This is a genomic window from Magnetospirillum sp. XM-1 (genome assembly GCF_001511835.1).
Lineage (GTDB): Bacteria > Pseudomonadota > Alphaproteobacteria > Rhodospirillales > Magnetospirillaceae > Phaeospirillum.
The window spans coordinates 1,460,361-1,575,703 of the sequence record NZ_LN997848.1 but is presented as its reverse complement, the minus strand read 5'-3'; the positions used below and the strand labels follow the sequence as shown (position 1 = coordinate 1,575,703).

Sequence of the window (115,343 nt, the reverse complement as noted above, 5' to 3'; positions counted from 1 at the left end):
TCGACGATGCGCCGGCGGCCTTCCGGCTGACCGCCCCCGACGGTCGCATCCTTGCGCACAACCGCCGCTTCGAAATGCTTTTCGGCTATACGTCGGCGGAAATACCGACCATCGAGGCGTGGTGGTCGCTGGCCTATCCCGACCCGGCCTACCGCAGCAAAGTGATCGCCAGATGGGACGCCGCCCTGCACGCATCGGCCGAAACCAACGGCAGCATCGAAATCGGTGAATTTCGTGTCGTGTGCAAGGATGGGGGCGAGCGTCTGGTCGAGATCAATGGCATCATGGTGCCGGAAGGCGTGCTGACCGGCTTTCTCGACATCACCGCCCGTCACCGCGCGGAACAGGTCACGCGCCTCCTTCTCAACCAGCAGAAGGCCGCGCGGCTGGCGACGCTCAATCAGTTGGACGACGTCAACGCGGCGCGCCGCTCCGCCGAAAGGATGGCGGCGGCCTTGCAGGAAAGCCAGGAACGCCTGCAACTGCTCGTCGACCACGCACCGGCGGCTCTGGCCATGTTCGACCGCGACATGCGCTACATCGCCGTCAGCCATCGCTGGCTGAGCGATTACGGCCTCGGCGACCGGGAGGTTCTCGGCCATTCGCACTATGAGATATTCCCCGACACCCCCGACCGCTGGAAGGAGATATATCGGCGCGGCCTGTTCGGCGAGGTCGCGTCCGCGGCCGAGGACCGCTTCGAACGCGACGACGGCAGCGTGTTGTGGCTGCACTGGGAATTGCGGCCGTGGCGCACCACCGGCGGCGATGTCGGGGGTATCGTCATCTTCTCGGAAGACATCACACGGCGAAAAATCGCCGAGGATGCCTTGCGGACCGCCCTTGACGAGCAAAGGCACGCCCAACTGGCGGCGCTCAGCCTGATGGAAGACGCGCAGGCCGAACGGGCCCGCGCCGAATCCGCCCTTGAAACCGTGCGCAAGCTCTCCCTGGCGGTCGAGCAAAGCCCGGACAGCATCGTGATTACCGACCTGGACGGGACGATCGAATACGTCAACGACGCATTCCTGATAATCAGCGGCTATACGCGGGACGAGGTCATCGGCCAAAACCCGCGCCTCCTGCAGTCGGGCAAGACGGCGCCCGAGAATTTCGCGGCGCTCTGGCAGGCCCTGAGGCGGGGCGAGACCTGGAAGGGCGAGTTCCATAACCGGCGCAAGGATGGCGAAGAGTACATCGAGTTCGCGGTCGTCACCCCCATCCGGCAGCCGGACGGGACCATGACCCATTACGTCGCGGTCAAGGAGGACATCACCGAGCGCAAGCGCCTGGAGGCGGAAATCCAGCAGCATCGCCACCATCTGGAGCAGTTGGTCGACGAACGCACCGCCGAGCTGAAATCCGCCTACGGCAAGCTGCAAGACATCGAGTTCGCCATGGACAGCGTCGGCATCGGCGTTCACTGGATCGATTGCGAGACCGGGCGCTTTCTTTACAGCAACGAGGCCGCCGCCAAGATGCTGGGCTACAGCGTCGAGGAGATCAACCGCCTTGGCGTCCCCGACGTCACCCCCTCGGTTCCGATGGAGGAGTTCAGGCGTATCAACGAGCGCATTCGCCGGCAGGGAAGCCTGAGGTTCGAGACGGAACGCGCCACACGCGACGGCCGGAGCATCCCCGTCGAAGTGACCGCGTATTATTTTGCCGGCATGTCGGGTGGTTCGGGCAAGGTCATCGCCTTCGTCACAGACATCAGCGCACGCCGCGAGGCGCAACGGAAACTCGAAGAGGCCAAGGCGGCGGCCGAGGCGGCGACCCGCGCCAAAAGCTCGTTCCTCGCCAATATGAGCCACGAAATCCGCACGCCGCTGAACGCCGTGCTGGGGCTGGCCCAGCTCGGCATGCGGGATTCCCATGGCCGCAAGAACTGGCAGCAGTTCGAGCGCATCATGGAATCCGGCAAGGGCCTGCTGACGGTGCTCGACGACATCCTCGACATCTCCAAGCTCGAGGCCGGCCGGTTGACCATCGAGAGCATTCCCATGGTTCTGGGCGAAGTCATCGACCGCTCCGTACAGCTGGTGGCGTTGCGAGGCGACGCCAAGCACCAATCCTTCACCGTCGAGGAGGCCCCGGACCTGCCGGAATCCTGCCTGGGCGACCCGGCCCGCCTGCAGCAGGTGCTGGTCAACCTGCTGAGCAACGCCACCAAGTTCACGCCGGACGGCGGAGCCATCGCGCTGTCCGTCTCGCGGCAGGCCGACCAGCTGGTGTTCGACATCGGCGACACCGGCATCGGCATCGCCGCCGAGGCGGCAGACCGTTTGTTCCTGCCGTTCGAGCAGGCCGACCTGTCGACCACGCGCCGGTTCGGCGGCACCGGTCTCGGATTGGCGATCTCGCGGCAGCTGGTGGAGATGATGGGCGGCTCGGTGGCCGTGCGCAGCGTGGTCGGCCAGGGCAGCACATTCACGGTGCGCCTGCCGATCCACGATGCAACCGCCCGCGAGCCGAGGCCCCTGCCCGATCTGCTGCTGTTGGGGTTGCCGGCGGCCGAATCGGCCATCGTCGCCCGCGCCTTCCCCCACTGCCGGGTGGAGACGAAGCTCGACCATGTTTCCGCCGACGACTGTCTGGTGGTGGTCGACCGCGCGGTGCTGGACGATCCCCGCTCGGGGGACCAGGCCCAAGCGATACTCGCGCGCGGCGGCCGTCTGGTGGCGGTGGTTCCGCCGGCTCACGGCCCCCTGCCGGCACGGTTCGTCAACCATGTCGCCGTCACCGAGCGACCGGTGCGGACCCGCCACCTCCTGGCCGTCCTGGCCCAGCCCGAACCGGCCGCCTCGGTCCACCGGACGGACAAGCGCCTGAGCGGTCTGCGGGTGCTGGTGGCCGAGGACAATGAGATCAATCGCCTCGTGGTGGACGACATGCTGACGGGGGAAGGGGCCGGAGTCACCTTGTGCGAGAATGGCCGCCTCGCCCTCGACGAGGTGCTGCGGCAGGGGGAAGCGGCTTTCGATCTGGTCCTGACCGACGTCCAGATGCCGGAAATGGACGGCTACGGTTTGGCGCGCGCCATGGCGGCGGCGGCTCCGTCCCTGCCGGTGATCGGGTTGACGGCCCATGCCATGATCGAGGAACGGACACGCTGCCTGGAAGCCGGCATGGTCGAGCACGTGGCCAAGCCGGTGGAGCTGGAGGACCTGATCGCCGTGGTTCTGCGCCACGCCACGCCGCCAGAGGACAGTCCGCCGCCGCCGGCCTTCGATTGGTCCAAGCTGGAAGCACGCTATGGCGGGCGCAAGGATTTTGTCCGCAAACTGGTCGAGACTGTGCTTTCCGCCCATGGCGACCTGCCGGACAAGCTGCGCCGTGCCGCCGTCAATGGCGACCTGCCGGAATTGGCCATGCTGGCCCACACGGTCAAAGGCACGGCGGGCAATCTGGGAGCCGACCGCCTGCGGGAAAAAGCGGCCGCCACCGAGCATGCCGCGAGAGAAAACGATGCCGGCGCCGCCACTTTCGCACAAACCCTTGCCGATTCCTTCGCCACGCTGCTGGACAGCCTGGCCGACCGCTTGAATGGAGAATAAGCCGCCATGGTTCGTATTCTTGCCGTCGATGACGATCCCGTCAGCATGCTGGTGCTCACCGACACCCTGGCCGACGCGGGATACATGGTCGACCAGGCCGTGGACGGCGAGCAGGCATGGGAAATGCTGGCAGGCCAACCCTATGATCTGGTTCTGCTCGACCGGATGATGCCGCGCCTGGACGGCCTCAGCCTGCTCAAGCGCATGAAGGCGACGCCGAGCCTGGCCAGGACGCCGGTTATCATGGAAACCGCCGCGACGGCTCAGGACGATATCCGCCAGGGCCTGGAAGCAGGCGCCCACTATTATCTGTCCAAGCCGTTCTCGCCGGACGTGCTGCGGCTCCTTGTGGCAAGCGTGGTCTCCGACCGTGCCGAGAGCAACAGCCTGCGCCAGGCCGGTGACGCCCTGACCGCCACCGTAAGACTGATGACGGGAGGCGAGTTCACCTTTCGCACGCCGCAGGAGGCCCAGTCCCTCGCCGCCGGCCTGGCACAGCTTTGCGACAACCCCGACGACGCCGGCCTGGGCCTGTTCGAACTGATGATGAACGCCGTCGAGCACGGCAATCTCGGCATCAGCTACGACGAGAAGACGGCGTTGCGGCGAAGCTGGCGGTGGGAACAGGAGATCGAATCCCGCCTTGCGGCATCGCCGTGGTCGGAACGCGTCGCCCGAATCGGAATCAACCACCTGGGTGAAGACGTCGAGTTCACGATCGTCGACCAGGGAGCGGGCTTCGATTGGCAGCAATACCTGCAGTTCGACCCCAAGCGCGCCTTCGACGTGCACGGACGCGGCATCGCGCTCGCCAACACGCTCAGCTTCTCTCAGCTGGAATATCGCGGCAACGGCAACGAGGTCGTCGCCCGCACCCGCGCCCACGGGCGGGTTTCTGTGGAATAAGGGAGGATGCCTTGGATCAGCGCCCCATCGTCCTGGTCGTGGACGACCAGCCGGACAACATCCTCATTCTGGTCGATCTGCTGTCGAAGCTCTACCGGGTGGAAAGCGTCGGAGATGGATCGGAACTGTTCGAGCGACTGGCCGCCGGCCCCAATCCCGACCTGATTCTTCTCGACGTGGTGATGCCCCGGATGGACGGCTTCGAAACGTGCCGCCGCCTGAAGGAAGAGGCGGCGACCAGCGACATTCCCATCATCTTCCTCACCAGCCTGGACGGCACCGGCGACGAGGAACGCGGAATCGCCCTGGGCGCCGACGACTTCGTTCGCAAGCCCCTGATTCCCGGGGTGGTCCTGGCGCGGGTCGGCAACCTGCTGGGCCGGCGCGAAACCGAACGCCGCCGACGCGAAGTCGCCGTCCTCGAGGCCCGGGTGGCCGAGCACCAGCGCAACGCCGCCGCCTTGCAGTCCGCCATCGACCGCCTGACGGTCATGAACACGGAACTGGAACGTTTCACCATGGTCGCGGCCCATGACCTGCGCGAACCCATCCGCTCGGTCAGCATGTATGCCCAGATGCTGCAACGTCGCAGCGTAGCCAAGCTGGACGAGAACGAACGGCAGTACCTTGATTATCTGGTCGAGGGCGCGACGCGGATCTACGACATGATCGGCAGCCTGCTGACCTACGCCAATGTCTCCCTCAATGCCGGGCAACTGCATCCGGTGTCGGCCGCGTTCGCCTGCAAGGCGGCGCTGGAGAACCTTTCCGCGCTCGCCGAGGAATCCGGGGCCGAACTCGTTGTCGGCCCCCTCCCCGAGGTGGAGGCGGACGACGTGTTGCTGCTGCAGGTGTTCCAGAACCTGATCAGCAACGCGCTGAAATTCCGCCATCCGCTGCGCCGCGCCCGAATCGAGGTTTCGGCCCGGCCCATCGGGACGGAATGGCATTTCGCCGTCACCGACAACGGCATCGGATTCAATGCCGAGGGTGAAGACGTCTTCGAGTTGTTCCGTCAATTGAGCCCCAGCGACCGACGCATCGGCACGGGGAGCGGACTGGCGATCTGCAAACGGATCGTCCAGCGTCTCGGTGGGCGGATCTGGGCCGAATCAACACCGGATCAAGGCAGCGTCTTCCATTTCGCACTGCCCGTACCCGACTGATCTCGCCCGCAAATGGCAGCGGCTGGCCATCCGGGGCGTGGTGAGTGTCGGATTTGAGGATGGATCGGACGAAAACCCAGTGAGAGGCGGCAATTTGCACCTTTAATCCTGACTGCCCGGCGCCTTTAAGGCGGATATATCCGGAAACACAACCTATTGACCGGACAGACACAGCTCACACTGGAACGAGGACAATCCTTGCATCGGCCAGCAACGTAACGCCTGCATGAGGCAATTCAGAAGGAGGCTATCAATAGGTTGGATGATTATGCGATCGTCAATACGTGCGGATTTTAATCGGACAGGGCTGAGTATCATGTGCCCGTGGATGGCCTAACCGTGTGGATGTGACCGCCACCGACCAGGGCCAACCGGCGCCAGGGGCGGCTCCTTCAAACACCCGGCTTCGCAAAGCGGAGCCCCATTTATGCCTATCAGAATCGGATGTCTTGAAGAGCGCAGCTTGGTCTTAGCAGCTCCAATGAGCGATGGCTTTCGTGGTGATACGTAATGACCGCAGCGGTAGTCTTTCTGGACATTGATGACGTGCTGCTGCCGGCTGGCGCCGACCGCTTTGACCAGGCTGCCGTCGAATGGGTCAACAAGCTGGTCCGTGATGCACAAGCAGATATCGTGGTCCATTCGTCTTGGCGGCGGCATCTCGGTGCGGAAGAAACCATCCGCGAGCTTATCGCCCAAGGAATAACAAAGCCATTTTGCTGTCTGCCCGAGCAAAGTGAGTTCTCGATAAAAGCCGAGGACGTGGCCGCATGGCTCAAAGATCACGTCGATGTCAAAGCATGGGTGCTGCTGGACGACGACCCGGCAGTCTGCCGATCTATCAGGGCACTCAAGGATAGTCGGGGCTTGGCGATTCAGGTGTCGGCGACCAACCGGTTTGACGCCAGTGGCTATAAGCATGCACTCCGACATTTCGGAAAAGTGTTCTGCCTTTGACCTGTTCCCCGAAAATGTATCCGTCCTGAGGTAGAGTCCGTCGACGACAGGTGACGGCCGAATGAAGCGCAGCCGCAACAAGCTGTTGCGGCTGTACCGGGAGGAAAAACTGGCGCCGTTCGCCGCACGGGCAGCAAGCGTGCCCAGGGCACGTGGGCGCCGATGGCGCCCCCTATGGGGCCGAACCAACGCTGATCGTTGGATTTTGCCTCCCACGCGTTCAGCGACGGGCGACGGTTCCGCATCCTGGCCGTGGTCGATGACCATAAAGTTCTTCGCCTCGGTCACGGGCGACAGGCGCTTGGGCATTTTGCGCCCCTTTCGCCTCGGCGCGAGATCGCTGACCCGACGCCGCCCTTCGTACAGCCTGATCCAGTCATAGATCGTCGTTCGGCTGATTCCATTGGCCTCGGCGATTCCAAGGACGTCCTTCTCCCGCCGACGCTCGCAACGCACCAGTGGTTTGATGATAGCAAAGCGCCGTTTGGCCTCGGCCAGATCTTCGGGAACCAGTGCGTCAAGGCTGCGGTCGGCCTGAACGGCTTCGGCATCCCTGATTGGACGCAGCTTGGAGACGGGCACCACTTTCTTGTCCTGACCATCCCCGACGTCGAGCAGGACCGAGGAGGCCGTCACCGCCTCGACGATGGTGCAGCGCTTGCCGCGCCAGAGAACGGAGGCGCCGGGCTGAAAGCTGAAGCCATTGTTCATGACCGCTTCTCCTTTGCCAGTGCGACGAGACTGCTCATGGTCAGGGGACGATCCAGGTCGGTCATTACCTTGAACTCCGCCACCATGGTCCAAATGCCGGGCAGAACCTCCGGCCGGTTCAGGCCCAGCGCCACGGCCATCTCGTCGGCGAGCGACGCGACATTCTTCTGGCCACCATCCCGCAGGGCCGAGCGCAAGGCCTCCCGCAGATCAGGCGCAACGGGACGGCCTCGGAACGGCAGCAGGAAGGTGGCGTTCTCCAGCCGGGGTGTGCGGATTTCCAACTCGGTTACCACCTGGAAGCGCCAACCATGGCGGCGAGCATAGGCGCGGCCGTCCAGTTGCCCGGAGATCAGCATGGGATCTGTGGAATATTTGATCTCGACCAGACGGGGCACGGACCGAGCGCTGCGATAGGCCACCAGGAAGTCGGGCACGTAGGAGCGGGCACGGCCGTCGGCATCGTCGTATTCGATCCGTAACGGCTGTTCCTCGATGCCGGCGACGGACGGATCGAAGCGGCAGAGCAGCGCGAAATCCCGCTCAAGGGTCGATTCCACCTGGACGCCGGGGCCCCCCTGTCCCATGGGCACCCGCCCACTGACACTGCGATAGCAAAGACCGATTTTGCGCACGGGCATGGAGTGTCCCCCATCACTCTTCACAACCAACGTTACCGTCAGGCGTGATTGTGTCGGGATCATGACCATCAAAAGGTGTTTTGATGGCACCAAGACCAAGCGTCCGGCGAAGCAGGGCATCCAGCCATGGCCCCACGTCTTCGCCGGCACCATGCGCGGCCCGGCGGGCGGCGGCCTTCACCTCGGGGGAAACGCCATCCAGCTTCCAATAGCGACCCTTGCCCCAGGGCAGGCCAGAGGCTACGGGCTCGGCCACTCCGCCCATGGAGCCGAGCTTGGTTCCGCACAGGGCCACAAGATTGCGGTGGCTGGCCGACTGGCCGTGGTCGTGGAGCACCTGGGCCGCCACCATGATCTCTGCCGTGGCGTCGCCCTTGTGCGGCTGCTTCAGGTACCAGTCCACGGCATGGGCGTAGGCGAAGGGATACTCGCCCACGGGGCGCTTGCGCAGATCGGTGCTGGCCATGCCCGCCGCCTTGGCGGCCTCGACGAAGCGGTGCGGCCAGTCCGCCATCAGCCAATGCGCCATGGCGACCAGCACGCCTCGGGCGCGTGGAGTCAGTAGCGCACCGTCACGGGCACGGGGAACGGCCTCGGGCCTCACCGACAGGCCTGCCTCATGCTCGGCGATCCTGGTTCTGAGTGCGTAGGCGTGCTTGCCACCAGCGAGAAGGCGGGTGATCACTGCCAGCAGCTCGAACACCGCGAAGGAATAGACCGGCCCATATTCGCCGAGGTCCCGCCATCCCTCCCGGATCAAGTCCAGCAGGTCGCGCTGTACAGAGACGGTATCAAGGGCGGGCTCGTCCCCGGTCAAGTCGCGGAGATCAGCGCCACAGCCTGGGCAGCAGATGGCGCCGCGCCCGTCCTGGCGTAGAATACTGAACGGCTCGGCACAGGAGGGACAGCGGTCCAGCAGCAGGCGTCCGTGGATCGGACAAGTGGTGAAGAAGGAGAGCCGCCAGTTGAGGCGCAAATACGGCTGCGCATCCGCCCGCAGGCACCAGGGGCAGATCTGCTGGCCAAAGCAGCGCCTGCCACCCTCGCGCCCGGCCGGCGGCAGCCATGCCAGCTTGTTGAGGCCGTCGTCATGCTCGAACAACCGGCCGGACCAGCGGCGAAAGGTGGCGAGCTTCAGGCCTTCGACCGGGAGTCCCGTCTTGTCGGCCAACAGGTCCAGCAGGCAGTCGTCGGCATGGCGGTCGAAATCGCGGGGATTACGGTCTCCGCCGGGCTGGACAATGCGGTAAAGCTCGCCCGGCCGCAGACCGTTGGCGGCAGCGGTTCGGGTGAACCATGAAGATACAGACTCGTCGGGCAGCAATCTGGGGTGCCCTGGCCAGCGGTCATCGTCGCGCATCGGCCCTGCCTCCAACCGAAGTGGAGGCCGAAGATCATAGCACGATTGGCCCGAACCGGGGGCGGAGGAGAGGACTCAACGGCCTGCGCAGACGAGGGCGGGACTGCCTCCAACGGATAGCCCTTTAAGCCGGACCAATCCGAGAAAGCACGTTCGTCATCAATGATGTGCCTGCGGCACGATGCGAACGTCATCTGGACCGGATCGGCGGCCCTATCGTCTTGTCTTACAAGGATAATGCCTGGGAGGCGGGGCCAGAATCCGTCCGCGTTATGCCTGTCGCTGTCCGGACTATAGGTACAAAATCCGGTCTATAGATGAAACCGACAGTGAGCTTGCTACATAATGCCGGGTGAGTTGGCTGGGGGACTAGGATTCGAACCTAGACTGGCGGAGTCAGAGTCCGCTGTCCTACCGTTAGACGATCCCCCACCAGTCTGGCTGGTGGTCCGTGTTCCCGGCGAAGACCGGGGTGACCACGAGAGGCGCACCTTCTAACACAGGCCTTCGGCGGGATCAATGGCGAAAGAGCGAGGAGCGAAATTGGCCGCAAAGGGGCGGAAATCCGGGGAAATCCTGGCATTGGGACTGGATGCTTCCCAGCCGAGCCCGTTTGGGGGTAACATCCGCCGCCCCGAATTGCAGAGTTCCCCGTTTTGGCTTACGCCTCGTCGTCTTCCTCCCGCAGCGCGCCGGTTTACGCCGCCCTCGACCTCGGCACCAATAATTGCCGGATGCTGGTGGCGCGTCCCCAGGGCCGCGCCTTCAAGGTGATCGACGCCTTTTCCCGCGTCACCCGCCTGGGCGAGGGGTTGAGCGCCAGCGGCGTGCTGTCCGAGGCGGCCATGGCCCGCACCCTGGACGCGCTGGAAGCCTGCGCCGAGAAGATGGAGCGCAACCGGGTCGGCCGCGCCCGGCTGGTGGCCACCGAGGCCTGCCGCCGCGCCCGCAACGGCGCCGAGTTCACGGCGCGCATCACCGAGCGCACCGGCCTCAAGCCCGACATCATCAGCCCCAGCGAGGAGGCCGGACTGGCGCTGGGCGGCTGCGCCTCGCTGTTGGACCCGCACGTGCCCTGGGCGCTGGTCTTCGACATCGGCGGCGGCTCCACCGAGCTGGTCTGGGTGCAGAATTCGCCGCTCGGCCAGCATGTGGTCGGCATTCAATCCATTCCCACCGGCGTGGTCACCCTGGCAGAGCAATGGGCGCACGAGCTGGCCTCCAACACCGGCTACGCCAAGGTGGTGGAACACATCGGCGCCGCCTTCCGTCCGTTCGAGGCGCTGCACACCATCGGCGCCATGCTGGCCGGCAACATGGTGCAGATGCTGGGCACGTCGGGCACCGTCACCACGCTCGGTGCCCTGCATCTGGGGCTGGAGCGCTATGACCGCGCCCAGGTGGACGGGCTGGAGCTGGGCTTCGCCGACATCGCCGCCGTGACCCGCAAGCTGGCCTCCATGACCCACGACCAGCGCGCCGCCCATCCCTGCATCGGGCAGGAACGCGCCGACCTGGTGGTGGCGGGCTGCGCCATCCTGGAAGCGCTGTGCCGGCTGTGGCCGCTGGGCCGCCTCAAGGTCGCGGACCGCGGCGTGCGCGAAGGCGTGCTGCTGAACATGATGCGCGAAGACGGAACCCTGGGAGCGCGGAACTGATGACGACGGGTGGCGGCAAGAAGAGTTCGGGACGCACCACCGGATCAGGACCGGGCGGCGGCTCGCGCAATCTCACCGTCAAGGTGAAGACCGCCAAGAAGCGTAAGCTGTCGTCCACCCTGTGGCTGCAGCGCCAGCTCAACGACCCCTATGTCCACGAGGCCAAGCGCCTGGGCTTTCGCTCGCGCGCCGCCTTCAAGCTGATCCAGCTGGACGAGCGCTTCCACATCCTGAAACCCGGCCTGCGCGTCGTCGACCTGGGCGCCGCGCCCGGCGGCTGGACCCAGGTGGCGGTGGACAAGGTCGGCGCGCTTCGCCCCAAGGGCGGCGGCAAGGTGGTGGGCATGGACATCCTGGAATGGGACCCGCTGCCCGGCGCCATCACGCTGCAGGGCGACTTCCTGGCCGACGAAGCCCCCGACCGCCTGAAGGAGGCCCTGGACGGCCCCGCCGACGTGGTGCTGTCCGACATGGCGGCGCCCACCACCGGGCACCCCTCCACCGACCATCTGCGCATCATCGGCCTGGTGGAGGTGGCGCTGCATTTCGCCATGGAGGTGCTGGCGCCGGGCGGAACCTTCGTCGCCAAGGTGTTCCAGGGCGGCACCGAGAAGACCCTGCTGGACCAGTTGAAGAAGAACTTCACCACGGTCCGCCACGCCAAGCCCCCGGCGTCCCGCCAGGGCTCGGCCGAGACCTATGTGGTGGCCACGGGTTTTCGCGGTTCTACCGAATAGAGCGCCGGGCCCCGCATACGAGGCGCGGCGCTCATGCCAGCATTGAGCGAGCGGCCAAGGGCGCGGACGCGCCCGCCCGGCGAGGGCGAAAAAAAAAGAAGCGAAAGCGTGGAATGCATCACGCTTTCATGCCATCGGCTCAGTGCCGCAGCGCCTCGCTCAGATGGCTCTGCATCTCGCGCGGGGTGGCATGGGTCAGGTCCTTGACCACCTCCACCACCTCCATACGGTGCCGGATGCCGGTGAAGTGCTTGCGCAATTCGCCCATCATGGCCGGAGGAGCGACCACCACCAGCCGCTCGAACTGGTGATCGAGGGCGGCGCGGTCCAACTGGGCGGCCACCCGGCCGGCGAAGCGGCCCTTCTCCTCGTCCTGCCAGTCACCCTCGTCATAGGCGTGACGGCCCGCACCGGCGGAATCGAAGGTCCGTCCAGGGCGGTCGGCGGTCATGCTGATGTTGTGAGCCCGAGACGGCGCCGCCAGCATGTAGTTCAAGGCCGGCACGATATCCCGTCCGGGACCGTCGCAATGAAAGAACCGGGCACGGGTTCCATCGGCGACGCAAATCCAGATACAGGGCTTGGGCATTTGACCCTCCCTCGCGGATTGACGAACCATGCTTCCCACCGCCATCGATTATACCACCGGAAGCGGGCCGGACGGGAAAGGGCATGGCGGCCTTCCTTCCGGCACATGGCTCCCGGCGAGGCGATGCTTGAGCCATAGCCCCGAATGTGTATGATGGCGCGCCACTAACCGGACCCCACCACCGGAGGCGGCATGATTATCAAGGAAGCCCTCACATTCGACGACGTTCTGCTGGTCCCGGCGGAATCCTCGGTGCTGCCCGCGCAGGCGGACACCCGCACCCGGCTGACCAAGTCCATCGAACTGGGCATTCCCCTGCTGTCGGCGGCCATGGACACGGTGACCGAGAGCCGGCTGGCCATCGCGCTGGCCCAGGACGGCGGCATCGGCGTGATCCATAAGAACCTGGACGTGGACGCCCAGGCCGCCGAAGTGCGCAAGGTCAAGAAGTTCGAATCCGGCATGGTGGTCAACCCGCTGACCATCCACCCCGACCAGACCCTGGCCGACGCGCTGCGCCTGATGACCGATTACAAGATTTCCGGCATTCCCGTGGTGGAGCGGGGCTCGGGCAAGCTGGTAGGCATCCTCACCAACCGCGACGTGCGCTTCGCCAACGACGCCAACCAGCCGGTCTACGAGCTGATGACCAAGGACAAGCTGGTCACCGTGCGCGAGGGCGTGGATAAGGAAGAGGCCAAGCGCCTGCTGCACCAGCACCGCATCGAGAAGCTGCTGGTGGTCGACGGCGACTACCGCTGCATCGGGCTGGTCACCGTCAAGGACATGGAAAAGGCCCAGGCCCATCCCACCGCCGCCAAGGACGAGAAGGGCCGCCTGCGCGTCGCCGCCGCCACCGGCGTGGGCGCCGACGGCTTCTCGCGCGCCATGAAGCTGATCGAGGCCGAGGTGGACGTCATCGTGGTCGACACCGCCCACGGCCATTCCCGTGGCGTCATCGACACCATCGCCGAAATCAGGAAGGCCTCGCCCCATATCCAGCTGGTGGGCGGCAACATCGCCACCCCGGAAGCGGCGCTCGCCCTGATCAAGGCCGGCGCCGACGCGGTCAAGGTGGGCATCGGCCCGGGCACCATCTGCACCACCCGCATGGTGGCGGGCGTGGGCGTGCCCCAGCTGTCCGCCATCATGGAAGTGGCCGAGGTGGCCCACAAGCACGGCGTCTCGGTGATCGCCGACGGCGGCATCAAGTATTCCGGCGACATCGCCAAGGCCATCGCGGCGGGCGCCGATTGCGTGATGATCGGCTCCTTGTTCGCCGGCACCGAGGAAAGCCCCGGCGAGGTGTTCCTGTTCCAGGGCCGCTCGTACAAGTCCTATCGCGGCATGGGCTCCATCGGCGCCATGGCCCGCGGCTCGGCCGACCGCTACTTCCAGGCCGAGGTGGGCGACAAGCTGAAGCTGGTGCCCGAAGGCGTCGAGGGCCGCGTCCCCTACAAGGGCCCGGTCAGCACCGTCATCCACCAGATGATCGGCGGCTTGCGGGCCGGCATGGGCTATACCGGCAACGCCACCATCAAGGACATGCAGACCCGCTGCACCTTCCGCCGCATCACCTCGGCGGGCCTGCGGGAAAGCCACGTCCACGACGTGTCCATCACCAAGGAAGCGCCGAACTACAAGAGCGACTGAGGAGATGCGGGCGGGACGCCCGCGCTCCGAAACGTGTTGGGGCGCGGGCGTCCCGCCCGCATCCTCCTACTCCTCCGGCCTGAAGGCCTCGGCCGGATCGTCGCCGGGGAACTTGATCAGGCTGGCCAGCACCGGGCTCATGGGGAAGTTCAGCGCCGCGTTCATGGGCGGAATGGGTGAGAGGAACCACTTGGCGTACAGCCGCCCCACCTCGCCCGAGGCCATCATCGCCTTGACCGTCTGGTCCACCAGCGCCTTGAAGGCGGGATCACCCTTGCGCAGCATGATGGCGATGGGCTCGGTGTTCAGCGTCTGGGGCAGAATCTCGTAGTCCTTGGGCGCGGCCGAACTGGCGATCAGTCCGGCCAGCAGGTTGTCGTCCATGACGAAGGCGGCGGCCTGGTCGCTTTCCAGCATCTTGAACGATTCGGCGTGATCGTTGCCGAACGCCTCGGTCACCTTGATGTTGCGGCCCTGGACGCGGGCCTTGAGCAGCTGCACGCTGGTGCTGCCGGCGGTGGTGACCACCGCCTTGCCGTCCAGCTGGGCCAGCTTGGAGATGCCGGCCGACTTCTTCACCGCGATGCGCACCGAAGCCACATAGGTGGTCGGCGCGAAGGCCACCTGGGCCTGGCGGGCGGCGTTGTTGGTGGTCGAGCCGCATTCCAGGTCGATGGCGCCCTCCACCATGCGCGGAATGCGGGTCTTCGAGGTCACCACCTCGGTGCGCACATCGAGGGCGGCGAGGCCCAGACGGGTCTTCACCGCCTCGGCGATGCTGCGGCAGATGTCCACGTGATAGCCGATGGGCTGCTTCGCCCCATCGAGATAGGACAGCGGATACGAGGCCTCGCGCACGCCGAGAACCAGGGTTCCGCTCCGCTTGACCTTGTCCAGGGTGGCTTCCGGCCCGGCCTGGGCGGCGGCCGGGACCAGGGCGAGAGCCAGGAGCAGAAGGGTGCGGATCGCGTTCATCTCGATTTAGTCCAATGAGATTAATCGGCGAAAACTAGATACCCGCCCCAGCGATCCTGTCAACGCAGCCTCCCGTCCAGGGGGGCATGCGGGGCTTGCAGTGCGGGCGGAATTGCCGCATCTATCGGGCCTTGTGCTGGCGAGCCGAATCGGCTCGCCGTATTGCCCCTCGCCGGGCGCGCCCCTCCGGGCGCTTGGCCGCCGCCGCAATGGCGGCTGATACCGGCGATTCTCAGGACAAAGTTTCGCCGGTATGACTCCCGCCGCACGCCTTCAGGCCGCCATCGAGGTGCTTTCCGAAATCGAGAAGTCGGCCAAGCCGGCCGATTCGGTGGCATCGTTCTATTTCAAGCAGCGCCGCTATATCGGCGCCAAGGACCGCCGCGCCGTGGCCGAGACGGTGTGGCGGGTGCTGCGCCGCCGGGCCCGCCTGGACTGGTGGCTGGAGCATCTGGAGCATCCCGAGCGCCCCGATGCCGAGGGCAGGGGCGGGGCGCGGGCCCGCGTGCTGGCCGACATGGTGTTCGAAGGCATCCGGCCCGAGCCCGACCTGTTCAAGGGCCCCCACTCCGCCTACCCGCCCGAGCCGCCCGAGCGCCGGGTGCTGGACATGCTGGCGGGGCAAAAGAGCCTGTTCCACCGCGACATGCCGCCCCATGTGCGCGGCGAGTATCCCGAATGGATGACGCCGCGCCTCGCCGCCCTGTTCGGCGAGCGGCTGGAATCCGAGATGGGCGCCATGCGCGACGAGGCGCCGCTGGACCTGCGCGTCAACACCTTGAAGGCGACGCGCGAAGATGCCATCCGCGCCCTGGCCAAGGAAGGCATCAAGTCCGAGCCCACCGCCCTGTCGCCCATCGGCCTGCGCCTTTACGCCCGCGTGCCCCTGGTTCAGGTCCAGGCATGGCGCAACGGATTGATCGAGGTGCAGGACGAGGGTTCGCAGCTGGTGGCCCTGCTCACCGATCCCAAGCCGGGACAGGCGGTGGTGGATTACTGCGCCGGCGCCGGCGGCAAGACCCTGGCGCTCGCTGCGTCCATGCAGAACAAGGGGCGTCTGGTGGCCTGCGACGTGGCCGAGTGGCGGGTCGACCGTGCCCAGGACCGCCTGCGCCGCGCCGGCGTCCACAACGTCACCCGCCGGGTGATCGAGGGCGAGTCCGACAAGTGGATCAAGCGCTCGGCCGGGTCCTTCGACCGGGTGCTGGTGGACGCGCCGTGCACCGGCACCGGCACCTGGCGCCGCAACCCCGACGCCAAATGGCAGTTTGCCGAGACCGACCTGCTGGAACTGGTGGCCCGCCAGGGCGCCATCTTAGAAAGCGCGGCGCGCCTGACCAAGCCGGGCGGGCGGCTGATCTACGCCACCTGCTCCATCATGCGCGAAGAGAACGAGGAACGGGTCGAGGCCTTCCTGGCCGCCCATCCCGACTACCGCCCGGTTCCGGTACCCGAGATCTGGACCGAGCTGGCGGGCACGCCCTGCCCGGTGCCGGGGCCCTGGCTGCGGCTGTCGCCCCTGGCCCACGGCACCGACGGCTTCTTCGCCGCCGTGCTGGAAAAGGCGATCAGCTGAACCGTTCGGCCAGGGCGGTCTGGAGCCGGGCGACCACGCCCGGCCAGTCGCCCTGGACCTCCTGGCGGAACAGCCGCACGCTTTCGTACCATTCGCTGGTCTCGCCCCGGTCGGTCCAACGCCAGCAACACACCTTGTCCAGCATGATCCAGGTGGGAACCCCCTGGGACGCGGCCAGATGGGCGGTCGAGGTGTCCACCGTCACCACCAGGTCGAGATGGGCGCACAGGCCCGCCACCTGCTCCAACCCGTTGCCGCCCATGGTGTCGCGCAGCGCAGGGTTCCCCGGTTGCTCGCCATATTGCAGGCTGACCCATTCGACCCTGTCGTCGTCAAGCAGGGGCGCCAACGTGGCGAAGGGGATGGCGCGGGACACGCCCTTCCAGACCAGCCCCACCCGGGGGCGCCGCCCCTTTGGCCCCAGCAGGGCCGCCGCCCGCTCCACCAGGGCCTTGGGCGGCCGGTAATAGGGCGGCGAGGCGACGCCGACCCACTCGCCCAGGCGGTTCAGCAGCCAGGGCGCCGACATCAGCGGCGTGCAGGATATGGAGGTGGTGCCCGGCGGCTTGACGATGACGCTGGCGGGCTGGCCGCGCACGATCACCTGATCGGCCATCTCTTCCACCAGCGGGACCAGCGGCGCCTGCACGCGAAGCACCACCCGGCCCTCGAAGCGCCGCTTCAACGCCGGCAGATAGCGCAGGAACTGCAAGGTGTCGCCGAAGCCCTGCTCGTCATAGACCAGCAGGATGCCGGTGGGATCGGGCGCGCCGGTCCAGTCAGGCTGGAAGCGTTCGGCGCCCTCGGCCGCCCAGCGGTTCTCGTAAAGCTCGAACCCGCCCGCCCAGTCGCCGCTGCGCAGCACCAGATTGCCGAGATAATAGCGCAGCGCGGGATCGCCCGCCGGCCCGATGGCCACCATGCGCCGCACCGTGTCGTAATCGCCCAGCCTGATCGCCGCCGCCGCCACCCGCCGGACCACGTCGCTCATGCCCGGCTGGGCGGCCAGGGCCTCACGGCACAGGGCGATGGCCCGCGCCCCCTGCCCCGCCTCGGCGAGGTACTGCAGCAGCGTCGCCCAGACCCACTGGTCGCCGGGCGCGTCCCGCCCCAGTTCCAGCAGGGCCCCGGCCGCCTCCTCCGTCCGCCCCTGGCCAAAGCGCAGAAGGACGGCCAGACGGCGCAGGTTGGGCTCGTCGGGGTGGGCGGCGATCAGCGGCTCGAGCAGAAGCGCGGCGTCGGCGACGCGCTGCTCGTTGAGGGCCTGATAGCCCTGCTGCAGGACGGCTAGGAAATCCTGGTCGCTCATCAATCCCCGCGTGAAGCCGGCATACGGGGATTCTAACCCCGCATCGCGGCGGCGGGCAAAGAAAAGGCCGGCTCCCGTCGAGGGAACCGGCCTAAGGTCATCCTGGGGGGAGGATGAACGCGAAGGAAAAGTCCTAGCGGCGGTACGTCAGGTCGGCGATCTCGCGGTGGTCGAGCATGGCCAGCTCGCGCTCCAGGCGGCGGGCGGCGGCGAAATCCCGGAGCTTGGCGACGACGCGGCGCGCAATGTCGCCCAGGCGGAAGTCGAACTCGACGGTGGCAGAGTGGGTCAGCTGGTGCAGGGTCATGGCGGGGTCCTCGGTCTTGGTGTTTTTCGCTTGCCCCCACCTTACGGCGACCACCTTGGGCCGAGAATCGACCAATTCGCATGCGTCGATGCAAAATACGCATACCGGTACCGAATTACCATAATTCCCATATTTAAAATGGTATTATTCCAATCCCACCCGTCCCGCCCACTTAATGAAGTCTTATGGATTCCCGGGCGATAAAGGCGAGTTTCAACGATGGCCGGAAGAATGACCGGCCGGTTTCCAGAGCCTCCAGCATGAACCGGACAAGAATAGTCGTAACGGGTGGAGCGGGGTTCGTCGGCTCGAATATCGCCATGGCGCTGAAGCGCGACATGGGCGATGCCGAGGTGGTGGCCTTCGACAATCTCAAGCGCCGCGGCAGCGAACTGACCTTGACGCGCCTGCGCCAGGGCGGCGTCGGGTTCGAGCATGGCGACGTGCGCTGCGCCGAGGATCTGGCCGCCCTGGGTCCCGCCGACCTGGTGATCGAATGCTCGGCCGAGCCCAGCGTCCATGCCGGCTATGACGGCAACCCGGCCTATGTGGTCAACACCAACCTGCTGGGCACGGTGAACTGCCTGGAATACGCGCGGCGCTCGGGGGCCGCCATGGTGTTCCTGTCCACCAGCCGGGTCTATCCCATCGCCAGCCTGCGGGCCATTCCGCTCGAGGAACGGGGCGAGCGGCTGGTGATTCCGCCGGGCGCCCATGGACCGGGCTGGTCCGAAGCCGGCATCACGGCCGACTTCCCCCTGTCGGGCAGCCGCTCCATCTACGGCGCCACCAAGCTGGCCTCGGAACTGCTGATCGAGGAATACCGGGCGCTTTACGGCCTGAAGGCGGTGATCAACCGCTGCGGCGTGCTGACCGGCCCCTGGCAGATGGGCAAGGTGGACCAGGGCGTCATCGTGTTGTGGATGGCGCGGCACGTGTTCGGCGGCCCGCTGGGCTACATGGGTTTCGGCGGCCACGGCCGCCAGGTGCGCGACATCTTGCACGTGGACGATCTCTACGATCTCGTGCGCCTGCAGATGGCCGACATGGAGCGCTTTTCCCAGGGCGTCTTCAACGTGGGCGGCGGCCCGGGCGTCTCCGTCTCGCTGCGCGAGCTGACCGGTCATTGCCGCCGCATCTCGGGGCGCGAGGTGGCGCTGGGCTCGGCCCCCCAGACCCGCGACGCCGACGTCCCCTATTACGTCACCGACAACGCCGCCATCACCGAAGCCAGCGGCTGGACGCCGCGGCGCGACGTCGAAACCGTGCTGGGCGACATCCACGCCTGGCTGCTGGACCATCGGGCCATGCTGGCCCCGATGTTCGCCTGAGCCGCCGGGAGGAACCATGAGCGTCGTCATCATTACCGGTTCGGGAGGGCTGATCGGCGCCGAAGCGACCCGCTTCTTCGGCGCCCGCGGCTTCACCGTGGTCGGTATCGACAACGACATGCGCCGCTATTTCTTCGGCGAGACGGCCAGCACCGCCTGGGCGCGCGGCGAATTGCGCCGCACCGTCAAGGGCTATGTGGATTGCGAGGCCGACATCCGCGATTGTGCCGCCATCGACGCCATTTTCGCCCGCTACGGCAAGGCCATCCAGGCGGTGGTCCACACCGCGGCCCAGCCGTCCCACGACTGGGCGGCCCAGGAGCCGCAGGTGGATTTCACCGTCAACGCCAACGGCACCATGGTGATGCTGGAAGCGGTGCGCAAGCATTGCCCGGATGCCTGCTTCATCCATTGCAGCACCAACAAGGTCTATGGCGACACGCCCAACGCCCTGCCGCTGGTGGAGCGGGAAACCCGCTGGGAGCTGGACCCCGCCCATCCCTGGGCGAAGCACGGCATCGACGAGAGCATGCCCATCGACGCCTGCACCCACTCGCTGTTCGGAGTGTCCAAGGTGGCCGGCGACCTTCTGGTCCAGGAATACGGCCGCTATTTCGGCATGAAGACCGCCTGCTTCCGCGGCGGCTGCCTGACCGGGCCGGGCCATTCGGGGGCGCAGCTGCACGGCTTCCTGTCCTATCTGGTCAAATGCGCCGTCACCGGCGATCCCTATACGGTGCTCGGCTACAAGGGCAAGCAGGTCAGGGACAACATCCATTCCGCCGATCTGGTCAACGCCTTCTGGCACGTCTTCCAGTCGCCGAAATCGGGGGCGGTCTACAACATGGGGGGCTCGCGCCACTCCAACTGCTCCATGCTCGAAGCCATCGCCCTGTGCGAGGAACTGACCGGGCGGCCCATGAACTGGACCTATTCCGACACCAACCGCGTCGGCGACCACATCTGGTGGATCAGCAGCGTCGAGCGCTTCAAGGCCGATTACCCTGGCTGGAATTTCACCTACGACATCCGACGCATCCTGGCCGAGATCCACGACGCCATGGCGGAACGGCTGCCGCGCAACGGGACGGCCGGATGATGCTGGTCTACTTCGACACCGGACTGATGAACAACCTTGGCCACCACGCCAATTCGGCCCGCCATATTTCGGCCGAGGTGCGCGGGCGCGACATGGGCTGCGCGGTGTTCGGCCACGCCGAGATGGAATCCGCCTTGCGCGACGAGCTGGCGGCGGTTCCGTGGTTCCGCTTCCACACCTACGGGCTTTACGACACGGACCCGGTGTGCGGCTGGCTGACCAATTTCCAGATCGTCGCCCAGGGCCTGGCCGACGACCTGAACCGCATCGAGGGCATCGGGCCCGAGCACATGCTCTATTTCAACTCGGTGCAGCCGCCGCAGCTCATGGGAGTGGTCCGCTGGGCCCAGTCGCGCCCCGAGGACCAGCGCCCGACGGTGGTCGTGGAGTTCGGCACCGATCCCGGCCTTCTGGCTTCGGAAACCCCCGACGGCCTGCGCTTCGCCGCCATGGACCCCCGGATCGATTCCCGCGCCGTGCTGTACCGCTACACCGCCCGCACCCTGTCCGAGACCGACCGGAAATGGCTGCGGCTGGCCACCTTCGACGCCCAGTCCTCGTCCGTTTACCAGATGCTGCTGGATTTCCCCGTCGGCACGCTGCCGCTGCCGCAACAGGCGATCTGCCAACGCCTCGACCGCCGGGGGGCGGCGCGGCCGCTGACCGTGTCCTTCCTGGGGCACCAGCGGCCGGACAAGGGCTTCGACAAGGTGCCGGCCATCGTCGCCCGCCTGCTGGCCGAGCGCGACGACGTCCGGGTCCTGGTCCATAACGGCGAGCCCCAGGGCATGACCGCCCCGCAGGCAGAGCTGCGCGCCATGGCGGCGGCCGATTCCCGGCTGGTGCTGGACGAACGGGCCGCCGACAGCGCCCTGTGGGCAAGCCTGCTGGAGCAGTCCGACCTGATCGTCTGCCCCTACAACCGCAACCGCTTCATCGCGTCCTATTCCGCGGTGGTCAGCGAGGCCATGGCCAACGCCATCCCGGTGGTGGTTCCCGAGGGCACCACCATGCATTCGGTGATCCGTGAATTCGAAGAGCCCGGCACAATATTCAGGGAAGAGGGAGCCGACGGTGTTTTCGCCGCCATCGTCGCCGCCCTCGACGACTACGACCGACTGGCCGGCCTCGCCCGGCAGGCATCGATCCGATGGGGGGAGACCCGCGGCGCCAAATGCCTGGTGGACACCCTGCTGTCCTGGCAAACGGCCCCTTGAAGGAGGACGGCACCCATGAAGGTCCTGTTCAGCAATCCCCCGTGGTGGCAAGGCCAAGCCCTCTACCCCCTGCCCAACGGCGCCCAAGCCCTGGTGCACCGCGCCGGCGTGCGGGCCGGTTCGCGCTGGCCCTTCACCTTCTATCTGCCCCACGGCCCCGACGAGTGGCAGTTCGGCTCCTACCTGCCCTATCCGTTCTTCCTGGGCCACGCCGCCACCTGGTGCGCCAGGGAATCGGGAGCGCAGGTGGCGTTCCGCGATTCCATCGCCATGCGCGAATCCTACGATAAATACTATGAGTATCTGGAAGCCGAGCGCTTCCAATACATCGTCATGGAATCCGCCTCACCCAGCTGGGACCACGACAAGGGGGTGATCGCCGAGATCGCCCGGCGGCTGCCCCACACCCGCTTCATCGTCACCGGCCCCATCACCAGCCACGGCGAGGCCTTGCTGGACGAGGCCCCCAACATCCAGGCCACCGTGCGCGGCGAGTACGAGAAGGGGGTCATCAAGGCGCTGAACGGCGCCAACGGCGTGGTGGATTTCGACCTGCTGAGCGTCGCCGAGATGAATTCGGCCCCCTTCCCCTATTTCGACGACATCATCGCGCACCGCTATTGCGACACCAATCCGCACGGCCAGCAATTCCCCCAGGCCCAGGTGCTGTCCAGCCGAGGCTGCCCCTACAAGTGCATCTTCTGCGTCTGGCCCGCCACCATGACCTCCAACGATCCGGACGGCGGCGGCAAGCGCATCGTGCGCCAGTATTCGGCCGATTACATGGAAGCCTTCCTGACCGAGCTGGTCCAGAAGTACGGCTTCCGCTCCATTTACTTCGACGACGACACCTTCAACCTGGGTGATCGCCACGTCGAGAAGATGTGCAAGGTCATGCGCAAGCTGAACGTGCCGTGGTCGGCCATGTGCCGTGCCGACACCGTCAGCTTCGGCATGTGGCAGGAAATGAAGGACAGCGGCTGCTTCGGCGTCAAGATCGGCTTCGAGAGCGGCAACCAGGACGTGGTCGACAATATCGTCAACAAGAAGCTGAACCTGGAAGAAGCCCGCAAAGTCGCCTTCGAGATCAAGCGGGTGGGAATGACGCTGCACGGAACGTTCACCTTCGGCCTGCCCGGCGAAACGGCGGCGCAGATGCAGGACACGGAAGACTACATGGCCTCGCTGCCGCTGGATTCGTGCCAGAAATCGGGCTGCGCCGAGATCGAGGGCGCGCCGTTGCATACGCTGGGCCGGACATCGAACATGAAAGCCTATCCCGGCGCCAGGATGGACGAGAACTACAGCCGCGAGACCGATGGTCAGTTGAAAATCGAGAAGATGCGCGCCCTACAGGCTTGACCCGACATACCCAATTTCGGGCCTCGCGGGCGCTATGCAAAAAGTATCGTGTCTTATTGCGCCGTCGGCAGAAACCGGGAGATTCCAATGGGATTGCTCGACTCGAGCCCGGATAAATTCATTGCTTACGGGCCTGCGTTTTGGTAGTTAATTAACCTGAGTGCCAATATATTTTTTGCGAGCGGGCGTCCGAAGCGGCGCATAAATCTCCAGAAAGGGGGTAGCCGTGGTTTCTTCAGTCACATTCCTCGCTGCAACAGCGATTCCGGGGTTGTCGACTACGACAGTCGCGGGCTGGAACACCACAGACATCGCGGCTCTGGCTTCGACGCAGCTCACGCAGCTCACCGTCACCCAGATCCAGGCACTGGAAACCACCGACATTGCCGCACTCAGCACATCTCAGCTGAGTGTGCTCAGTTCGACCCAGGTCGCGGCATTCGACAACACGCAGATCGTGTTCGACGCGGCCCAGCTAGGGGTGCTCAACGCCACCCAGCTCGGCGTCTTCTCGACGTCGGACATGGCGGCGCTGTCGTCCACGGCCGTCGCCGGCCTGACCACCACCCAGCTCTCCTCGATCAGCACCACGCTCATCGGCTCGCTTGAAACCACCGACGTCGCCGTCCTCAGCACCACCCAGCTCGCCGCACTCAAGACCTCGCACGTCGCCACCCTCTCGACCACCAGCCTCAACTCGCTCACCACCACCGGCCTGTCCAGCCTGAGCGGCGCCCAGGTCGCCGGTCTTTCCACCACCCAGCTGTCCGGCCTGTCGACCACCAAGACGGCTGCGCTGTCGACCACCGAACTCAATGCCCTGACCGCTACCCAGATCGGCGGCCTGTCCACCACCCAATTTGCCAGCCTGTCCTCCTCGCAGGTCTCCGGCCTCAGCGCGACCCAGGTCGCGCGGCTGTCGAGCGCCGCGTTGAACGCGCTGAACACCACCAATCTGGCGGCCCTGACCACCACCCAGGCCCAGAGTCTGACCTCGACCCAGGTCGGCTCGCTGAACACCACCAACCTGAACGCCCTGGAATCCACCGATCTGGCGGCGCTGGCGACCTCGTCGCTGAGCAGCCTGACCACCACCCAGTCGGGGGCGCTGACCACCACCTCGCTCGGCGCCCTGACCAGCGCCGAGATCGGCGCGCTGAGCGTCACCCTGCTCAACGCCCTGTCGACCACCAATGTCGGCCAGCTGACCGCGACCCAGGTGGGCGGCCTCAATTCCGCCCTGCTGGCCGGATTCAACACCACCAATCTGGGACAGCTGTCCTCGACCGCCCTGGCGGCGCTGAACACGCTGCAGCTGCGCGGCCTGACCACCACCCAGTCGGCCTCGCTGACCTCGACCCAGGTGTCGTCGTTGAGCTCGACCCAGACCGGGGCGCTCTCCGCCGCGGTGATCAACTCCCTGAGCACCACCGCGCTGAACACGCTGACCACGTCTCAGCTGAGTTCGGTGGGCACCCTTCAGCTGGGCAGCCTGAACACCACCACGCTGAACGCGCTCAAGACCACCAGCATCGCCGGGCTGAGCCTGACGCAGGTGCGCGCCCTGACGGGCACCCAGCTGCAGGGCCTGACCACCACCCAGGTCAATGCGCTCGAGACCACCGACTTCGCCGGCCTGAGCACCGCGCAGGTCGCCCAGCTGACCACCACCCAGCTGGCCAATTTGAGCTCGACCCTGGCGGGCAGCCTCACCGCCACCGAGATCAAGGCGCTGAGCGGCACCCAGCTGGCCAATCTGTCCACCACCGCGGCGGCCGAGCTGTCCACCACCCAGGTCGGCGCCCTTCAGACCTCGCAGGTCGGCAGCCTGTCGACCTCGGCCCTGAACGCCCTATCGACCACCAGCGTCGCCGGCCTGAGCATCGCCCAGGTCGGAAGCCTGACCTCCACCCAGGTGGGCGGCCTGAACACCACCACGCTGGGCGCCCTGGAGACCACCGACGTCGCCAATCTGAAGGTGACGGCGCTGAACGCGCTGACCACCACCAATGTGGGCGAGCTGACCACGTCCCAGTCCAGCGCCCTGACCGCGGCGCAGGTTTCCGGCCTGAACACCACCACGCTGAACGCCCTGGCCGGCGCCAATGTGGGCGCGCTGTCCGTGACCCAGGTCCGTGCGCTGAACGCCACCCAGATTTCCGGGCTGAGCACCACCCAGCTGAACGCGTTCGAAACCACCGACATCGCGGCGCTGAACGCTGCCCAGATCAATGCGCTGTCCACCACCCAGATCTCCGCGCTGTCCACCACCAACGCCTCGTCGTTGACGGTCACCGAGCTGCGCGCCCTGACCACGGTGCAGCTGAACGCGCTGACCACCACCAATGCCGGCCAATTGTCCACCACCCAGGTGGCCGGGCTTAACACCACCCAGGTGGCGGCGCTCAGCACCACCAACCTGAACGCGCTGTCGACCACCGGCATCGGCGGCCTGACCGCCACCCAGGCCAAGACCCTGACCACCACCCAAGTGGGCGCGCTGACCACCACCCAGCTGAGCGGCGTGGAAACCACCGAGCTGGCCACCCTGACGGCGACCCAGCTGAACGCGCTGACCACCACCGGCGTCGCCGCCCTGTCCACCACCCAGGTGTCGGCGCTGAACGCCACCCAGATCGGCGGCCTGAGCAGCACCCAGCTGAACGCGCTGGAAACCACCGACGTCGCCGCCCTGAACACCGCCCAGTTGAAGGGCCTGACCGCCACCCAGGTCGGTCGCCTCAGCACCACCCAGTTGAATGCGCTGGAAACCTCTGACCTGGCCGGGCTGACCGCCACCCAGATCAGCGGATTGACCACCACCCAGGTGGCCGCGCTGACCACCACCCAGTTCACCAACCTGACGGCGACCGAAGCCAAGGCTTTGACCGCCACCCAGCTGAACGCGCTGACCACCACCAACGCGGCCGAGCTGTCCACCACCCAGTTGCGGGCCCTGACCGCCACCCAGGTGTCGGGCCTGTCGACCACCAACCTGAACTCGCTCACCACCACCACCGTGGCCGAGCTGACCGCCACCCAGGCCAAGGGTCTGACCACCACCCAGCTGGGCGGTCTGACCACCACCCAGGTGCAATCGCTCAGCACCACGGAAGTGGGGGCTCTCTCCGCCACCGTGATCAACGCGCTGTCGACCACCAACGTGGCCGCGCTGTCCACCACGCAGCAGGCCGTCCTGACCGCCACCCAGGTCGGCGGCCTCAGCACCACGACGCTCAACGCGATTGAAACCACCGATCTGGCCGCCCTGACCAGCACCCAGTTCCGCAACCTGACCGCCACCCAGGTCGGCGGCCTGACCACCACTCAGGTGAACGCGCTTGAAACCACCGATCTGGCGGCGCTGAACGCCACCCAGGTCGGCGGCCTGTCCACCACCCAGGTGGCGGCGCTGACCACCACCGCCGTCGGCAGCCTGACGGCCACCGAAGCCAAGGCGCTGTCCACCGCCCAGTTGAACGCGCTGACCACCACCGGCGCGGCGGCCCTGACCACCACCCAGGTCGGCCAGCTGAACGCGACCCAGGTGTCCGGCCTCAGCACCACCAACCTGAACGCCCTGTCGACCACGACCATCGCGGGCCTTTCCGTGACCCAGGCCCGGAATCTGTCCACCACCCAGGTGGCCGGCCTGAGCGCCGCCGCCCTCGGCGCGCTGGAAACCACAGACCTGTCCGGCCTGACCGCCACCACCCTGAATTCGCTCACCACCACCAACGTCGCCGGCCTGTCGACGACCCAGGCGGCCTCGCTGACCGCCACCCAGGTGTCCGGCCTGAGCAGCACCCAGCTGAACGCGCTGGAGACCACCGACGTCGCCGCCCTGTCCAGCCGACAGCTGAAGGGCCTGAGCGCCACCCAGGTCACCAACCTCAGCACCACCCAGCTGAACGCGCTGGAAACCACCGATCTTGCGGCGCTCAACGCCTCGCAGATCAATGGCCTGTCCACCACCCAGGTCGGCGGCCTGTCCACCACCCAGATCTCGGGCCTGTCGGCCACCCAGGCGAAGGCGCTGTCCACCGCCCAGCTGAACGCGCTGACCACCACCGGCGCCGGCCAGCTGTCCACCACCCAGGTGTCGGCTCTGACCGCCACCCAGGTGAGCAACCTCAGCACCACCAGCCTCAATGCGCTGTCGACCACCGGCGTCGCCGGCCTGACCGCCACCCAGGCCAAGAGCCTGACCACCACCCAGGTCGGCGGCCTGACCTCCACCCAGGCGGGGTCGCTGACCACCACGGAGCTGGGCGCTCTCAGCTCGGCCGTGTTCAACGCGCTGTCGACCACCAATATCGCCGAGCTGTCCACCACCCAGCAGACCACGCTGAGCGCCACGCAGCTGGCCGGCTTCGGCACCACCACGCTGAACGCGCTCGACACCACCGGCGTCGCCGCCCTGACCAGCGCCCAGCTGAAGGGCCTGACCGCCACCCAGGTGGCCGGTCTGACCACCACGGTGCTGAACGCGCTGGAAACTTCGGACATCGCGGCGCTGTCGGCCAGCCAGATCGCCGGCCTGACCACCACCCAGGTTTCCGGCCTGTCGACCACCAACGCCTCGGCGCTGACCGCCACCGAGATCAAGGCGCTGAACGTCACGCAGCTGAACGCGCTGACCACCACCGACGCGGCGGCCCTGACCAGCACCCAGGTGGGCGCCCTGACCACCGGCCAGGTGGCCGGCCTGTCCACCTCCAACCTGAACGCCCTGTCGACCACCAGTCTGGCAACCCTTAACGCCACCCAGACTCGGAGTCTGACCACCACCCAGGCGGCGGCGCTGTCCACCACCGCCGCGTCGGCGCTGGCCACCACCGGCCTGTCGGCCCTGGCCACCTCTCAGGTCAACGCGCTGACCACCACCAACGTGGCGGCGCTCACCACCACCCAGGTGAGCGCGCTGACCGCCACCCAGGTGTCGAACCTCAGCACCACCAACCTGAACGGCCTGGAAACCACCGACGCCGCGGCCCTGACCGTCACCCAGGTGCGCTCGCTGACCACCACCCAGGTCGGCGCCCTGACCACCACCTTGGTCAACGCGCTGGAAACCACCGACGTCGGCGTCCTGACCGCCACCCAGGCGGCGGCCCTGTCCACCACCCAGTTGGGCGCCCTCAACTCGACCTCGGCTGCCCAGCTCACCACCGTCGACCTGCGCGCCCTGAGCACGGCGCAGATCAACGCGCTGACCACCACCGCCTCGGCCTCGCTGAGCAGCACTCAGGTGTCCAGCCTGACCACCACCCAGGTCTCCGGCCTGTCGACCACCAACCTGAACGCGCTGACCACCACCGCGGTCGCCAATCTGACGGCGACCCAGCTGCGCGCGCTGACCAGCACCCAGAGTGCCGGCATCAGCACCACCCAGTTGGTCAACATCGAGACGACCGAGCTCACCTCGCTGACCACCACGGCGCTGAACGCCCTGTCCACCACCAACGTGGCGGCGCTGACCAGCACCCAGGTCGCGGCCCTGGCCACCGCTCAGGTGTCCGGCCTGACCTCGACCGTGCTGAACGCGCTCGACACCACCGATGTGGTCGCGCTGTCCACCACCCAGGTCCGCTCGCTGACCTCGGCCCAGGTCGGCGGCCTGAACACCACGCACTTCAACGCGCTGGAAACCACTGACCTGGCCGCCCTGACCTCGGTGCAGGTCACCGGCGTCAACACCACCCAGGTGGCGTCGCTGTCCACCACCTTCGTCAGCGAACTGAGCTCGGCCCAGGTGGGCTCGCTCTCCGCCACCAACCTGAACTCGCTCACCACCACCAACGTGGTGCTGCTGACCACCACCCAGGTGGAAGCCCTGAGTTCGGGCCAGGTCGGCGGCCTGTCGACCACCAACCTGAACCAGCTGACCACCACCGCGCTGTCCAGCCTGACCGGCACCCAGCTGCGCGGCCTGACCACCACCCAGACCGGCGGCCTGACCACCACGGCGGCTGTCGCCCTGAATTCGGCGGTGATCAACACCCTGACGGCCACCCAGCTGAACTCGCTGTCGACCACCAGCCTGGCGGCGCTGACCAGCACGCAGGTGAGCAACTTCTCCACCACCCAGGTGAGCGGCCTCAACACCACCACCCTGAATGCGCTCGAGACCACCGACGTCGCGGCCCTGTCGACTACCCAGGTCCGGGCCCTGACCACCGGCCAGATCGCCGGCCTGACCACCACCAACCTGAACGCCATCGAGACCACCGATCTGGCGGCGCTGACCACCACCCAGGTCAGCAACCTGACCACCACCCAGGCCACCGGCCTGACCACCACCGGCATCGGCAGCCTGACCTCGACAGAAATGTCGGCGCTGTCCACCACCCAGCTGAACGCGCTGACCACCACCGGCGCGGCGACCCTGTCGACCACCCAGCTGTCGGGTGTCGCGTCGTCCACCGTGGCCGGCCTGACCACCACCAGCCTGAACGCCCTGGCCACCACCACCCTGGCCGGCCTGAGCCAGACCCAGGTCTCGGCCCTGACCAGCACCCAGTCCGGCGGCCTGACCAGCACGGCTCTCGGCGCCATCGAGACCACCGATCTGCGTGCCCTGTCGGTCACCGCGCTGAACTCGCTCTCCACCACCAACGTGGCCGCCCTGTCGACCACCCAGGTGGATGGCCTGACCTCCGCCCAGGTGTCCGGCCTCAGCACCACCCAGCTGAACGCGCTCGAGACCACCGACGTCGCCGCGCTGAACACCACCCAGGTCCGGAGTCTGACCGCCGGCCAGATCTCGGCCCTGAACACCACCCAGGTGAACGCGCTCGAGACCACCGACGTCGCCGCGCTGACCAATACCCAGCTGACCAACCTGACCACCACCCAGGCCACCGGCCTGACCACCACCGCGCTGTCGGGCGTCACCTCGGCCCAGCTGGGCAGCCTGTCCACCACCCAGCTGAACGCGCTGACCACCACCGGCTCCGCCGCGATCAACGCGACCCAGGCGGATGGCCTGACCGCCACCCAGGTGGCCAACCTGACCACCACCAGCCTGAACGCGCTGAACACCACGACTCTGTCCAGCCTGACCGGCACCCAGGTCGCCAACCTGACCACCACCCAGACGGCCGGCATCACCACCACCCAGCTGGTCAACCTGACCACCTCCGAGGTCCGCGCCATCTCGGCCACCTCGCTGAACTCGCTGACCACCACCGGTGTGGCCGCGCTGACCAGCACCCAGGTCGACTCGCTGACCTCCGCCCAGGTGTCGGGCCTCAACACCACCCAGCTGAACGCGCTGGAGACCACCGACGTCGCCGCCCTGAACACCACCCAGGTTCGGGCGCTGACCACCACCCAGGTGTCGTCGCTGACCACCACCCAGGTCAACGCGATGGAGACCACCGACGTCGCCGCCCTGACCAACACCCAGGTGGCCAACCTGACCACCACCCAGGCCACCGGCCTGAGCACCACCACCCTGTCCGGCGTCACCTCGGCCCAGGTGGGCAGCCTGTCCACCACCCAGCTGAACGCGCTGACCACCACGTCGGCCGCCGCCCTGTCCACCGGCCAGTTGGACGGCCTGACCGCCACCCAGTTCGGCGGACTGACCAGCACCACGCTGAACGCCCTGTCGACCACCGGCCTGGCCAGCCTGACCGCCACCCAGGTGGCCGGCATGTCCACCACCCAGGCGGCGGCGCTGACCAGCACCCAGGTCGCCAACCTCGAAACCACCGATTTGCGCGCCCTGACCGCCACGGTGCTCAACGTCCTGACCACCACCAACGTGGCGGCGCTCACCAGCACCCAGGTCGACTCGCTGACCACCACCCAGGTGTCCGGCCTCAGCACCACCCAGCTGAACGCGCTGGAAACCACCGACGTCGCCGCCCTGAACACCACTCAGGTGCGCTCGCTGACCACCACCCAGGTCTCGTCGCTGACCACTACCCAGGTCAACGCGATGGAAACCACCGACGTGGCGGCCCTGACCACCACCCAGGTCTCCAACCTGACCACCACCCAGGTGGCCGGCCTGAACACCACCACCCTGTCCGGCGTCACCTCCATCGAGGTCGCCACCCTGTCGGTGACCCAGGTCAACGCGCTGACCACCACCAGCGCGGCGGCCCTGAACGCCACCCAGCTGGACGGCCTGACCACCACCCAGGTCGCGGGCCTGTCCACCACCAACCTGAACGCCCTGACCACCACCGGCGTTGCCAGCCTGACCTCCACGCAGGTCGGCGCGCTGACCTCGACCCAGACCGCCGGCATCTCCACCACCCAGCTGGTGAACATCGAGACCACCGATATCGCCGCCCTGTCGGCGACGTCGCTGAACTCGCTGACCACCACCGGCGTGGCCGCCCTGACCTCGACCCAGGTGCCGAACCTGTCGGCCACCCAGGTCTCGGGCCTGTCCACCACCCAGCTGAACGCTCTCGAGACCACCGACGTGGCGGCGCTGAGCACCACCCAGGTGCGTTCGCTGACCACCACCCAGATCGGCGGCCTGACCACCACCCAGGTCAACGCGCTCGAGACCACCGACGTGGCGGCCCTGACCGTCACCCAGCTGGACGGCATCTCCACCACCCAGCTGGCCGGCATCTCCACCACCCAGCTGGTCAACCTGACCACCACCCAGGCGGCCTCGCTGACCGCCACCCAGGTCAACGCGCTGACCACCACCGGCATCGCGGCCCTGACCTCGACCCAGGTCAGCAGCCTGACCACCGGCCAGGTCAGCACCATCAGCACCACCACGCTGAACGCCCTGGAGAGCACGGACGTCGCCGCGCTGACGACCACTCAGGTGCGCTCGCTGACCACCACCCAGGTGGGCGGCCTGACCACCACCCAGGTCAACGCGATGGAGACCACCGACATCGCGGCCCTGACCACCACCCAGGTGTCGGGCATCACCAGCACCCAGACCGGCGCGCTGACCACCACCACGCTGTCGGGCATCACCTCCACCGAGGTGAACGCGCTGACCACCACTCAGATCAACGCGCTGACCACCACTAACGCCGCTGCCCTGACCGCCACCCAGCTGGACGGCCTGACCGCGACCAACGTGGCCGGCCTGACCACCACGCTGATCAACGCCCTGTCGACCACGGGCATCTCCAGCCTGACCACCGCCCAGGTGGGCGCGCTGACCTCGACCCAGTCGGCCGGCCTGTCCACCACCCAGCTGACCAACCTGACCACCACCGAGGTCACGGCGCTGACCGCCACGGCCCTCAACGGCCTGACCACCACCAACGTGGCGGCGCTGTCGACCACCCAGGCCATCAGCCTGACCGTCACCCAGGCGGCGGCCCTGTCCACCACCACGCTGAACGCGCTGGAGACCACCGACCTCGCGGCCCTGACCACTACCCAGGTGCGCTCGCTGACCACCACCCAGGTGGGCGGACTGACCACCACCCAGGTCAACGCGATGGAGACCACCGACATCGCCGCCCTGACCACCACCCAGGTGTCGGGCATCACCAGCACCCAGACCGGTGGCCTGAACACCACGGCCCTGTCGGGCATCACCTCCGTCGAGGTGAACGCTCTGTCCACCACCCAGATCAACGCGCTGACCACCACCAACGCCGCTGCTCTGACCACCTCCCAGTTGGACGGCCTGACCGCGACCAACCTGGCCGGCCTGACCACCACCCTGGTCAACGCCCTGACCACCACCGCCATCGCCGGCCTGAGCTCGACCCAGCTTGCCGCGCTGACCTCGACCCAGTCGGCGGGCATCAGCACCACCCAGCTGGTGAACATCGAGACCACCGACATCTCGGCCATCTCGGCAACCGCGCTGAACTCGCTGACCACCACCGGCGTGGCGGCCCTGACCGCCAACCAGGTGTCCTCGCTGACCACCGCCCAGGTTTCGAACATCAGCACCACCCAGCTGAACGCGCTCGAGACCACGGACGTGGCCGCGCTGACCACCACTCAGGTCCGCTCGCTGACCACCACCCAGATCGACGGCCTGAAGACCACCCAGGTCAACGCGCTGGAGACCACGGACGTGGCGGCGCTGACCACCACCCAGATCGGGTCGGTGAACACCACCCAGATCGCGGCGCTGACCACCACCACGCTGTCCGGCCTGACCGCCACCGGCATCGCCGAGCTGACCACCACCCAGGTCAACACGCTGACCACCACCAACTCGGCGGCGCTCACCACCACCCAGGTGTCCGGCCTGTCCACCACCGTCGTGGCCGGCCTGTCCACCACCGAGCTGAATGCCCTGTCGACCACCAGCGTCGCCGGCCTGGCCTCGAGCCAGGTGGCCGCGCTGACCACCACCCAGGTGGCCGGCCTGTCCACCACCCAGGTGGCGAACATCGAGACCACCGACATCGCGGCGATCTCGGCCACCCAGGCCAACGCACTGACCACCACCGGCGTGGCGGCCCTGACCTCCACCCAGGTGTCCTCGCTGACCACCGCCCAGGTCCCCGGCATCAGCACCACCCAGCTGAACGCCCTTGAGACCACGGACGTGGCCGCGCTGACCACCACCCAGGTGCGTTCGCTGACCACCACCCAGCTGGCCGGCATCACCACCACCCAAGTCAACGCGATGGAGACCACCGACATCGCGGCCCTGACCACCACCCAGGTGTCGGGCATCACCACCACCCAGGTGGCCGGCCTGACCACCACCGCCCTGTCCGGCATCACCGCGACCGAGGCCGGGGCGCTGACCTCCACCCAGGTCAACTCCCTGACCACCACCGGCGCGGCCGCGCTGAACACCACCCAGCTGACCGGCCTCAGCACCACCACGGTGTCCGGCCTCAGCACCACCGAACTGAACGCGCTGTCCACCACCGGCGTGGCGGGCCTGACCTCGACCCAGGTCTCCAACCTGACCACCACCCAGGTGGCCGGCCTGTCCACCACCCAGCTGGTGAACATCGAGACCACCGACCTGGTGCAGCTCTCGGCCGCCCATCTCAACGCGCTCAACACCACCAGCGTTGTGGCCCTGACCTCGACCCAGGTCTCGTCGCTCACCACCGCCCAGGTCTCCGGCGTCAGCACCACCCAGCTGAATGCCCTCGAGACCACGGATCTGGCCGCGCTCTCCACCACTCAGGTGCAGTCGCTGACCACCACCCAGGTCGGCGGTCTGACCACCACCCAGGTCAACGCGATGGAGACCACCGACATCGCGGCCCTGACCACCACCCAGGTGTCGGGCATCACCACCACCCAGGTGGCCGGCCTGACCACCACCGCTCTGTCCGGCATCACCGCGACCGAGGCCGGTGCGCTGTCCGCCAACCAGGTCAACTCGCTCACCACCACCACGCTGGCGGCCCTGACCACCACCCAGGTGGCCGGCATCTCGACCGCCACGGTGTCCGGCATCACCACCACCCAGCTGAACGCGCTGTCCACCACCAACGTGGCGGGCCTGACCTCGACCCAGGTCTCCAACCTGACCACCACCCAGGTGGCCGGCCTGTCCACCACCCAGCTGGTGAACATCGAGACCACCGACGTGACGGCCCTGTCCGCCACGCAGATCAACTCGCTGACCACCACCGGCGTCGCGGCTCTGAGCTCGACCCAGGTCTCGTCGCTGACCACCACCCAGACCGTGGGTATCAGCACCACTCAGCTGAACGCCCTGGAAACCACTGACGTGGCGGCCCTGACCTCGACCCAGGTGCGCGCTCTGACCACCACTCAGGTGGCGGGCCTGACCACCAGCACGGTCAACGCCCTGGAAACCACCGACGTGGCCGCGCTCTCCACCACCCAGGTGGCGAACATCAGCACCACCCAGCTGGCGGGCCTCACCACCACCGCCCTGGCCGGCGTCACCGCCACCGAGGTCGGCGCGCTTTCGGTCACCCAGCTGAACGCGCTCACCACCACCGGTGCGGCGGCGCTGAACACCACCCAGCTGTCCGGCCTGACCAACACCCTGGTGGCCGGCCTGTCGACCACCAACCTGAACGCGCTGTCCACCACCGGCATCGCGGGCCTGTCCTCGACCCAGGTGGCGAACGTCACCACCACCCAGGTGGCCGGCATCAGCACCACCCAGCTGATCAACATCGAGACCACCGACCTTACGGCGCTCTCGGCGACCCAGCTGAACTCGCTGACCACCACCGGCGTAGTCGCCCTGACCTCGACCCAGGTCTCCTCGCTGACCACCACCCAGGTGAGCGGCCTGTCGACCACCCAGCTGAACGCTCTCGAGACCACCGACGTGGCGGCCCTGTCCACCACCCAGGTCCAGTCTCTGACGGTCGGCCAGGTCGGCGGTCTCTCGACCACCCAGGTCAACGCGATGGAAACCACCGACATCGCGGCTCTCTCCACCACTCAGCTGGCTTCGGTGACCACCACCCAGGTCAACGCGCTGACCACCACCTCGGTGTCCGGCCTGTCCACCACTGAAGTCGGCTCGCTGAGCGTCACCCAGCTGAACGCTCTGTCGACCACCGGCGCCGGCGGACTGAACACCACGCAGATCTCCGCTCTGTCGACCACCCAGGTCGCCGGCCTCAGCACCACCGCGGTGAACGCCCTGTCGACCACCGGCGTGGCCTCGCTGAGCTCGACCCAGGCCGCCTCGCTGACCGCGGCCCAGGCGACCGGCATCACCACCACTCAGCTGATCAATATCGGGACCACCGATCTGGCGGCACTGACCACCTCGGCGCTCAACGCTCTGACCACCACCGGTGTGGCGGCGCTGACCAGCACCCAGGTCGTCAACCTGACCGCCACCCAGGTCAGCGGTCTCAGCACCACCCAGCTGAACGCCCTCGAGACCACCGACGTGGCGGCTCTCACCACCACTCAGTTCTCGAACCTGAGCACCACCCAGGTGGCGGGCCTCTCCACCACCCAGGTGAACGCCATGGAGACCACCGACCTGGCCGGCCTGTCGGTCACCCAGGTGGCGGCGCTGACCACCACCCAGGCGGCGGGTCTGACCACCACCCAGCTGGTGAACATCGAGACCACCGATCTGGCGGCTCTCTCGACCACCACGCTGAACGCGCTGACCACCACCGGCGTCGTGGCCCTGACCACCACCCAGGTGCAGAGCCTGACCACCACCCAGGTGGCCGGCCTCAGCACCACCCAGCTGAACGCGCTGGAGACCACGGATCTGGTGGCCCTGTCGGTGACCCAGGTGCAGAGCCTGACCACCGCCCAGGTGGCCGGCATCACCACCACCCAGCTGAACGCCATGGAAACCACCGACCTCGCGTCGCTGACCGCGACCCAGATCGGCGGCCTCTCCACCACCCAGGCGGCGGCGATCACCACCACCAACCTGGCGGTGCTGACCACCACCGAGATCGGGGCCCTGTCCACCAGCAGCCTCAACTCGCTGACCACCACCCAGGTCGTGGCGCTGTCCACCACCCAGGTGGGCGGCCTCTCCACCACGCAGGTGACGGGTCTGACCACCACCCAGCTGAACGCGCTGGAGACCACCGATATGGCCGCCCTGTCGGTCACCCAGGTTGGTGCCCTGACCGATACCCAGGCGACGGGTTTGACCGCCGCCAAGATCGGGGCTCTGGCCTCGACCGGGGTCGGCGCGCTCAGCACCACCGCGTTCAACGCGCTCACCACCACCAATGTGGCGGGTCTGACCACCACCCAGATCGGCGGCCTGACGGTCACCCAACTGGGCGCACTGACCAGCACGGTGACGGCGGCCTTCGAAACCACCGATATCAAGGCCTTGACCGTTACCCAGCTGAACGCCCTGACCTCGGCCAACATCGCTGCGTTGACCACCACCCAGGCGAACAGCTTGACCACGACCCAGATCGACGGCCTGACCACCACGCAGATCGTCGGCCTCGAGACCACCGACATCTACGCCCTGACCACCACCCAGGCCAATGCGATCCAGGGCGCAGCCATCAGTTCCCTCAACACCGACCAGCAGAACGCCTACTTCTGGGCAATCAGCGGTTCGAACACCAACACCTAAGGCAAGATGAGCCGTCCCTGACCGGGGACGGCTCACCCTTCCCGGCGGCGCCGCCCCCTTTCCGGGGATGGCATTCGCTTGGCCGAACGGTGCTTGGCGGCGGAACGAAATCCGGCATCAATCCGTTAACCATTGGGCGGTCATTATGGACGTCGGCCCCGGCACGTTCGCACGCCGCCGGGACGATTTGACCCAACCCGATGGGACGTCCGATGACCCAGGAAGTCTTTCTGTCCGCCGTGAAGGCCCTGACCGAGGGCCGCCTGTCCCTGCAGGAGTTGTTCGGCGCCGCCGACACGCTGCATCGTGGCGGCGCAGTCGAACAGGCGTTGCAGCTTTATCACCTGTGGATCGGCCTCAACCCGGATCATCACCTGCTTTATGCCGCCTGCTTCAACCAGGCGGTGCTGCACACGGCGAGCGGCAAGCCCGATCAGGCCAAGGCGGCGCTGGAACGGGCCATCGAGCACAATCCGGACTTCTATCCCGCCTACATCAACCTGGGCGGTGCCAACGAGGCGCTGGGCTCGCCCGATGGGGCGGTGGAGACCTGGAACAGGCTGGTCAGCCGGCTGTCCCAGGTGACCGGCCATGCCGTCCGCATGAAGGCCACGGCCTTGAAGCAGATTGCCCGGGTGCTGCAGGACCGCCAGCAATCCGTCGCCGCCGAGGACACCCTGCGCCAGAGCCTGGAGCTGGACAACACCCAGCGCGAGAACGCCGAGCACATGCTGGCCGGGCGCATGGCCCAGTGCCGCTGGCCGGTGGTGGTGCCCTTCGAGGGCATGGACCACCTGACCCAGATGCGCAATTTCAGCCCGCTGTCGCTGTCGTCCTATACCGACGACCCGCTGCTGCACCTGGCTTCGGCCTGGGAGCACAGCAACAAGATGTTCGGTCGGCGCATTGCCCGCCTGCCCGAAATCCGGCCGGAAGACCGCGCCGACCGGACCCGCCTCAAGATCGGCTATGTGTCATCGGATTTGAAAGCCCATGCGGTGGGCTATCTGATCGCCGAAATCTTCGCCCTGCACGACCGTTCCAAGGTGGAAATCTTCGCCTATTACTGCGGCCCCGCCGGCGAGGACCCGTTAAAGCAGCGCATCCGCGGCGATTTCGACCACTGGCTCGACATCACCGGCATGAACGACGACGCGGCGGCCCAGCGCATCCGCGACGACGGCATCGACATCCTGGTGGACCTGAACGGCCATACCAAGGGCGCCCGGACCAAGCTGTTCGGCATGCGCCCGGCCCCCATCAACGTCAACTGGCTGGGCTATCCCGGCACCATGGGCACGGCCTACCACCATTACATCATCGCCGACGACTGGATCATTCCGCCCGGCCGCGACATGTACTGCTCGGAAAAGGTCATGCGTCTGCCCTGCTACCAGGCCAACGACCGCCAGCGGGCGGTGGCCGTCCAGCCGCCCAGCCGCGCCGAGGCCGGTTTGCCGGAAGAGGGAATGATCTATTGCTGCTTCAACAGCCAGCAGAAGATCACGCGGCTGATGTTCGAGCGCTGGGTCGCCATTCTGGCGGCGGTGCCGGGCAGCGTGCTGTGGCTGCTGGAAACCAGCGACGAGGTCCAGGAGCGCCTGCGCGCCCATGCCCGCCAGTGCGGCATCGAGAGCGAACGCCTGATCTTCGGCCGCCGGCTGCCCAGCCCCGAGCATCTGGCCCGCATGACGCTCGCCGACCTGTTCCTCGACACCTTCCCCTATGGCGCCCACACCACCGCGTCGGACGCCCTGTGGATGAGCGTGCCGATCCTGACCCTGTCGGGCCACAGCTTCGCGTCGCGCGTCGCCGGCTCGCTGTTGCGTTCGGCGGGCCTGCCGGAACTGGTGTGCTCGACCCCCGAACAATACGTGGAGACAGCCATCGCGCTGGGCCACGACCCCGCGAAGCTGCAGGCCTACCGCAAGCAGTTGCGCGACGCCAAGCCCAACGCGGTGATGTTCGACACCAATCTTCTGGTCAGCCGGCTGGAGGGTTTGTTTGCCGAGATGTGGGACGATTTCAGGTCCGGACGCCTGCCCTGCCCCGACCTGCGCAACCTCGACACCTATATGGACGTCGGCGTCGAACACCCCGTGGAAGTCGTGGATTTCGTTCCGGAAGACGAGTACTTCGCCCGCTGGCGCAAGGGCCTCGCCGCGCTCGACCACCTTTACCCCATCCCGGCGGACACTCGCATGTGGCCCGCCCCTGACACGGAGAACGGTTGATGAGCAACGTCATGGCCGAGGTCATGCAACAGATCGCGTCCGGCAAGATCGAAGCCACCCGCGTCATCGCCGCCGCCGACAGCCTGGCCCAGCAGGGCGCCGACGCCGACGCGCTTGGCCTCTACCGCACCTGGCTGCAATACAACGGCCAGAACCCGCTGGCCTACGCCATCCAGTACAATCTCGGCGTGCTGCTGAACAAGTTCAACGACCACGAAGCCGCCGTGCAGGCGTTCAGCGCCGCCATCGCCCTGAAGCAGGATTTCTACCCCGCCCACATCAACCTGGGCAGCACCTACGAGCGCCTGGGCCGCGTCCCCGACGCCGTGACCCAGTGGCTGGGGCTGGTCAACCAGCTGCCCGGCGTCACCGGCGACACGGTGAACTTCAAGGTCTCGGCCTTGAAGCAGATCGGCCGCGTGCTCGAACACACCTCGCTGGAGGAATCGGGCGAGGATGCGTTGCGCCAGTGCATCGAGCTGGTCCAGCCCGCCGACGCCATGCAGCATTGGATCGCCATCCGCCAGAAGCTGTGCAAGTGGCCGGTGCTGACCGGCATTCCCGGCACCACCCGGCGCCAGCTGTTCTCGGCCATGTCTCCCCATTGCCTGGTCTTCCATACCGACGACCCGCTGCTGCACCTGGCGCGCGGCTGGAAGTACTACAAGGCCAAGATCGGGCGGCCCAAGGTGCTGTTCGACAAGGACAGCCACCGCGCCGCCCTGGCCAAGCGGCCCAAGCGCAAGATCCGCATCGCCTACCTGTCGTCCTATTTCAAGGAGCATGCCCACGGCTACCTGACGGCGGAGATGTACAAGCTGCACGACCGCTCGCGCTTCGAGGTCTTCGCCTATTCCTGCTCGCGCCGCACCGGGGACCGCATCCAGAACCAGCTGATGAAGGATTTCGACCATTGGGTCGACATCCTGGAGATGTCCGACGAGGACGTGGCCAAGCGCATCCATGCCGACGGCATCGACATCCTGATCGATTTCAACGGCTATACCGGCGAGGCGCGCCCGGCCATCATGGCCATGCGTCCGGCCCCGGTGGCCGTCAGCTGGCTGGGCTATCCCGGCTCCATGGGCACGCCCTACCACGACTACATCATCGCCGACGACTTCACCATTCCGCCCGATCACGAGATCTACTACTCAGAGAAGGTGGTGCGGCTGCCCTGCTACCAGCCCAACGACCGCAACCGGCAGGTGGCCGACATCAAGTGGACGCGCGAGGCGGCGGGCCTGCCGGCCAACGCCATCGTGTTCTGCGGCTTCAACGGGCTGCAGAAGTTCACCGCCCCCATGTGGGCCCGCTTCATGGACATCCTTAGCCGCGTTCCCAACGGCGTGCTGTGGCTGCTGGACGGTAGCGAGCGCATCAACGAGAACCTGCGCCAGGAGGCCATCAAGCACGGCGTCACCCCCGACCGCATCATCTTCGCGCCCAAGATCATCAATGCCGAGCACCTGTCGCGCTATCCCCTGGCCGATCTGTTCCTCGACACCTCGCCCTGCGGCGCCCACACCACCGCGTCGGACGCGCTGTGGATGGGCGTTCCGGTGCTGACCGTGGCCGGGCGCGGCTTCGCGTCGCGCGTCTGCGGCAGCCTGGCCACCGCCGCCGGGCTCGAGGAACTGGTCTGCACCACCTTCGACGAATACGTGGAAAAGGCGGTGGAGCTGGGCAACGACAAGCGCCTGCTGGCCGGCTACCGCGACAGGCTGGCGGCCAACCGCGCCACCTGCGACCTGTTCGACACCGACAAGCTGGTGACCCATCTGGACAATCTGCTGGAAGGCATGTGGAACGACTTCCTGGCCGACCGCATTCCGGTTCCCGACCTCGCCAACATGGACATCTACGACGAGGTCGGCACCGACCTCGACAGTGACGAAGTGGAATTGCTGTCGCGTCCCGATTACCTCGACCTCTACCGGGCCCGGATGGACGAGATCAACCGCCACTGCCCCATTGGCCCGGATACCCGCCTGAGGAAGGCGGGCACGGCCAAGCCGGCGCCCGCCCCCAAGGGCAAGGGAAAGAAGGGGCGGTAACGCCACCCGCCCAAAGCAAAAGCCCCATCCCGGGGGGAACCGGGATGGGGCTTTTGCTCAGGTCGACAGGGTCAGACGGAAAGGTCCAGCACCCCGCCACGCCGGACCGCGGAGGCGCCTTCACTCTTGCCCGCCTCTGCCTTGGCCTGAGGACGATCCGTCTCTTCCGTCTTTTCCGACGCTTCGCCACCGCCCGAACGCGCCAATTGGGTGACGCGGGAGTAACTGCGGGCGCCGTGGACGTAAGGCCATGAAACGGATTGGCGGATCAAGTCGGACATGACGGAACCTGTGGATTACAGGCCGCCATTTTAGCACAGGCAAAGAGGTTAACAAAAGGTAAAAGCGAATTAAGCTTGACCTGGGGCCGCCGGCCCCTCACTGTTTTGCCCCAAGAAATCAGGGCTTTGCCTGATCCCAGCGCGACGCCGCCGCATCGTCGGATTCCTTGGCGTCAACCCAGGCATCCCCTTGCGGGGTATGCTCCACCTTCCAGAACGGCGCCTTGGTCTTCAGCCAGTCGATGAGGAAGCGGCAGGCTTCGAAGGCCGCGTCGCGGTGCGCCGACGAGGCGGCCACCAGCACGATGCGCTCGCCCGGCTCCAGCCGCCCAAAACGGTGGATCACCAGGGCGTCGTCAAGCGGCCAGCGCGAGCGCGCCTCGGCCTCGATGGCTTCCAGCTGGCGCTCGGTCATGCCGGGATAGTGTTCCAGCGTCATGGCGTTGACCGCCGCGCCGCTGGCCGGATCGTGGCCCATGTAATCGCGCACCAGCCCGACGAACAGGCAGACGCCGCCCACATTGGTCTTGCCGGAAGAGAAGCGGGCCAGCTCGGCGCCGGGGTCGAAATCCTCGCGTTGGACACGGATCATTCTCGCTCTCCTTCAGGATGTCGGGCTATCGCCCGAACCCATTCGGGGCGATGCCCCGAACCCCCTTTGATTCATAAATAAAATGGAGGTTTGGAGGCATCGCCTCCAAGCGGGGCCGGGGCGGCAGCCCCGCTTCCCGACCTAGCCTCCGGTCACCGGCGGAAAGAACGCCACCTCGTCACCCATCTTCACCGGGGTGTCGAGATTGCCGTAATCCTGATTCACGGCGACGCGCACCACGCCCATGGCCTCGAAGGCGGCCGCATGGCCGGGCGAGCGGGTTTTCAGGAAGTCGACCAGCTGTCCGACATTGGCGACGCCGTCCGGGGGAGCGACATCCTCCTCGCCGACGCCGGTCTTGGCCTTCAGCCAAGCGAAATACAGCACCTTCATCGCATCATGTCCGCATAGGAGAGGAAATCCACCATCTCGCCCGGCGCGATGTCGCCCCTGTCCTCGGGCACGTCCACCAGCCCGTCCGACCAGGTCATAGAGGTCAGCACGCCCGATCCGTCCGAGGTGAACTTGGCCGCCACCAGCCGCCCGTCCATGTGGGCGAGCCGCGCCCGCAGGTATTCGCGCCGCCCCGGCTTGTGCTTGAAGGCGAAGCCGGCTTCCACCGAATAGCGGGGCAGAGCGGTCTGGGCGGCCCCCATCAGGCGCAGCACCATGGGCCGGGCGATGGCCATGAAGGTGACCATCACCGCCACCGGATTGCCGGGCAGTCCGACGAAGGGGGTGCCCGCCACCTCACCCAGCGCCACCGGACGGCCGGGCTTGATGGCCAGACGCCAGAAATCCAGCGAGCCCAGCGCCAGCACGGCGGGCTTCACATGGTCCTCGTCGCCCACCGACACGCCGCCGGAGGTGAGGATCAGGTCGTGGGAACGGGCGGCTTCGGCCAGGGCGTCGCGGATGGTCTCAAAACGGTCAGGCAGGATGCCGAGATCGGTAACCTCGGCGCCCAGCGCGCGCAGCAGGCCCGAAGCGGTGAAGCGGTTGGTGTCGTAGATGCAGCCGGGGGCAAGCTCGGTGCCGGGGTCCCGGATCTCGTCGCCGGTGGAGAACACGGCGGCCTTGAGGGGTCGGTAGACCTTGAGCGAGGAACGCCCGGTGGCCGCCGCCACGCCCAGTTCCTGCGGCCTGAGCCGCGTGCCGGCATGCAGCACCACCGCGCCCTTGGCGATGTCCTCGCCGGCGGCCCGCGCGTTGTCGCCCTCGGACAGCCGGATGGGCAGCACCACCGACTCGCCTTGGTCCTTGCAATCCTCCTGCATGGCGACGGTATCGGCGCCTTCGGGCAGCGGCGCGCCGGTGAAGATGCGCACCGCGCTCACCCGGGGCAGTGGCCCGTCCAGGGGATGGCCGGCGGCGACGCGGCCCACCACCGGCAGACACCCGTCGGCGGGCAAATCGGCGCGGCAAAAGGCCCAGCCGTCCACCGCCGAATTGTCGTGGGGCGGCACGTTGACCGAAGACACCACATCCTCGGCCAGGATGCGGCCCAGGGCGTGGTGCAGGCCAAGCTCCTCGGTCCCGACAACCGGGGACAGGCGCGCGTCCAGCCGGGCCAGCGCCTCGGCGACGGTCATCATGTCCTTGTCCGGGACGAAACGGTCGGTCACAGCCCCACCCTCTCGCAGATCATGGCGCCGATGGCGTCGGTGTCGTCCAGATTCAACTGAGGCAGCGGGCACGCGGCCACCTTGCGGTCGCTGACCAGAGCGCACATGCGGTCGTCCTCGGGCCAGAAGGGCGGCTTGCCGCCTTCTTCCCGCCAGACTTCCAGGCGCGGATGCGGCCACTGGCGAAAGCCCTCCACCAGCACCAGACCCACCTTGCTCATGCGGGCCAGCAGCTGGTCCATGGTGTATTCGGGCTCGTCGCGATACTCGTGCATCAGCGCCCAGCGCCGGGCCGAGGCGATCATCACCTCGGACGCGCCGGCCTCGCGATGCTCGTACGAATCCTTGCCCTTCTTGTCCACGTCGAAGGCCTCGTGCGCCTGCTTGACGGTGGAGATGGTGACGCCCTTGGCCCGGAACCAGGGAACCAGACGGATGATCAGCGAGGTCTTGCCCATCCCGGAGCGTCCCGCGATGCCGAACACCCTCATTCCGCCGATTCCCCCATGTGCCGCATGCCGGACCGCAGGTAGTCCCAGCCGGTGATGATGGTCAGGATGGCGGCGATCCACAGCCCCACCTCGCCCAGCTGGCGGGTGGGCATGAAGGCGGCGGCGTCGCCCACCAGCAGCACCGGAATGGCGGTCATCTGGATGCCGGTCTTCCACTTGGCCAGACGCGACACCGGCATGCTGACGCGGACCTCGGCCAGGAACTCGCGCAGGCCCGACACCAGGATCTCGCGCAGCACGATGATCAAAGCGGGCAGGAACGACACGGTGCTGAGGCGATCGAAGGCGGCCAGCATGAACAGCACCGAGGCCACCAGCAGCTTGTCGGCGATGGGGTCGAGGAAGCGGCCGAACCTGGAGACCTGATTCCACGACCGCGCCAGATAGCCGTCGAACCAGTCGGTGACGGCGGCGGCCACGAACAGGGCGCAGGCGGCCCAGCGGGCGGCGTCGCCTTCCACATAGAACAGCCCGACCACCAGCGGGATCACGACGATCCGCGAAAGAGTCAGCAGGTTGGGAAGGCTGGTCAGCATGGCGGGCGAATACTAACCCTCGGGATGGAAGTAGTCATGAATCTTTTTGGCCATGGCGTGGCTGATTCCCTCGACGCTTTCCAGGTCGGGCAGCCCGGCCTCGGCCACGGCCTTAGCCGAGCCGAAATGGTGCAGCAGCGCCTTCTTGCGCTTCGGGCCAATGCCGGGCAGGGCGTCCAGGGTGGACTGCACCAGCCCCTTGGAGCGCTTGGCCCGGTGGGTGCCGATGGCGAAGCGGTGCGCCTCGTCCCGAAGGCGCTGCAGGAAATAGAGCACCGGGTGGCGCGGCTCCAGGCTGATGGGTTCCTTGCCCGCCAGGAAGAACCGCTCGCGGCCGGCATTGCGGTCGGGCCCCTTGGCGATGCCCACCAGGGCGACGTCGTCGATGCCCAACTCCTCCAGCACGCCGAGCGCCGCGTTGAGCTGGCCCTTGCCACCGTCGATCAGGGCCAGATCGGGCCACAGCCCCCGGTCGCGGTCGGGGTCCTCCTTCTGGGCGCGGGCGAAGCGCCTGGTCAGCACCTCGCGCATCATGCCGAAATCGTCGCCGGGGGTCAGTTCGGCCGAGCGAATGTTGAACTTGCGATAGGCCGATTTCATCAGCCCGTCGGGGCCGGCGACGATCATCGCGCCGACCGCGTCCGAGCCCTGGATGTGGGAATTGTCGTAGACCTCGATGCGTTCGGGCGCCGCCTCCAGCCCGAAGACCTCGGCCACGCCTTCGAGCAGCTTTCGCTGCGCCCCGCTTTCCGCCATGCGCCGCCCCAGGGCGTCGCGGGCGTTGTCGAGCGCATGCTCGACCAGCCGTTTGCGGTCGCCGCGCTTCGGCACGCTCAAGACCACCTTGCGCCCCGCCTTCTCCGACAGGGCCTGGGCGACGATGGCGGTCTCGGCGGGGTCCAGCGACAGCAGGATCTCCTTAGGTGGCATCTTGTCGGCGTAGAACTGGCCCAGGAAGGCCGCCATGATCTCGGGCGCCTCCTCGCCCTGGGCGTGGACGGGGAAATAGGCCCGGCTGCCGTAATTGCAGCCCGAGCGGAAGAAGAACACCTGGATGCACACCCCGTCGCCGGCCTGGTGCAGCGCCACCACGTCGGCTTCCTCGACGTCGGCGGGATTGATGTCCTGATGCGCCTGGATGCGGGCCAGCGCCCGGATGCGGTCGCGGAACACCGCCGCCTTCTCGTATTCCATGGCCTCGGCCGCCGCCGACATGCGATTGGTGAGATCGTTCTGGATGCGCCGGCTTTGGCCCGACAGGAAGGCCCGGGCCTCCTCGACCAGCGCCAGATACTCGCCCGGGGCGATGCGCTCGACGCAAGGCGCGGAGCAGCGCTTGATCTGGAACAGCAGGCAGGGCCGGGTGCGCGACGAAAACACCGAATCCGAGCACGAGCGCAACAGGAAGGCCCGCTGCAGCGCCGCCAGCGTCTGGTTGACCGCGCCGGCCGAGGCGAAGGGGCCGAAATACTCGCCCTTGCGGTTGCGGGCACCCCTGTGCTTCAGCACCTGCGGCCAGTCGTGGTCGGCGGTGATCAGAATGTGGGGAAAGCTCTTGTCGTCCTTCAGAAGGATGTTGTAGCGCGGCCCCAGGCTCTTGATCAGGTTGCTTTCCAGCAACAGCGCCTCGACCTCGGTCCGCGTGGTCACCACCTCCATGGACGCCGTCTCGGCGATCATCCGCTGGATGCGGAGCGGCATGCGATCGGGGCGGGTATAGGCCACCACCCGCTTCTTCAGGCTTTTGGCCTTGCCCACGTAAAGGACGTCGCCCTTGCCGTTGAGCATGCGATAGACCCCGGGGGTTCCGGGCAGGGTCGCCACCACCTGGGCGATAACCTCCACCCCACGGGCGAGGGGGGCGGCGGGGCTGTCGGCTTCGGTCACGGCGCGCCTCCCACAGACCGGCGGCAGGGGTTTCGCCTATCCATTACGCAGGGACGAATCGATTTTCCTTGCGTTGCGGGATATCCACGAAAGCTGTGGATAAGTCTGTTGGCAAGTTCGTCAGGCACGGTCCGCCCCCTTGAGTCTCCTGGGGTGTGAGCACTTTGCCCAATTTGTGAGCATGCCGACTGTCTCGTTATTTTTCAATGGGTTAACCAAGTCAAGTGTAAACAATCAGCAAATATTGGCTTTTTTCCCTGGACAAAACCAGGACCGCTTGGCAGCCCCGCCGGGGCGTTAACGCCTGTGAACAACTTAACCTATTCGACTTTCAGGGCAGAGTCCCAGGCTATGCCTGGACCGTTGCGGAACCGGTTCAAAAGACTCACGCCTCGCAACGCAGCAAACCGTCGGGCCTATTCTTCCGGCGTATCACCAAAGGTCGACCACCCCAGGTGCTGTCCGCCATCCAAAGCGATCATCTGACCGGTGATGGACGGCGTGGCCAGCAGGAAGCGCAGCGTCCGGCAGACCTCGTCCGGCGAGGTCCCCCGCTCCAGGGGCAGCCCCGCCACCTGGGCGGCAAACTGGGCGTCGGTCTGCCGCGCGCTGGGCAGCGCCGGGCCGGGTCCGATTCCCACCACGCGGATGCGAGGGGCCAAAGCCAGGGCCAGGGTCTGGGTCGCCGCCCACAGGGCGGCCTTGGACAGGGTATAGCTGGTGAAATGGGGGGGCAGGTTCCAAACCCGCTGGTCCAGCAGGTTGACCACCAGCCCCTCGGCCGCCTGGGGCAGCCGGCGGGCGAAATCCTGGGTCAGCACGAAGGGCGCCCGCAGGTTGACCTCCATGTGAAGGTCCCAACTGGCCCGATCCGCCCCCAGGGCGTCGTCCTTCTCGAACACCGAGGCGTTGTTGACCAGAAGGCCCAGCGGCCCCAGCCCCGCCTCGGCCCGCCCGATCAGGACCCGCACCTGATCCTCGCATTCCAGGTCGGCGGCCAGGACCACCGCCCGCCCGCCCATGGCCTGAATCTCCGCCGCCACCCCGTCAGCCTCGGCCATGGAACGGCGGCAATGGACCGCCACGGCGAAGCCCTGGCGGGCAAGGTCCAGGGCGATGGCGCGGCCGATCCGCCTTCCGCCCCCGGTAACCAGGGCGGCGCGGGGAAGCCGGGGCGAAAGCAGGGTATCGGCCATCAGGACTCGGCGGCCACCGCCGAAGCGACGCGCGGCTTGGCCACCACCTGAACCACCGGCTTGGCCACATTCGGCCGCGACGGGGGCGGCACGCGGTCGAGCCCGCCCAGCACCTCACCCGCATGCAGCGGACGGCGCTCAGGCTCGGGATCGGTGCAGGCGGCAACCAGATTGATCAACTCGGGCGGGAAGCCGCCGCCCAGCACCGCCGCTCCGGCCGCCGGATCGGGCAGCGTGCCCACCAGCAGGCGATAGGCCAGCACGCCCAGGGAATAGACGTCGGCGCGCGGGCCGACGGCGGTGGCGTTCTCGCGCTGCTCGGGCGCGGTATAGGCGACGTCGCCCATCCAATGGTCGGGCAGCGGCAGGTTCTTTTCCGCCAGCTTGATCAGGGCGAAATCACACAGCTTCACCGCCCCGTTCTGGGTGGCGGTCAGCAAGATGTTGGACGGCTTCAAGGCCCGGTGGACGATGCCGCGCTTGTGCAGCGCCAGCACCGCCGACGACAGCTGCTTCATCACCAGCATGGCCCGCTGGCCGCTCGCGCGGCGCGGCCGGTCGCGTTCCGGCGCGGCCGCCGCCTCCTCGGCCGAGGCGAATTCCTTGCCGATCTCGTAGGGCAGATGGGCCGCCATGTAGGGCATGACGAAAAAGGGCCGGCCGTCGGCCAGATGCTCCAGCGTCTTGACGCCGACGATATAGGGATGGTCGAAGGAAGCGAGCGTGCGGGCCTCGGTCAGAAAGCGGGTCAGCTGCTGCGCGGGGCTCAGCGGGCCGTCGTCGCCCGGCTTGGGGTCGAACAGCTTGACCGCCACCGGAATCTGCAGATCCGGATCGTGACACAACAAAATCCGGGCGGCGCCCGTGGTCACCACCGCCGTATGAATGACGTATTTTCCGATCCGCTCCATGAGCTTCGCTAGGCTCCTTCCCTGCCGGCGCAATGGCCGGCCCCATCCTCCACATTACTCTAACAGAGTAGAATGGCTTCGTCCCCCTAACCGATGGGTAGTTTCCACAACAACTAGCGCCGCCGTCCCTTTCCCTTGGGCTTGCCGGTGGGACGCGGCCTGCCTTTGCTGCCCAGGTCCACCTCGATCCCCAGATCCAGGGCTTCGAGGCGGCGCAATTCATCCCTGAGCCGGGCGGCCTCCTCGAATTCCAGGTCGGCGGCGGCGGCCTTCATGCGCTTTTCGATGTCGGCCTTGACCGAGGCCAGGTTGTGCCCGACCCCGTGCTTGATGCCGGATTCGCCGGTGCCCACCGTGACGTAATCGGCCTCGTAGACGCTTTCCATCACATCGGACACCGCCTTGCGGATGCCTTCGGGCGTGATGCCGTGCTCGGTGTTGTAGGCCTGCTGCTTCTCGCGGCGGCGGTTGGTCTCGGCCAGGGCGTATTCCAGGCTTTCGGTCATCTTGTCGGCGTAAAGGATGACGCGGCCGTCGATATTGCGCGCGGCCCGCCCGATGGTCTGGATCAGCGAGGTCTTGGACCGGAGGAAGCCTTCCTTGTCGGCGTCGAGGATGGCCACCAGGGCGCATTCGGGAATGTCGAGGCCTTCGCGCAGCAGGTTGATGCCCACCAGCACGTCGAAGGCGCCCAGACGCAGGTCGCGGATGATCTCGATGCGCTCCAGCGTGTCGATGTCGGAATGCAGGTAGCGCACCCGCACGCCGTTGTCGTGCATGTACTCGGTCAGATCCTCGGCCATGCGCTTGGTCAGCGTGGTGACCAGGGTGCGGTTGCCCAGGCGGGCCATCTGGCGGACCTCGGCCAGCAGATCGTCCACCTGATGCTCGACGGGGCGCACGATGCAGACGGGATCGATCAGGCCGGTGGGGCGGATCACCTGCTCGGTGAACACGCCGCCGGTGCGCTCCATCTCCCAGGGGCCGGGGGTGGCCGAGACGTAGACGGTCTGGGGCCGCATCAGTTCCCATTCCTCGAACTTCAGCGGCCGGTTGTCGATGCACGACGGCAGGCGGAAGCCGAATTCGGCCAGCACGCTCTTGCGGTTATAGTCGCCCCGGTACATTCCGCCGATCTGCGGCACGGTGACGTGGCTTTCGTCGACGATCAGCAGGGCGTCCTCGGGGAGGTATTCGAACAGGGTGGGCGGCGGGTCGCCGGGCTTGCGCCCGGTGAGGTAGCGGGAATAGTTCTCGATGGACTTGCAGTGGCCGGTGGTCTCCAGCATCTCCAGGTCGAAATTGGTGCGCTGCTCCAGGCGCTGGGCCTCCAAGAGCTTGCCCTCGGCGTGAAAGCGCTCCAGCGTCTCCTTCAACTCGGCCTTGATGCCCTTGATGGCCTGGGTGATGGTCGGACGCGGCGTGACGTAGTGGCTGGAGGGGTAGACGGTGACCTCGGACAGCGAGCAGGTCTTCTCGCCCGTCAGCGGATCGAACTCGTGGATGGCCTCGATCTCGTCGCCGAACAGGGACAGGCGCCAGGCGCGATCCTCGTAGTGGACGGGGAAGATCTCCACCGCGTCGCCCCGCACCCGGAAGGTGCCGCGCTCGAAGGCGGCGTCGTTGCGGGTGTATTGCAGTTCCACCAGTCGCTTCAGGAGGTCGGCGCGGTCGATGCTTTCACCCACCTTCAGTGCCACGGTCATGCGGGCGTAGGATTCCACCGAGCCGATGCCGTAGATACACGACACCGAGGCCACCAGGATCACGTCGCGCCGTTCGAGCAGGGACCGCGTCGCCGCGTGGCGCATGCGGTCGATCTGCTCGTTCACCGCCGAATCCTTCTCGATATAGGTGTCGGTGCGCGGGATATAGGCTTCGGGCTGGTAGTAGTCGTAATAGGAGACGAAATACTCCACCGCGTTGTCGGGGAAGAACCCCTTCATCTCGGCGTAAAGCTGGGCGGCCAGGGTCTTGTTGGGGGCCAGGACCAGGGCCGGCCGCTTCGTCTTGGCGATGACGTGGGCCATGGTGAAGGTCTTGCCCGAGCCGGTGACCCCCAGCAGCACCTGATCGCGCTCGTCCGCCTCCACCCCCGCCGACAGCTCGGCGATGGCCTGGGGCTGGTCGCCCGAGGGCCGGTAGTCGGACACCAGCTTGAACTCCACATCGCCCTCGGGCAGAGGCGGACGTTCCATGAAATCGAAGGGCAGCGGACGGCTCATGACGGGTACTATAGGGAGATGCGTCTCCCGGTCCAAGGCCGCGTCTTGAAGATTCTCCCCCGATATGACAGTGTAATATTCATTATGCGCAGCAGCAAACCCATCACCGTGACCCTGGGACCGCAACAGGCGGCTCTCGAGGCGCGCCTTGCCTCAGGAGCCTACGGCTCGGCCAGCGAGGTCATGCGCGCCGCCCTGCGGGCGCTTGACCGGGAAGAGGCGGCGCTGGACGAAATCCTACGCCGCAAGGTGGAAGCCTCCCTGGCCGACAACCGCCCCAGCATCCCGGCCGAGGACGTCTTCGCCAGGCTGCGCGGACAAGGCCGGTGACACGCAGACTCGTCTTCCGCGCCACGGCGGAAAGCGACCTGTCATCACTCTTCCGCTTTATCGCCGAGACTTCGGGACCAGCTCGCGCCGGGGCCTATCTCGACCGCATCGAACATGCCTGCCTGAGCCTGCTGACCTTCCCCGAGCGCGGCACCCGCCGCGACGACATCGTCCCGGGCCTGCGCACCATCGGCTTCGAGCGCCGCGTCACCATAGCCTTTCGGGTCGTCGCCGATACGGTGGAGATGGTCGCTATCGCCTATGCCGGGCGCAGTTTCGAAAGCGACCTTCAGGAGGATTGATCCCACCCGCATTTGCCCAACGCCTCGACCATATGGGCGGGCGGCGGAGCCATCACCCGGATGGGTTCCTTGCTGGGTGCGAGCGCCGGAAACGACACCTCGCGGGCCAGCAGATGCAGCCGCGTCTGGGTCTCCGGGTCGGGACCGTAATAGGCATCGCCCAGCAGCGGGCAGCCCAGATGCTGGGCGTGGATGCGGATCTGATGGGTGCGGCCGGTCCTGGGCCGCCACTCGATCCAGGAAAGGCCGTCGCCCCGCCCCAATACCGACCAGTCGGTTACAGAAGGCTGCCCCGCCGGATCGACTCTGATGCGCCAGCCCTGGCCGCGTGCCGACACTTTCAGCAGCGGGGCGTCCACCGTGCCGCTGTCGCCGTCGGGCGTTCCATGACTGACCGACCAGTATACTTTCTCCACCCGGCGCTGTTCGAACATCTTGCCCAGGCGCTTGATGGCCTTGGCGTGGCGTCCCAGAATCAGGCAGCCCGAAGTGTCGCGGTCCAGGCGGTGGGCGAGCTTCGGCACCTCGGCCCAGCCGAAGCGCAGCGCATCGAGATAGAGTTCCAGGTGGTCGGGCGAGTTGGGGCCGGCATGCACCGCCAGCCCGGCGGGCTTATCCAGCACGATGACGTCCTGGTCCTTGTAGAGCACGCGGGAAAGGATTTCGTCGGGGGTCATGGCCGCTTTCTAGCACGGAGCGGGGCCTTGGCTTAAGCCGATCTTAACGGCGCCGCCCTACCCTTTTCGCCACAGCCTACGGAAGAGAACATCCGCCCATGAAGATCATCGCCACCATCGAGGCGCGCATGACCTCGTCGCGCCTGCCGGGCAAGGTGCTGCTGCCCGCCCAGGGCAAGCCCATGCTGGCCCGCATGGTCGAACGCCTGAAGATGGTTCCCTCGCTCGACGGCATCGTGGTGGCCACCACGGTCAACGCCACCGACGACCCCATCGAGGCCCTGGCCGCCGAACTGGGCATCGGCTGCTGGCGGGGGTCCGAGGACGACGTGTTGAAGCGCGTTCTCGACGCCGCCCAGGCCTTCGAAGCCGATCTCATCGTGGAACTGACCGGCGACTGCCCGCTGATCGATCCCATGATCGTCGAGCAATGCGTCCAGGCGTACAAGGCGGCGGGGGTGGACTACCTTTCCAATATCCTGGAGCGCACCTACCCCATCGGCATGGACACCCAGGTGTTCGCCACCAGGATTCTGGCCGACGTGGCCCAGCGGACGAGCGACCCCACCGACCACGAACATGTCAGCCTCTACATCTACCGCCATCCCGAGCTGTACACCCTGAAGAACATCCCGGCGCCCTCCGAGCACTTCGATCCCGAGCTGCGCCTGACGCTGGACACCAAGCAGGATTACGAGCTGATCGACACCGTGTTCAGCACCCTGCTGCCCATCAAGGGGCCGGGCTTCTCCCTGGGCGACGTGCTGACCCTGCTCAAAACCCATCCCGACTTACGCAAGATCAACGACCATGTCGCGCATCGCTGGGTCTGAGCGCATCCGGGCGCTGATCGTCGGCTGCGGCGCCATCGCCGGCGGCTATGACGAGGCCGACCCCGCCTCGGATCAGGTGCTGACCCACGCCAAGGCCTACCGGCGCCACCCCGGCTTCGAGCTAGCCGCCTGCGTCGAGCCCGATTCCGAGCGCCGCGCCGCCTTCATGGCGGCCTGGGGCATTCCCGCCGGCTTCGCCAGTCTGGCCGAGGTGGACGTGCCCTACGACGTGGCCAGCGTCTGCGTGCCCACCCCGTTTCATGCCGAGATTCTCGAGGCCCTGCTGCCGTCGCCCGCCCGGCTGGTCTTCGCGGAAAAGCCGCTGACCGACGATTTGGCGCGCTCGGCGGCCATCGTCGCAGCCTATGAGGCGGCGGGCAAGCCGCTGATGGTCAACTATTTCCGCCGCTGGGCCCCCGGCATGGTCCGCCTGCGGGACGAAATCGCCGCCGGCCAATGGGGCGCGTTCCAGAAGGGCAGCGCCTGGTACACCAAGGGTTTGCTCAACAACGCCAGCCACTTCCTCGACCTGCTGTCCTTCCTGCTGGGCGAGCTGACGCCCCGGGCCGCCCTGGGCAAGGTGGAGGACGGCCGCGACGACGACCCCACCCTGGACGTGGTGGTCGCCACGACGAACGGCGCGGCCATCCACCTGCTGGGGGCCGACATGCATGCCTTCTCGGTGTTCGAGGCCGATCTGCTGTTTTCCGGCGGGCGGGTCAGCCTCACGGATTCCGGCTTCCAGCTCACGCGGCGCCCGGTGACCGACAGCCCACGCTTTCCCGGCTACCGCGTCCTGGCCCCCGCCGGGCCCGAGGACAGCGGCCTGGGCCGCGCCATGACCGACGCCCTGGACAACATCGCCGGCCATCTGGACCGCGGCATTCCCCTGGCCAGCGACGGCCATTCCGCCCTGGCGGCGCAGGCCCTGTGCGCCCGCCTTCTTTCCCTGTGGGAGACGACCTGATGAGCACCCTGGCCCTGCTGGGCGGCGATCCCGTCCGCACCAAGCTGTTTCCCGCCTATTCGGTGATCGGCGAGGATGACCGCGCCGCCGTGGCCAAGGTGATGGAAAGCGGCATCCTGTCGCGTTTCCTCGGCACCTGGCACAACGACTTTTTCGGCGGGCCCGAGGTCAAGGCCTTCGAGCACGAATGGGCCACCGCCTTTTGCGCCGCCCACGCGGTCAGCGTCAACTCGGCCACCAGCGGGCTCTACGCGGCGGCCGGGGCGGCCGGCATCGGGCCGGGCGACGAGGTCATCGTCTCGCCCTACACCATGAGCGCCTCGGCGGTGGCCGCTTTGGTGTTCAACGCCGTGCCGGTCTTCGCCGACATCGATCCCGACAGCTACTGCCTCTCGGCCAAGACCATCGCCGCCAAGATCACGCCCCGCACCAAGGCCATCATCGTGGTCCACATCTTCGGCAACGTGGCCGACATGGACCCGATCATGGAACTGGCCGAGGAGCACGGAATCACCGTGATCGAGGATTGCGCCCAGGCCCCCTTCGCCACCTACAAGGGCCGCCCGGTGGGCACGCTGGGCCATATGGGGGTGTTCAGCCTCAACTACCACAAGCACATCCACACCGGCGAAGGCGGCGTGGTCACCACCAACGATTCCCGCCTGGCCGAGAAGCTGCAGCTGATCCGCAACCACGCCGAGGCGGTGGTCGAGAAGAAGGGCGTCACCGATCTGGTCAACATGATCGGCTACAATTTCCGCCTAGGCGAAATCGAGGCGGCCATCGGCCGGCGCCAGCTGCTCAAAGGTCCCGATCTGGTCAAGCGCCGCCAGGCCAACGTCAAATACCTGGAGGACCGCATCCGGGGCATTCCCTTCCTCGCCATGCCCCGGGTCCAGGACGGCGTCGAGCACGTCACCTACCTGCATGCCCTGTCCTATGATGCCGAGGCGGCCGACCTGTCACGCGCCACCTTCGTGCGTGCGCTGAAGGCCGAGCTGGCCGCCACCGAACTGCGCGAAGGCGAGGGCGTGCTGGTGGGCGAAGGCTATGTGCGGCCGCTCTACCTGCAGCCGCTTTACCAGAAGCAGGTGGCCTATGGCGAGGTGGGCTGCCCCTTCAAATGCCCGCACTACACCGGCGCCCCCGACTACGCCCCGGGGTCCTGCCCCAACGTCGAGGACGCCCACTTCAACCGGGTGATCACCCACGAACTGATCCGCCCGCCGGCCAGCCGCGCCGACCTGGACGACGTGGCCGACGCCTTCTGCAAGGTGGCCGAGAACATGGCCAGCTTGCGCGAGCTGGAGCGCAAGTGATGTCCAAGTACCGGGTGGAACCCATCGATCCCGCGGCGGAAGGCGAAGGCTTTCCGCAATGGGACGCCCACCCGCTGCGGGGGCGCTTCGCCGCCCGCCTTTATCCCACCGTGACGCCAACCCACCGGGACATCTCGTTCCAGGTGGTCGGCCCGGCCGGCCCCGTAATCCGCGCCCGCGCCGCCACGGGCCCCGATCAGGTGTCGTTCCGGGGCCTGCCGGCGGTGCTGGCCAGGAAGGCCGAAGCCGAGCCCAGACACGTCAAGGATGGCTTGGCCACCGCCCTTGACCATCTGGCGGAAAGCGCCCGATCCGCCGGACTGGCCCGCGTGGTGATCGGCGGCCCGGCGGAAGAAGCCTGCAACCCGCTGGCCGCCCTGCTGGTGGACAGAGGCGCGGAAGGGATCGTGCTGGCCTCGGCCATGATCGATCTGGCCCGCCCGGCGGAAGCCTTACGGGCCGACATCAGGGACAGCTACCGCTCGCTCATCAATTGGGGCAGCCGCAACCTGTCTCTCACCTTCGTCAACGCCGCCAATCCCGACCGGGCGGCCTTCGACCTGTTTCCCGACTTCCACGCCCGCATCGCCGGCGGAAAACGGCGCGGCGACGATTACTGGCAGGTCTACTGGACAGAGATCACGCAGGGCCGGGGGGAACTGTCCCTGGGCTTCCTCGAGGACGGCACGCTCGCCGCCGGGTCCATCGTGGTGTGGGCGGGCGGCGCCGCCTATTACGCCTCGGGCGTCTACGACCGCGACCAGTTCGACAAGCCGCTGGGCCACTGGCCGCTGTGGAACACCATCCTGCGGGCCAAGGAAGCGGGGCTCGCCCGCTTCGACCTGGGCGAGATTCCGGCTAAGGGCCATGCCGACGACAAGGAAATTTCCATCGCCTTCTTCAAGCGCGGCTTCACCTCGGGCCGCAGCCTGCGGCTGAAGTGGACCTTGGCGGTCTAAACGTCGAAGCCCTGGGGCTTTTCGCCCTTTTCCCACCGTTCCCACATGGTGTCGAAGGCCTTCTCCAGCGGGCCGACGAAAGCCTTGCCGTCAAACAGGGGCGAGGATTGGGTCGCCGCCCACAGGCGCTGGCGCAACTCGGCCAGGATGACCCGCTCCTTGGCCAGATGCTGGGCCAAAGCGTGGTAGGAGCCTTGCGAATCGGTGATCAGCTCGTCGAAGCCCAGGGATTTGAGCAGCGAACCCGCCACCCGCGAGGCGAAGGTCCGGCCGGCCCAGGCCACCAGCGGCACGCCGGCCCACAGGGCGTCGCTGGCCGTGGTGTGGCCGCCGCACGGCCAGGTGTCGAGGAACAGGTCGGCGGCCGACAGGCGAACCAGATGCTCGGCCTGGGGCAGACGCGGCGCGAAGATCAGGCGCGCCGGATCGATGCCCACGGCCTGGGCCATGTTGCGCAGGCTGGCCGTCGCCGCCGGATGGAATTCGACGAACCACAGCACCGCGTCGGGCTGGGCCTGAAGCACGCTGATCCACACCGCGAAGGCCTCGGCGTTGATCTTGAAGCTGTTGTTGAACACCGCGATGACGAAGGCGTCTTCCGGCAAGCCCCACTTGGCCTTGGGCTCGCGGGCGAGCGCCCGGGGGCGGCGCGAATCGTTGGGCTGGTAGCACAGCGGCAGGCGCACCACCTGCTCGGCGTAATCGCCCTCGGCGCCGGGCGGGATCACGAAGGAATCGGCGATGATGTAGTCCATGCAGGTGCCGCCGAACGTGCCGGGATAGCCCAGCCACGCCACCTGGACCGGCGCCGGGCGGGCGGCCAGGATACTGGTGCGCGCGCGCCCCGTATGGCCCTTCAAATCCACCAGGATGTCGATGCCGTCCTTGGCGATACGCTTGGCGCCCTCGGCCTCGGACAAGGTGCCCAGTTCCACCCAATGGTCGCAGGCGTCCTTGAGCCGGGCGCGCACCGCGCCCTTGGCCTCGGGGCCGTAGGAATAGGCGAAGATCTCGAAGCGCGAGCGGTCGTGGCTTTCCAGCGCCTCGGCCAGCAGATAGGCGGTGGCGTGGTCGTGGAAATCCTCGGACAGATAGCCGAGCCGCAGGCGCGGCCGGCGCGCCCGGGGCTTGTGGGTCATGGGCTGGACGCGGCTTTCGATGAGCGAGGCGGCCTCGTCGGCATGGCGGCGCTGCTCGGCCGGACTGAAATCATGGATCAGCAAGGTGAAGGGCGGGGCCGGCAGGCTCTTGCCGCCGCGCCACGGCGCCAGGGCGGCGATGGCTTCCTTGACCACCGGCAGATTGTCCCAGTCGCACAGCACCGCCAGTTCCAGGCCGAGATAGCCCAGCGCGCCGCCATCGGCGCCGCCGGTCAGCCGCACCACGGTGCTGTAGGCCAGGGCCGCCTGCTCGTGGTCGTCCATCTGGGCGGCCAGGCTGGCCATGTTGTTCCAGCCGTCCACATAGGATTCGTCCAGTTCCACGGCGCGGCGGTAGCAGGCCATGGCCTCCTGGGGCTTGCCGGCGTTGATCAGCACGGTGCCGAGATTGCCGTGATAGGGGACCGCCTTGGGGCTGGCCGCGATGGCTGCGCGGATCAGGCGCTCGGCCTCGTCGAACCGGCCCCGCTGCATGGCCACCAGCCCGGACAGGTGCAAGCCGTCGGGATGAAGCGGGCTTTGCTTCAGCAATTCCTTGTAGAGACGGCCGGCGCCGTCCAGGTCGCCGGAAAGGTGGTGCTTCACCGCATCCTGCAGGAGCTGGTCCGCCGTCTTGTGCTTTCCGCCGCTCAACTGCCGCTCCGTTCCTGATGGAATACACATTTGAGGATAGGGGGCCTCTGGCGGGGCGTCAACGCGGCGCCGCCCTTTTAAGGGTTTATCAACATACGAATTGGCAAGATTCCATCGCCTGACGTATGATTCGGGCAAGCTTCGAGGCGGCAATGGGCCGCAGCCAAGGGAAGTCGGGGGATAAGCGCATGTCTCAACCTATCCAGCTCGAATCGCTCAAGATCGGCGAACAGGATGCCTTCGGCCTTGTCGAGGCGGCCATCACGCTGGACCAGTCGCGCGGCGACAAGGCCCGGCTGGCGGCGGCGCTGGAACAGAACCTGCAGCTGTGGGTGGCCATCCGCACCCTGGTCTCCGATTCGGCCAGCGGCCTGCCCGAGGCGGTCAAGGCCAACCTGAAGCGCCTGTCGGACTTCGTCGCCGACACCACCTTGAAGAAGGGCGTCGAGATCAGCGACAACACCATCACCACCCTGGTCAACGTCAACCTCCAGATTTCCGAGGGGCTGCTGGAAAGCGCCAACCGAGCCTGACCCACCTTCCCCTTCACGGCGGCGACGTCGCCGCCGCCCAGGCCCGGTGGGGCCAGCCCGCCGCAGGCTGGCTGGACCTGTCCACCGGCATCAATCCCTGGCCCTATCCCCTTCCCGACCTGGCCCCCGAGTGCTGGCGGCGGCTGCCTGATTCCGGAGCCGCCCAGTCCCTGCTGGACGCCGCGTCCCGCCGCTGGACAATCCCCGCCACGGCGCGGGTGGTGGCGGGAACCGGCAGCCAGGCGCTGATCCAGGCCCTGCCCCGCATCACCGAGACCACCGACGCGGCCATCCTGGCTCCCACCTATGGCGAGCATGCCCGCGCCTGGACCGCCGCCGGCCACGCCGTCCGCGAAGTCGCCGGACTGGACGACATCGGCGAGGCCCGCGTGGTGGTGGCGGTCAATCCCAACAATCCCGACGGCCGCGTCATCGCCCCCCAACGCCTGCTCGAGCTGGCGGCGCGGCTGGCGGCGCGCGGCGGCCTGCTGATCGTCGACGAGGCCTTCTGCGACGAACGCCCCGAGTTGTCGCTGACCGCCAAGGTCGGCCCCGGATTGGTGGTTCTGCGCTCGTTCGGCAAGTTCTTCGGCCTGGCCGGGTTGCGCCTGGGCTTCGCCGTGGCCGAGGAACGGATGGCGGCTCGCCTCGCCGACCACCTGGGCCCCTGGCCGGTCTCGGGCCCGGCTTTTGCCATCGGCGCCGCCGCCCTGGCCGACCAGGCCTGGACCGAGGCCACCATCACCCGCCTGAACGACGCCGCCGGGCGCCTGGACGCCATCCTGAAAGGCACCGGACTGGAGGTGCTGGGCGGCACCTGCCTGTTCCGTCTGGCCCGCCACGACCGGGCCGGCGAGGTCTACGAGCGCCTGGGCCGCGCCGGCATCCTGGTACGCGCCTTCGCCTTTCGCGCCGACATTCTGCGCTTCGGCCTGCCGGGCAGCCCGGCCGAGGAAGCGCGGCTGGAACGGGCCCTGGCGGGCTGACCCGCGACAGGGTCGCGTCTGTCCGGTTTGCCCTCCCTCCCGCATGCGGGCCAGGAAGTTTGAGGTTTCGATTTCGGGATTTGCCGTCAATGCCGGGCAGATCTGATCCAGACGTGCGAAAACGGGCTCGTCCTTGCGGGCGAACCGTCAACGAAGTTCTGAACCACAGGGCCGGCCCAAGTCTTGAGACCGGCCGCGATCCCCTGCCCTAAAGCGGCGGAAGCCGCCGCTTAGATCTTGACCGAGCCGCCGGTCGGAGCCGGCGCCGCGGGAGCGGCCGGAGCACTGGGGGCGGCAGCCACGGGGGCGGGCGGAGCCTTCACATCCTCGGCGGCCTGAGCCTTGACCGCAGTCTGGGACTGGTCGATCGCCGTGGGGATGTTGCGCTTGTACTCTTCGACCACATGGCGCGAAGGATACTGCTCGACTTCCTTGCCCGTATCGCCGTCGCGGACGACCAGCAGAGCCAGACCGGTTCCGCTATCGACCTTGACCACCGGAGACGTGTACCGGGGGGGCTCGGAAAGGGACGCCGCTTCCTTGGCCTCGGCCGTCACGGGCTGCGCAGCATGAGCCGCCGTGTGCGGCACGTCTGCGACCGGAGACCGGAGTGGGGCGTCGGATGCAATCGAGGTGGACATTCTGCCCTCCTATAATCATTGGACACTGACAACTGCCGGATTCGAATCGCGAAGACAACTCGCCCGGCAGCGCCTTCTGGCACAAGCCACAGACTACAAGCTTTCGCCTTTATGAAGCAATCAGATTCTTGACAACCGCCCCGTGTTCTGAATCGGCCGGGAAGCTCACTGAGGGGCAGGCGCGTGATCCTCGGCCCGGCGCGCCAGGCCCGGAGGCGGCGGGGCGGGCAGCTCCGCCGCCAGATGAGCGCGGCGGTCGAGCAGGATGCGCACGGTGGCGCGGGCGAACATCTTGAGGCGACCCAGCTTGTACTGGGCGGACAGATTGGGCGCCTTGATCATGCCGAGAAAGAAGCGGGAAATCTCGCCCAGCGTCTGCTCGCGCAATTGCCTGTCGCAGTCGCGGCGCAGCAATTCGCCCACCATGTCCTGGGCCACCGTCATCAGGACCAGGCCTTCGGTCTGGGAATCGATCAGGGCGCACAGCCTGTCGAACAGCAACCGCTGCTCGTCCGTCAGTTGAATGTCGTCAGCCGCACGGCCCATGCCGCCCCTCCTTGCATGACGAACCATGACATCTTGGGTGGAAAAACGCCAGAGGTCAGCGCGGCTTGCCCTTGCGCCCCGGCCAGCGCTCGTCTGGCAACGGGGCGTCCAGGCGGATGGGCCGGTCCAGCAGGTCGCCGTACCGCACGCTGCCATCCACGGACAGGGGCAGCTCCTCGACGAAGTCCAGCCGCGCCGGCGCCTCGGCCGCGGACCGCATCAGGCTGACCCAGCCCTGGAGCTCGCGGACGAACCCGGCCTCGCCCGGCCGCCCCCTAGACACCACGAAGGCCTTCAGCTCGCCGGACGGCCATTCCACCACGCCGGCCGCCGCCACGTCGGGATGGGCGGCCAGGGCGGCCTCCACCTCGGAAGGCCGCACCATTTCGCCCTTGACCACCACGGCGCCGTCGGCCGCCGCCGGCGGATCGGGCCACAGATAATGGTCCAGGTCGCGAAAGCCGCCGCGGCCGGTCAGCAGCCAGCCGTTGACCCGCCGCGCCGCGCCGGCGCCGTCGCCCCAATAGCCGAGAAAGCTGCCGGGTGCGTTGGGCGACACCGCCAGGATGCCCCGGTCGCCGGCCCGTAACGGCCGGCCGCGCTCGTCCACCGCCTCGACCGACAATCCCGGCGCGGCGCGGCCGGGCGAAGGCGGACGCAATTCCATCAGCCCGGCCAAATTGGCGGCCACCGCGCCGCATTCCAGCACGCCCCAGGCCTCGTTGGCATGGACGCCGAACACCTTGATCACCCGCTCGTGCAGGGAATCGTCGATGGGCTCGGGCCCGGTGGCGATGGCGCGCGGCATGGCGTGCGGCCGCGTCGCCGCCGCCTCGGCCAGGGCGCCCAGGTGCCGGGGCGGCACATACAGGATGCGCACGCCGTGCCGCGACATCAGGTCCAGCGCCGCCGCCGGGTCGAAGGGGCCGGGGCGCGCCACCACCGGCACGCCGTGGTGCAGCGCCGGAAGAACGGCGCGGAACAGGGCCTCGGCCCCCATCCAGTCGGCCGAGGTCCAGACCACGTCGCCGAACTGGGGGAAGAAGGACAGCGACATCTCCACCGCCGGCAGGCCGCCGGCCATGGCGCGGTGGGCGTGGATCACCCCGGCGGGCGTGCCGCACGCCCCTTCGGGATAGAAGATGAAGGCCGGGTGGTCGGCGGGCGTCACCAGGGGGGTGAAGGCGTCTGACGAGGCCTCCAGCACCGACCACAGATCAAGGGCTCCCGCTCCGCCGTCCCCCACCGCCAGCACCCGCTCCAGATCGGGCAGGCGATGGCGGGCACGGTCCAGCGCCGGGACAGCCGCCGGGTCGATCACCGCCACCCGCGCGCCGCTGTCGGCCAGCCGCCAGCCCAGGGGCTCGGCCCCCAGGCCGAGCGGCACGGGCACCAGCACCGCCCCCATCTTGGTGACGGCCAGCAGGGTGACCAGGGCCTCGAGCCCGGCGGGCAGCGCCATGGCCACCCGGTCGCCCGGCGCGATCCCGAAGGCGGCCAGGGCGTTGGCCAGCCGGTTGGACAACAGGCGCAGCATGTGGAAGGTATGGCGCTCGACGCCGCCGTCCGGGGCCTCGACGATCAGCGCCGTGCGGTGCCCGTCGGCGCCACCCATGGTCTGGCGGTCGCAGACGTCGAAGGCCAGGTTGTAGCGCTCGGGAATCTTCCAGCGGAAGGTCCGGCAGGCTTCCTCGTAGGAACGGCAGGCGGTCAGCATTGATCGTCCTCACCCGCCCAGCGGCATCAGTTCCTCGAACCACAGATAGGTGCCGACGTCGTCGAACATCACGCCGTCGAAGCCCAGATCCATGATTCCCGCCAGGTACTTGCCCAGCATGCCGCGCCATTCGCCGCTGCCCAAATCGGTGAGGTAGGTGCCGGGGTCCTCGTCCAGGGCGTAGAGGAAGGCGGGATTGCCCACCTCCCAGCCCTTCATCCAGTACCAGCGCCAGTCATAGGCCCGGCCCAGCGGCATCACCGCCAAGACCAGCCGGCGCGGTCCCAGCTTCTTGAACTTCAGGCGCTGGACGTCGGTCTTGACCAGAAGTTCGGCCGAGCGGTGCGCCACGTCCACCAGCACGATGTCGTAATTGGTCTCGGCGATGGCCTCGATGAACTTGCCCTTGGTGCCGAAGCGGTCCGAGCGCAGCACCGGCAGCCAGTTGCGGGCATGGGCGACGGTGAGGATCTCCCGGGCGTTCTCGAAGGAGGGATGGGCGCGCGGCGTCTCGTCCAGGGGGCCCGCACCGATCTTGGCGTAGGGCGTCACACGATCGCGGATGGCCGATTTGTAGGCGGCCTCGCGCTCGGCGGGCTTGTCGCACATCTCGATGGCCAGCACGTTGCGCCCCTCCGAGCGGATGGCGTCCAGCGCATAGGTCTCGCGCCGCTGGATCTCGGCGCGGGCCTGCTTCTGCTTCAGGTCGTTGTACTTGCGCAGCTCCTCGGCCGGGTCGTTGCTGAAGGGGCCCATCTCGATGGCCACCGGCGGGCGGTGGATGCCGCGCTTCTTCTCGGCATCCAGTTCCAGGTCCAGGTCGCGCCGGGCCTTCAGCACCTCGTCCAGCGGCTTGTTGTCGAAGGCATAGGGGCCGCAATACAGGCCGTCCATGACGATGCCGTCCAGCACCTTGACCAGCGGCCGGAACACCGAGCGCAGCGGCGGCCGCTTGATGAAATTGGCTCCCGTAGGATCGTGCAGGTCGTCCCACTCCATCTCCAGCTCGCCCTTGACCAGCAGCTCCGAGCCGCCGCGCATCAGCACCTGGAAGGCGGGGTTGCGCTTCTTGGCGTAGGTGCCCAGCTCGATCACCACGTCGCGGGTCTGTTCGCGGAAATTGGGGATCATCGAGGGCGGCGGCGGCACGAAATCGCGCGGCCGGTCCAGCGCCAGGGCGGACGGCGCGGCGCCGAGCAACACCATCACGGCGATCAGGCGCTTGATCATGCCAGCAACTCCCCCACAAGCTTGGCGATGGCGAGACAAGACGTCAGGCCCGGGCTTTCGATGCCGTAAAGGGCCACCACCCCGGGCCGCCCCGTCTGGTTCGGTCCCTGGATCATGAAATCAGCCGCCGCCTCACCCTCGGCCGAGATCTTGGGGCGCATGCCGGCATAGGCGGGCTCCAGCGCGCCGTCGGCCAGGCCCGGCCAATAGCGGCGGATGGCGGCGTAGAAGGAATCCCCCCGGCGCGGGTCCACCTGGTAATCCTCAGCAGTCACCCATTCCACGTCGGGGCCGAAGCGGCCGCGACCGCCCAGGTCCAGGGTGAAATGCACCCCCAATCCGGCGGCCACCGGCACGGGATAGACGAGGCGCGAGAACGGCGTGCGGCCCGTGAGCGTGAAGTAATTGCCCTTGCACAGGTAACCCGGCGGGACGTTGGCCAGCCCCAGGGCCGCCCCCAGGCGGGGCGAGGACAGGCCGCCGGCCAGCACCACCTTGCGGGCAAGAAGCGTGGTGGGCTCGGCGCCACCCACCGAGATCAGCATGCCGCCCTCGACAGGCCGCCCGCCGGTGACCGGCGATTTCAGCGCCAGGGCGGCGCCCCGCTCCTCGGCCTCGCCCAACAGCGACAGCATCAGCCCATGGGTGTCGACGATGCCGGTGGCGGGCGAGAACAGCGCCGCGACGCAATTGAGATCGGGCTCCATCTCGCGGGCATGGGTGGCGGAGATGCGGGTCAGCCCCTCGACGCCGTTGACCCGGCCCTTCTCGAGAATACCGTCCAGTTGGGCGGCCTCGGCCTCGTCGGTGGCGACGATCAGCTTGCCGGTCATGGTGTGGGGCACGCCGCGAGAGGCGGCGTAGTCGCGCAGCATGCGGTTGCCTTCGACGCACAGCCGGGCCTTGCCACTGCCGGCCGGATAGTACATGCCGGCATGGATCACTTCGGAATTGCGCGACGAGATGCCGGTGCCGATGGCGCCTTCAGCCTCGAGGATCACCACCTCCGAACCGGCATGGGCCAGGGCGCGGGCGCAAGCCAGCCCGACCACGCCGGCCCCGATCACCACGCAATCCACCCGCTCAGCGGCACCGTCCGTCAACACCTTGTTCTTCTCCGGGCAAGACATATCTAGATGTCGCGGAGAATACCATCGGCGGGTCAAGGGTTAAAGGCGCATCGCCGTTGCGCCCGCCCCCTGCCCCCGTTAGACTCCGCTGCAACGCACCATGACCGGAAATCCCGCCCGTGACCGTCAATACCGCCGTTTCCGTCTGCCCCCATGACTGCCCCAGCGCCTGCCCGCTGGTGGTGGAGCTCCCCGAGCCGGGCCGCATCGGCCGGGTGCATGGCGGCGACATGGCCTATACGGAGGGCGTCGTCTGCGCCAAGGTGGCGCGCTATGCCGAGCGGGTGCATCACGAAGGCCGCCTGACCACGCCGTTGAAGCGCATCGGGCCTAAGGGCGAGGGCAGGTTCGCCCCCATCTCGTGGGACGAGGCGCTGGACGAGGTCGCTTCGCGCTTCAAGGAGGCGGCCGCCCGCCTGGGCCCACAGACGGTGTGGCCCTATTTCTACGCCGGCACCATGGGCCACGTGCAGCAATCGGCCATCAACCGGCTGCGCCGGGTCATGGGCTATTCCAACCAGGCCAAGACCATCTGCTCGGCCGCCGCCAGCACCGGCTGGGTGGCGGGAACGGGGGCCAAGTGGGGCGTCGACCCGCGCGAGATTCCCGAAAGCGACCTGATCGTCATCTGGGGCGCCAATCCGGCCGCCACCCAGGTGCATCTGATGGGACTGATCAGCCAGGCCCGCAAAGCACGCGGCGCCAAGCTGGTGGTGGTCGATCCCTACCGCACCCCCACCGCCGAAAAGGCCGACCAGCACCTGATGCTGCGCCCCGGCACCGACGGGGCGCTGGCCTGCGCCGTGATGCATGTGATGTTCAGGGACGATCTGGCCGACCGCGCCTACATGTCGCGCTACACCGACTGCCCCGAGCGGCTGGAAGCGCACCTTAAGACCCGCACGCCGCAATGGGCGTCCGCCATCACCGGCCTGTCGGAAGACGAGATCGAGGCCTTCGCCCGGCTTTACGGCACCACCAAGCGCGCCTATTTGCGCTCGGGCTACGGCTATTCCCGCTCGCGCAACGGTTCGGTCAACCTGCACGCCGTCTCGTGCCTGCCCGCCGTGTCGGGGGCCTGGGCGCACAAGGGCGGCGGTGCGGTGCAGAGCATGGGCGGCGTGTTCGATATCGCCCGCACCCTGCTGGACGGACTCGATGTCCCCGCCCCCAAGGTCCGCACCCTGGACATGAGCCGCATCGGCCCCGTGCTGACCAATGATCCCAAGGATCTGGCCGGCGGGCCGCCGGTCACCGCCATGCTGGTGCAGAACTCCAACCCGGCCGAGGTCGCCCCCGACAGCGGACTGGTGCGCGCCGGCCTCGCCCGCGACGACCTGTTCCTGGCCGTGCACGAGCAGTTCATGACGGCGACGGCACGCTTCGCCGACATCGTGCTGCCCGCCACCACCTCCATGGAGCACGCCGACCTTTACACCAGCTACGGCCACACCTTCCTGCAGGTGGCCAAGCCGGTGATCGCGCCCATCGGCCAAGCCCGCGCCAACCACCGGGTGATCGCCGATCTGGCCGCCCGCCTGGGCGCCATCCATCCCGGCTTCGAGATGGACGAGTGGGAGATGATCGATCAGGTGCTGGTCGCCTCCGACCTGCCCGGCGCCGACGAGCTGCACGTGCTGGGCGGCCTCGACTGCGCCAAGGTGTTCGAGGATGCCCACTTCCTGTCGGGCTTCGGCCACGACGACGGCCGCTTCCGCTTCGCCCCCGACTGGGGCATGGACGGCCTGCCGGAACTCCCCGACCATCTGGCGGTCACCGACGAGGCGGATGAAGAGCACCCCTTCCGCCTGATCACGCCGCCGTCCAGGCACTTCCTCAACACCAGCTTCACCGAGATGCCCACCTCGCGTTCACAGGCCGGGCGGCCCACCGCCCTGCTCCACCCCGAGGATTGCGCCGCCCTGGGCCTGGCCGAGAACGGCCTTGTCGCCATCGGCAACCGGAAGGCCGAGATCAGGGTCCACGTCCGCCCCACCGCCGGCGTCGCGCGCGGCGTGGTGGCGGTCGAGGGCATCTGGCCCGACGCCTTCTTCGAGGGCGGCAAGGGCATCAATCACCTGACCAGCGCCGACCCGGCGCTGCCCGGCGGCGGCGCCGTCTTCCACGACACCAAGGTCTGGCTGAAACAGGTGAAACCGTCATGAAGAAAGCCCACGTCATCGTCGTCGGCAACGAGAAGGGCGGCACCGGCAAGTCCACCATCTCCATGCACCTGATCGTCAGCCTGCTGGACCGGGGGCTGTCGGTGGGCAGCATCGACATCGACGCCCGCCAGGCGACCCTGTCGCGCTATATTGGCAACCGGGCGGCGCGAAAGGACAGGGATGAGCTGGGCCTGCCGCTGCCAGAGCACATGGCCATCCCCCCCACCGGCGATCCGGCGGCCGATTGCGCCCGGCTGGAAGAGGTGTTCAAGGATTTCGCCGCCCGCCACGACGTGGTGGTGATCGACACGCCCGGCAGCGACCACCCCATGTCGCGGCTGGGGCATTCCTTCGCCGACACCCTGGTGACGCCCTTGAACGATTCCCTGGTGGATCTGGACGTGCTGGCCCTGGTCGAGCCCGGCGCCATGAAGATCCGCCGCCCCAGCCACTACGCCGAGATGGTGTGGGAGACCAAGAAGTCCCGCGCCATGCGGGGCGAAAAGGCGGTGGTGGACTGGATCGTGCTGAGAAACCGCCTGTCCAACCTGGACGCGCGCAACAAGCGCGACATGGAGAAGCTGCTGGCCGAATTGTCCAAGCGTGTGGGCTTTCGCGTCATTCCCGGCCTGGGCGAGCGGGTGATCTACCGCTCCATGTTCCTCGAAGGCCTGACCCTGATCGACCTGAAGAAGAAGATCATGGGCTTCGAGTTCAACATGAGCCACGTGGCAGCCCGCCAGGAACTGCGCACGTTGGTGGACGCCATCGGGATCAGTGCCGGGTCGTCGCCATGGTCTGCGGGTGCTGGATGATCACGCCGTACCAGCCCAGGCCTTCGTAGGTCTCGTAGCCGGGCGTCAGGGAATAGCCGACCACCGTGCCGCTGTCCTCCACATAGGACCCCACCGGGCCGTGACGGGTGTCGAGCGGCAGCCGCTCGGCCAACACGCCCAGCCCGTCCGACGACGCGATCACCCGGAAGTCCTGGTCCAGCAGCAGACAGCGGGTGGCGGCCTTTTCCTCCTCGCGCAGGCGCACGCCCTTGACCACGGTCTCGGCCTGGGCCTGCCAGTCGAAGAAGATGCCCAGCGCGCCGATGGCCCGGCCGCTGTTCTCACCGCCTTCGCGGATGGCGGCGCTGTAGGTGGCCACCTGGGCGCCGCCCAGTTGCGGGCTGGTCGAGATGTCGGCCACCGCGTATTCGCCGCCGTCCCGCGACGCCATGGCGCCCCGGAACCATGATTCCCCCGACACGTCCGAACCGATGGCGCGCGGATAGCGGTCGGGACGGCCGCAGGCCACCACACGGCCCTCGGCATCGGCGATCCACAGATCGAGGTAGACGGTGTAGGAATCCAAGATGACGCCCAGGCGCTTGCAGGCGTGGCTGGCGGAATCGGCGCTGCCCTGGGTCAGGCAATCCACCACCGCCGAATCCGTGGCCCACCAGCGCACGTCGCACGAGCGCTCATAGAGATTGCGGTCGATGATCTCGATCATGTTGAGCGCCAGGTCGGCCAGGCGCGAGCCGCGCAGCTGCTTGACCATCACTTGGCCCAGGCTCATCAGGTCGTTGATGGTCGACGACAGCTCGCCTTCCAACGACTGGGTGATGGTGTTGATGTTGTCCGAGACGTTCTTCACCTCGTTGGCCACCACCGCGAAGCCCCGGCCCAGCTCGCCGGCCCGCGCCGCCTCGATCAGGGCGTTGAGCGACAGGATGCGGGTGGTCCCGGTCACCTTCTTGATCTCGCTGATCTTGTCGTTGGCAACCGCATGCACCGCCTGGGTCAGTTCCAGGATTCGTTCCGGCTCGGCCATTTACGCCCCCTTGTGCCTATTTTTAGAACACACCCCCGCGTGAGCTTCTTTTTTAGGCATTAATTGGAGGTTTTCCAAACAAAAAAAGCCCCGCCGAGGGGCGGGGCATCCGGACCTATACTTATGACAGAAGCCTAATCTTCCCGATGGGTGCGCTCCAGCCGCTCGTGACGCTCCTGCGCCTCGATGGACAGGGTGGCGATGGGGCGCGCCTCCAGGCGGCGGATGGAGATGGGCTCGCCCGTCTCCTCGCAATAGCCGTAGGAGCCGTCGGAGACCCGGCCGATGGCGGCGTCGATCTTGGAGATCAGCTTGCGCTCGCGGTCGCGGGTACGCAGTTCCAGGGCCCGGTCGGCCTCGGCCGAGGCGCGGTCGGCGATGTCGGGCTCCTGCATGCCACCTTCCTGCAGGTGCTGCAGGGTTTCGTCGGATTCGCGGAGGAGTTCGGCCCGCCAGCGCAGCAGCTTTTGGCGGAAATACTCCTTCATGGTGTCGTTCATGAAGGGCTCGTCCTCGGACGGAACATAGTCCGGCGGCAACGTGACGTTCATAAGGTTCCCTCGAATCCTGCTCGGGGTTCAAGTCGCAGCGCAATATATGGATCGGGGCGCACCCCCGCAAGCGCCGTCTTGCATCACGGCGCCCCCTCGGACGGGTAAATTCGTTTCGTGACAGGAAAATCAGCCGCGCGACGACAGCTTGGCCAGCTCGACTTCGACGCGCAGCTCGATCTCGTCGAGGATGGCGGCAAGGCGCGGATCGGCACAGTTTTCGCGGCGCATCCGCACGTTCTGGGCCAGATTCATCATGCGGCTGGTGGGGATCTCGCCCATCAGCAGGCCGTGGCGCAGTTCCTCCAGCCCGTCCAGCAGCTCCTCGCCGCGGCGGACCAGACGGCGCCGCGCCTCGCGCTCGACGGAATTGTCCACCTGCTGCACCACCAGAAGGGCGTCGATGCCGGTGATGCCGACCGGCGCCTCGACGGCATGCGCCTCCTCCATCGAATCCATGGATTCGATGAGAGCCTTCCTGAACTCGCCCTTGGCGCCTGTACCTTCGGACTTCTTGGTGCCGGAAACGGCACCCTTGGAGCCCACGCCTGAAATCTTCATGTCCTGATTCTACCCGGTTGGGCCGGACTGCGACAGGCGTTATTTCGCCAGAGCCGGCGCTTCGGGTCAACTGGGCAGGTTTTGCCGGGCTGAAGGGCCGTAACTGCCCGGCCAAAACCGCCACCCGCCCGTAACAACAAAAGGCAACACATTGATATTCCCCATGTTTCCTCTTGGCACGGGTTTCGCAAGAGCATGCCTGCCAGACCCATGTTCCGTCTGCTGGGATGAGACCGTCATGAAAAGCAATGCCCGCCGAGCCCTTTTCGCCGCCGAACCGATCCGCGCCCTGTTGCTGGCCGCCTCGCTGCTGGCCGCGACGCTGGGGATGATGCCGGTCGAGGCCTTCGGGGCGTCCCGCATCAAGGACATCGCCGATTTCGAAGGCGTGCGCGACAACATGCTGGTGGGCTACGGCCTGGTGGTCGGCCTCAACAGCACCGGCGACTCGCTCACCAACGCGCCCTTCACCAAGGAAAGCCTGACCGGCATGCTGGAGCGGCTCGGCGTCAACATCCGCGACAAGACCGGCGCCATCAGCTCCCAGCTCACGCCGAAGAACGTGGCGGCGGTGATGATCACCGCCACCCTGCCCCCCTTCTCGCGCCAGGGCACCCGTATCGACATCAACGTCTCGGCCATGGGCGACGCCAAGGATTTGCGCGGCGGCACGCTTCTGGTCACGCCCCTGATCGGCGCCGACGGCGAGGTCTACGCCGTGGGCCAGGGCCAGGTGGCGACCGGCGGCTTCACCGCCTCGGGCGCTTCGGGCTCGTCGGTGACCAAGGGCGTGCCCACCGCCGGACGCATCGCCAACGGCGCCATCGTCGAGCGCGAGTTGCCCTTCGAGATGTCGCACCTGGAATCCGTCAAGGTCAGCTTGCGCAACCCCGACTTCACCACCTCGCGCCGCGTCGCCCAGGCGATCAATTCCTACCTGGGCGGCGACATGGCGCGGCCCGTCGATCCCGGCACGGTGCAGGTGGTCGTTCCCCCCGGCTATCGCGGCAACGTGGTCGGCCTGCTCACCGACGTCGAGCAATTGCGCGTCGAGCCCGACCAGGTGGCCCGCGTGGTGATCGACGAGGTCTCCGGCACCATCGTCATGGGCGAGAACGTGCGCATCAGCACGGTGGCCATCGCCCAGGGCCAGCTGACCATCCGCATCACCGAGACGCCGCAGGTGTCGCAACCCTCGCCGTTCTCGGACACCGGCACCACCACCACCGTGCAGCGCACCGACATCCAGGTGGACGAGGGCGCCGGCAACAAGCTGGCCGTGGTCGCCCACCGCGTCACCCTGCAGGAGCTGGTCGAGGGCCTGAACAGCCTCGGCATCGGCCCGCGCGACCTGATTACCATTCTTCAGGCCATCAAGGCGGCGGGCGCGCTGCAGGCCGAGCTGGAGGTGCTGTGATGAGCGTTCTTCCCTCCCTGGCCGCCACGCCCTACACCGACACCGGCCTGCCCGGCGTCAAGATGCCCAAGGCCGGCGCCACCGACACGGCGCGGGCCGCCAAGGCCGGACGTCAGTTCGAGGCCATGTACATGAGCCAGATGCTCACCCACATGTTCGAGGGCATCAAGACCGACGGCGTCTTCGGCGGCGGCAGCGGCGAACAGATGTTCCGGTCCCTGCTGATCGACGAGTACGGCAAGATGGTCGCCAACAAAGGCAATGGCATCGGGATCGGCGCCGCCGTCCAGAAAATGCTGCTGAGCCACCAGGAGGTGCAGTGACATGAACGACGACCGCGAACTTCACGACCACGACCTTCTCGACGACGACGAATTGCGGGCGGCCCAGGCCGAGGCCGAGCTGTTCTGGTACGACGACCTGCTGTTCGCCTGCACCAATCTGTGCGACCTGCTCGACGTCGAGAATGACGCCCTGCTCTCCCACGACCCCGAGACGGTGCGCCTGCTGGCCGACAACAAGGCGGCGCTGGCCCGGCTCTATGAACAGTCGGTCCAGCCCCTGATGGACGAGCCCGACCTGGCCCGCCTGCTCGACGACGACCGGCGCGAGATGCTGGTGGCCGTCGGCACGCGCCTCAACGAACTGGTGGAGACCAACGCCCGGCGCCTCAAGGCCGAGATGGAGGCCTACCAGCGGGTGATGGACATCATGGTCGACGCCGCCAAGAAGAACGTCACCAGCACCACCGCCTACGGCCGGGCCGGCATCTTCGACGCCTCCGCCGGCACGGGCGGCTCGCTGTCCTTCAATAAGGCCCTTTGACGCCAGAACGGCGGGGAAGATAAATCATGTCGCTGACCCTCGGACTCAATTCGGCGCTTTCCGGACTTCTGACCAACCAGAAGGCCCTGGACGTCATTTCCCAGAACGTGGTCAACGTCAACACCAAGGGCTATGTCCGCAAGCAGATGACCCCGGAATCCCGGGTGGTCAACGGCATCGGCGCCGGCGTGCAGCAAGGCGCGCTGACCCGCAACGTCGACGAGGGGCTGATGCGCGACATCCGCCGCCAGACCTCGACCCAGGGCGCGCTGGACATCACGCAGACCTATTATCCCCGCCTCGAGGACCTTTTCGGCACGGTGGGCAGCTCCACCTCCATCTCGCACCAGATCCAGCAGATGCAGTCCTCGTTCGAGACCCTGGCCACCCAGGTCAACACGCCGGCCTTCCAGTCGGCGACCGTCCAGACCGCCAAGGACATGACCGACCAGTTCAACGAGATGACCTACCACATGCAGAACCTGCGCCTGGAAGCCGACCGGGCCGTCGCCGACACCACGGAGCAGGTCAACAAGCAGCTGGAGGACATTTTCGACCTCAACCAGAAGATCGTCCGCAACAACGCCATCGGCGGCGACATCGGCGACCTTCAGGACAAGCGCGACAACGCGCTGACCACCCTGTCCAAGTACATGGACATCCAGTATTTCGAACGCGGCGACGGTTCGGTGGGCGTGTTCACCAAGACGGGCAAGACCCTGGTGGACAAGGGACCCGCCACCCTCCGCCACGTGGCGACCACCATCACCGATTCCTGGATGACGGCGGCCGGCGGCAATTTCAACAAGCTGACCGTCAGCACCAGCGACGCCACCGATATCGGCGAGGACATCAATGACGGCCAACTGCGCGCCCTGCTCGATCTGCGCGACACCGTCATCCCCAACCTTCAGGCCCAGATGGACGAGGTGGCCGCCAAGCTGAAGGAGACGGTCAACCAGGTCCACAACCGCGGCACCATCTTCCCCACCCAGAATTCCAAGATGGTGGGCACCCGCCAGCTGGTGGACCCCAACAACCCGGCGCTGAACGGATCGAACCCGCAGAACATCTGGTATTCCGGCAACGACGACACCACCATCGCCCTGTTCGACACCCAGGGCAACCAGGTGGCCGCCACCACCGTGCGCGCCATCATGAGCAGCACGAGCTATACCGACGCCGCCGGCAACGCCACCGCGCTGGACATGTCCGATTCCGCCACCACGCTGGGCGTCAAGATGACCGACGTGGCGGCCAAGATCCAAAGCTGGATGCGCCAGCAGAGCTATCAGGGCAACGTGATGAGCTCGGCCACCGCCTCGATCGACACCGGCACCTTCGTGCTCGACACCGGCGTCCCGTCGGTGACGCTGGCGTTCCGCGACCAGAAGGCCACCGCCGCCGGATCGGGCACCACCGACGCCCGCATCAATTTCGACGTGGACGGGGACAACAAGGCCGACAAGCAGGTGACGGGCTTCGCCAATTTCTTCGGGCTGAACGATTTTTTCACCAGCAAGGTGCCTGACTCCATCGTCGATTCCGACGTGGTCGCCAAGGACTTCACCCTGTCCACGGCGCGCAGCTTCAACCTGCTGGACCCCACCGGCAAGATCGGCAACACCATCAGCATGGCGGCCGGCTCGTCGCTTTACGACATCGCCAAGAAGATCAACGCCCAGACCCAGACTAACGAATCGGCCATCCTGTCCAGCTCATCCCTGACCACCACATCATCGACCAGCATCAACATCAGCGATGCCAACGGCGCGGTGGCCCATATCTCGCTGGCGGCGGGAAACATGACGCTCAAGGACATCGCCGACGCCATCAACGCGCAGAGCAGCTCCGCCCAGGCCGCGGCCGTCCAGGAAGGCCCCAACGCCTACCGCCTTCGCGTCTGGGACAACCGGGGCGTACCGCTGGACATCAGCGTGGTCGGCGGCACCATGGGGTCCTCCGACATGAAGTCCTATCTGGGATTTCAGCAGTCCCAGCTGGTGGAAGCCTCGGTGATCCCGGAAGGCTCGGGCTATCGCCTGCGCATCCGCCAGACCTCGGATCGCGAGCTGTTCCTGGGCGCCACACCCGACAATCTGACGCCGGCCGGCAGCTTCATCACCGAACTGGGCATGCACACCGCCTCGACCCGCAAGTCGGGCGTCATCGACGTGCGCGCCGACATCCAGGGCTCGCCGGCCAAGGTCAGCCGCGGCGCCATGCAGTACAATTCCGATCTCGGCAAATATTTCCTGTCCGAGGGCGACAACACCACCGCCCTGGCCATGGGCGGCGCCATGTCCACGAAGACCCAGATGTCGACGGCGGGCAGCCTCTATGCCGGCAGCTACAGTTTCGCCGAGCACGCCGCCGCCTCCATCGCCCAGGTGTCCACCGACGCGGCCCATTCCAAGGACCGGCTGGACTACCAGACCACGCTGGGCCAGGCTCTCAACACCCAGTACGCCTCGACCAGCGGCGTGAACCTGGACGAAGAGGTCGCCAACATGATCAACTTCCAGCAGGCCTATTCGGCGTCGGCCAAGGTAATCTCGACGCTGCAGGAAATGCTGGATACCCTCGTCAATATCGTGAAGTAAGGGAGGCCGATCATGACCCGCATCGGCACGCTTGGCGCCAATACCGCCTACGTCAACCGGATCCTCGATATCCAGACCCGGATTCAGTCCGAGCAGATTCAGGTGACCACCAAGCTGAAGTCGCAGTCGTACGACGGCATCGCCTCGGGCGCCAACACGGTCATCAATTTCGAGAACGAGCAGGCCATCGCCAAGCGCTTCATCGACAACAACGACGTGTGGAGCACCAAGCTGGAAGCGGCCACCACCGCCATTTCCGGGATGAAGAAGACGCTGACGGTGTTCCGCGACTCGCTCGTTTCGTTCCGCCAGAACAACCCCAAGAGCGAGCTGAACATCAAGGGCATCCAGAAGACCGCCTTCGAGGCGCTGCAAAGCCTGCAGGCCGACCTGGCCACCAACGTCAACGGCCAGTACCTGTTCTCGGGCGGCCGGGTGAGCAACGTTCCGGTCGAGATTCCCGCCGCCACCCTGACCGACTTCCAGTCCCTCTACGACGGCTCGATCAACACCTTCTCCACCACGCGCAACGCCGACCTCCAGGACCTGTCCATCACCAACATCGAAGCCACCGCCATGAGCTTCAAGGCCAGCAGCGGGGTGATCATCCCGGCGCGCTCGGACGCCTTCAAGGCGGTCTACTCGGGCTCGCGCATCACCGTCTCGGACAGCACCGCCACGCCCGCCAACAACGGCGACTTCACCGTCAAGTCCAAGGCCATGTGCGACGTGGCCGGCAATCCGCTGGCCGAGGGCAGCACCACCACCAACGTCCTCAGCTACGGCACCACCCCCAGCACCATCCTGGACACCGCCACCTCGCAGCTGAACTTCACCTTCGCCCCCGACGGCACCATGAACATGACTGCCAACACCGCCGGCTCCCTGGCCGGCCTGACCGTGGGCACCAAGTTCACCATCGGCCCGCAGCTGACCAACGGCGCGGCGACCACCGGATACGAGGGCGCCTACGAGGTCGTCAGCAACAAGAACGGCGTGGTCAACTTCAAGACCAATTTCGACCCGGCCAAGGAAGAAGCGGTGGCCTCGACCAGCCTCAAGTTCGGCATCAACGGCGTCGCCCCGGCCAGCCCGACCACCGCCGGCACGCTGAACTTCACCACCACCACCTCGGCGGCCACCGGCCTGACCACGGTGACCCTGACCGCCGCCGCCGGCGCGACGGTGGACTTCGCCGGCGTCAATATCGGCGACCAGCTCTCGCTGGGCGGCACCGCCAGCCACAACGGCTCCTTCACGGTGAGCGACGCCACCGCCACCTCGGTGTCCTTCGTGCTCAATCCGGAAGGGGCGCGGGTGTCCCAGCTGCTGCCCCAGACCGGGCGCAGCGACTTCACCATGACGTTCTACGACCCCAACACCGCGACCACGGTGACGCGCAATTCCAACCATTTCGGCTCGCTGGACTTCGCCTCCAGCGGCACGCTGGGCGAGCGCATCACCTCGTCCAACGCCAACGGCTTCAAGGATGACGGCGGCAATCTCTATCCGCCCAACGGCACCATCATCACCATGAAGGGCACCACCGGCGTCAACGACGGCGTCTACAAGGTGGTGGACAATGCCGGCGGCTATCTCGAGATCGCCAGCGTCAGCCTGACCGACGAGACCCTGTCGACCAACGCCAAGATCGATTCCAGCAGCTGGTACAAGGGAGACACCCTGCAGTTGCAGCATCGCGTGGACAACGACCGCACGGTGAATGTGGGCATCTACGCCTCGGACCCCGCCTTCGAGAAGGCCATCCGGGCGCTGGGCCTGATCGCCCAGGGCCAGTTCGGCACCGCCGGCGGGCTGGAATCCCACCAGGAGCGCATCAGCCAGGCGCTTTTCCTGATCAACGACGCCATCGAATCACCGGCGGCCGGCACGCCGCCCTTCGGCGCCGAGAAGGTGGGCGACATCAAGTCGGCGGCCAGCCTGATCGATGGCACCCGCAAGACCATTTCGCTGAAGAACGAGAAGCACAACCAGTTCATCGGCTTCCTGTCCAAGCGGGTGGCCGACATCGCCCAGGTCGACCAGACCGAGGCGGTGACCAAGCTGCTGTCCGACCAGACGGCGCTGGAGGCCAGCTACCAGGCGCTGGCCCAGACCCGCAATCTCAGCTTGCTGACGTATCTGAAGTAATCACAAACCCGGATGAGCAGGTCTCATCCGGGTTTGGCTAGGCCCAAGGGCCCGCGCGCCTTATGGCACCGCCCGTCGCCGGGGCTCAGTCCCCGACGGCGGCGGCTTCCTCGGCGGCGGCTTCCTGCAGCGAACCGAGCACCTTGGTCTCGTGCTCGAGCAGGTGGCGGGTCGCCTTCAGCGCCTTGTAGTAATGCCCCTCCTCCACCGCCTCGGTGATCTCGTCCTTGATGGGGACGGCGCTGGGGCAGGCCTCGACATAGCTGTCGAGGTAGTGGTTGAACATGCGCAGGTACTCGCCGCGCTTGGTCGGGAAGATATAGGCGCATTGCAGGGCGAAATAGACCCGGGATGCAGGCGTCACGCTGTCGGAATCCGACAGGATCTCCTTCTGACGCAGGATCGAGCAGTCGTTCAGCACCCGCACCTTGGTGTTGGAACTGGCATTTTCCAGCACCGCGCCATTGATGATGAGCTTCTCGCCCGGCTTCAGATCGATGATAAGCGGCAACGCAACGTACTCCGTTCATTCAAGGCGGCGACAATGGCACTACGCGCGCCCCGGGGCAATCAGGGGTAAGTATGCCCCGACCTTCGATGAAAGCCTTAGCGCTTATTTAGGTCACCAGCCACCCTTTTCCAGCCACCTCCGTAACATCCACAGTCGGTCGGCGCCCCAAAAGCCTTCGCCGTCCACCATGAAAAACGGCGAGCCGAACACACCCTTGGCGATGGCCGCCTCGGTCTCGTCCTTCAGGCGGGCCTTCCATTCCGGAGCCTGGACGGCGGCGGCCATCTCGTCGGGATCGACGCCCAGCGGCACTCCCAGGGCGCAGGCCACCTCCAGGCTGGAGATGTCCATGTTCTCGGCGAAATAGGCCAGATAGACGGCCCGGGCATAGCTTTTGGCCAGGTCCTTGTCCCTGGACTCCAGCCACCAATAGGCCCGCGACGGCGGCAAAGCGGGAACCGGGAAGGGATCGGGCAGACGGTAGGGCACCTCCATCAGGCGGGCCAGGCGTTCCCAGTCATGGCGGGCGTAGTCGCCCTTCAAGGGCTGGCTGACCAGCGGCAGGTTGCCCGACGCCTTGAAGGCCGAGCCGATCATGATCGGCTTCCACGCCACCTCGCGGCCGAAGGGAGCGACCAGCCCGTCCACCTCCTGCGCGGCGAAGAAGCCGTAGGGCGAGGCGAAATCGAAATAAAACTCGACGGGCGCGGCCATGCCCACCTCCTACCAGTTCAGGCGGGAGCCATCGTAATGGATCAGGCAGCCGCTGTCCTCACTCCTCAAGCCGTCCACCACCTTGCGCATGCCGGCCACCGCCTCGGCGGCGTCGAGCGGCGCGTTGGGGCCGCCCATGTCGGTGCGCACCCAGCCGGGCGACAGGGCCACGGTAAGGATGCCCCGGCCTGCCAGATCCACCGCCAGGCCCTTCATCACCATGTTCAGCGCCGCCTTGGACGCCCGGTAGGCGTAGGACCCGCCCGAGGTGTTGTCGGACATGGCGCCCATCTTGGACGACACCGCCGCGATCACCTTGCGCCCCGCCATCCGGTCGGCGAAGGCCTCGGCCAGCTTCAAGGGCGCCAGGGCGTTGACCGCCATCACCTTCATGAAGGCGGCGGGATCGACCGCGCCGAACTCCTGGTTCTCGCCGTAGATGCCGGCGTTGAGCAGCAGGACGTCCAGTTCCACCCCGGCCAGCGAGGCCTTGAGGCGGGCGACCTGATCGGGAAGAGCCACGTCGCAGACATAGACCTCACCGCCGGCTTCCGACAGGGCGCGCCCTGCCATGGGATCGCGCACCGTGCCCAGCACCCGCCAGCCGGCGGCGGCGTATTGCCGGGCGAATTCGAGACCCATGCCGCGATTGGCGCCGGTGATCAGAATGGTGGGCATGGTGCGTTCTCCCTTTGGCTGGCGGGCAGGATGCCTGCGCTCCATACCCGGAGCGCGGCCGTCCCGGCCGCTTGTTACGCCTTCAGCGCGGTAACCTCGATCTCCACCTTCATGCGGGGATCGACCAGGCCGCAGACGATGGTGGTGTTGGCCGGGCGGATGCCCTTGAAGGCCTTGCCCAGCACCGGGGCGATCTGCTCGAAGAAGGCGGCTTCGGTGATGTAGGCCTTGACCCGGACCACGTCGGCCAGAGAATAACCGGCCTGTTCCAGGGCGGCGGCGATGGTGGCCATGCACTGCTCGGCCTGGGCGACCACGCCGTCGGCGATCTGGCCGTCCTTGAAGCCCGAGGTGCCGGAAACGAACACCCAGGGGTCCTGGCGCACGGCGCGGGAATAGCCGGCCACTTCCTCGAACGAGGAACCGGAAGAGATCAGCTGACGGGTCATGGAGCGGGTCCTTGGATGGAAATTACGGAAGAACGCTTCATAGCGTATTTCCGGTCAGCCCGCCAAGATGCGCTCGAGGAAGGGGACCCGGCCGTCGCGGTCCTCGACCTCCACCACCCACAGGTCGGAATCGATGTCGCGGCTTTTGCGGATATAGGAATCGGCCTTGTCCTCGGGCACCGGATCGGGGCCGGTGGCGCGCATCCAGGCCGCCTCGCCCGCTCCGTCGCGCACCTGGGTGAAGACCTCGCAACCGGCGGGACCGCGGTTGAGCTTGATCAGCACCGCGCCTGCATCCTCGTCGCCCTTGGCCACCACGAAGGCCGGAATAGCCAGGATGGCGCAGCGGCGGATGGCGGCATGGACCCACAGCTTGGCCTTCAGCCTGGGCTCGCTCATGGCATGAGCCTCTCAATCGCCGGAAACCCGCTCACGCGTCTTCCTTCTCTTCGCTCTTCTGGTCGTCTTTCTTCTCGACCTGCTTGGCCTGGGCCATGCGGGCGCGGGCGGTCTCCCAGATCACTTCCAGCAGGGCGTGGTCGTGGGCCACGAACTTGTGGAAGTCCCGGGCGTCGAGAATGAGGAGCTGGCAGCGGCTGACCGCCTTGACCGTGGCGGTGCGCGGGCAGCGCTCGATCAGGGCGATCTCGCCGAAGAAGTCGCCGTTCTTCAAGATGAAGGTCCCGGCCTTGCCCTTGACCTCCACCTGGCCGTTGACGATGAAGTACATGCACTCGCCGGTGTCGCCCTCGCGCATCAGCACCTCGCCCTTGATGGCGCGGGCCAGTTTCAAGAGGCCGGCGATCTCGGCGATCTGGCTGGCCTGCAGGCGCTGGAAGAAGGGGACCTTGGCCACCAGATGCCAGGTGGAGACGAAATTCTGGCGCTTCATCTCCTCGGCGAAGCCCGACGCCAGGATCGAGGCCGGCAGCGCGAACATGCACAGGCCCAGCACCGCCACCACGCTGCCCAGCAGCTTGCCCAGCGCCGTGATGGGCACCACGTCGCCGAATCCCACCGTGGTCAGGGTGACGATGGCCCACCACATGGCCGCCGGCACGCTGCCCATGGCCGGGTTGGCGGCGCGCTCGGCGAAGTACAGCATGGTCGAGGCCGAAATAGCCAGGATCAGCATGATGAACAGCGACGCCAGCAGCGGCCGCATCTCGTGCAGCACCACCACGCCCAGGGTTTCCAGGGCGGGGGAATAGCGCGCCAGCTTCAGGAAGCGGACGATGCCGAACACCGTTTCGCCGTCATGGGGCAGCACGGTGGTGGCCTCGCCCACCAGGAACGGCACCACCGCCAGGAAATCGAAGATGCCGTAGGGCGACAGGGCGTAGCGCACCATGGCGGCCAGCCCGGATTCCCCCTCGGCCCGCTGGGAATGGGCCGACAGCAGCCGGATGGCGTAATCGGCCGACAGCACGGCCAGGAACAGGCCGCTGGCCGCCGTCACGGCGCCCTCGAACCCGACCCAGGCGTCGGGCACGGTGTCGATGATGGCGATGGCGGTGGACAGCACGATGCAAAGCACCAGCATCGCCTGATAGGCGACCACCCGCCGCGAGGGAAACGGCCCCTCGCCCACCAATCCGCAAAGCCACGCGATCATGGCGCCTCCCCTCGCTCCGGCACCACTATAACGGCGCGAGACAGCGGGCGCATCGTCGGAATTGAAATGATTATTGAGAAGCCCTCAGGGCTGGGGCGGGGAAAACTCGGCCACCAGGGGGGCGTGGTAGCTGTCGGGCGTGCCGTGGACCGTCGCCGGCGAAACGAGCTCGTCGCCCAGGGTTTCGTTGTGGATCTCGGCGCCCAGGTACCAGCCCAGCAGGGGCCGCGACACCAGGATGTGGTCCAGCATCACCGGGCGGCCGTGGTGAATCACCGAATAGCGCAGGTTTTCCGGCAAGCTGCGCTCCAGCGGCACCAGCATGCGCATGGCCAGATGGCCGTTGCCGGTATCCTCCTCGTCGCCCTTGATGATGCGAAGCGGGCCTTCGCGTTCGGCGGAATTGAAGTCGCCGCACACCACCACCAGGGACTCGGGATCGGAATCGAAGATCTCCTCCACGGCCAGACGGGCCTCCAGCGCCTGGCCCGCCTGCTTGATCTCGGCCAGGAAGAACCCCTCGGCCCAGCCGCCCACCGACAGCCAGCGGCCGAACCGCTCCTTCTGGCCCTGCAGCCAGACGGCGCGGGGTGCGCGCAGATGGACGTTGATCACGTGCAGCGGACGTCCGTCGGGCAGGTCGAGCACGGCGTGCAGGATGGGGCGGTCCCATTCCACCGCCTGGGCCTCGGCCGGGGCCGGCTCGGCGCGCACCGGGCGATAGGCGCAGGGCGGCACCAGATCGTGCCAGATCTGGCGGTGCGAGCGGATGGGCAGGCGCGAGACGATGACCAGATTGTGCTTGTCCGAGGGATGGACGCCGCCACGGTTGAGACTGTGCGCCCGGTTCCAGTGTTCGTACCCGGTACCGGCCAGCAGCCGGTCGAGCGCGGTGAACAGGCGCGGCCCGCTCTTGGTGGCCGGGTGGGTGTTGACCTCCTGCAGGCACAGGACGTCGGCCCGCAGACGCAGGAATTGCGGCCGCAGCACCGCCAGCCGGTCCTCGAAATCCATGCCGCCGCCCGGACGCTCGTCCAGGTTTTCCAGATTGAAGGTGGCGATGCGCAGTCGGGTCACTGAAAGCCTCCGCAGGCCCCAAGTCTACATCAAGCACAGCCGCCCGGCGAGGGGCGGTCTGGCCATCCTTCCAGGCTTGTACCGCCTGGGATGTAGGGTATAGTGGCTGCGACGGGAACGCAGGGGCGGGGGACCCGATGACATCGATCGCGTGGAGCGAAGCTTTCAGCGTGGGCAATCCACTGCTGGATTCCGACCATCGCATCCTGATCGACCTGCTGGTCCAGCTGTACGACGCCACCGACACCGGCCAGAGCCGCGACGTGGTCGGCAGCGTGCTCTCCGCGCTTTCCGAATATGCAGAGCATCATTTTCGCCGCGAAGAGGCTATGATGGCCGCCTCCGGCTTTCCCGACTTCGAGGACCACAAGGCCGAGCATCGGCGGCTGGAGGCCCATGTCCGCGACATCTGCGGCCGATACCGGGCGGGAGAACGCGGGGCATTGAACGAACAGGTTGTAGAATTCCTCAAGAAGTGGTTGACCGAGCACATCCTGGTTACGGATAAATCGTATATGCCGTGGGTGAAGCGGGTGGTTGATGGCGGAGCAAGGCCGCCATCGGTGACATTAGGGGATGCCAAGCAGTCATGACGACCGAGCGCAAATTGTTCACGGCCGAGATCAAGCGGCTCCAGGCTCGCGGCGAGGCCGGCCCCAGCGCCTCCACCTCCGAGGTCCTCAAGGCCATCAACGACCTTCGCGCCGACATCAAGGGGCTGGAATCCCTGGTCCGCGGCGACGCCCCGCCGCCGGTGGCCGCCGCGGTGGTCGACGACGTGCTGCCGCAGAAGGCCGCCGAAGTCTCCATGCTGAAGACCGAGCTGCGCGCGCTGGCCGTCTGCATCGAGCACACCAAGGCCGAAATCGCCGCGCTGCGCCCCAAGGATGCCGACGACGACCGCCTGATGGCCGTCACCTTCGAGCTGGACGCCATCGTGTCGTCCACCGAAAGCGCCACCGAGAACATCCTGGAGGCCGCCGAGAAGATCGAGAGCATCGGCAAGGAAATCCGGGCGCACGCCGCCGATTCCTATGTCGGCCGCCTGGTCGAGGACATCAACGACACGGTCAGCACCATCTTCGAGGCCTGTAACTTCCAGGACATCACCGGCCAGCGCATCACCAAGGTGGTCAAGACCCTCAAATACGTCGAGGCCCGCATCAACGCCATGATCGAGATCTGGGGCCCGGAGAACATCTCCGACGTGTCGCCCAAGATCTTTGAGGAGCACAAGGACGACGATTCCAAGCTGCTCAACGGCCCGGCCCTGGAAAACCAGGGAATCTCCCAGGACGAAATCGACAAGCTGTTCGGGTAAATACGGTTTTAACCCGACCAGGCACAAGTATAGAGACAATAAAGGCCTCCGCATTACGGAGGCCTTTTCTTTTGAACGTCATTCACACTTCGCGGCACTTGACCTGTGCATTCCAGGCCTTAGAGTGGGGCCGCGTCAGACGGCCGGACGGCCGCCCTCGGGCCTTGCGCCAGGGGGAGGAAAGTCCGGGCTCCACGGAAACACGGTGCCGGATAACGTCCGGCGGGGGCGACCCCAGGGAAAGTGCCACAGAGAGCAAACCGCCCGTTCCCGGACTTCGGTCCGGCAGCAGGTAAGGGTGAAAGGGTGCGGTAAGAGCGCACCGCGCGACCGGCAACGGGAGCGGCACGGCAAACCCCACCAGGAGCAAGACCAAATAGGGACGGCACTGTTCTTCCCCCGGGAAGGACGAAACGCGTTTCCGCGTCGCCGTCCGGGTCGGTCGCGAGAGGCGTCCGGTAACGGGCGTCCCAGATGAATGGCCGTCACCCGTCCTCGGACGGGGACAGAACCCGGCTTACAGGCCGTCTGACGCTTTTTCCCATAATTTCCCAAACCGCCCATCAGCCCCGATCCACCGCCATCGGGGCGATGTTCACGTTACACCCCTGTGAGGGATTTCACATAGGGATTTTGGTCGTTTATGAAAAAACGGTAAATATCAATGCGCTGCGAGGCGATCCTCGAGTACTTTAGTAAATACCGTCAAACATTGTCTCTCAACTGCCCCAGCCCATGCGATTACTATCCGATTCCATTGACTCCCATGATTTCCCATGATATCCCATTAATCACCATCCCATCGGGGCGCACAGGCGTATTGTGTCCCGGGAGATGGGCAAGGGGTTTTCGGGCACACAAGCGGAAGGCGGACGAGGGTGGCACTCTTCCTCTCCACATTCGTCAACAAGGTCGACAAGAAGGGACGGGTCTCCGTGCCCGCGACCTTCCGTGCTGCCCTGGCCGCCCAAAGCTTCGCCGGAATCGTCTGCTACCGCTCGTTCACCAACGCCTGCATCGAAGGCTGCGGCATGGACTTCATGGAGCGCCTGTCCGACGGCGCCCAGAGCTTCGACGCCTTCTCGGCCGAGCAGGAAGACCTGTCCGCCCTGATCTTCGCCGACGCCCGCCAGCTGCCCTGGGACCCCGAGGGCCGCATCGTCCTGCCCGAGGACATCATGGCCCATGCCGGCATCACCGAGTCCGTCTCCTTCGTCGGCAAGGGCCAGACCTTCCAGATCTGGTCGCCCGAGGCCTACAAGACCGTCGAAGCCGAGATCCGCGCCCGCGCCCTGCAATCGCGCCCCACCCTGCCCCTTCGTCCCAAGGTGACGCCATGAGCGACACCAGCCCCCACATCCCCGTGCTGCTGGCCGAGGTGATCGCGGCGCTTTCGCCTAAGGCCGGCGGCGCCTATGTGGACGGCACCTTCGGGGCCGGCGGCTATACCAAGGCCATCCTGTCGGCCAGCGCCTGCCGGGTGTGGGCCATCGACCGCGACCCCACCGCCGTGGCGCGCGGCCGTTCCCTGGAGCAAAGCCAGGACGGCCATTTCGCCATGATCGAGGGCCGATTCGGCGACATGGAATCCTTGCTGCGTCAGCAGGGTGTCAACCAGGTTGACGGCATCGCGCTGGACATCGGCGTGTCCTCCATGCAGATCGACCAGGCGGAGCGCGGCTTCTCCTTCGCCAAGGACGGCCCGCTGGACATGCGCATGGAGACCAAGGGTCCCAGCGCCGCCGACATGGTCAACGACACGCCCGAGGGCGAGCTGGCCGACATCATCTACCGCTATGGCGAGGAACGCCTGTCGCGCCGCGTGGCCAAGGCCATCGTCGAGGCGCGCCGCGCCAAGCGCTTCGAGCGCACCGGCGAACTGGCCGAGGTGGTGCGCCGGGTGGTGCCGCGCTCGGGCGACGGCATCGATCCTGCCACGCGGACCTTCCAGGCGCTGCGCATCGCGGTCAACGACGAACTGGGCGAGCTGGAGCGTGGGCTGGAAGCGGCCGAGCGCCTGCTGGTCCCCGGCGGGCGCCTGGCGGTGGTGACCTTCCATTCCCTGGAAGACCGGGTGGTGAAGGGCTTCCTGAAAGCCCGCTCGGGCGAGGCGGCGCGGCCCTCGCGCCACGTCCCCCAGGCGCAGGGCGCCGGCCCCGTCCCCACCTTCACCCTGCAGACCCGCAAGGCCGTCGCCCCCGGCCCCGAGGAATCGCGGGCCAATCCCCGCGCCCGCTCGGCCAAGCTGCGCGCCGCCATCCGCACCGACGCTCCCGCCCGGGGGACCGCATCATGAGGCGCGGACTGACCGGAACCATCCTGTGGACCCTGCTGGCGGTCAGCGTCGGCGTGGTGCTGTTCGTGGTGAAGTACGAGGTCAAGGACCTGGAGCATCGTCTCGCCGGCCTGAACGCCGAGATTCACCGCAACCAGGAGACCATCCACATCCTCCGGGCCGAGTGGAGCTATCTCAACGACCCGGTGCGCCTGCGCACCCTGTCGGAAAAGCATCTGGGCATGAAGCCGGTGACGCCGACCCAGGTGGCGACGCTGGACACCCTGCCCAAGGACGGCATCCCCGCCACCGGCGTGGTCTACGCCGCCGTGTCGCCGGCCAAGATGTCGCTGCCGCCGGCCGCCGCCCAGGCCAAGCCCTCCGACCCCAAGGCCCAGCCCCCCGCCACCTCGGTCAAGCTGGCCGAGAGCCCGGCCAGGCCGCGGCCGGCGGAAACGGCCAAGCCGCAGCCCGGCAAGCCCCAGCCCAACAAGCCCGGCACCGGCACCCTGGCCCAGGCGCCCATTGTCAAACCCCTGGCCCCGCCCGTGACGGCCCCGGCTCCGGCCCCCGCCAAGGGAAGCCGGAGCATCGTCATTCCGTCGCCCGCCCTGGCCCAGGGCGAAGGGGGCGCGCGATGAGCATCTTCGCGCCCAAGCGCCATACCCCCGGCTTCCACGCCGGCGACGACCTCCAGGCCGGAGCGGCGCTGCGCCTGGACGGCGTGCGCATGCAGGCCATCGAGACCGGCCGTTCTCGTCTGGTGGTCACCGCCCTGGTGTTCCTGCTGGCCTTTGCAGCCGTGGGCGCGCGCATGGTCGACGTGGCGGTCATCGACCGCAACCCGCCCAAGGCCCACGCCCAGCCCCAGGCCCGGACCGACGAATTGCAGATGGAGCGCGCCGACATCTCGGACCGCACCGGGGTGCTGCTGGCCTCGTCGCTTCCCACCGTGTCGCTGTTCGCCCGGCCCGAGGACCTTCGCATCGCCAAGGTCGACGTCGAGAACGCCGCCATCCGGCTGGTGGGCGTGCTGCCCGAACTGGACCTGGAAGAGACCATCGAGCGCCTGTCGTCGGGCCGCCAGTTCGTCTACCTCAAGCGCAACCTGACGCCGCGCCAGCAATACGACGTCAACAACCTGGGCATTCCCGGCCTGTTGTTCGAAAAGGGCGAGCGCCGCATCTATCCCCACGGCTCTTTGGTCTCCCACGCGGTGGGCGTCACCGACGTGGACAACAAGGGCGTGGCCGGCATCGAGAAGCGCTTCGAGAACGCGCTGAAGGAAAGCCGCGAGCCGCTGGCCCTGTCCATCGACATCCGCGTCCAGACCATCGTGCGCAACGAACTGGCCCGCGCGGTGGAGGAGTTCTCGGCCGTCGGCGGCACCGGCATGGTGATGGACGTGCGCACCGGCGAACTGGTCGCCATGGTCAGTCTGCCGGACTTCGACCCCAACGACCCGCCCGCCCCCACCGATTCGTCCATGTTCAACCGCGCCACCAAGGGCGCCTACGAGATGGGCTCCACCTTCAAGCTGTTCAACACCGCCATGGTGCTGGACCACGGCAAGGCCAACCTCAATTCCAGCTTCGACGCCACCAAGCCGCTGGTGTTCGCCGGGCACACCATCCATGACGACCACGCGCTGAACCGTTGGCTGAGCATTCCGGAAATCCTCATCCACTCGTCCAACATCGGCTCGGCCCGCATGGCGCTGGACGCCGGCACCGAGGCCCAGCGCGCCTTCATGGCCCGCATCGGCATGCTGCAGGCCCCGCCGCTGGAACTGCCCGAGGTGGGCGCGCCGCTGGTGCCCTCCCCCTGGCGCGAGATCAACACCGTCACCATTTCCTTCGGGCACGGCCTGTCGGTGACCCCGCTGCAATTGCTGGCCGGCACCGCCGCCCTGGTCAACGGCGGCGAATACCATGCGCCCACCCTGCTGGCCCGGGCGCCGGGCGACGCGGTCCCCGCCATCCGGGTGATCAAGCCCAAGACCTCGGAAAACATGCGCCAGCTGATGCGCATGGTGGTCACCGACGGCACCGGCAAGAAGGCCGACGTACCCGGCTACGAGGTGGGCGGCAAGACCGGCACCGCCGAAAAGGCCGGGGCCGGCGGCTATCGCAAGAAGGCGGTGCTGTCCTCGTTCATCGCCGCCTTCCCCATGGATGCGCCGCGCTACGCGGTGCTGATGATGATCGACGAGCCCCAGGCCACCAAGCAGACCTTCGGCTTCATCACCGCCGGCTGGACCGCGGCGCCCGCCGCCGGACGGGTGATCGCCCAGATCGCGCCGCTGCTGGGGCTGATGCCCAAGACCCTGCCGATTCCCCCGACCACCAAGGGAATCGCCCAGTCCAAGGGAGGCCGTGAAGTTGCGGCGGTTGAGTGACATGACGGCGACGGCGCCTTCCCGCGACGTGACCATCACCGGTCTGACCGCCGATTCGCGCGCCGTTCGGCCGGGCTATCTGTTCGCCGCCCTGGTGGGAACCAAGGCCGACGGCCGCGCCCATATCCCCGACGCCGTCAAGGCCGGCGCCGCCGCGATCCTGGCGCAGGACGGCACCCAGGTGGAGCTGCCGCCCCAGGTGGTGCTGGTCACCGATCCCAACCCCAGGCGCCGCTTCGCCCTGATGGCGTCCACCTTTCACGGCGCCCAGCCCGAGGTGATGACCGCCGTCACCGGCACCAACGGCAAGACCTCCACCGCCGAGTTCTTCCGCCAGATCATGGCCCGCCTCGGCCACGCCTCGGCCTCCATCGGCACGCTGGGCATCAACGCGCCGGGCTGGGACAATGAAGGCGGGCTGACCACTCCCGACCCGGCCGGGCTGCACGCCAACCTCGCCAGACTGGCCGGGCTGGGCGTCACCCACGCCTGCATGGAGGCGTCGAGCCACGGCCTCGACCAGCACCGCCTGGACGGCGTGAGGCTTGTCGCCGCCGCCTTCACCAACCTGACGCGGGACCATCTCGACTACCACGCCGACATGGACTCCTATGCCGAAGCCAAGCTGCGCCTGTTCGCCGAGGTTCTGCCCGAGAGCGCCACCGCCGTGATCAACGCCGATTCCGACCTGGCGCCCCGTCTGGTGGAACTGTGCGTCAAGCGCGGCATCGCCGTGCTGGGCTATGGCCGCGCCGCCAACGACCTGCGCCTGACCGCCGCGCGCCCCACTCCGGCGGGCCAGGACCTGGAGCTGGAGATCATGGGCCGGCCGGCCACCGTCCATCTGCCGCTCGCCGGCCGCTTCCAGGCCGACAACGCCCTGGCTGCGCTGGGCCTCGCCATCGCCTGCGGCGCCGACGCCCAAGCCGCCCTGAACGCGCTGGAGCATCTGGACGGCGTGCCCGGCCGCCTGCAGAAGGTGGCCGAACGGGCCAACGGCGCCCCCGTCTACGTGGATTACGCCCACACCCCCGACGCGCTGGAGACGGTCTTGAAGGCGTTGCGCCCCCACGCGGCGCGGCGTCTGGTGGCGGTGTTCGGCTGCGGCGGCGACCGCGACCCCGGCAAGCGTCCCCTGATGGGCGCCATCGGCTGCCGTCTGGCCGACGCCATGATCGTCACCGACGACAATCCGCGCTCGGAAGAGCCCGCTTTGATCCGCGCCGCCGTGCGGGGCGCCTGCCCGGCGGGCATCGAGATCGCTGACCGCCGCGACGCCATCCGCACCGCGGTGGCCGGGCTGCAGAAGGGCGACGTGCTGGTGATCGCCGGCAAGGGCCACGAACAGGGCCAGATCGTCGGCGCGTCCGTGCTGCCCTTCGACGATGCCGAGGAAGCCCGCGAGGCGGTGCGCCTGGCCGATGGAGGGGCGTCATGATCCGCCCGCTGTGGACCTCGGCCGAAACCGCCGCCGCCGTGGCCGGCACCCCGTCCGGCCCCGCCTGGGAAGCCGGCGGCGTGTCCATCGACAGCCGCACCGTTCAGTCCGGCGACCTGTTCATCGCGCTGGAAGGCCCCAATCACGACGGCCACGACCACGTGGCCTCGGCCCTGGCCGGTGGCGCCGCCGCCGCCATCGTCCACAAGCTGCCCCGGGGCATCGCCGAGGACGCGCCCCTGGTGCTGGTGCGTGACACCATGGCGGCCCTGCAGGATCTGGGGCTGGCGTCGCGCGCCCGTGCCCAGGCCCGCATCGTCGCGGTCACCGGCAGCGTCGGCAAGACCGGCACCAAGGAGATGCTGGCCCTGTCGCTCTCCGACCAGGGCGCCACCCATTACAGCGTGGGCAGCTTCAACAACCACTGGGGCGTGCCGCTGTCGCTGGCCCGCATGCCCGCCGCCTGCCGGTACGCCATCTTCGAGATCGGCATGAACCACCCCGGCGAGATCACCCCCCTGGTGCGCATGGTGCGTCCCCACGTGGCGGTGGTCACCACCGTCGAGGCGGTACACATGGAGTTCTTCACCTCCACCGCGGAGATCGCCAGCGCCAAGGCCGAGATCTTCGACGGGCTGGAGGCCGGCGGCACCGCCGTGCTGCCCCGCGACAACCCCCATTTCGCCCTTCTGGAGGCGGCCGCGCGCACGCGCGGCATCGCCGACGTGCGGACCTTCGGCAACCATATCGAATCCACCGCGCGGCTGCTCGATTGCGCCGTCGATTCCCAGTCCACCGCCGTCTTCGCCCTCTTGGCCGACCACCCCCTGTCCTACCGGGTGGGCATCGCCGGGCGGCAATGGGCCATGAATTCCCTGGCCGTGCTGCTGGCGGTCGAGGCGCTGGGCGCCGACGTCAACCTGGCCGCCCTGGCGCTGGCCGCCATGGCGGCTCCCAAGGGACGCGGCCAGCGCCGCCAGGTGGAGATCGAGGGCGGCAGCTTCGAGCTGATCGACGAAAGCTACAACGCCTCGCCCGTCTCCATGAAGGCGGCCATCGCCATGCTGGCCTCGGTGCGCCCACTCGAGGGCGGGCGGCGCATCGCCGTGCTGGGCGACATGCTGGAGCTTGGCCCCCAGGGGCCGGCGCTGCACGCCTCCATCGCCGAAGCCGCGGAAAGCTGGAACATCGACCTGGTATTCACCGCCGGACCGCTGATGACCCATCTGGACGAGGCTCTGGCCGGGCACCGCCGCGGCGGGCACGGGGCCGATGCCGATGCCGTGGCGGCGCTGGTCAAGGCCATGGTGCGCCCCGGCGACGTGGTGATGGTCAAGGGTTCGGCGGGCAGCCGGATGGGACGTGTGGTCAACGCTCTGGCCGAAGGGGGCCGCTGAATGCTTTACAATCTCCTCTACCCCCTGGCCGATCAGGTTCCGGTCTTCAACCTGTTCAAGTACCTGACCTTCCGCACGGGCGGCGCGGTGCTGACCGCGCTGATCGTCGCCTTCCTGGTGGGGCCGCGCATCATCGCCTGGCTGCGCCAGTGGCAGAAGCAGGGCCAGCCCATCCGCGCCGACGGCCCCGAATCCCATCTGCTGACCAAGAAGGGCACGCCCACCATGGGCGGCTTCATGATCCTGCTGGCGCTGTCCATCTCCACCCTGCTGTGGGCGGACCTGCGCAACCATTATGTCTGGATCGTGTTGCTGGTCACGCTGGGCTACGGGCTGATCGGCTTCTGGGACGACTATCTCAAGGTGTCCAAGAAGAACCCCAAGGGCGTGCCGGGCAAGGCCAAGCTGGTGGCCGAGATCGCCATCGCGCTGGCCGCCGCCGCCTGGGTCTGGACCCTGCAGCGCGAGCCCCTGGCCGGCGCCCTGGCGGTGCCGTTCTTCAAGACCGTGCTGCTGCAGCTGTCGTGGTTCTACCTGCCCTTCGCGGTGTTCATCATCGTCGGCGCCGGCAACGCGGTGAACCTCACCGACGGGTTGGATGGGCTGGCCATCGTGCCGGTGATGATCGCGTCGGGCGTCTTCGCCATCTTCTCCTATCTGGTCGGCCACGCCGTCTTCGCCAACTACCTGCAGATCCATTACGTCACGGGCTCGGGCGAGCTGGCGGTATTCTGCGGCGCCCTGGTGGGAGCGGGACTCGGCTTCCTGTGGTTCAATGCGCCCCCGGCCATGGTCTTCATGGGCGATACCGGGTCGCTGGCCCTTGGCGGCGCGCTGGGCGCCATCTCGGTGGTGACCAAGCACGAGCTGGTGCTGGGCATCGTCGGCGGCCTGTTCGTGCTGGAGACCGTCTCGGTGATCGTCCAGGTGGCCTCGTTCAAGCTGACCGGCAAGCGCGTCTTCCGCATGGCGCCGCTGCACCATCACTTCGAGAAGAAGGGCTGGGCCGAACCCACCGTGGTCATCCGCTTCTGGATCATCGCCACCATCCTGGCGCTCGCCGGGCTGGCCACCCTGAAGCTGCGTTAGAGGAAACGGCCATGATTCCCGTCCCCTTCCTCAAAGGTAAGCGCGTTCTGGTGATGGGCCTGGGCAAGTCCGGGACCGCCACGGCGCTCGCCCTGCTGGCCTCGGGCGCCGGCGTGATGGCCTGGGACGACGGCGAGGCGGCGCGCAAGGCCGGGGCCGAGGCCGGCATCCCCATCCGCGATCCCGCGCTGATTCCGCTGGAAAAGGCCGATCTGGTGGTGTGGAGCCCTGGCATCGCCCACACCCATCCCCAGCCCCATCCCATCGCCGAACGGGTCAAGGCCGCCAACGTGCCGCTGGTCTGCGACGTGGAATTGCTGGCGCTGGCCAAGGCCGGCGCCCGCACCCTGGCGGTGACGGGGACCAACGGCAAGTCCACCACCACCACCTTGCTGACCCATGTGCTGGACGAGTGCGGCATCCCCGCGGCCGCCGGCGGCAACCTGGGCACCGCCGCGCTGGACCTGCCGGAACTGCCGGGCGACGGGCGCTATGTGCTGGAGCTGTCCTCCTACCAGCTGGAGCTGACCCACAGCCTGAAGCTGGGCGTCGCCATCCTGTTGAACATCACCCCCGATCATCTGGGCCGCCACGGCGGCATGAACGGCTACATCGCCGCCAAGCGCCGGGTGTTCGACTTCCTGACGCCGGGCGGCGCCGCCGTGATCGGCGTGGACGACGGCCCCTGCCGTTCCATCGCCGCCGAGTTGTCCCGCTTAGGAACCCGGGTGCTGAAGGTCTCGGTGGAGCAGGTGCTGCCCGAGGGCTACTCCGCCCCCGACGGCGTGCTACACGAGCATGGCAAGCCGGTCTGCGACCTGAAGGACATCGAAAGTCTGCCCGGCCGCCACAACTGGCAGAACGCCTGCGCCGTGTTTGCCGCCGCCCGCGCCGAAGGCCTTTCGCCTAAGCAGATCGCCGCCGCGCTGGCCACCTATCCCGGCCTCGGCCACCGCCAGGAACTGGTGGGCAGCGACCACGGCATCAACTGGATCAACGATTCCAAGGCCACCAACGCCGACGCGGTGGAAAAGGCCCTGGTCTGCTACGACCACGTCTATTGGATTCTCGGCGGCCAGGCCAAGGAAGGCGGCATCGCCTCGCTGGAGAAGCATTTCGGCCGCGTCGAGCACGCCTTCCTGATCGGCGAGGCCACCGAAACCTTCGCCGCCACCCTGGAGGGCAAGGTCCGCTTCACCCGCTGCGGCACGCTGGAGAACGCCGTGGCCGCCGCCCGCAACCTCGCGGTGTCCGATTCCATCGACGGCGCGGTGGTGCTGCTGTCGCCGGCCTGCGCCTCGTGGGACCAGTTCAAGTCGTTCGAGCACCGGGGCGACACCTTCCGCGAGCTGGTCCAGGCCTTCACCGAAGGGGGGGATGCATGAGCGTCACCTTCGGGCGCACCGATACCTCCGTCCTGGGCCGCTGGTGGTGGACCGTCGACCGCTGGACCATCGCGGCGCTGTTCCTGCTGGTCGCCGTGGGCGCCATCCTCACCATGGCCGCCAGCCCGGCGGTGGCCGAGCGCATCGGGGCGCAAAGCTTCCACTTCGTGCGCCGCCAGTTCGTCTTCCTGGCGCCGGCCATCGTCATCATGCTGGGCGTATCGCTGTTGAGCCCGAAGCAGGTGCGGCGCATGGCGGTGATCGGCCTGTTGGGCTCCATCGTCCTGCTGGCGCTGGTGCCGGTGCTGGGCGGCGAGATCAAGGGCGCCAAGCGCTGGCTCAACATCGCCGGCATCTCGATCCAGCCCTCCGAATTCGTCAAGCCCATGTTCGCCGTGGTCTCGGCCTGGATGTTCGCCTCGGCCCGCCTGGATCCCGCCTTCCCCGGCAGGGTGATCGCCACCGCCCTGTTCGTCGTGGTGGCCGGATTGCTGGTCACCCAGCCCGACGTGGGCCAGACCGCCATCCTGACCGCCATCTGGGGCACCCAGTTCTTCCTGGCCGGCCTGCCGCTGATCCTGGTGATCGGCATGGGACTGGCCGCACCCATCGGCATCGTCGGCGCCTATTACATCTTCCCCCACGTCCAGGCCCGCTTCGATAAGTTCCTCGACCCCTCGGGCAGCGGCGCCTATCAGGTCACCACGGCGCTCAACGCCTTCAAGAACGGCGGATTGTTCGGCCGCGGCCCCGGCGAGGGCCGGGTCAAGCTGGTTCTGCCCGACGCCCACACCGACTTCATCCTGGCGGTGGGCGGCGAGGAGTTCGGCGTGGTGCTGTGCCTGTTCGTGGTGATGCTGTTCGGCTTCATCGTGCTGCGCGGCTTCGCCCGCATCCACAAGGACGACAACCTGTTCGTGGTGCTGGCCACCGCCGGCCTCTTGGTCCAGTTCGGGCTGCAGGCCATCGTCAACATGGCGTCCACGCTGCGCATGATGCCGGCCAAGGGCATGACGCTGCCGTTCATCTCCTATGGCGGCTCGTCCATGGTGGCCCTGGCGCTCGGCATGGGCATGGTGCTGGCGCTGACCCGGACCCGCTACGGCAGGGAGGGCATGGAGGCATGAGCGCCAACAAGCCCCTCATCGCCCTTGCCGCCGGCGGCACCGGCGGCCACGTCTTCCCGGCGGAAGCCCTGGCCAGCGTGCTGCTGGATCGCGGCTACCGGCTGGCGCTGATCACCGACAAGCGCGGCGCGGCCTATGGCGGCACGCTGGGCAAGCTCGAAACCTTCCGCATCTCGGCCGGCGGCATCGCCGGGCGCGGCAAGCTGTCGGCGCTGCGTTCCGCCCTGGAGCTGGGCATCGGCATCATCCAGGCCCGTTCCATCCTGAAGCGCATCCGCCCGGCCGCCGTGATCGGCTTCGGCGGCTACGCCTCGGTGCCGGGCATGGCGGCCGCGTCGCTGGCCGGCATTCCCACCGCCATCCACGAGCAGAACGCCGTGCTGGGCCGCGCCAACCGGCTGCTGGCCGCCCGCGTGCGCCGCATCGCCACCTCGTTCGCCGAGGTCAGCCACGTGGATGCCAAGCTGGTTCCCAAGCTGGTCCACACCGGCATGCCGGTGCGCGCCGCCATCCTGGCCAGCCGCGAGGCCGCCTATCCCGAGATCGGCGCCACCGGGCCCATCGAGCTGCTGGTGCTGGGCGGCAGCCAGGGGGCGCGCATCCTGTCCGAGGTGGTGCCCGCCGCCCTGTCCCGCCTGCCCGAATCCTTGCGCGGGCGCATCCGCATCGCCCAGCAATGCCGCCCCGAGGACTTGGACGGCGTGCGCCGGGCCTATGGCGGCACCGGCATCGACGCCACCCTGGAAAGCTTCTTCGCCGACGTGCCCGAGCGTCTGGCCCGCGCCCATCTGGTCATCGCAAGGGCCGGGGCCTCCACCGTGGCCGAGCTGACCACCCTGGGCCGTCCGGCCATCCTGGTGCCCTATCCCTTCGCCATCGACGACCACCAGACCGCCAACGCCCATGCCGCCGAGGATTCGGGCGGGGCCTGGCTGATGCAGCAGGATTCCTTCACCGCCGACACCCTGGCGTCGCGCCTGGAATCCCTGTTCACCCAGCCGGAAACCCTGGTGCGTACCGCGCAATGCGCCCGCAATTCCGGCCGCCCCAATGCGGCGCAAGCCCTGGCCGACCTGGTGGTCGGGCTGATCCCCAATGAGAGTGGAGCCTGACCCATGCGCACCATGTCGCTGAACATCGGCACCATCCACTTCGTCGGCATCGGCGGCATCGGCATGTCGGGCATCGCCGAGATCCTGCACAACCTGGGCTATTCGGTGCAGGGCACCGACATCGCCGACAACTACAACGTCGAGCGCCTGCGCAAGATGGGCATCCGCGTCCATATCGGCCACGCGGCCGAGGCCCTGGGCGACGCCCGCGTGGTGGTGGTGTCGTCGGCGGTCAAGGCCGACAACCCCGAGGTCCAGGCCGCCCGCGCCAAGCTGGTCCCCGTGGTGCGCCGCGCCGAGATGCTGGCCGAGCTGATGCGCCTCAAATCCGCCATCGCCATCGGCGGCACCCACGGCAAGACCACCACCACCTCGCTGATCGCCGCCTTGCTCGACGCCGCCCGGCTGGACCCCACGGTGATCAACGGCGGCATCATCAACGCCTACGGCACCAATGCCCGCCTCGGCGCCAGCGAGTGGATGGTGGTCGAGGCCGACGAGAGCGACGGCTCCTTCATCAAGCTGCCGTCCACCGCCGTGGTGGTGACCAACATCGATCCCGAGCACATGGACCATTACGGCACGGTGGACAGGCTGCACGAGGCCTTCCGCACCTTCGTCGAGAACATCCCGTTCTACGGCTTCGCCGCCATGTGCATCGACCACCCCGAGGTCCAGGCCCTGGTCGCCCGCGTGCCCGACCGCAAGCTGGTGACCTACGGCTTCAACCACCAGGCCCTGGTCCGCGTCGAGAAGCTGGCCATGGACATCACGGGGGCGCGCTACGACGTGGTCATCACCGACCGCGTCACCGGCGCCACCCGGACCATCGCCGACATCCACCTGCCCATGTACGGCGAGCACAACGTGCTGAACTCGCTGGCCGCCATCGCCGTGGCCAACGAGCTGGGCCTGGCCAACGACGTGGTCAAGAAGGCGCTCTCCGGCTTCAAGGGCGTCAAGCGCCGCTTCACCCGCACCGGCGAGGCCAAGGGCGTCACCGTCATCGACGATTACGGCCACCATCCGGTGGAAATCGCCGCCGTCTTGAAGGCGGCCCGCTCCGCCTGCCGGGGCAACGTCATCGCCGTGGTGCAGCCCCACCGCTATTCCCGCCTGTCCAGCCTGTTCGCCGAGTTCTGCACCTGCTTCAACGACGCCGACATGGTGATCGTCGCCGACGTCTACGCGGCGGGCGAGAAGCCCATGGAGGGCTTCGACAAGACCTCGCTGGTCAAGGGCCTGCAGGAGCACGGCCACCGCCGGGTGATGGCCCTGGCCGAACCCAAGGCCCTGGCGCCGCTGGTCAATTCCCTGGCCGGTCCCGGCGACATGGTGGTCTGCCTGGGCGCCGGCAACATCACCGCCTGGGCCCATGCCCTGCCGGGCGAACTGGCCGCCCTGCCCGACCCCAGCCCGGGAGGCGCCGAATGATGGCAGCCGCCCGGCACCATGACTGGCGCGACGCCCTGCCCCCGGTCCGGGGACGGATGAGCTTCGACGCGCCCATGGCGCCCTTCACCTGGTTCCGGGTGGGAGGCAATGCCGAGGCGTTGTTCCGCCCCGCCGACCTGGACGACCTGATTGCCGTGCTGGAGGTCCTGCACGCCGACATACCGGTCACCGTGGTCGGCGTCGGCTCGAACCTGCTGGTCAGGGACGGCGGCGTGCCGGGCATGGTGATCCGTCTGGTCGGCCCCTTCGCCACCATCGACGTGTCGGGCGACACCATCACCGCCGGAGCGGGCGCCCTGGACCTGACCGTGGCGCGCACCGCCGAGGAGGAAGGCCTGGCCGGGCTGGAATTCCTGTCCGGCGTTCCCGGCACCGTCGGCGGCGCGCTGCGCATGAACGCCGGGGCCTTCGGGGCTGAGATGAAGGACGTGACCATCTCGGCCCAGGCCCTGGACCGGAGCGGCAACCTGCAGATTCTCGGCCCCGACGAGTTGGGATTCACCTATCGCCGCTGTGCCGTGCCCGAGGGCTGGATCTTCCTGTCCGCCTCGCTGAAGGGCCGCCCCGGCAAGCCCGCCGAGATCGGCGCGCGCATGGCCGAGATCGCCAGGGCCCGCGAGGAGGCGCAGCCGGTCAAGGTGCGCACCGGCGGCTCCACCTTCGCCAATCCGGAAGGGCACAGCGCCTGGAAGCTGATCGACGCCGCCGGCTGCCGGGGCCTCGTCATGGGCGGCGCCCAGGTGTCGGAGAAGCACTGCAACTTCCTCCTGAACACCGGCGACGCCACCGCCGCCGACATCGAGGACCTGGGAGAAGAGGTCCGCCGCCGGGTGCGTGAAACCAGCGGAATCGACCTGCATTGGGAAATCCGCCGTATCGGAGTGAGGAAATGACCACCAAGCGCGTCACCGTCCTGATGGGGGGAGCCTCGGCCGAGCGCGACGTGTCCTTGCGTTCGGGCGCCGCCGCCGCCAAGGCGCTGGAGCAGGCCGGCTTCGAGGTCGCCCTGGTGGATTGCGACCGCAACCCGGCCGAACTGGTCCGCGCCATCACCGAGACCAAGCCCGACGTGGTGTTCAACGCGCTGCACGGCCGCTTCGGCGAGGACGGCTGCGTCCAGGGCGTGCTGAACCTGCTCGGCGTGCCCTACACCCATTCCGGCCTGCTGGCCTCGGCGGCAGCCATGGACAAGGCCTTCGCCCGCGCCCTGTTCCAGGCCGCCGGCATTCCCGTGGCCCAGGGCCGGGTGATCACCCGCGCCGAATGTAATGGCCCCGATCCCCTGCCCCGTCCCTTCGTGGTCAAGCCCCTGAACGAGGGCTCGTCGGTGGGCGTGTTCATCGTGCGCGAGAACCAGCCCTCGCCGCTGCCCGGCTGGCCGTTCGACGCCGACGAGGTACTGGTGGAAAGCTTCATCCCCGGACGCGAGCTGACCGCCGCCGTCATGGGCGACCGCGCGCTCGGCGTGCTCGAGATCACCTCGGACCACGGCTTCTACGATTACGAGGCCAAGTACGCGCCGGGCGGCTCGCGCCACATCATGCCCGCGCCCATCCCCGAGGCCGATTACGCCGAGGCCTGCCGCCTGGCGGTCGCCGCCCACAAGGCGCTGGGCTGCCGTGGCGTTTCGCGCGCCGATCTGCGTTACGACGATACCAATCCGGGCCAGCCGCCCCGGCTCGTCATGCTGGAGGTCAACACCCAGCCCGGCATGACCGGCACCTCGCTGGTCCCCGAGATGGCCGCATACCAGGGGATCAGCTTCCCCGATCTGGTGCGGTGGATGGTGGAGGAGGCGCGATGCGACTGAGCCCCGCCGACATCGTCATCACCGCCGACGACCGCCCCGGCGTCCACCGCTCGCCCCGCCAGATCTCGGCCAAGCGCGAAGCGGCGGCGACGGCGCCCGCGCGCCCCAAGGCCAAGCGCCGCCTGCCCCGGCTGCGCCTCGACTTGAGCCCCCTGCAGAAGGCGGCCGGGTACGGCCTGCTGGCCGTGGTCGTGGCGGTGGGGGGGCTGGCGCTCTGGCATTCGGGCAAGCCGCAGCGCCTGGTCCACGACGCCGGCACCGCCTTCCTGACCTCCACCGCCGAGGCCGGCTTCCAGGTGGCCGACATCACCGTCTCGGGCCGCCGCCGCACGCCCGCCGCCCAATTGGTCACCGCGCTGGGCGCCCGTTACGGCGACCCCATCCTAGGGCTCGACATCGCCGCCGCCCGGGCGCGGATCGAGGCGCTGCCCAGCGTGCGCGCCGCCGCCATCGAACGCCGCCTTCCCGGCGCCATCCACCTGTCCATCGTCGAGCGCCAGCCGGTGGCCCTGTGGCAGACCGACAACCGCTTCGTGCTGGTGGACCGCGACGGCCACAACATTCCCGGCGCCATCGAGGGCTTCGAGGATCTGCCCCTGATCGTCGGCGACGGCGCCCCGGCCCGCACCGACGAGCTGTTCGCCCTGCTGGCCAGCGAGCCCGAACTGGCCGCCCGGGTCAAGGCCGCCATCCGGGTGGGCAACCGCCGCTGGAACATCAAGCTGGACGACGTGGAGAAGGGCCTGGAGGCCCGCCTGCCCGAACTGGACACCGAGGCCGCCTGGCACCGCCTGGCCGAGTTGGAAAAGACCCGCTCGCTGTCGGGCAAGCAGATCACCATGATCGACCTGCGCGTCCCCGACCGTCTGGTGCTGAAAAGCACCCGCGACCCGGCGCCGGTCAACACCGCCTCGGTTGAATCCCTCTCACCCTTGCCGAGGGAGCGCTGATCATGGCGGCAAGGAACGGCCTCATCGCGGCGCTGGACGTGGGCACCACCAAGGTGTGCTGCTTCATCGCCAAGGTCCAGGACGACGGCAGCCCCCGCATGGTGGGCATCGGCCATCAGGTGGCGCGCGGCATGCGCAACGGCGCCGTGGTGGACATGGAGGAGCTGGAAACCTCGATCCGCGCCGCCGTCGAGGCCGCCGAGGAGATGGCCAACGATCAGGTGCGCGCCGTGGCCGTCAACATCTCGGGCGGCCACCCCGGCTCGGCCAACGTCAAGGTCGAGGTGGCCATGAACGGCCACGCCGTCAACGAGGCCGACATCCGCCGCATGCTCGAACACGGCCGCGCCCATCACGAAAGCGCCGACCGCGAGCTGATCCACGCCATTCCGGTGGACTACACCATCGACGGCAACGAAGGCATCAAGGACCCGCGCGGCATGTTCGGCGACCGCTTGGGCGTCGCCATCCACGTCATCTCGGCGGGCATCGGACCGGTGCGCAACCTGTCCACCGTGGTCAACCGCTGCCACCTCGACATCGAGGCCCGCGTGGTCAGCCCCTACGCCGCCGGCCTCGCCTGCCTGGTGGAGGACGAGAAGGAGCTGGGCGTCACCTGCATCGACATGGGCGGCGGCACCACCTCCATCGCCGTGTTCCTGGGCGGCCAGCTGGTCCACACCGACGTCATCGCGGTGGGCGGAGCCCACGTCACCAGCGACATCGCCCGCGGCCTGTCCACCCCGGTGGTGCATGCCGAGCGCTTAAAGACGCTCTACGGCTCGGTGATCCCGTCGGCGTCCGACGACCGCGAGATCCTGAAAGTGCCGCTGGTCGGCGAGGACGAGGACGGCGCCTCCAACCAGGTGCCCCGCTCCATGCTGATCCAGATCATCCAGCCCCGGCTGGAGGAGACCTTCGAGCTGGTGCGCTCGCATCTGGAGCAGGGCGGCTTCGACAAGCTGGCCGGGCGCCGCGTCGTGCTGACCGGCGGCGCCAGCCAGATGCAGGGCGCCCGCGACCTGGCCGGCATGGTGCTGGACAAGCAGGTGCGCCTGGGCAAGCCCATGGGACTGCACGGCCTGCCCGAGGCCACCGGCGGGCCTGCCTTCTCCACATGCGCCGGACTGATCCGCTATGCGCTCGCCCACGCCCCCGCGCCGTCGCGGGGCAAGAAGGCGGGAACACGCGGCGACGGCGCATCGGGCTGGGGCCGTCTCGGCTCGTGGCTCAAACGCAATTTCTGAGTGCAAGCGAGTTTTCAAGTTTAACGGGGCCGGCAACGAATCGGCCAACAGCGCGGAGGACCTGGATATGCTGACTTTTCTTCCCGGAGCTCATCAGGAGCTCAAGCCTCGCATCACCGTGGTCGGCGTCGGCGGGGCCGGCGGCAACGCCGTCAACAACATGATCCTGTCGCGGCTTGAAGGCGTCGAATTCATCGTCGCCAACACCGATTCCCAGTCGCTGGGTCAAAGCCGCACCGAACGCCGCATCCAGCTGGGCAATCAGGTCACTCAAGGCCTGGGCGCCGGTTCGCGTCCCGACATCGGTCGCGCCGCGGCCGAGGAAAGCCTGGAAGAGATCCTGGGCCAGATCGGCGGCGCCAACATGGTGTTCATCACCGCCGGCATGGGCGGCGGCACCGGTTCGGGCGCGGCCCCCGTCATCGCCCGCGCCGCGCGCGAGCAGGGCATCCTGACCGTGGGCGTGGTGACCAAGCCCTTCCACTTCGAGGGCGCGCACCGCATGCGCACCGCCGAGGGCGCCATCGAGGAGCTGCAGCAGTTCGTCGACACCCTGATCATCATCCCCAACCAGAACCTGTTCCGCGTCGCCACCGAGCGCACCACCTTCGCCGACGCCTTCAAGATGGCCGACGACGTGCTGTATTCGGGCGTGCGCGGCGTCACCGACCTGATGATCATGCCCGGCCTGATCAACCTGGACTTCGCCGACATCCGCACCGTGATGAGCGAGATGGGCAAGGCCATGATGGGCACCGGCGAGGCCGAAGGCGAAAAGCGCGCCATCGACGCCGCCGAGGCCGCCATCTCCAACCCGCTCTTGGACGACACCTCCATGAAGGGGGCGCGCGGCGTGCTGATCAACATCACCGGCGGCATGGACATGACCCTGTTCGAGGTGGACGAGGCCGCCAACCGCATCCGCGACGAGGTCGATCCCGACGCCAACATCATCTTCGGCTCGACCTTCGACGAGAAGCTGAACGGCAAGATGCGGGTCTCGGTGGTCGCCACCGGCATCGCGTCCGAAGCCGCGGCCCAGCCCAAGCCCACCGTCATCTCCCTGGTGACGCCCGCCGCCGCCCCGGCGCCGCAGCCCGCCGTTTCCCGTCCGGCCGCCGCCCAGGTCCAGGCTCCAGTCTTCCGGCCGCAGACCGTCTCGGCGCCCGCTCCGGCCGCCGCCCATGTCGCCGCCCAGGTCGCCCAGCCCCAGCCGGCGCTGCGCCCCGCCGCCCAGCTCCAGCCCGAGTTGGACATCGGCCGTCCCGACCCGGTGGTCCGGACCGAGCCGGTCGCCCGCACCGAAGCCCGGGTGGAGCCCGAGCTGCGTCTCGAGCCGGAAATGCGGGCCGAGCCCGAGATGGACGCCCGTCACGAGCCGGTTCTCGGCCGCCCGCAATCCGACATGCGCGTCCAGCCCGAGATGAAGGACCTGCACAAGGCGCTGTCCGAGATCTCCGAGACCGCCCCGGCCCCCGCCCTGGCCCCGCAGCCGCCCCAGGAGACGCGGCGCATGGGCGGCCTGCTGGACCGTCTGGTCAACCGCAACCGCGCCCCGGCCCAGCCCGCGCCGCAGCCCCAGCCGGCCCCCCAGCCGCGCATGGAAGCCCGCCGCGAGCCCACCGCCAGCCGGGCGGGCGAGGACCTGGACATCCCGGCCTTCCTGCGCCGCCAGGCCAACTGAGCACACTGATTGCGGAAAGGGGATAGCCCCCTTTCCGACCGCGCTGTAAGACTTGGGCCCCGCCGGTTCGCCGGACGGGGCCCCATTTTTTGATTTCATCGCAAGATCAATTGGTTAGGGAATGTTTCACAGCCTGGGACAAGTGTAACATTTGGCAATAATGATTGATTTGAGCCCTGGACGTCCGGCTGCTACACCTTTCACCATCAAGATGAAGGGTCGCCAAACGCCACACGACACAAGCGGCGCGGCGAGCCAGGAGACAGGGGTTTTGAACGTGAATCAGATCGTCAGCCATCTGCGTCCCGACACCAAGGCCTCCTCCGATTCCATTCGCCAACGCACCTTGAAGAGCGCCATCGGCTGCGCCGGCATCGGCCTGCATTCGGGCAACAAGGTGACCATGGTGCTGCACCCGGCCGAGGCCGGCACCGGCATCGCTTTTCGCCGCGTCGACATCGCCGGCGGCGGCGCCATCGTCCCGGCCCTGTGGTCGTCGGTGGGCGACACCCGCATGAACACCTGCCTGAAGAACGAGGACGGCGTGGTGGTCGGCACGGTCGAGCACCTGATGAGCGCGCTCGCCGGCATGCAGATCGACAATTGCCTGATCGAGATCAACGGTCCGGAAGTGCCGGTGATGGACGGTTCGGCCGCGCCCTTCCTGTTCCTGATCGAATGCGCCGGCGTGGTCGAGCAGGACGCTCCCCGCCAGGCCATCAAGATCCTCAAGCGCGTGGTGATCAAGGACGGCGAGCGTTCCGCCTCGCTGACCCCGTCGTCGGGCTTCTCGGTGCGCTTCGAGATCGATTTCGGCGCCTCGGCCATCTCGCGCCAGGAATTCTTCGTCAACCTGTCGCGCGGCACCTTCAAGGCGGAAGTCTCCCGCGCCCGGACCTTCGGCTTCGAGCAGGAAGTGGCCATGCTGCGCGCCCACGGCCTGGCCCGCGGCGGCTCGCTGGACAACGCGGTGGTGATCGACAGCACCGGCACCAAGGTGCTGAACGACGACGGCCTGCGCTACACCGACGAATTCGTGCGCCACAAGGTGCTGGACGCGGTGGGCGACCTCTATCTCGCCGGCGCCCCCCTGCTGGGCCATTACCACGGCGTGCGCGCCGGCCATGCGGTCACCAACCAGCTGCTGCGCGCCCTGTTCGCCGACCGCAGCGCCTGGGAGCTGACCACCATCGCCCCCGGCTCGGCCGCCGCGCCGTTCGCCGCCCAGCCGCTGAGCCTGGCCGCCAACGGCTGACGAGTTTACGACCCCCAACGGCCCTCTCCGCTGCAAAGGCGGAGAGGGTTTTTTTGCGGACGGAAGGTGCTATAGTGCGGCCCGATCCTGTCCCGTTCTCGCAAAGAGAGTCCATGCTCCACCGTCCAGCCCCCGCCCGTCTTCTGCCGGCCCTGGCCCTGTCGGCGGCCCTGGCCACCGGATTGGGCGCCTGCTCTGAGAAGAAGCCCGAATACGTCGAACGTCCGGTCGAGGAGCTCTACAACGAGGCCATGGACCTCGTGGACAAGAACGAATACTACAAGGCCGCCCAGCTGTTCGACGAGGTGGACCGCCAGCACCCCTACTCGGTGTGGGCGACCAAGGCCCAGCTGATGAGCGCCTATGCGCTGTACGAGCGCAACAAGTACGACGACGCCATCGTGGCCCTGGACCGCTTCATCCAGCTGCATCCGGGCAACAAGAGCATCGCCTACGGCTACTATCTCAAGGGCCTGTGCTATTACGAACAGATCACCGACGTCGCCCGCGACCAGAAGCTGACCGAACAGGCGCTGAAGATTCTGCAGGAAGTGGTGGACCGCTTCCCCTCGACGCCCTATGCCCGCGACGCCCGCCTGAAGATTGACCTTGCCCGCGACCATCTGGCCGGCAAGGAAATGACCATCGGCCGCTATTACCAGCACCTGGGGCATCATCTGGCGGCCCTCAACCGCTTCAAGATGGTCGCCGAGCAGTACCAGACCACCACCCACGTGCCCGAGGCGCTGTACCGCATGGTGGAACTGTACACCGCGCTGGGCCTGGATCAGGAAGCGGCCCGCGCCGCGGCCGTGCTGGGGCACAACTTCCCCGGCAGCGACTGGTACGAGGACGCCTACGCCATCGTCCAGTCGGGCGACCTGAACCCCGGGGCGGCGCGCGCCAAGAAGAAGTGGACCGACACTCTGACCTTCTGGTCCAGCGACAAGGACAAGCCCAAGGAAGCGCCGAAGAAGGCCGACGACCCCGCCAAGACCAGCGGCGGCTGGTTCAACTGGGCCAAGTTCTGGTAGATGCTGACCGCCCTTTCGATCCGCGACGTCGTCCTGATCGAGCGGCTTGATCTTTCCTTCGATTCCGGCCTGTCGGTCTTCACCGGCGAGACCGGCGCCGGCAAGTCGATCCTGCTGGATTCGCTGGGTCTGGCGCTGGGGGCGCGGGCCGAATCCGGGCTGGTCCGCCATGGCGCGTCCCAGGCCTCGGTCACCGCCGAATTCGATCCTCCCGCCGATCATCCCGCCCGCGCCCTGCTGGCCGGACAGGATGTGGAAGCCGGCGACGGGCCGCTGCTGCTGCGCCGGGTCCTGACCGCCGACGGCCGCTCGAAGGCCTATGTCAACGACCAGCCGGTCAGCGTCGGCCTGCTGCGTAAGGTGGGCGACGAACTGGTGGAAATCCACGGCCAGTTCGAAAGCCACGGCCTCTTGGATTCCTCCACCCATCTGGGCGTGCTGGATTCCTTCGCGGGCGAAGCGGCAAGCCGCGCCGCGCTGGCCCAATCCTGGACCCTGTGGCGCGATGCCGCCAAGGCCCGCGCCCAGGCCGAGGCCGACCTGGCCAGGGCCAAAGCGGAAGAGGACCACCTGCGCCAGGTCCACGAGGATCTCGCCACCTTAGGCCCTAAGCCGGGCGAGGAAGCCGAACTGGCCGCGTCACGGGCCGTGATGATGCATGGCGAGAAGCTGCTGGAGGCCATGAACGCCGCCCAGTCGGCGCTTTCCCACAAGGGCGAGGTGGAAGCCAGCTTGCGCGCCGCCGCCCGTGCCCTGGAGCGGGTCGCCGAGAAGGCCGAGGGCAAGCTGGACCCGGTGATCGCAGCACTCGACCGCGCCGCCCAGGAAGCGGCCGAGGCCACCAACCTGCTGGAACGCGCCTCGGCCGAAATCGACCTCGACCCCCGCCACCTGGAAAAGGTGGAGGAGCGCCTGTTCGCGCTGCGCGGAGCCGCCCGCAAGCATCAGGTCTCCGTCGACGAATTGCCCCTGCTGCTCGACCGCCTGGGCCGCCAGCTGGCCGCCCTGGAAGGCGGCGGCGACGGACTGGCCCGTCTGGCCCGCGAGGAGCAGGCGGCGCGCACCCGCTATCTGGAGCAGGCCCGGGCGCTCTCCAAGGCCCGCCTTGCCGCCGCCGCCCAGCTGGACAAGGCGGTGGCCGCCGAACTGCCGCCCCTGAAGCTGGACAAGGCCCGCTTCCAGACCCGCGTCACCCAGGTGGACGAGGCCCAGTGGGGGCCCATGGGCCTGGATCAGGTCGGCTTCGAGGTGGCGACCAATCCCGGCTCGGCCCCCGGCCCCTTGGGCAAGATCGCCTCGGGCGGCGAGCTGTCGCGCTTCATGCTGGCCCTGAAGGTGGTGCTGGCCCGCATCTCGTCCACGCCGACCATCGTCTTCGACGAGGTGGATTCCGGCATCGGCGGCGCCGTGGCGGCGGCCGTGGGCGAGCGCCTGGGCCGCCTGGCCGAGACCTTGCAAATTCTGGTGGTCACCCATTCTCCCCAGGTGGCGGCGCGCGGCGCCCACCACTACCGCGTGGCCAAGGCGGTCACCGGCGCCAAGACCACCACCGGCGTCGACCGCCTGTCGCCCGAGGCGCGGCGGGAAGAAGTCGCCCGCATGCTGTCGGGCGAAACCGTCACCGACCACGCCCGCGCCGCGGCCGACGCGTTGATGGGGTAAGATGATCCCCGTCCCCGCCCTCACCCCGTTCGAGGCCCGCATCGAGCATGCGGAGCTGGTCGAGAAGATCGCCCGCTGGGACGAGGCCTATCACGGCAAGGACGCGCCCGAGGTCACGGACGACGTCTATGACGGGGCCCGGCGGCGCCTGACCGAGATCGAGGAACGCTTCCCCGAACTGGCGGCCAAAAGCCCGCTTAAGGCCAAGGTCGGCGCCGCGCCGTCGGAAGGCTTCGGCACGCTGGTCCACTCGGTGCCCATGCTGAGCCTGGGCAATGCCTTCACGCCCGAGGACGTCGGCAAGTTCGACGCCCAGGTGCGCAATTTCCTTGGCCTGGGTGACGACGCCCCGCTCGCCTATGTGGCCGAACCCAAGATCGATGGCCTGTCCATCAACCTGCGCTACGAGAACGGCACGTTCGTCTCGGCGGCGACGCGGGGCGACGGGGCCGAGGGCGAAGACGTCACCCGCAACCTCGAGACCTTCCCCCAATCGCAATTGCCCCGCACCCTGGGCTCCGACGCGCCGGCGGTGATCGAGATCCGGGGCGAGGTGTTCATGACCAAGGCCGACTTCCTGGCCTTGAACCAGCGCCAGGAGGCGGCGGGGGAAAAGGTCTTCGCCAATCCCAGGAACGCCGCCGCCGGCTCGCTTCGCCAGTTGGACCCCAAGATCACCGCGTCCAGGCCGCTGTCGCTGTTCGCCTATGCCATGGGCGAGGCCTCCAGCCCGCCGGCGGCCAGCCACTGGCAATACCTGGAGCGCCTGAAGGCCTGGGGATTCTCTGTCAATCCGCTGACCCGCCGCTGCGACGGGGTGGCCGGATTGCTGGAGGCCTATCAGGACCTGGGCGACCGGCGCGCCGCGCTTCCCTACGACATCGACGGCATCGTCTACAAGGTGGACGATCTCGACCTGCAAAGGCGCCTGGGCTTCCGCGAGCGCACGCCCCGCTGGGCCATCGCCCATAAATTCCCCGCCGAGCAGGCCACCACCTTGCTGGAAGCCATCGACATCCAGGTGGGCCGCACCGGGGCGCTGACCCCGGTCGCCCGCCTGACGCCCGTCAATGTGGGCGGCGTGGTGGTCTCCAACGCCACGCTGCACAACGAGGACGAGATCGCCCGGAAGGACGTGCGCGTCGGCGACACGGTGATCGTGCAGCGCGCCGGCGACGTCATCCCGCAGATCGTCGGCGTGGTGGCCGACAAACCGCGCGGGCTTAGCCCCTTCGTCTATCCCGAAACCTGCCCGGTCTGCGGCTCCCACGCCGTGCGGCCCGAGGGCGAGGTGATCCGCCGCTGCACCGGCGGGCTGACCTGCCAGGCCCAGGCCAAGGAGCGCCTGAAGCACTTCGTGTCCAGGGGCGCCTTCGACATCGAGGGCCTGGGCGAGAAGAACATCGAATTCCTGTGGGAGAGGGGCTGGGTGCGCCAACCCGCCGACATCTTCCGCCTGGAGGCCCGCAACGGAGCCGAAACGCTGCAGAAGCTGGAGAATTTCGAGGGCTGGGGCAAACGCTCCACCGAAAAGCTGTTCGACTCCATCCGCACCCGCGCCCGCATGGGCCTGGAGCGCTTCATCTTCAGCTTAGGCATCCGCCAGATCGGCGAGGCCACGGCCAAGCGCCTGGCGCGGCATTACGGCAGCCTGGAATCCTGGCGCGCCGCCATGACCGAGGAGGCCAAGGACGAACTCATCAGCATCGAGGATATCGGCCCCTCGGTGGCCGGCGACCTGCTGGACTTCTTCAAGGAAGCGCACAACGTGGCGGCGGTGGACGATCTGGTCGCCGCCATGCGCGATCTCGGCGGCGACGTCGAGGACGCCAAGGTGATCGAAGCCTCCGCCTCGCCCGTGGCGGGCAAGGCGGTGGTGTTCACCGGCACCCTTCTCACCATGACCCGGCCCGAGGCCAAGGCCAGGGCCGAGGCCCTGGGCGCCAAGGTGGTGGGCAGCGTGTCCAAGAAGACCGATTACGTGGTGGTGGGCGCCGACGCCGGTTCCAAGGCCGCCGAGGCGGCCAAACTGGGCATCGCGACCCTGACCGAGGACGAGTGGCTGGCCCTGACGTCTAGCACGTAGAACTTAACGCCACAGAAGCCTCTTTTACCGCCGCCAACGCAAAAGGAATTACATCCCCACGCCCATCTTTTAATAACTTTGCCCCGATGGCACCTATATTGCCCTGGAGGGTCCGTCCCATCTCCAACGCAACCTCTTCGTACCCTTTGATCCTATTTTCCATCTTTTCCGAAGCTGCGATGTATGCGTAGAGAACAAAGCAATTCACAATACTGCGAACGATCCACTGGACAGCCCCACTACCACGATAAACACTATACAGCCTAGAAAGACGAGAAGAGACATCATTCCCATAAATCAATCTGTTTGAAAATTTTCTAGGCATGGCAACCTGATAACAGACAAGCTCAAGGTACCCCATTTGATACATTACCGAATTAGCCAAAAATTTTCCCTTCGGCTCTATCTCATACGTTAGCAAATCAGGCTCGATGCCATGAGCAGATAGCGACTCAGATAGCGCAAGTATAATTAATAATACCTTAAGCTCATTTTGAGCAATAATATATCCAAAATCAGCCGCAAGCCTTGAATGTATTTCATGAAACGAAAGCCCCGCACCAGGCGATGCATATCGATCTACTATCTGCAATACCCTTAATTTTGTTAGAACACCCACACTTGTCGAACCAGATGTCCTGAATGTATATTCAAAAATATTATCAAAAAATGGAGACGGATTCGTATCATATTTCAGCTTTGCCTCACCATTTTCCGCAACTCCACCGGCTATATAGTTCTTAAAATACAACCTCTCACCGGATGCCAGTATTTCTATTAATCTCCACGCCTTGTGCTCAAGGAAAGAATCAACCGCACCGCTTATTGCCAGCAATGTTATCTGAAGATCTTCAACACCTTTATTAAAAGAGCTCGCAAGAGGCATAACGTTACCATCAACAGAATGATCAATTATTCTATTGAGAACTATCCGCACAAAGGCCAGTAAGGCCCTCATATTATTGTTAAATATTCTTTCCGGCGGATCTATATTAACCCCAAGATGGTCACTAACTGCCGCTATGATTTTTCCATATATATCCATGAACTGTTCGGTGTATCGCGGCACCTCCTTCACAGCAGACCGGAATAAATCATCTCGCTTCTGCCCAGCATCAATCGGCAGAATATCGGACATCCTCAGGACGAATGACGAGGCAAGGCAACGCATCCTTTTTTTAACGATATTATTGTGATCGGCCGGAACAACCTCTATCTCTTGAATTGACGAATAACCCATAGGTGCGGCAGCAAATGCTGATAAATAATGCGGCACCGTCGCATGCCTCATTATTGACACATACCTAATATTAATATTGGAAAACGAAACAACAGAATCTGGAAGTGTCCTCATTGACTTTGCTATTCTGGCTATAGCTTCAATCTCCCTAAGCCTTCCATCGGGAGCATGAAGCATATCAGCTGGAGATATAATATCATATCCATCAAATACAACCATAAATCTATAACCAACAGATGATGCAGCCTTTATTACGATACCCCTCATGGCATCATCAGTACAATCAGAAACCAACGCCGTAAGATCTATAAACTTTCTATTTTCGATAGCCTCAAATCTTACATTATTTTTCTGATACACCCTCCATGCCTCGGCATATTGCCTTACCATAGATGACATTTTATTTATGGACTCAGCCGAGACCCTTACTGAAATTTGCCGCGCTGTTTTTTTCAGCAACTTGATGAACGCGTCAACCCGACCATCCTGATCAAAAGCCCCCCCGAGTCGGGCGTCCAACCACTCATCACAAACAAGGCGATGAATTACGTCACGCACGCAGCAAAGCTTTACATGCGCAACAATTGATGAATAGTATTCGCCGTCATGATTTGAGTAATCTATCGATCTACGACACTCGACGCGTGTAGGTATTACATCAATTTTATTAAACTCACTTCCATGGCAACGCAAAAGATACTTAAACAATGATGTCTTGCCACTACCGACGTCACCCCTAACAACATAATTATAATTACGAAGAAAACACTCCGATATCATCCCCCCAACCCATGCAGCAGCAGACTCGTGGCTATCAAAAGTAGGGCGGGACATTAACCTAACATCAGTAGCCACCTCTTGCGGAAACACATAATAATTTTGCCACACCTCAACCGGATGCGTAAAACGCAGTCGAGCTGTTGCTGTTTTAATTGCTGAATTCACGCAAGCAGCTAGCACATGCGGCCCGCTTGTCGTTGAATATGATGGTGGGTTTAAAAATGACTTGTGCCGCATTGTCGGCACATGCTCGTGCCTGATGACAACTGTTTCAGCCTTGTTGATTTCTACGGAATTAACCATAGCTGGTGAAAAATGCGATACCAGATCTCTCAAATCTGCCAGACTCATGGCTTAACATCCTAATAGGCTATGTAATTTAAATTAAATGATGCAAATTTTAGCGCTGTCAATGAGATTTTCCCTGTTTGCGAGAGCGATAACCCGATGCGGCCGGCACTCCTGATTGTCGCCTCTGGAGAGCGGCCCCTCACCAGCGGCTGAACCTTGCCGTTGCCCTCGCTCTCCCGTATACGGTGAGACATGGCGGACGATCCCAACGACCGAAGGGCGGAACTGCAGCGCCGGGCACGCGACCTCGCGGCCATGCGGGGCGCTGCGTCCAAGCCCGCCCAGGCCGAACCGGAGAAGGAAGCGGCGCCCCCCCCTCTGGCCGAATCGGAGGCGGCCGCCACCGCCGCCCAGGTGGGGGCGGAAGCGCGCTCTTCGGGCCTTTTGGAACTGCTGGTCAACCTGTTCAAGCCCAAGCCGGCCGCGCCGCCCAAGCCGGTTGCCGTCCCCGTCGCCGCCGAGGGTCCGGCCTTCACCATCCTGGTGGCGGCGCTGGCGGGTGACGCCGACGGCCAGGCGGCCACCCAGCTGAACCAGATCCTGTCCGCCCGTCCGGCCTTCAAGGTCAAGGCGGTGCCGCGCATCTACCAGCTGGACCGCCTGGACGACCCGGCCCAGGTGGCGGGCGTCTCGCTCAACACCCGCCATGCGGTGGCCGAGGAAGACGCCGACCTGCTGGTGTGGGGCGATTTCGGCAAGGACGGCTACCGCCTGCGCCTGGCCACCGCCAGCAACGACGACGAGCGCGCCGCCTCGTTCGGCGCCACCACCCGCATCGAGCTGCCGGCCGAGCTGGGCGAAGGACCGTCCAACCTGCTTTACGCCGCCTGCCTCGCCGCCGTCGAGGTGCCGACGGAAGCCCACCGCAACTCCATCCGCCGCCTGATGCCGGCCGCCGCAGCAGGGGTGGAAAGCCTGGCCGCCAAGCCGCCGGTGCAGATGTCCATGGGACAGCAGCGCTCGTGCCAGCTGGTGTTCGGCCATATCGCCACCATCAACGCCATGGTGGTGCCCGCCGAAGAGACCGAGCTGTGGTTCGACAAGGCCATCAACGCCTATCGCCAGGCCCAGCGCCGCCTGGCCCGCACCGATCCGTCGTGGGAAGCCGGCCTGATCCACAAGCATGTGGGCGCGGTGCTGTCGGCCAAGGCGGAACGCTCCAAGGACCCGGCCCCGCTGCTGGAAGAGGCCATCAAGGAATGGCGCAACGCGGTCGAGCACCTGCCCCGCGCCCTGATGCCGCAGGAATGGGCCTCGGCCCAGGTGCGGCTCGGCGTGGCGCTCTATCGCCTGGACCTGAAGACCGGCCAGACCGAATTGCTGCGCGAATCGGTGCAGGCGCTGCAGGCCACGCTTCAGGTCTATTCCCGCACCGAGACGCCGAGCCGCTGGGCCGAGGTGATGCACAACATCGCCCAGGTGCTGGAGGTCTACGGCGACCAGTTGAAGAACACCGAGGTCCTGAAGCGCTCCATCGACGCCTGCCATTCGGTGTTGGAGATCCGGACGCGGGAACGTTCGCCGCTGTCTTGGGCCGCCACCCAGAACACGCTGGGCTCGGCCCTGTTCCTGCTGGACCGCCATTCCAGCGGCGCCGGCCACCTGACCGAGGCGGAACAGGCCCTGGCCGCCGCGCTGGAGGTGTTCCAGGCCCACGGCGCCAAGGGCCCCGCCAAGGTGGCGGCCAAGAATCTCGGCCATGTGCGCAAGCTGGCCGAAACCCGCAAGACCCGTCAGGTGATCGAGCCCCATTGGCTGGACGATCCCGACAGCAAGTAGCTTCCCAAACCGGCCGCCGCGCACTATGGTCCGGCAGCCCCGACTTTAGTTGATCGCCGTTCATGACCAAGCTCAGCCATATCCGCAATTTCTCCATCGTCGCCCATATCGACCACGGCAAATCGACCCTCGCCGACCGCCTGATCCAGGCCTGCGGCGCCATCGAGGCGCGCGAGATGAAGGAGCAGATGCTCGATTCCATGGATATCGAGCGCGAGCGCGGCATCACCATCAAGGCCCAGACCGTGCGGCTGGAATACAAGGCCAAGGACGGCAAGACCTATCAGCTGAACCTGATGGACACCCCCGGCCACGTGGACTTCGCCTACGAGGTCTCGCGCTCGCTGGCCGCCTGCGAGGGCTCGCTGCTGGTGGTGGACGCCAGCCAGGGCGTCGAGGCCCAGACGCTCGCCAACGTCTATCACGCGCTGGACGCCGGGCACGAGGTGGTGCCGGTCTTGAACAAGATCGACCTGCCGGCGGCCGAGCCCGAGCGCGTCAAGCAGCAGATCGAGGACGTCATCGGCCTGGACACCACCGACGCGGTGATGATCTCGGCCAAGACCGGCATCGGCATCGGCGACGTGCTGGAAGCCCTGGTCACCCGCCTGCCCTGCCCCGAGGGCGACGCCGACGCGCCGCTGCAGGCCCTGCTGGTGGATTCCTGGTACGACCCCTATCTGGGCGTCATCATCCTGGTGCGCATCAAGAACGGCGTGCTGAAGAAGGGCCAGAAGATCCGCATGATGGCCACCGAAGCCACCTATCAGGTGGATTCCTGCGGCTATTTCACGCCGAAGCTGGTGCAGACCACCGAACTGCGCCCCGGCGAGATGGGCTTCTTCACCGCCGCCATCAAGGCTGTGGCCGACACCAAGGTGGGCGACACCGTCACCGATGACAGGAAGCCCGCCGAAAGCCCGCTGCCCGGCTTCAAGCCCAGCGTGCCGGTGGTGTGGTGCGGCCTGTTCCCCATCGACGCCGCCGATTACGAGGATCTGCGCGACTCGCTCGCCAAGCTGCGCTTGAACGACGCCAGCTTCCAGTACGAGCCCGAGACCTCGGCCGCGCTGGGCTTCGGCTTCCGCTGCGGCTTCCTCGGCCTGCTGCACCTCGAGATCATCCAGGAGCGCCTGGAGCGCGAGTTCAACCTGGACCTCATCACCACCGCGCCAAGCGTGGTCTACCGCGTCCACACCACCAACGGCGCGATGGAAGAGCTGCACAATCCCGCCGACATGCCCGACCCGGCCCGCATCGACCACATGGAAGAGCCGTGGATCAAGGCCACCATCATGGTGCCCGACGAGTATCTGGGCCCCGTGCTGACGCTGTGCACCGAGCGCAGAGGCCAGCAGGTGGACCTGACCTATGCCGGAAGCCGCGCCATGGCGGTCTACAAGCTGCCCTTGAACGAGGTGGTGTTCGACTTCTACGACCGGCTCAAATCCATTTCGCGCGGCTATGCCAGCTTCGACTACGAGGTGGATTCCTATTCGGAATCCGATCTGGTCAAGGTCTCCATCCTGGTCAACGCCGAGCCGGTGGACGCGCTATCCTTCGTGGTGCACCGCGCCAACGCCGAAAGCCGGGGCCGCGGCATCTGCCAGCGCCTGAAGGAGCTGATTCCGCGCCAGATGTTCCAGATCGCCATCCAGGCCGCCATCGGCGGGCGCATCGTGGCGCGCGAAAGCATCAGCGCGTTGCGCAAGGACGTCACCGCCAAGTGCTATGGCGGCGACGCGACCCGCAAGCGCAAGCTGCTGGAGAAGCAGAAGGAAGGCAAGAAGCGCATGCGCCAGTTCGGCAAGGTGGAGATTCCGCAATCCGCCTTCCTGGCCGCCCTCAAGATGGGTGATTCCTAGGCGCGTCCTCTCCCTCGTCATGGCCGGGCTTGACCCGGCCATCCACGCGGTGCCGCAGGAAAGACGTGGATACCCGGCACAAGGCCGGGCATGACGGGGTTTTCCCGCCTCCGACAACGTGCTTCACTTGCCCCTCAACTTAACGGGCGGGACCGGATGACCGGCAAGGCTTCCACACGGGCGAAGAGCGGCGAGTTGCCCGAACTGCGCGCCGAGGAGCTGGCGTCCCGCTTTCCCCCGCTGCTGGTCGAGGCCGAGCGGGTGGCGCAATCGGTGGCCCAGGGCGTCCACGGCCGCCGCCGCGCCGGCTCCGGCGATTCCTTCTGGCAATACCGCCGCGCCCAG

The 115,343-nt window shown here is 67.0% G+C and carries 89 protein-coding genes, 1 tRNA gene, 1 other RNA gene and 1 pseudogene (2 of these 92 cut by a window edge); 56 read left to right on the top strand and 36 right to left on the bottom strand.

What is annotated here, in order from left to right:
* The 4 genes from XM1_RS07405 to XM1_RS24865 form a co-directional block, all read left to right on the top strand.
* Window positions 1–3,557 carry the 3' portion of a PAS domain S-box protein gene (locus XM1_RS07405; RefSeq protein WP_068432073.1) on the top strand. Its footprint begins 958 nt before the window's first position, so the window shows 3,557 of its 4,515 coding nt (coding positions 959–4,515); its start codon lies beyond the left edge, outside the window; it ends in the stop codon at window positions 3,555–3,557.
* 6 nt (window positions 3,558–3,563) lie between these two features.
* Window positions 3,564–4,463, top strand: coding sequence for a response regulator (locus XM1_RS07400; RefSeq protein ID WP_068432069.1), 900 nt, complete (start codon window positions 3,564–3,566; stop codon window positions 4,461–4,463).
* 11 nt (window positions 4,464–4,474) lie between these two features.
* On the top strand, window positions 4,475–5,629 hold the full coding sequence (locus XM1_RS07395; RefSeq protein WP_068432066.1) for an ATP-binding protein: 1,155 nt from the start codon (window positions 4,475–4,477) through the stop codon (window positions 5,627–5,629).
* 510 nt (window positions 5,630–6,139) lie between these two features.
* Window positions 6,140–6,586 (top strand): HAD domain-containing protein, encoded by a 447-nt coding sequence (locus XM1_RS24865; RefSeq protein ID WP_231920721.1) that lies wholly within the window; start codon window positions 6,140–6,142, stop codon window positions 6,584–6,586.
* 321 nt (window positions 6,587–6,907) lie between these two features.
* On the opposite strand, the pseudogene XM1_RS24855 reads toward XM1_RS24865, so the two are convergent.
* From XM1_RS24855 to XM1_RS07375, 4 genes and pseudogenes are all read right to left on the bottom strand, one after another.
* Window positions 6,908–7,297 (bottom strand): annotated as a pseudogene (locus XM1_RS24855) (helix-turn-helix domain-containing protein); the annotation flags it as partial.
* Window positions 7,294–7,884 (bottom strand): heteromeric transposase endonuclease subunit TnsA, encoded by a 591-nt coding sequence (locus XM1_RS07385; RefSeq protein WP_068432060.1) that lies wholly within the window; start codon window positions 7,882–7,884, stop codon window positions 7,294–7,296. The pseudogene XM1_RS24855 and the gene XM1_RS07385, both read right to left, overlap by 4 nt.
* A 67-nt stretch (window positions 7,885–7,951) precedes the next feature.
* On the bottom strand, window positions 7,952–9,298 hold the full coding sequence (locus tag XM1_RS07380) for a TniQ family protein (RefSeq protein WP_068432057.1): 1,347 nt from the start codon (window positions 9,296–9,298) through the stop codon (window positions 7,952–7,954).
* A 358-nt stretch (window positions 9,299–9,656) separates the two neighbouring features.
* Window positions 9,657–9,730, bottom strand: a tRNA-Gln gene (locus XM1_RS07375).
* Between the two features lie 224 nt (window positions 9,731–9,954).
* Between XM1_RS07375 and XM1_RS07370 the strand changes: the two genes are divergently transcribed.
* Together XM1_RS07370 and XM1_RS07365 are read left to right on the top strand one after the other, a co-directional pair.
* Window positions 9,955–10,956: a Ppx/GppA phosphatase family protein gene (locus XM1_RS07370; protein WP_231920720.1), complete on the top strand. Its 1,002-nt coding sequence runs from the start codon at window positions 9,955–9,957 to the stop codon at window positions 10,954–10,956.
* The gene (locus XM1_RS07365) at window positions 10,956–11,693 is read left to right on the top strand and encodes an RlmE family RNA methyltransferase (RefSeq protein ID WP_068432051.1); all 738 of its coding nucleotides are present in this window, start codon (window positions 10,956–10,958) and stop codon (window positions 11,691–11,693) included. The genes XM1_RS07370 and XM1_RS07365 overlap by 1 nt, the downstream gene beginning before the upstream one ends.
* 139 nt (window positions 11,694–11,832) lie before the next feature.
* On the opposite strand, the gene XM1_RS07360 is transcribed toward XM1_RS07365, so the two are convergent.
* The gene (locus XM1_RS07360) at window positions 11,833–12,282 is read right to left on the bottom strand and encodes a host attachment protein (protein WP_068432047.1); all 450 of its coding nucleotides are present in this window, start codon (window positions 12,280–12,282) and stop codon (window positions 11,833–11,835) included.
* Between the two features lie 192 nt (window positions 12,283–12,474).
* Here XM1_RS07360 and guaB point away from each other — a divergent pair, with 192 nt between their 5' ends.
* Window positions 12,475–13,935, top strand: coding sequence for an IMP dehydrogenase (gene guaB / locus XM1_RS07355; RefSeq protein ID WP_068432044.1), 1,461 nt, complete (start codon window positions 12,475–12,477; stop codon window positions 13,933–13,935).
* A 66-nt stretch (window positions 13,936–14,001) separates the two neighbouring features.
* Here guaB and XM1_RS07350 read toward each other — a convergent pair whose 3' ends face one another.
* The gene (locus tag XM1_RS07350; protein WP_068432041.1) at window positions 14,002–14,910 is read right to left on the bottom strand and encodes an amino acid ABC transporter substrate-binding protein; all 909 of its coding nucleotides are present in this window, start codon (window positions 14,908–14,910) and stop codon (window positions 14,002–14,004) included.
* A gap of 253 nt (window positions 14,911–15,163) precedes the next feature.
* Here XM1_RS07350 and XM1_RS07345 point away from each other — a divergent pair, with 253 nt between their 5' ends.
* Window positions 15,164–16,486 carry an RsmB/NOP family class I SAM-dependent RNA methyltransferase gene (locus XM1_RS07345; protein WP_068432038.1) on the top strand — a complete coding sequence of 441 codons (1,323 nt, stop codon included), beginning with the start codon at window positions 15,164–15,166 and terminating at the stop codon, window positions 16,484–16,486.
* Here the strand turns inward: XM1_RS07345 and XM1_RS07340 are convergent.
* Both XM1_RS07340 and XM1_RS24485 read right to left on the bottom strand, forming a co-directional pair.
* Entirely contained in the window at window positions 16,479–17,795 is a 1,317-nt protein-coding gene (locus XM1_RS07340) for a tetratricopeptide repeat protein (protein ID WP_068432035.1), read from the bottom strand. The genes XM1_RS07345 and XM1_RS07340 overlap by 8 nt on opposite strands.
* A 133-nt stretch (window positions 17,796–17,928) precedes the next feature.
* Window positions 17,929–18,102: a hypothetical protein gene (locus tag XM1_RS24485; protein WP_172821893.1), complete on the bottom strand. Its 174-nt coding sequence runs from the start codon at window positions 18,100–18,102 to the stop codon at window positions 17,929–17,931.
* Window positions 18,103–18,422: 320 nt separating this feature from the next.
* Between XM1_RS24485 and XM1_RS07335 the strand changes: the two genes are divergently transcribed.
* From XM1_RS07335 to XM1_RS07305, 7 genes are all read left to right on the top strand, one after another.
* On the top strand, window positions 18,423–19,433 hold the full coding sequence (locus XM1_RS07335) for an NAD-dependent epimerase/dehydratase family protein (protein WP_231920719.1): 1,011 nt from the start codon (window positions 18,423–18,425) through the stop codon (window positions 19,431–19,433).
* A gap of 16 nt (window positions 19,434–19,449) precedes the next feature.
* A complete protein-coding gene (locus XM1_RS07330) occupies window positions 19,450–20,532 on the top strand; it encodes an NAD-dependent epimerase/dehydratase family protein (RefSeq protein ID WP_068432029.1) in 1,083 nt (360 codons plus the stop codon).
* Window positions 20,529–21,749 (top strand): glycosyltransferase, encoded by a 1,221-nt coding sequence (locus tag XM1_RS07325; protein WP_231920718.1) that lies wholly within the window; start codon window positions 20,529–20,531, stop codon window positions 21,747–21,749. The genes XM1_RS07330 and XM1_RS07325 overlap by 4 nt, the downstream gene beginning before the upstream one ends.
* Window positions 21,750–21,764: 15 nt before the next feature.
* The gene (locus XM1_RS07320; protein ID WP_068432026.1) at window positions 21,765–23,111 is read left to right on the top strand and encodes a radical SAM protein; all 1,347 of its coding nucleotides are present in this window, start codon (window positions 21,765–21,767) and stop codon (window positions 23,109–23,111) included.
* A gap of 271 nt (window positions 23,112–23,382) precedes the next feature.
* Window positions 23,383–37,098, top strand: coding sequence for a hypothetical protein (locus XM1_RS07315; protein WP_156428663.1), 13,716 nt, complete (start codon window positions 23,383–23,385; stop codon window positions 37,096–37,098).
* A gap of 212 nt (window positions 37,099–37,310) precedes the next feature.
* Entirely contained in the window at window positions 37,311–39,332 is a 2,022-nt protein-coding gene (locus XM1_RS07310) for a tetratricopeptide repeat protein (protein ID WP_068432021.1), read from the top strand.
* Complete coding sequence (locus XM1_RS07305) at window positions 39,332–41,389, top strand: tetratricopeptide repeat protein (RefSeq protein ID WP_068432018.1); 2,058 nt, start codon at window positions 39,332–39,334, stop codon at window positions 41,387–41,389. The genes XM1_RS07310 and XM1_RS07305 overlap by 1 nt, the downstream gene beginning before the upstream one ends.
* Window positions 41,390–41,460: 71 nt before the next feature.
* On the opposite strand, the gene XM1_RS23125 is transcribed toward XM1_RS07305, so the two are convergent.
* The 10 genes from XM1_RS23125 to uvrB form a co-directional block, all read right to left on the bottom strand.
* Window positions 41,461–41,670, bottom strand: a complete 210-nt coding sequence (locus XM1_RS23125) for a hypothetical protein (RefSeq protein ID WP_082700408.1) — start codon at window positions 41,668–41,670, stop codon at window positions 41,461–41,463.
* 118 nt (window positions 41,671–41,788) lie between these two features.
* Window positions 41,789–42,262, bottom strand: a complete 474-nt coding sequence (locus XM1_RS07300; protein ID WP_068432015.1) for a molybdenum cofactor biosynthesis protein MoaE — start codon at window positions 42,260–42,262, stop codon at window positions 41,789–41,791.
* Between the two features lie 141 nt (window positions 42,263–42,403).
* Window positions 42,404–42,655, bottom strand: coding sequence for a molybdopterin converting factor subunit 1 (gene moaD, locus XM1_RS07295; RefSeq protein ID WP_068432012.1), 252 nt, complete (start codon window positions 42,653–42,655; stop codon window positions 42,404–42,406).
* Entirely contained in the window at window positions 42,652–43,887 is a 1,236-nt protein-coding gene (gene glp, locus XM1_RS07290; protein ID WP_082700407.1) for a gephyrin-like molybdotransferase Glp, read from the bottom strand. The genes moaD and glp overlap by 4 nt, the downstream gene beginning before the upstream one ends.
* On the bottom strand, window positions 43,884–44,378 hold the full coding sequence (mobB, locus tag XM1_RS07285) for a molybdopterin-guanine dinucleotide biosynthesis protein B (RefSeq protein WP_068432007.1): 495 nt from the start codon (window positions 44,376–44,378) through the stop codon (window positions 43,884–43,886). Before mobB ends, glp begins: the two co-directional genes overlap by 4 nt.
* Window positions 44,375–44,935 (bottom strand): CDP-diacylglycerol--glycerol-3-phosphate 3-phosphatidyltransferase, encoded by a 561-nt coding sequence (gene pgsA, locus XM1_RS07280; RefSeq protein ID WP_068432004.1) that lies wholly within the window; start codon window positions 44,933–44,935, stop codon window positions 44,375–44,377. Before pgsA ends, mobB begins: the two co-directional genes overlap by 4 nt.
* 12 nt (window positions 44,936–44,947) lie before the next feature.
* Window positions 44,948–46,822, bottom strand: a complete 1,875-nt coding sequence (gene uvrC, locus XM1_RS07275) for an excinuclease ABC subunit UvrC (protein WP_068432001.1) — start codon at window positions 46,820–46,822, stop codon at window positions 44,948–44,950.
* A gap of 416 nt (window positions 46,823–47,238) precedes the next feature.
* A complete protein-coding gene (locus tag XM1_RS07270) occupies window positions 47,239–48,018 on the bottom strand; it encodes an SDR family oxidoreductase (protein ID WP_068431998.1) in 780 nt (259 codons plus the stop codon).
* The gene (locus XM1_RS07265; protein ID WP_068431995.1) at window positions 48,018–48,929 is read right to left on the bottom strand and encodes a serine/threonine-protein kinase; all 912 of its coding nucleotides are present in this window, start codon (window positions 48,927–48,929) and stop codon (window positions 48,018–48,020) included. Before XM1_RS07265 ends, XM1_RS07270 begins: the two co-directional genes overlap by 1 nt.
* Window positions 48,930–49,042: 113 nt before the next feature.
* Entirely contained in the window at window positions 49,043–51,154 is a 2,112-nt protein-coding gene (gene uvrB, locus XM1_RS07260) for an excinuclease ABC subunit UvrB (RefSeq protein ID WP_068431991.1), read from the bottom strand.
* A gap of 84 nt (window positions 51,155–51,238) precedes the next feature.
* On the opposite strand from uvrB, the gene XM1_RS07255 reads away from it, so the two are divergent.
* Both XM1_RS07255 and XM1_RS07250 read left to right on the top strand, forming a co-directional pair.
* Complete coding sequence (locus XM1_RS07255) at window positions 51,239–51,484, top strand: type II toxin-antitoxin system ParD family antitoxin (RefSeq protein WP_068431987.1); 246 nt, start codon at window positions 51,239–51,241, stop codon at window positions 51,482–51,484.
* On the top strand, window positions 51,481–51,786 hold the full coding sequence (locus XM1_RS07250) for a type II toxin-antitoxin system RelE/ParE family toxin (RefSeq protein ID WP_068431983.1): 306 nt from the start codon (window positions 51,481–51,483) through the stop codon (window positions 51,784–51,786). Before XM1_RS07255 ends, XM1_RS07250 begins: the two co-directional genes overlap by 4 nt.
* Here XM1_RS07250 and XM1_RS07245 read toward each other — a convergent pair.
* Entirely contained in the window at window positions 51,774–52,463 is a 690-nt protein-coding gene (locus tag XM1_RS07245; protein WP_068431980.1) for an RluA family pseudouridine synthase, read from the bottom strand. The genes XM1_RS07250 and XM1_RS07245 overlap by 13 nt on opposite strands.
* Before the next feature lie 98 nt (window positions 52,464–52,561).
* Here XM1_RS07245 and XM1_RS07240 point away from each other — a divergent pair, with 98 nt between their 5' ends.
* From XM1_RS07240 to XM1_RS07225, 4 genes are read left to right on the top strand one after another with little or no spacing between them, the layout of a single operon-like run.
* Window positions 52,562–53,296: a cytidylyltransferase domain-containing protein gene (locus XM1_RS07240; RefSeq protein WP_068431978.1), complete on the top strand. Its 735-nt coding sequence runs from the start codon at window positions 52,562–52,564 to the stop codon at window positions 53,294–53,296.
* On the top strand, window positions 53,274–54,263 hold the full coding sequence (locus XM1_RS07235; protein WP_068431975.1) for a Gfo/Idh/MocA family protein: 990 nt from the start codon (window positions 53,274–53,276) through the stop codon (window positions 54,261–54,263). Before XM1_RS07240 ends, XM1_RS07235 begins: the two co-directional genes overlap by 23 nt.
* Window positions 54,263–55,582 carry a DegT/DnrJ/EryC1/StrS aminotransferase family protein gene (locus XM1_RS07230; protein ID WP_068431972.1) on the top strand — a complete coding sequence of 440 codons (1,320 nt, stop codon included), beginning with the start codon at window positions 54,263–54,265 and terminating at the stop codon, window positions 55,580–55,582. The genes XM1_RS07235 and XM1_RS07230 overlap by 1 nt, the downstream gene beginning before the upstream one ends.
* Window positions 55,582–56,541, top strand: coding sequence for a GNAT family N-acetyltransferase (locus tag XM1_RS07225; protein WP_068431969.1), 960 nt, complete (start codon window positions 55,582–55,584; stop codon window positions 56,539–56,541). The genes XM1_RS07230 and XM1_RS07225 overlap by 1 nt, the downstream gene beginning before the upstream one ends.
* Here the strand turns inward: XM1_RS07225 and XM1_RS07220 are convergent.
* Window positions 56,538–58,334, bottom strand: coding sequence for a tetratricopeptide repeat protein (locus tag XM1_RS07220; protein WP_231920717.1), 1,797 nt, complete (start codon window positions 58,332–58,334; stop codon window positions 56,538–56,540). The two genes, XM1_RS07225 and XM1_RS07220, sit on opposite strands and share 4 nt — an antisense overlap.
* Window positions 58,335–58,522: 188 nt before the next feature.
* Here XM1_RS07220 and XM1_RS07215 point away from each other — a divergent pair, with 188 nt between their 5' ends.
* A complete protein-coding gene (locus XM1_RS07215) occupies window positions 58,523–58,867 on the top strand; it encodes a flagellar biosynthesis regulator FlaF (RefSeq protein WP_068437597.1) in 345 nt (114 codons plus the stop codon).
* Window positions 58,864–59,853, top strand: coding sequence for a threonine-phosphate decarboxylase CobD (gene cobD, locus XM1_RS07210; RefSeq protein ID WP_068437594.1), 990 nt, complete (start codon window positions 58,864–58,866; stop codon window positions 59,851–59,853). Before XM1_RS07215 ends, cobD begins: the two co-directional genes overlap by 4 nt.
* A gap of 230 nt (window positions 59,854–60,083) precedes the next feature.
* On the opposite strand, the gene XM1_RS07205 is transcribed toward cobD, so the two are convergent.
* The 5 genes from XM1_RS07205 to XM1_RS07185 all read right to left on the bottom strand — a co-directional run bounded on the left by XM1_RS07205 (window position 60,084) and on the right by XM1_RS07185 (window position 65,117).
* The gene (locus tag XM1_RS07205) at window positions 60,084–60,494 is read right to left on the bottom strand and encodes a hypothetical protein (RefSeq protein WP_156428662.1); all 411 of its coding nucleotides are present in this window, start codon (window positions 60,492–60,494) and stop codon (window positions 60,084–60,086) included.
* 165 nt (window positions 60,495–60,659) lie between these two features.
* The gene (locus XM1_RS07200) at window positions 60,660–61,040 is read right to left on the bottom strand and encodes a hypothetical protein (protein ID WP_068431960.1); all 381 of its coding nucleotides are present in this window, start codon (window positions 61,038–61,040) and stop codon (window positions 60,660–60,662) included.
* A 55-nt stretch (window positions 61,041–61,095) separates the two neighbouring features.
* Window positions 61,096–62,757, bottom strand: a complete 1,662-nt coding sequence (locus XM1_RS07195) for an acyl-CoA synthetase (protein WP_068431956.1) — start codon at window positions 62,755–62,757, stop codon at window positions 61,096–61,098.
* A gap of 9 nt (window positions 62,758–62,766) precedes the next feature.
* Entirely contained in the window at window positions 62,767–63,987 is a 1,221-nt protein-coding gene (locus XM1_RS07190) for a hypothetical protein (RefSeq protein ID WP_068431953.1), read from the bottom strand.
* A complete protein-coding gene (locus tag XM1_RS07185) occupies window positions 63,984–65,117 on the bottom strand; it encodes an NAD(P)/FAD-dependent oxidoreductase (RefSeq protein ID WP_068431950.1) in 1,134 nt (377 codons plus the stop codon). Before XM1_RS07185 ends, XM1_RS07190 begins: the two co-directional genes overlap by 4 nt.
* A 119-nt stretch (window positions 65,118–65,236) precedes the next feature.
* On the opposite strand from XM1_RS07185, the gene XM1_RS07180 reads away from it, so the two are divergent.
* Together XM1_RS07180 and XM1_RS07175 are read left to right on the top strand one after the other, a co-directional pair.
* Entirely contained in the window at window positions 65,237–67,282 is a 2,046-nt protein-coding gene (locus XM1_RS07180; protein WP_068431947.1) for a molybdopterin oxidoreductase family protein, read from the top strand.
* Entirely contained in the window at window positions 67,279–68,097 is an 819-nt protein-coding gene (locus XM1_RS07175) for a division plane positioning ATPase MipZ (protein ID WP_068431942.1), read from the top strand. The genes XM1_RS07180 and XM1_RS07175 overlap by 4 nt, the downstream gene beginning before the upstream one ends.
* Here XM1_RS07175 and XM1_RS25130 read toward each other — a convergent pair.
* The 3 genes from XM1_RS25130 to XM1_RS07160 all read right to left on the bottom strand — a co-directional run bounded on the left by XM1_RS25130 (window position 68,057) and on the right by XM1_RS07160 (window position 70,218).
* Complete coding sequence (locus XM1_RS25130) at window positions 68,057–69,106, bottom strand: methyl-accepting chemotaxis protein (RefSeq protein WP_068431939.1); 1,050 nt, start codon at window positions 69,104–69,106, stop codon at window positions 68,057–68,059. The genes XM1_RS07175 and XM1_RS25130 overlap by 41 nt on opposite strands.
* A gap of 134 nt (window positions 69,107–69,240) precedes the next feature.
* Entirely contained in the window at window positions 69,241–69,657 is a 417-nt protein-coding gene (dksA, locus tag XM1_RS07165) for an RNA polymerase-binding protein DksA (RefSeq protein ID WP_068431936.1), read from the bottom strand.
* 129 nt (window positions 69,658–69,786) lie between these two features.
* On the bottom strand, window positions 69,787–70,218 hold the full coding sequence (locus tag XM1_RS07160) for a flagellar assembly protein FliX (protein WP_068431933.1): 432 nt from the start codon (window positions 70,216–70,218) through the stop codon (window positions 69,787–69,789).
* Window positions 70,219–70,456: 238 nt separating this feature from the next.
* Between XM1_RS07160 and XM1_RS07155 the strand changes: the two genes are divergently transcribed.
* Genes XM1_RS07155 through XM1_RS07135 form a run of 5 tightly spaced genes read left to right on the top strand, consistent with a single transcriptional unit; the run spans window position 70,457 to window position 77,214 of the window.
* A complete protein-coding gene (locus XM1_RS07155) occupies window positions 70,457–71,635 on the top strand; it encodes a flagellar basal body P-ring protein FlgI (protein ID WP_068431929.1) in 1,179 nt (392 codons plus the stop codon).
* Window positions 71,635–71,958 carry a rod-binding protein gene (locus XM1_RS07150; protein WP_068431926.1) on the top strand — a complete coding sequence of 108 codons (324 nt, stop codon included), beginning with the start codon at window positions 71,635–71,637 and terminating at the stop codon, window positions 71,956–71,958. Before XM1_RS07155 ends, XM1_RS07150 begins: the two co-directional genes overlap by 1 nt.
* Window position 71,959: 1 nt before the next feature.
* Window positions 71,960–72,460 (top strand): hypothetical protein, encoded by a 501-nt coding sequence (locus XM1_RS07145; RefSeq protein WP_068431922.1) that lies wholly within the window; start codon window positions 71,960–71,962, stop codon window positions 72,458–72,460.
* Between the two features lie 26 nt (window positions 72,461–72,486).
* Window positions 72,487–75,063 carry a flagellar hook-associated protein FlgK gene (flgK, locus tag XM1_RS07140; RefSeq protein ID WP_068431920.1) on the top strand — a complete coding sequence of 859 codons (2,577 nt, stop codon included), beginning with the start codon at window positions 72,487–72,489 and terminating at the stop codon, window positions 75,061–75,063.
* A gap of 12 nt (window positions 75,064–75,075) precedes the next feature.
* On the top strand, window positions 75,076–77,214 hold the full coding sequence (locus tag XM1_RS07135) for a flagellin (RefSeq protein WP_068431917.1): 2,139 nt from the start codon (window positions 75,076–75,078) through the stop codon (window positions 77,212–77,214).
* An 85-nt stretch (window positions 77,215–77,299) separates the two neighbouring features.
* On the opposite strand, the gene XM1_RS07130 is transcribed toward XM1_RS07135, so the two are convergent.
* From XM1_RS07130 to XM1_RS07100, 7 genes are all read right to left on the bottom strand, one after another.
* Window positions 77,300–77,725 (bottom strand): flagellar biosynthesis repressor FlbT, encoded by a 426-nt coding sequence (locus XM1_RS07130; RefSeq protein ID WP_068431914.1) that lies wholly within the window; start codon window positions 77,723–77,725, stop codon window positions 77,300–77,302.
* Between the two features lie 111 nt (window positions 77,726–77,836).
* Window positions 77,837–78,439: a 2-hydroxychromene-2-carboxylate isomerase gene (locus XM1_RS07125; protein ID WP_068431911.1), complete on the bottom strand. Its 603-nt coding sequence runs from the start codon at window positions 78,437–78,439 to the stop codon at window positions 77,837–77,839.
* 9 nt (window positions 78,440–78,448) lie between these two features.
* A complete protein-coding gene (locus XM1_RS07120; RefSeq protein WP_068431908.1) occupies window positions 78,449–79,117 on the bottom strand; it encodes an SDR family oxidoreductase in 669 nt (222 codons plus the stop codon).
* Between the two features lie 74 nt (window positions 79,118–79,191).
* Window positions 79,192–79,566, bottom strand: coding sequence for a RidA family protein (locus tag XM1_RS07115; protein ID WP_068431905.1), 375 nt, complete (start codon window positions 79,564–79,566; stop codon window positions 79,192–79,194).
* A gap of 54 nt (window positions 79,567–79,620) precedes the next feature.
* On the bottom strand, window positions 79,621–79,965 hold the full coding sequence (locus tag XM1_RS07110; protein ID WP_068431902.1) for a DUF1491 family protein: 345 nt from the start codon (window positions 79,963–79,965) through the stop codon (window positions 79,621–79,623).
* 31 nt (window positions 79,966–79,996) lie between these two features.
* Window positions 79,997–81,181 carry a cyclic nucleotide-gated ion channel gene (locus tag XM1_RS07105; protein WP_068431899.1) on the bottom strand — a complete coding sequence of 395 codons (1,185 nt, stop codon included), beginning with the start codon at window positions 81,179–81,181 and terminating at the stop codon, window positions 79,997–79,999.
* A gap of 84 nt (window positions 81,182–81,265) precedes the next feature.
* Window positions 81,266–82,258 carry an endonuclease/exonuclease/phosphatase family protein gene (locus tag XM1_RS07100; RefSeq protein ID WP_231920716.1) on the bottom strand — a complete coding sequence of 331 codons (993 nt, stop codon included), beginning with the start codon at window positions 82,256–82,258 and terminating at the stop codon, window positions 81,266–81,268.
* A 137-nt stretch (window positions 82,259–82,395) separates the two neighbouring features.
* On the opposite strand from XM1_RS07100, the gene XM1_RS07095 reads away from it, so the two are divergent.
* The 23 genes from XM1_RS07095 (at window position 82,396) to ligA (ending at window position 108,983) form a co-directional block, all read left to right on the top strand.
* On the top strand, window positions 82,396–82,851 hold the full coding sequence (locus XM1_RS07095; RefSeq protein ID WP_068431896.1) for a bacteriohemerythrin: 456 nt from the start codon (window positions 82,396–82,398) through the stop codon (window positions 82,849–82,851).
* The gene (locus XM1_RS07090; RefSeq protein WP_068431893.1) at window positions 82,848–83,579 is read left to right on the top strand and encodes a protein phosphatase CheZ; all 732 of its coding nucleotides are present in this window, start codon (window positions 82,848–82,850) and stop codon (window positions 83,577–83,579) included. The genes XM1_RS07095 and XM1_RS07090 overlap by 4 nt, the downstream gene beginning before the upstream one ends.
* Before the next feature lie 135 nt (window positions 83,580–83,714).
* Window positions 83,715–84,115: RNase P RNA component class A (rnpB, locus tag XM1_RS07085), an RNA gene on the top strand.
* Between the two features lie 342 nt (window positions 84,116–84,457).
* Complete coding sequence (gene mraZ, locus XM1_RS07080; protein ID WP_068431890.1) at window positions 84,458–84,919, top strand: division/cell wall cluster transcriptional repressor MraZ; 462 nt, start codon at window positions 84,458–84,460, stop codon at window positions 84,917–84,919.
* On the top strand, window positions 84,916–85,875 hold the full coding sequence (rsmH, locus tag XM1_RS07075; protein WP_068431887.1) for a 16S rRNA (cytosine(1402)-N(4))-methyltransferase RsmH: 960 nt from the start codon (window positions 84,916–84,918) through the stop codon (window positions 85,873–85,875). The genes mraZ and rsmH overlap by 4 nt, the downstream gene beginning before the upstream one ends.
* Window positions 85,872–86,495, top strand: a complete 624-nt coding sequence (locus tag XM1_RS07070; RefSeq protein WP_068431884.1) for an energy transducer TonB — start codon at window positions 85,872–85,874, stop codon at window positions 86,493–86,495. Before rsmH ends, XM1_RS07070 begins: the two co-directional genes overlap by 4 nt.
* Window positions 86,492–88,252 carry a penicillin-binding protein 2 gene (locus XM1_RS07065; RefSeq protein ID WP_068431882.1) on the top strand — a complete coding sequence of 587 codons (1,761 nt, stop codon included), beginning with the start codon at window positions 86,492–86,494 and terminating at the stop codon, window positions 88,250–88,252. The genes XM1_RS07070 and XM1_RS07065 overlap by 4 nt, the downstream gene beginning before the upstream one ends.
* A 1-nt stretch (window position 88,253) precedes the next feature.
* On the top strand, window positions 88,254–89,690 hold the full coding sequence (locus XM1_RS07060) for a UDP-N-acetylmuramoyl-L-alanyl-D-glutamate--2,6-diaminopimelate ligase (RefSeq protein ID WP_068431876.1): 1,437 nt from the start codon (window positions 88,254–88,256) through the stop codon (window positions 89,688–89,690).
* Window positions 89,687–91,087, top strand: a complete 1,401-nt coding sequence (locus tag XM1_RS07055; protein ID WP_068431873.1) for a UDP-N-acetylmuramoylalanyl-D-glutamyl-2,6-diaminopimelate--D-alanyl-D-alanine ligase — start codon at window positions 89,687–89,689, stop codon at window positions 91,085–91,087. Before XM1_RS07060 ends, XM1_RS07055 begins: the two co-directional genes overlap by 4 nt.
* Entirely contained in the window at window positions 91,088–92,176 is a 1,089-nt protein-coding gene (gene mraY / locus XM1_RS07050; protein WP_068431870.1) for a phospho-N-acetylmuramoyl-pentapeptide-transferase, read from the top strand.
* Between the two features lie 11 nt (window positions 92,177–92,187).
* Complete coding sequence (murD, locus tag XM1_RS07045) at window positions 92,188–93,561, top strand: UDP-N-acetylmuramoyl-L-alanine--D-glutamate ligase (protein ID WP_068431867.1); 1,374 nt, start codon at window positions 92,188–92,190, stop codon at window positions 93,559–93,561.
* Entirely contained in the window at window positions 93,558–94,688 is a 1,131-nt protein-coding gene (ftsW, locus tag XM1_RS07040) for a putative lipid II flippase FtsW (protein ID WP_068431864.1), read from the top strand. Before murD ends, ftsW begins: the two co-directional genes overlap by 4 nt.
* Complete coding sequence (gene murG, locus XM1_RS07035) at window positions 94,685–95,800, top strand: undecaprenyldiphospho-muramoylpentapeptide beta-N-acetylglucosaminyltransferase (protein WP_068431861.1); 1,116 nt, start codon at window positions 94,685–94,687, stop codon at window positions 95,798–95,800. The genes ftsW and murG overlap by 4 nt, the downstream gene beginning before the upstream one ends.
* A gap of 3 nt (window positions 95,801–95,803) precedes the next feature.
* Window positions 95,804–97,234, top strand: a complete 1,431-nt coding sequence (murC, locus tag XM1_RS07030) for a UDP-N-acetylmuramate--L-alanine ligase (protein ID WP_068431858.1) — start codon at window positions 95,804–95,806, stop codon at window positions 97,232–97,234.
* Window positions 97,231–98,148 carry a UDP-N-acetylmuramate dehydrogenase gene (gene murB / locus XM1_RS07025; RefSeq protein WP_068431855.1) on the top strand — a complete coding sequence of 306 codons (918 nt, stop codon included), beginning with the start codon at window positions 97,231–97,233 and terminating at the stop codon, window positions 98,146–98,148. Before murC ends, murB begins: the two co-directional genes overlap by 4 nt.
* Complete coding sequence (locus tag XM1_RS07020; RefSeq protein WP_068431851.1) at window positions 98,145–99,065, top strand: D-alanine--D-alanine ligase; 921 nt, start codon at window positions 98,145–98,147, stop codon at window positions 99,063–99,065. Before murB ends, XM1_RS07020 begins: the two co-directional genes overlap by 4 nt.
* Window positions 99,056–100,015, top strand: a complete 960-nt coding sequence (locus XM1_RS07015) for a cell division protein FtsQ/DivIB (protein WP_068431848.1) — start codon at window positions 99,056–99,058, stop codon at window positions 100,013–100,015. Before XM1_RS07020 ends, XM1_RS07015 begins: the two co-directional genes overlap by 10 nt.
* Window positions 100,016–100,017: 2 nt before the next feature.
* Window positions 100,018–101,262, top strand: a complete 1,245-nt coding sequence (ftsA, locus tag XM1_RS07010) for a cell division protein FtsA (RefSeq protein WP_068431845.1) — start codon at window positions 100,018–100,020, stop codon at window positions 101,260–101,262.
* A gap of 67 nt (window positions 101,263–101,329) precedes the next feature.
* A complete protein-coding gene (gene ftsZ / locus XM1_RS07005; protein WP_068431842.1) occupies window positions 101,330–102,946 on the top strand; it encodes a cell division protein FtsZ in 1,617 nt (538 codons plus the stop codon).
* 277 nt (window positions 102,947–103,223) lie between these two features.
* On the top strand, window positions 103,224–104,201 hold the full coding sequence (gene lpxC / locus XM1_RS07000) for a UDP-3-O-acyl-N-acetylglucosamine deacetylase (RefSeq protein WP_231920715.1): 978 nt from the start codon (window positions 103,224–103,226) through the stop codon (window positions 104,199–104,201).
* A 113-nt stretch (window positions 104,202–104,314) separates the two neighbouring features.
* Window positions 104,315–105,235 (top strand): outer membrane protein assembly factor BamD, encoded by a 921-nt coding sequence (locus XM1_RS06995; RefSeq protein WP_068431839.1) that lies wholly within the window; start codon window positions 104,315–104,317, stop codon window positions 105,233–105,235.
* Window positions 105,236–106,897 (top strand): DNA repair protein RecN, encoded by a 1,662-nt coding sequence (recN, locus tag XM1_RS06990; protein WP_068431837.1) that lies wholly within the window; start codon window positions 105,236–105,238, stop codon window positions 106,895–106,897. It begins immediately after the preceding gene.
* A gap of 1 nt (window position 106,898) precedes the next feature.
* On the top strand, window positions 106,899–108,983 hold the full coding sequence (ligA, locus tag XM1_RS06985; RefSeq protein WP_068431835.1) for an NAD-dependent DNA ligase LigA: 2,085 nt from the start codon (window positions 106,899–106,901) through the stop codon (window positions 108,981–108,983).
* On the opposite strand, the gene XM1_RS23885 is transcribed toward ligA, so the two are convergent.
* Window positions 108,973–111,354, bottom strand: a complete 2,382-nt coding sequence (locus tag XM1_RS23885) for a hypothetical protein (protein WP_156428661.1) — start codon at window positions 111,352–111,354, stop codon at window positions 108,973–108,975. The two genes, ligA and XM1_RS23885, sit on opposite strands and share 11 nt — an antisense overlap.
* Before the next feature lie 192 nt (window positions 111,355–111,546).
* Here XM1_RS23885 and XM1_RS06980 point away from each other — a divergent pair, with 192 nt between their 5' ends.
* The 3 genes from XM1_RS06980 to XM1_RS06970 all read left to right on the top strand — a co-directional run.
* The gene (locus XM1_RS06980) at window positions 111,547–113,133 is read left to right on the top strand and encodes a hypothetical protein (RefSeq protein ID WP_068431832.1); all 1,587 of its coding nucleotides are present in this window, start codon (window positions 111,547–111,549) and stop codon (window positions 113,131–113,133) included.
* 62 nt (window positions 113,134–113,195) lie between these two features.
* Window positions 113,196–114,998, top strand: a complete 1,803-nt coding sequence (gene lepA, locus XM1_RS06975) for a translation elongation factor 4 (RefSeq protein WP_068431829.1) — start codon at window positions 113,196–113,198, stop codon at window positions 114,996–114,998.
* Window positions 114,999–115,154: 156 nt separating this feature from the next.
* A protein-coding gene (locus tag XM1_RS06970) for a DUF58 domain-containing protein (RefSeq protein WP_068431824.1) crosses the window boundary here: on the top strand, window positions 115,155–115,343 show its 5' end (the start). Its footprint extends 705 nt past the window's final position; the window shows 189 of its 894 coding nt (coding positions 1–189); the start codon lies at window positions 115,155–115,157; its stop codon lies beyond the right edge, outside the window.

Bases quoted from the DNA above. Each gene is read 5' to 3' on its own strand.
- XM1_RS07230 (WP_068431972.1), top strand. From the start codon at position 54,263: ATGAGCACCCTGGCCCTGCTGGGCGGCGATCCCGTCCGCACCAAGCTG.
- XM1_RS07015 (WP_068431848.1), top strand. From the start codon at position 99,056: ATGCGACTGAGCCCCGCCGACATCGTCATCACCGCCGACGACCGCCCC.
- XM1_RS07400 (WP_068432069.1), top strand. From the start codon at position 3,564: ATGGTTCGTATTCTTGCCGTCGATGACGATCCCGTCAGCATGCTGGTG.
- XM1_RS07320 (WP_068432026.1), top strand. From the start codon at position 21,765: ATGAAGGTCCTGTTCAGCAATCCCCCGTGGTGGCAAGGCCAAGCCCTC.
- XM1_RS07225 (WP_068431969.1), top strand. From the start codon at position 55,582: ATGTCCAAGTACCGGGTGGAACCCATCGATCCCGCGGCGGAAGGCGAA.
- XM1_RS07325 (WP_231920718.1), top strand. From the start codon at position 20,529: ATGATGCTGGTCTACTTCGACACCGGACTGATGAACAACCTTGGCCAC.
- XM1_RS07095 (WP_068431896.1), top strand. From the start codon at position 82,396: ATGACATCGATCGCGTGGAGCGAAGCTTTCAGCGTGGGCAATCCACTG.
- XM1_RS07070 (WP_068431884.1), top strand. From the start codon at position 85,872: ATGAGGCGCGGACTGACCGGAACCATCCTGTGGACCCTGCTGGCGGTC.
- XM1_RS07135 (WP_068431917.1), top strand. From the start codon at position 75,076: ATGACCCGCATCGGCACGCTTGGCGCCAATACCGCCTACGTCAACCGG.
- XM1_RS23885 (WP_156428661.1), bottom strand. From the start codon at position 111,354: ATGAGTCTGGCAGATTTGAGAGATCTGGTATCGCATTTTTCACCAGCT.
- XM1_RS07160 (WP_068431933.1), bottom strand. From the start codon at position 70,218: ATGAAGATTTCAGGCGTGGGCTCCAAGGGTGCCGTTTCCGGCACCAAG.
- mobB (WP_068432007.1), bottom strand. From the start codon at position 44,378: ATGAGGGTGTTCGGCATCGCGGGACGCTCCGGGATGGGCAAGACCTCG.
- XM1_RS07350 (WP_068432041.1), bottom strand. From the start codon at position 14,910: ATGAACGCGATCCGCACCCTTCTGCTCCTGGCTCTCGCCCTGGTCCCG.
- dksA (WP_068431936.1), bottom strand. From the start codon at position 69,657: ATGAACGTCACGTTGCCGCCGGACTATGTTCCGTCCGAGGACGAGCCC.
- mraY (WP_068431870.1), top strand. From the start codon at position 91,088: ATGCTTTACAATCTCCTCTACCCCCTGGCCGATCAGGTTCCGGTCTTC.
- XM1_RS24865 (WP_231920721.1), top strand. From the start codon at position 6,140: ATGACCGCAGCGGTAGTCTTTCTGGACATTGATGACGTGCTGCTGCCG.
- XM1_RS07195 (WP_068431956.1), bottom strand. From the start codon at position 62,757: ATGCTGACCGCCTGCCGTTCCTACGAGGAAGCCTGCCGGACCTTCCGC.
- ftsA (WP_068431845.1), top strand. From the start codon at position 100,018: ATGGCGGCAAGGAACGGCCTCATCGCGGCGCTGGACGTGGGCACCACC.
- XM1_RS24485 (WP_172821893.1), bottom strand. From the start codon at position 18,102: ATGACCCTGCACCAGCTGACCCACTCTGCCACCGTCGAGTTCGACTTC.
- XM1_RS07055 (WP_068431873.1), top strand. From the start codon at position 89,687: ATGATCCGCCCGCTGTGGACCTCGGCCGAAACCGCCGCCGCCGTGGCC.
- XM1_RS25130 (WP_068431939.1), bottom strand. From the start codon at position 69,106: ATGGCCGAGCCGGAACGAATCCTGGAACTGACCCAGGCGGTGCATGCG.
- XM1_RS07330 (WP_068432029.1), top strand. From the start codon at position 19,450: ATGAGCGTCGTCATCATTACCGGTTCGGGAGGGCTGATCGGCGCCGAA.
- XM1_RS07335 (WP_231920719.1), top strand. From the start codon at position 18,423: ATGGCGCTGAAGCGCGACATGGGCGATGCCGAGGTGGTGGCCTTCGAC.
- XM1_RS07090 (WP_068431893.1), top strand. From the start codon at position 82,848: ATGACGACCGAGCGCAAATTGTTCACGGCCGAGATCAAGCGGCTCCAG.
- XM1_RS07110 (WP_068431902.1), bottom strand. From the start codon at position 79,965: ATGAGCGAGCCCAGGCTGAAGGCCAAGCTGTGGGTCCATGCCGCCATC.
- XM1_RS07340 (WP_068432035.1), bottom strand. From the start codon at position 17,795: ATGAGCGACCAGGATTTCCTAGCCGTCCTGCAGCAGGGCTATCAGGCC.
- murB (WP_068431855.1), top strand. From the start codon at position 97,231: ATGATGGCAGCCGCCCGGCACCATGACTGGCGCGACGCCCTGCCCCCG.
- XM1_RS07365 (WP_068432051.1), top strand. From the start codon at position 10,956: ATGACGACGGGTGGCGGCAAGAAGAGTTCGGGACGCACCACCGGATCA.
- XM1_RS07065 (WP_068431882.1), top strand. From the start codon at position 86,492: ATGAGCATCTTCGCGCCCAAGCGCCATACCCCCGGCTTCCACGCCGGC.
- murC (WP_068431858.1), top strand. From the start codon at position 95,804: ATGCGCACCATGTCGCTGAACATCGGCACCATCCACTTCGTCGGCATC.
- ftsZ (WP_068431842.1), top strand. From the start codon at position 101,330: ATGCTGACTTTTCTTCCCGGAGCTCATCAGGAGCTCAAGCCTCGCATC.
- XM1_RS07215 (WP_068437597.1), top strand. From the start codon at position 58,523: ATGTCTCAACCTATCCAGCTCGAATCGCTCAAGATCGGCGAACAGGAT.
- XM1_RS07385 (WP_068432060.1), bottom strand. From the start codon at position 7,884: ATGGGACAGGGGGGCCCCGGCGTCCAGGTGGAATCGACCCTTGAGCGG.
- XM1_RS07360 (WP_068432047.1), bottom strand. From the start codon at position 12,282: ATGCCCAAGCCCTGTATCTGGATTTGCGTCGCCGATGGAACCCGTGCC.
- lepA (WP_068431829.1), top strand. From the start codon at position 113,196: ATGACCAAGCTCAGCCATATCCGCAATTTCTCCATCGTCGCCCATATC.
- flgK (WP_068431920.1), top strand. From the start codon at position 72,487: ATGTCGCTGACCCTCGGACTCAATTCGGCGCTTTCCGGACTTCTGACC.
- guaB (WP_068432044.1), top strand. From the start codon at position 12,475: ATGATTATCAAGGAAGCCCTCACATTCGACGACGTTCTGCTGGTCCCG.
- XM1_RS07245 (WP_068431980.1), bottom strand. From the start codon at position 52,463: ATGACCCCCGACGAAATCCTTTCCCGCGTGCTCTACAAGGACCAGGAC.
- XM1_RS07155 (WP_068431929.1), top strand. From the start codon at position 70,457: ATGAAAAGCAATGCCCGCCGAGCCCTTTTCGCCGCCGAACCGATCCGC.
- XM1_RS07060 (WP_068431876.1), top strand. From the start codon at position 88,254: ATGACGGCGACGGCGCCTTCCCGCGACGTGACCATCACCGGTCTGACC.
- XM1_RS07270 (WP_068431998.1), bottom strand. From the start codon at position 48,018: ATGGCCGATACCCTGCTTTCGCCCCGGCTTCCCCGCGCCGCCCTGGTT.
- ligA (WP_068431835.1), top strand. From the start codon at position 106,899: ATGATCCCCGTCCCCGCCCTCACCCCGTTCGAGGCCCGCATCGAGCAT.
- XM1_RS07175 (WP_068431942.1), top strand. From the start codon at position 67,279: ATGAAGAAAGCCCACGTCATCGTCGTCGGCAACGAGAAGGGCGGCACC.
- murD (WP_068431867.1), top strand. From the start codon at position 92,188: ATGATTCCCGTCCCCTTCCTCAAAGGTAAGCGCGTTCTGGTGATGGGC.
- rsmH (WP_068431887.1), top strand. From the start codon at position 84,916: ATGAGCGACACCAGCCCCCACATCCCCGTGCTGCTGGCCGAGGTGATC.
- XM1_RS07345 (WP_068432038.1), top strand. From the start codon at position 15,164: ATGACTCCCGCCGCACGCCTTCAGGCCGCCATCGAGGTGCTTTCCGAA.
- XM1_RS06980 (WP_068431832.1), top strand. From the start codon at position 111,547: ATGGCGGACGATCCCAACGACCGAAGGGCGGAACTGCAGCGCCGGGCA.
- recN (WP_068431837.1), top strand. From the start codon at position 105,236: ATGCTGACCGCCCTTTCGATCCGCGACGTCGTCCTGATCGAGCGGCTT.
- XM1_RS07255 (WP_068431987.1), top strand. From the start codon at position 51,239: ATGCGCAGCAGCAAACCCATCACCGTGACCCTGGGACCGCAACAGGCG.
- XM1_RS07265 (WP_068431995.1), bottom strand. From the start codon at position 48,929: ATGGAGCGGATCGGAAAATACGTCATTCATACGGCGGTGGTGACCACG.
- pgsA (WP_068432004.1), bottom strand. From the start codon at position 44,935: ATGCTGACCAGCCTTCCCAACCTGCTGACTCTTTCGCGGATCGTCGTG.
- XM1_RS07020 (WP_068431851.1), top strand. From the start codon at position 98,145: ATGACCACCAAGCGCGTCACCGTCCTGATGGGGGGAGCCTCGGCCGAG.
- XM1_RS07305 (WP_068432018.1), top strand. From the start codon at position 39,332: ATGAGCAACGTCATGGCCGAGGTCATGCAACAGATCGCGTCCGGCAAG.
- XM1_RS07185 (WP_068431950.1), bottom strand. From the start codon at position 65,117: ATGTCTTGCCCGGAGAAGAACAAGGTGTTGACGGACGGTGCCGCTGAG.
- moaD (WP_068432012.1), bottom strand. From the start codon at position 42,655: ATGAAGGTGCTGTATTTCGCTTGGCTGAAGGCCAAGACCGGCGTCGGC.
- XM1_RS07380 (WP_068432057.1), bottom strand. From the start codon at position 9,298: ATGCGCGACGATGACCGCTGGCCAGGGCACCCCAGATTGCTGCCCGAC.
- XM1_RS07205 (WP_156428662.1), bottom strand. From the start codon at position 60,494: ATGTCCACCTCGATTGCATCCGACGCCCCACTCCGGTCTCCGGTCGCA.
- XM1_RS07310 (WP_068432021.1), top strand. From the start codon at position 37,311: ATGACCCAGGAAGTCTTTCTGTCCGCCGTGAAGGCCCTGACCGAGGGC.
- XM1_RS07300 (WP_068432015.1), bottom strand. From the start codon at position 42,262: ATGATCCGTGTCCAACGCGAGGATTTCGACCCCGGCGCCGAGCTGGCC.
- XM1_RS07125 (WP_068431911.1), bottom strand. From the start codon at position 78,439: ATGGCCGCGCCCGTCGAGTTTTATTTCGATTTCGCCTCGCCCTACGGC.
- XM1_RS07235 (WP_068431975.1), top strand. From the start codon at position 53,274: ATGTCGCGCATCGCTGGGTCTGAGCGCATCCGGGCGCTGATCGTCGGC.
- uvrB (WP_068431991.1), bottom strand. From the start codon at position 51,154: ATGAGCCGTCCGCTGCCCTTCGATTTCATGGAACGTCCGCCTCTGCCC.
- murG (WP_068431861.1), top strand. From the start codon at position 94,685: ATGAGCGCCAACAAGCCCCTCATCGCCCTTGCCGCCGGCGGCACCGGC.
- XM1_RS07115 (WP_068431905.1), bottom strand. From the start codon at position 79,566: ATGACCCGTCAGCTGATCTCTTCCGGTTCCTCGTTCGAGGAAGTGGCC.
- XM1_RS07150 (WP_068431926.1), top strand. From the start codon at position 71,635: ATGAGCGTTCTTCCCTCCCTGGCCGCCACGCCCTACACCGACACCGGC.
- ftsW (WP_068431864.1), top strand. From the start codon at position 93,558: ATGAGCGTCACCTTCGGGCGCACCGATACCTCCGTCCTGGGCCGCTGG.
- XM1_RS07145 (WP_068431922.1), top strand. From the start codon at position 71,960: ATGAACGACGACCGCGAACTTCACGACCACGACCTTCTCGACGACGAC.
- XM1_RS07200 (WP_068431960.1), bottom strand. From the start codon at position 61,040: ATGGGCCGTGCGGCTGACGACATTCAACTGACGGACGAGCAGCGGTTG.
- XM1_RS06995 (WP_068431839.1), top strand. From the start codon at position 104,315: ATGCTCCACCGTCCAGCCCCCGCCCGTCTTCTGCCGGCCCTGGCCCTG.
- XM1_RS07190 (WP_068431953.1), bottom strand. From the start codon at position 63,987: ATGATCAAGCGCCTGATCGCCGTGATGGTGTTGCTCGGCGCCGCGCCG.
- XM1_RS07120 (WP_068431908.1), bottom strand. From the start codon at position 79,117: ATGCCCACCATTCTGATCACCGGCGCCAATCGCGGCATGGGTCTCGAA.
- XM1_RS07105 (WP_068431899.1), bottom strand. From the start codon at position 81,181: ATGATCGCGTGGCTTTGCGGATTGGTGGGCGAGGGGCCGTTTCCCTCG.
- XM1_RS07240 (WP_068431978.1), top strand. From the start codon at position 52,562: ATGAAGATCATCGCCACCATCGAGGCGCGCATGACCTCGTCGCGCCTG.
- XM1_RS23125 (WP_082700408.1), bottom strand. From the start codon at position 41,670: ATGTCCGACTTGATCCGCCAATCCGTTTCATGGCCTTACGTCCACGGC.